This window comes from Rahnella ecdela, from assembly GCF_019049625.1.
GTDB lineage: Bacteria > Pseudomonadota > Gammaproteobacteria > Enterobacterales > Enterobacteriaceae > Rahnella > Rahnella ecdela.
In genome coordinates this window covers 1-114,899 of the sequence record NZ_JAFMOY010000126.1, presented here as the reverse complement: position 1 = coordinate 114,899, position 114,899 = coordinate 1, and the positions used below count along the sequence as shown (strand labels likewise).

The window sequence follows — 114,899 nt, the reverse complement described above, 5'->3', positions numbered from 1 at the left end:
GCCCTTGCGGTGTAATGCGGGTGGAAATGCCTTCCGGCGCGATCAGTTCGAATTCACTGTCGGGGCGCACGCTGTATTCCAGCCATGAGAAATTCACCATGTCGGCGGGCTTTTCCGGTGTGCCGTGCTGAGCCAGATAACTGCGCGCCGCGCACACCACCATCGGCATGGAGCCTAAGCGGGTGCAGAACAGGCTGGAGTCCTGCAACGCGCCGACGCGGATCACTACGTCCAGCCCGTCAGCAATAAGGTCCGGCGCCGGAATACCCGTCACCAGATTCACCGTCAGGCCGGGATATTCACCGAGCATTTCCGCTGTCATCGCGGCAAGAACATTTTGTGCCATTGTTGATGAACTACCGATGCGCAGCGTTCCTGTCGGGGTGTTGTTGAAGGCATACAATTGTTCATGCACTTCGCGGACATCGTGCAACATTTTCCTGCATCCCTGATAGTAAATTTTGCCTGCTTCTGTCAGCCCAATACTGCGTGTACTTCGGTTTAGTAATTTGATTTGTAAGTCATTTTCCAGCTTTGAAATTGTCTGGCTGATGGCGGAAACGCTCATGTCGAGGCGTCGTGCAGCGGCAGTAAAAGAACCGCTTTCTACCACCTGGGCGAAAATCGACATGCGTTTTAATCGGTCCATTGTTAACTCTGGCTTAAAAGTGATTTAGATCACGGAATGTTGATTACTTGATAATAAGCACGCTAATATACCCTTCCGGGCGATAAAACTCAGGTTTCTGTTTTCCTGACATAATGCTTACCTTCGCACACTTCCCTGGCAACTCCACAACTTCGTTTCGCATTTCCCAGTGAATTATTTATCTCCGGGTGTGCGTGGTGTTGCCTAAAATAATGAATAATGTGCGCGCGGGAAAAGAGCGTTTACCCGTGGCTAAACTGACCGTCGTAATGCCGTTCCTGGTGATAATGTAAGGATTTTTTGATGAGTTTGCTTCCGGTAATGGTGATTTTCGGATTGTCGTTTCCTCCGGTGTTTTTTGAAATACTGCTGGCGCTGGTCGTATTTTTCCTGCTGCGACGCGTTTTACAGCCCACCGGTATTTATGACTTTGTCTGGCATCCGGCGTTGTTCAACACAGCTTTGTACTGCTGTCTTTTCTACCTGATCTCCTGCTTGTTCGTCTGAGGGCGTTGTGAAAAATTTCTCTATAAAAATAATACGTTATGCAATAACGTTGATTCTGGTCGTGCTGGCTGTCATCGCAATTTTCAAAGCCTGGGCGTTCTATACCGAATCGCCGTGGACCCGTGATGCCAAATTTACCGCTGACGTAGTGTCTATTGCACCCGATGTCACCGGTCTGATCACCGATGTGCCGGTGATTGATAACCAGCTGGTGAAGAAAGGTCAGATATTGTTCAAAATCGACCAGCCGCGCTATCAGCAGGCTCTGGACGAAGCGAATGCTGACGTCGCGTATTATCAGGCACTGGCCGCTGAGAAAAAACGTGAAGCCGGACGCCGTGTCAAACTGGGCGTGCAGGCCATGTCTCAGGAAGAAATTGATCAGGCCAACAACGTGCTGCAAACTGCTGAACATCAGCTGGCAAAAGCACAGGCGGCACGCGATCTGGCTGTGCTAGATCTCGAACGTACCGTGGTTGTCGCGCCTGCTGACGGCTGGGTCACTAACCTCACCGTACATCCGGGTAACTACATCAATCGTGGTTCGACCGCCGTAGCGCTGGTGAAGAAAAATTCCTTCTATATTCTCGCCTATCTGGAAGAAACCAAACTGCCGGGTCTGAATAAAGGCGACCGTGCCGAAATCACCCCGCTGGGCAGCAACCGTATCATGCACGGTACCGTTGACAGCGTGGCTGCTGCGGTCACTAACAGTTCTTCGTCCGCCGCGACCAACGGTCTGGCGACCATCGACAGCAACCTCGAATGGGTGCGTCTGGCACAGCGCGTGCCGGTGAAAATCCTGCTCGATGATGAAGACCAGCAACATCCTTATCCGGCGGGGACGACCGCGACCGTTGTTATCACCGGTCAGCATGACCGTAAACAAGATGAAGGTTCTCCGTTCCTTCGCCTCCTGCATCGCCTGCGAGAATTTGGCTAAGGCCGGAAAGATGAATAGCGTACTTATCCCGCGCATACGTTTTGCCTGCAAGCTGACATTCGCGATCCTCGGCGCTCTGGTTCTCGGGTTCTATCTGCAACTCGAGACGCCGCGCTGGTCAGCCATGACTGCGGCCATCGTGACCTCCGGCCCTGCGCTGGTGGCGGGTGGTGAGCCCTTCGCCGGTGCTATTCGTCACCGCGGGTTCCTGCGTGTTATCGGGACGTTTATTGGCTGTATCGCCGCGCTGGTGATTGTTATTTCCACCGCCCGTGCGCCGGTTGTGATGCTGCTTTTGTGCTGCATCTGGGCAGGCGTCTGCACCTGGTGGTCTTCGCTGGTGCGCATTGAGAACTCTTATGCGCTGGGTCTGGCCGGTTATACTGCGCTGATTATTGTAGTGACTTCTGCCAGTGCGCCATTGCAGACACCGCAGTTTGCCGTTGAGCGTTGTAGTGAAATCGTTATCGGAATTTGCTGCGCCATTGTGGCTGACCTGCTGTTTTCTCCCCGTTCTATCAAAAAAGATATCGACCGCGCCGTCAGTCAGCTGATGTTAGATCAGTTTGAGCTGATGCGGATTTGCGTGAATATCGGAACGAAGGAAGACATCGATAAGTCCTGGAATAACCTGGTGAAAAGTACCACCGCACTGAACGGGATGCGCGGCAGTCTGATGATGGAATCCTCGCGCTGGCAGCGTTGCAATCAGCGTCTGAAAGCCCTGCACAGCACCTCGCTGAGTATGATCACGCAGGCCTGTGAAACTTACCTGATTATGCAGGACACACCGGAGAGGATTTCTCCTGAGCTCAGAGCGCTGTTTGCTGAACCGGCAGAAACCGTTGCGGATGTTCACCGCCGCCTGAAACAGTTGCGACAAATTATTACCGGCACACACAGCGATAATGTGCTGGTGACGCTCAGCGCATGGACCGGTGCCGGAACCCGCGCGCTGTTGCTGATGAAAGGTGTTCAGACCAACAGCAGCATCAGCAGTATTGAAAGCGGCGTGCTGGATGGTGAAGTGGTGGTACGTCCGCTGTCAGCAGAGCGGCATCATGCCTTGATCAACGGCCTGCGCACGTTTACCGCGACCGCGATCGGTTGCCTGATGTGGCTGTGGACCGGCTGGACGTCGGCCAGCGGCTGCGTGATTATCATCGCCGTGGTGACCTCGCTGGCGATGCGTACCCCGAACCCGAAAGGCATGGCGATGGACTTTATCGTCGGCATGTTACTGGCGATCCCGGTCGGCTCGATAATGTTCATGCTGATCATGCCTTCAACGCAGCAAAGTCTGTTCCTGCTATGTCTGATGCTGGGCATTTTCACCTTCTTTATCGGTATTGAAGTCACCAAGCGCCGTCTCGGGATGCTCGGTCTGCTGGCGGGTACCATCAATATTTTGGTGCTCAGTAACCCTATGAAATTCAACGTAACATCGTTTCTCGATAACGCGCTGGGGCAGGCGATTGGTACGGTGATCGCGATGGCGGTATTGCTGATTATTCGCGATAAGTCTCGTGATAAAACCGGCCGTACGCTGCTGAACCGCTTTATGAGCAGCGCGGTGTCGGCGCTAACCACTAAAGCGTACCGCCGTCGTGAAAACCATCTTCCAGCGCTTTATCATCAGCTCAATCAGCTGCTGGTGATGTTTCCGAATGACATCGGCAAATACCGTCTGGCGCTGATGCTGATCATCGCTCATCAGCGCATGAAACTCGCTGAAGTGCCGGTGAATGATGAGCTGTCAGCTTTCCACAAGAAAATCCGTAACACGGCAGATCACGTGGTATCGGCATCGGGCGAAGGCAAGCGGACTTACTATTATCAGCGGCTGCTGAAAGAGCTGAGCGAGTATCAGCAAAAGCTGGTCGATTACGATGCGCCACTGAAAGTAACCGAACCGGTGCGGCGTCTGACCGAAATGCTCCATCGTTATCAGCATTCATTTGTGGCGTAACTGCCCGCAAAAAAGAAAGGCCGGTGTTTAAATGCACCGGCTTTTTTTATTTTAACGCCAAACTCCGCGCATTATTTCATGAAGGTTTCGCGGTCGGCGGCGGTGATCGGACGCATTACACGGCAAGGTACGCCCGTCGCCACCACGTTGGCAGGAATGGATTTTGTCACCACGCTGCCCGCACCCACCACGCTGTTGCGCCCGATGGTCACGCCCGGATTCACCATCACACCAGTGCCCAGCCAGACATTATCTTCAATGACAATCGGCAGGGAAAACTGTTGTCCGGTCGCGCGGATTTCAGGGTCGATCGGGTGACCGGCCGTCGCCAGCGTCACGTTCGGCGCGAACATCACGTTATCACCGATGGTGACGGTAGCGTCATCCACCACCGTAAGATTGAAGTTGGCGTAAAAGTGATTGCCGATATGAATATGCGTGCCATAGGCCACACGCAGCGGCGGCTCTATCCAGCAGGATTTGCCGAGGCTCCCCATGATTGCTTTTAGCAACTGCTGGCGCTGTTCTTCTTCCGAAGGACGGGTGAGATTGTAATCGTACACCCGCTCTTTGCCGTCACGCCGTTCCTCCGGCAATCCTTCGCCCATGTCTGTATACAGTTCACCGATATTCATTTTCTCGCGCGTCGACATGCCTTCTTCCTTTGTAAAAATGGGGTGGAGTTCCCCGCAGTTTACTGAGTGAGGGTGAAATTGTGAACGTATGACAATTCACTTTGCGATCTGTGTCTCTCAGTGCTGTCTGACAGACGCTTCCTCTCAAGCCGCTATACTTATTTAACAGACTGCTTAAAACGGCTTAAATCAGGAGGATCCTCATGTCAGCCCAACCTCATAAACTCTCGGCGCATCCTTTATTCAAAACCGGCTATTTTGTCGGCGGAGAATGGCTCGAAGCGAAAGATACCTTTGATGTTCTGGATCCGGCGACCGGCGATGTGGTCGCCAAAGTCGCCAAAGCAGGAAAAGCGGAAACAGAAGCTGCGGTCAAAGCTGCCAGTGATGCGTTTCCTGCATGGCGCAAAACGACGGCAAAAGAACGTTCCGAAATTTTGCACCGCTGGTATGAACTGATGCTGGAAAACAAACAATTCCTTGGCGAGCTGATGGTGGCCGAACAAGGCAAGCCGCTAAAAGAGGCGCTGGGTGAAGTCGATTACGCCGCCAGCTATCTGCAATGGTTCAGCGAAGAGGCCAAACGCGCCAACGGTGAAATCATTCCTCCGGCCAAATCCGGTTCACGAATTCTCGCCACCCGTGAACCGGTCGGCGTTGTCGCGGCCATCACGCCGTGGAATTTCCCGCTGGCGATGCTGACCCGCAAACTCGGTCCGGCGCTGGCAGCCGGTTGTACCGGTCTTATCAAGCCAGCCAGTAATACGCCGCTCTCGGCGTTTGCTCTGTTGCAGCTGGCGAAAGACGCAGGCGTGCCGGACGGGGTGATCAACGGCGTGGCAGGTGACACGAGCGCCATCAGCGAAGTGATTATGGCAAGCGATGCGGTGCGCAAAGTGTCGTTTACCGGCTCGACCGCCATCGGTAAAACGCTGGTACGCAACAGCGCCGACACCATGAAAAAAGTGTCGATGGAACTTGGCGGGAACGCGCCGTATATCGTGTTTGATGATGCGGATATCGAAGCCGCCGTGAAAGGCGCCATCACCTGTAAATTCAGGAACACCGGACAGGTCTGCGTGTGTATCAACCGCATTTATGTACAGGACGGCGTTTACGAGGCGTTCACCTCGCGCCTGGCCGACGAAGTGCGCAAGCTGAAAGTCGGCAATGGTATGGACGAAGGCGTGATTGTCGGGCCGCTGATCGACATCAAAGGTCTGGAGAAGGTTGAAGAGCATGTTAAGGACGCGCTGGAGAAAGGCGCGAAACTGCTGGAAGGCGGTGAGCGGCATAAGCTCGGCGGTAACTTCTTCCAGCCCACGGTCATCATCGATGCCACTGACGACATGAAAGTCGCGCACGAAGAAACCTTTGGTCCGCTGGCGGCTTGTTTCCGATTCAAAACAGAAGAGGAAGTGATTAAACGCGCCAACGACACGCCTTTCGGGCTGGCGGCGTATTTCTATAGCCAGAATCTGCAACGTGTTTTCCGCGTCGCGGATGCGATTGAGAGCGGTATGATCGGTATTAACGAATGTGCGATTTCCAACGAGGCCGCGCCGTTCGGCGGAGTGAAAGAATCCGGTCTGGGGCGCGAAGGTTCGGTACTGGGGCTGGAAGAATACCTGCAAGTGAAAACGTTGCATTTAGGAAATCTGTAAGCCCGCTTTCCAGATGTCGCTTTTTAAGAAACAATAAACAGGAACAGATTCATTTTGGGACCGCTATCTGGCTACAAAAAAGGGACGTCAATGAAGGTATTTAACTGGCTGCGTTCGCGCAAAATGAGGATAGCCGTCGCGGTAATTCTGGGGCTTTCCGGTGTGGCCGGGCACGTTGTCGCGAAATCGACATACAAGCAGGGCACAATCGTTGCTGGCACGGATGAGCAAGCCGTGGTGAGCTATTTGCGCCAGAATCACAGACTGCCTGACAATTACATCACCAAGAAAAAGGCGCGCGAAGCGGGTTGGGATGCGCGTTCCGGCAACCTGTGTGATGTACTGCCAGGAAAAGCCATTGGCGGCGACCGGTTCTCCAACCGGGAAGGTCGTCTGCCATCGGCAAATAAACGGGTTTGGCGTGAGGCAGATATCAACTATCGCTGTGGCCGCCGTGGTGCAGACCGCGTGCTGTTTGCCAGCGACGGACCGATTTACGTCAGTAAAGACCATTATCAGAACTTCGTTCGGGTGGAGTAATGTCGATGAATAAAGTGAGCTTCGATTTTAATCACATCCCGGATTTACCCGCATTCTACGCCGAGTTTGTCCGTCAGTTTGAACTGAGCGACAGCTTTGGCGCGAATCTGGATGCACTCTGGGATGAGGTAACAGGCGGGATAGCGCTGCCGGTTGAGATAGATTTCATTAACCTGAATGCCAGCCGTAAGCGACGTTTCGGCGCGCTGATTTTGCTGTTTGAAGAAGCAGAAGAAGAGCTGGAAGGGGATCTGCGGCTGAATCTGCTGGATAAACCGGCAGCGAAAGCCAAAGGCTGAAAAGAAAAAACCCGCCAATTTTGTTAAGTAAAAGGGCGGGTTTTTGTTTTTTAGTCCTGGCCTTCAGCCAGTTCGCGCAGATACTGGAAAATCTGGCGGTAAGATTTTGGCTGTTTGTTCGCCGCTTTCTCTTTCTGTGCGTTGCGGATCAGCGCACGCAGTTGCTGGCGGTCGGCTTCCGGGTAAAGATCCAGCACGGTTGGCACTGCATCATCACCTTCCTCAACCAGACGGTCACGCAGCATTTCCAGTTTATGGAACAGCGAAACTTGCTGGTTGTGGCGGTTTTTCAGCTTATCCAGCGCGGTTTCGATCGGCTCCACATCGCGGGAACGCAGCATTTTACCGATCAGCTGCATCTGACGACGACGGCCTTCTTTCTTGATCTTCTGGCATAAGTCGATAGCAGCACGCAGATCTTCATCCAGCGGCAGTTTGTCCAGCGAGTTTTTACCCAGATCCACCATTTCTGCACCGAGATCTTTCAGCGCCTCGGCGTCACGTTTGATTTCACTTTTACTGACCCAGATGATTTCTTCTTCATCTTCGTTCTCGTTGGTCTCGGGAACGTCATCGTGCCAGTCGTCAATTTTCTTTGTCATGGGCGCTTCCTCTTAACGAGGTAATCCTGTCAGTTTGATTGTGCTTTATTGCTTTGGCGGCATTATGCAGGGTTATGCGGCATACATCCATGTTCTGTTGCAACTTTGGGCACAACAACGCCGGAGTGAATGCGAAATTGTGGCGAGTCTCTGTTAGACTCAAAGGTATTAGTTTCTCAATACCAGTGTAGAACAATCCCTTTTATCTCATAAGCGATGACATGCCGATGAACGTAGTGAATCAAGTAGCGCAGCAGCGTAAAACTCTGGAACAGGCCGTATCTCAGGCTCTGGAACTGGCGAAAGCGGGTTCAGATGCCGCAGAAGTGGCAGTCAGCAAAACCACCGGTATCGGCGTCAGCACCCGTTTTGGCGAAGTCGAGAACGTGGAATTCAACAGCGACGGCGCACTGGGCATCACCGTTTATTATCAGAACCGTAAAGGCAGCGCGTCTTCTACCGATTTAAGCCCGGATGCCATTTCCCGTACCGTGCAGGCCGCGCTGGATATCGCCCGTTATACGTCGCCGGATCCGTTCGCGGGCGTAGCCGATAAAGAGATGTTGGCGTTTGACGCGCCGGATCTGGATTTATTCCATCCGGAAGAGCTGGATCCGGATCGCAGTATCGAACTGGCCGCCCGTGCAGAACAGGCCGCGTTGCAGGCCGACAAACGCATCACCAACACCGAAGGCGGCAGTTTCAACAGCCATTACGGCATCCGCGTTTTCGGCAACAGCCACGGCATGTTGCAGAGCTACTGCTCGACGCGCCATTCGATTTCCGCGTCAGTGATTGCTGAACACGAAGGCGACATGGAACGTGATTACGCCTATTCCATCGCCCGTAAAATGAGCGACCTGAAAGACCCGGAATGGGTCGGTGCAGAGTGCGCACGCCGCACATTGTCACGTCTGGCACCGCGCAAACTACCGACCATGCAGGCACCGGTTTTGTTCGCTTCCGAAGTGGCGACCGGCTTGTTCGGCCATCTGGTGGGGGCGATCAGCGGCGGCAGCATTTACCGTAAATCCTCCTTCCTGCTCGACAGTCTCGGCAAGCAAATTCTGCCAGAGTGGCTGACCATCGAAGAACATCCGCACCTGTTGCAGGGGCTGGCGTCGACGCCGTTTGACAGCGAAGGTGTGCGCACTGAGCGCCGCGATATCGTCAAAGACGGCATCTTGCAAAACTGGCTGATGACCTGCTATTCCGCGCGTAAACTCGGTCTGCAAACCACCGGCCACGCGGGCGGCATCCACAACTGGCGCATCGCCGGTCAGGGTGATGATTTCGCGGGGATGTTGCGTAAGCTCGACAAAGGCCTGGTGGTGACCGAACTGATGGGGCAGGGCGTCAGCGGCGTGACCGGTGATTACTCGCGCGGTGCGGCGGGTTTCTGGGTCGAGAACGGCGAAATTCAGTATCCGGTGAGCGAAATCACTATCGCCGGTAATCTGAAGGACATGTGGCGCAATATGGTTGCTATCGGCAGTGATATTGAAACCCGCAGCAACATTCAGTGCGGTTCCGTGCTGTTACCGGCAATGAAAATCGCCGGAGAATAATCCTTCTGAAGCAGCGATCGCCCGGTCGCTGCTTGTCATTTTGCTACCATTCTTTACAAAAAATTCATCCCGTTTTCCCCTCTCTCAGCCTATTTTTATAAAGCCTTACAAGCAATGTCGTTTTAACTAACAAATAAATAACAATAGAGAGAAAGATTATGCGTAAACAACTGATGGCGTTAGCGGTAGTCGCAATGCTCGGAAGCAGCACGGCGGCACTGGCGGCAGATTTAGAATCTGACATGGATACGATTTCTGATAACTACAGTAAAGTGCTGAAAACCAGCGATCAGACCGAACTGACAACCAGTCTGGCGAATATGAAAGCCGCGGCGGAAGATGCGAAAAAAGCCACCCCGCCGAAACTTAAAGGCAAAGCGCCGGACAGCCCGGAAATGCAGGATTACCACAAAGGGTTGGATACGTTGATCGGGCAGATTGACAAGGCCTCGGCTTTAGCCAAAGCGGGCAAGGTAGATGAAGCGAAGAAAGAAGCCGAAGGGTTTAAAGCGACGCGGAACGAGAATCATAAGAAGTTTAAGTAAGCATATGGCTGCTGCTTAGGCGGCTTCTCGATGCTGAGAGCGGTGAAAATTTCGGTTTCTCAATCGCAGTGATCACTCGGCCTCTCGCGCCGAAACCGACCAAAGAGGGCTAAGACGAGCCCTCTTTGGAATCTCTACGTCTTAAACTGCGCGCTCCGCTCGCTGACTATGTTTCAGATACCACCGCGACAGGCTGGAAATCTTGCCGCTGCGCGGTGCCTTCCTTTCGGGATTGCAGCCTGAGGTCTGCAACCTCTCACTCAGCAAGATTTCTGAATCGCCCGTAGGATCTTAAATTCAACGGCAGATTGTTTGCATCTTTTAGATAAGTTTATTGGCGCGCTCAAAAATGGCACCGAATGAATGGTTCGAGACCTATGGATCGAAGCCTGAAATGAGGGAATCGCGCAGCGATGACATTTTGCGCCACTGACCTATGCAGTAGAACATGTTCGTTGTACCAGCGATAGCGCGCAGTAAAAAAGCGGAGGGAGATCCAAGAGGGAGAAAGCACTTCTCCCTCTTGGGCGGTTTCGGCGCAGCACGTTAAGAGATTACCACAGGTGAGAAACCGAAATGTTCGCGGTCTTTAGTAAAGCAGTACAGCGGCTTCTGCATATGAGAAACCGAAACTTTCTGATTCTTCAGTAAAGCCGCCATTGCAGCGGCCTCTGCAAAAAAATCTTAACTTCTCAGTTCCCCTGCTGCCTCCGGCTGAAACAACAACTCCAGCACGGTGATGTGGCTTTGTTCGCCATTCGGCATTTCCCACGTGATGCTTCCACCTGTGCGCAGTCCAAGCAAAGCGGCTCCCAGCGGTGCCATCACAGACAACTGCTCGTTGCTGTCTTTCAGCGCTGCCGGATACACCAGCGTGCGGATGTGTTCTTCGCCTTCTTTACCTTCAGTAAAGCGAACCTTGCTGTTCATCGTAACCACGTCGGCCGGGATTTGCTCGGGCGGCAAAATCTCTGCGCGATCCAACTCTTCATTCAGTGCGTCGGCGACCGGGCTGTTGGCAAAAGCCGGTTGTGCCAGCAGTGTGTCCAGGCGTTCTGCGTCAAGTTCATTGATGATCAGTGTCGGTTTACTCATAACATTCTCCATGGTTCCTTTTGCATCACCCGCTTCATGCGAGTGGGGTGCCGGTCGGCAAAAAATAACACCCCCGCGGGTTAACGCAGGGGTGTCAGTGATTTGCATGTGTTCTTTGATACTAGGCACTCTTTAGCGGAAATGAAAGCGTTGTGAGGGAATTAATCCGCATTGCGAAAATTCCGATTACCAGTGAAATACGCTGCTACAGACGGCAATATTCAGTGATATGGCGACTTAACTTTTCGTTTTGCGAATTGGATCTGCTCAGCTCATCGTATTTCCACTTCGAACTGGAAAAAGACCCACTACACAGGAAATCTCCCCAGGGTTAGGGTAAAGACAGACGAAATAAACGGCTGAAATAGTGAGTCAGGTAAGGAGAGAGGTAATCGCGAGTGAATAACGCAATCGCATCTGTGAACGGAACCGGGCAGATTGAAATGAAAAATGCACCGGCGATAACAGAGCAAGTTTTAAAAGATATTCAGACAATGCAAAGCGCGAAGAATATCTACACCACAGATGTTCAGTTGCAAATGTTAACGTCTCACGTAAAAGCCATGGTATTACGCTCCATTACCGGCGAGCCGTTACCTGAAGTCGAGAAAGATTTATTTGATGAAATTTCTGCCGAATCTATGCAAATGGCAGAAGAAGTGGTCAGCTGGTTCGGGAATTTGCCGATTGAGGAAGCGTATTTGCTCTCGGTGCATTTTGAAGTCGCAAGAGACAACGAACCGAAATAAATTTTAGAATTTAGTGAATTAATTAATCTGGAGATGTGAATTATGGGACAAGTATTAGTTGTGATCGGCGACCGTTTAGGTAAAGGCCAGAAAGTGGCGGCAGGCGTGGAAGCGGCTGGCGGAAGAGCCATTGTTGTCCCAGGTATGGCAGCAGATATGAAACTCGGCGACGTGATGAAAGCAGAAGGTGCCAGTTTAGGTATTTCTTTCTGCGGCAGTGGCGGCGCAGGTGCGATTACCGCACAAAATAAATATGGATATAAAGCCAAGTACGGGATGCGTTCAGTGGATGAAGGCGTCACGGCAATTAACGAAGGCTGTCTGGTATTAGGGTTCGGATTTATGGATAAAGAAGAACTGGGTCAGCGTCTGGTTGAAGCTTATAACAAGAAGTATGGTCAGGCGTAATGAAGCAACAATTAACCACGACGGTTCGGGTTGAAGGAAAAGGCGAAAATAAGGCTGCCGCCTTTTCTTCCGCACTGAGTCAGGTTCAGAGAACGGTTCTCAAATCTTCCGCCAATAATGTCTTGCTGCGTATTGAACCGCAGGACGTCAAGGTAATAAAGGCTGAAGAGTCAGTAAAAAGAGAAAAGTTTCTGTTCTTTTTTCTGGCCAGGGAAAGAAAGAGTTATTACGTGGCGCTAGACATTACCGTCAACCTGACTGTTATTAATACGGAACAGGTAGTTTTTGTCACGAAATAAAAACGTTAGCTATAAATGACAAGGATATACTGATGTTTTTAATTATTTTATTTAAGTCGCTTATTATCGGCGGACTGGTTGGCGTGGGCGTAGGTGCGGGTGCCGCACGTATGTTCCATGCGCCTACCGTGCAAGGGATGGGGGCTTTTCGTACTCTTGGGGAATTAAACTCCTGTGAAGGCGATCCGGCTTCGCATTTCTCTTTTGGTCTGGGCTTCTTCTTCAACGCCTGGGCATCTTCCGTTGCAGCAGGTTCCTTCACGCAGGACGTTGACCACCGCATCATCCCTCACTGGGCGACCGCGGCGCTGATGTTCAAAAACCGCAATGTCGCTGAAACCATGCATGACCCGCGCAAGATGGCGATTGCAGGCGGCATCATCGGCATGATTGTGGTGGCGTTCCTCAACACCACCGCGTCAGCCGTTCCTCCGGCGTTGCAGGTTACCGCGATTAAAGTGCTGGTACCGGCAGCAAATCTGCTGGTGAACACTGTTATGCCAGTGATTTTCTGGCTGGCGGCGATTGATGCAGGACGTCGTTCCGGTTTCTGGGCCACCATCTTTGGCGGTCTGGCGCAGATGATCATGGGTAACGCCGTACCGGGTCTGGTGCTGGGTATTCTGATCGGTAAAGGCGTCGAAGAAAGCGGCTGGAACCATGTGACCAAAGTGATGATGGCGGCGATTATCGCGCTATTCGTCCTCAGCGGTTTCTTCCGTGGTTTCGACGTCAAACTGTTGCAGTCATTCATGCTGGACGTCCCGACATGGCTGAACGGCATTCACAACTCACTCAGCGGTAAGTAAGGGAGCATGACAATGGAAGAACAAGCCAAACGTGGTTTCTGGTACGCCGAGTGGTCGTTCCCGATTTTTGTCGGACTGCTGTCTTCAGGCGTGTTCGCCGGAACACACATGTATTACCTGTACGGCATCGGCGCGTTTAACGAAGTGGCATTTGTGTCGATGTTGCGTTCCGGCATGGACACAGGCGTGTATGGCGCAGTCGCGGCCTTCGGTGCCAGCTTCCTGTTTGCCCGCATCATCGAAGGTTCACTGGTCGGTATTCTCGACATCGGCGGTGCCATCCAGACCGGTATTGGTCTGGGCGTCCCGGCGCTGCTGCTCGGCGCAGGGATTATCTTCCCGGTGGCGAACTTCGCAGCTTCACTGGTGACCGGCCTGATCCTCGGTTTAGCCGTCGGTTACATCATCGTTCTGGCACGCAAATTCACCATCAACCAGAGCAACTCGACCTACGGCGCTGACGTGATGATGGGTGCGGGTAATGCCTCCGGCCGTTTTCTCGGGCCGTTGATTATCCTGTCCGCCATGGCGGCATCGATTCCAATCGGTCTGGGATCATTGCTTGGCGCACTGGGTTTCTATCTGTGGCAGAAGCCAATCACCGGTGGTGCGATCCTCGGTGCCATGATCCTGGGCGCTATCTTCCCGGTTTCATTGTAAGAACAGCAGCATAGAAGAAAATCAGCAGTAAAACGGGCGTCGGGAACACTCCTGACGCCCGAGATTATGGAGAACGTCGTATGTATGACTTAATCATCCGGCAGGCATTACGCACAGACGGCAGCCTGACTGATATTGCAATTCAGGGCGGCAAATTCGCCGCCATTGGCACTCTGGCAGCCGATGCGACTGCCCGCCAGACTCTTGATCTTCAGGGCAAAGTTTATGCCAGCGCAGGCTGGATCGACTCCCACGTTCACTGTTATCCAAAATCGCCGATTTATCATGACGACGCCGACCTGATTGGCGTGGCCTGCGGTGTCACCACCGTCGCAGATGCCGGCAGCACCGGCGCGAATGATGTCGACGATTTCTATCAGATTACCCGTACGGCGAAAACCAACGTCTACGCGTTTCTCAATATCGCCCGCACCGGCATTGTCACGCAGAACGAACTGGCGGATATGACGCAGATAGACAAAGTCGGTGTGCGTGATGCCATCGCGCGAAATCCTGGTTTTATCATCGGCATTAAAGCGCGCATGAGCAGCAGCGTGGTCGGCCAGAACGGTATCAGGCCGCTGGTGCGCGCCAAAGAAATTCAGCAGGAAAACGATGACCTGCCGCTGATGGTGCATATTGGTAATAACCCGCCGAACCTCGATGAGATCGCAGATTTGCTGACCTCCGGTGACATTATTACCCACTGCTACAACGGCAAGCCGAACCGCATTCTCTCGCCACAAGGCGTGCTGCGCGATTCCATTAAACGAGCGCTGAGCCGTGGCGTGCTGCTGGATGTCGGTCACGGCACCGCGAGTTTCAGTTTTGAAGTGGCGGAACTGGCTATCAGACAGGGCATTTTGCCGCACACCATCAGCTCCGATATTTATTGCCGCAACCGTATAAACGGGCCGGTGCATAGCCTGGCGACGGTGATGTCTAAATTCTTTAGCGTCGGTATGACCTTGCCGCAGGTGATTGATTGCGTGACGTCTCACGCCGCTGACGCGCTGCGCCTGCCTGCCAAAGGCCGTCTGGAAGTGGGCGCTGATGCCGATCTGACCCTGTTCGAGCAGCGTTTTGCGCCGCAGGTGTTTGTCGATTCCGAAGGACAGTCCGCGAAGGGCGAAAGTTTGCTGGTGCCTCTGGCCGCTGTGGTCGCGGGCGTCACCCTGTTAACTGAAGAAGGGAAATCTGCTCATGTCTTCTGAACAATCTTTGTATGAAAAGTACCAGTTAAAACAAGTTATTAATGCTTCAGGCCGCATGACGATTCTGGGTGTGTCGACGCCGCGTGAAGAAGTGGCTGCAGTGGTGAACACCGGGCTGAATCATTTCTTTGAGATGAAAGATCTGGTGAACAAAACCGGCGCTTACATCGCTAAACTGCTGAACGTCGAAAACGCGGTGGTCGTTTCCTGCGCTTCCGCCGGGATCGCGCAGTCAGTTGCGGCAGTGATCGTCAAAGACGACGCCTGGTTGCTGGAAAACCTGCACGCCGCGCCGCTGGAAATTCCGCACGATATTGTGTTGCCAAAAGGCCATAACGTGAACTTCGGCGCGCCGGTCGCGACGATGGTCACGATGGGCGGCGGCAAAGTGGTGGAAGCCGGTTACGCCAATGAATGTTCTGCCGCGCAGCTTGCTGCCTGCATCACGCCGCGCACAGCAGCCATTTTGTACATCAAATCCCATCACAGCGTGCAGAAAAGCATTCTGTCGGTTGCGGAAGCTGCCGAAGTGGCGCGTGCGCACAATCTGCCGCTGATCGTCGATGCGGCTGCTGAAGAAGACCTGTCCTGCTATTACGAGATGGGCGCAGATCTGGTGATTTACAGCGGGGCGAAAGCTATCGAAGGGCCGACCAGCGGTCTGGTGCTCGGCAAAAAACACTACGTCGAATGGGTAAAACTGCAATCGGGCGGAATTGGTCGCGCGATGAAAGTCGGCAAAGAAGGCATTCTCGGTCTGACGCAGGCCATCGAAAGCTACATCACACTGCCGAAAACCACCGGGCAGGAAATGGTCGACAAGATGACGCCATTTATCGCCAGTCTCAATGAAATCAACGGCGTAACAGGCCGCGTGGTCTGGGACAGCGCCGGACGCGATATCGCGCGTACGGAAATTACTTTTGATGAAGCGGTACTTGGCTGGAAAACCAAGGCCATTGTCGATGCCATGAAAAACGGCGACATCGCCATTTATTTCCGGGGCTACCGCGCCAACGAAGGCAAGATTGAAGTCGATGTGCGCAGCGTGACGCCGCCGCAACTCGCCATCGTCGCAGATCGTTTTAAACAACTTTTTAGTGGAGAGAAAGCATGAAGCTGACCCCGAATTTTTACCGTGATCGTGTGTGCCTGAATGTGCTGGCGGGTTCGAAAGATAATGCCCGTGACATCTATGAAGCAGCAGAAGGTCATGTGCTGGTCGGTGTGCTTTCCAAAAATTATTCCGACGTCGCAAGCGGCGTTGCGGACATGAAGGAATATGCGGCGCTCATCGAAAATGCGTTGTCCGTTGGCCTGGGTGCGGGGGATCCGCGTCAGTCGCTGATGGTCAGCCAGATTTCTGCACAGGTTCAGCCGCAGCACGTGAATCAGGTTTTCACCGGCGTGGGTACCAGCCGCGGAATGCTTGGGCAAAACGACAGTGTGGTCAACGGTCTGATCTCTCCGACCGGTAAAGTCGGCTTCGTGAAGATCAATACCGGCCCGCTGAGTTCAGCTTGTGCTGACGCCATCGTTCCGGTGGAAACCGCCATTGCGCTGCTCAAAGACATGGGCGGCAGCTCGGTGAAATATTTCCCGATGGGGGGTCTGAAAACCCGTGACGAATTTGCTGCGGTGGCCCGTGCCTGTGCGGAACAGGATTTCTGGCTGGAGCCGACCGGCGGCATCGATTTAGAAAACTTCGAGCCAATTATGGAAATCGCGCTGGCGGCGGGCGTGACCAAAATCATTCCGCATATCTACAGCTCAATCATCGACAGCGCGACGGGCAACACCCGCCCTGAAGATGTGAAAACCCTGCTGGCCAGCGTCAAAAAGTTGGTGGGTTGAAGGTTCTGACCTTTCCTGCGCGGTAAGCCGTCTGCGCGGTTAAACACCCTGTATCCCACAGTCACTGAGCGGATGCAGGGTTCTCTCGTTTGTCTGATATCCCAAATTCTGAGGAAATGTATGAGAAACTGGTTTCTGATTTCAGGTTTAACCTCCGCGATGCTGGCAGTTTCTGCCATGCCGCTCTATGCAGCAGAAAAAACAATGAATTCGACGACTCCGCATTTTGCTTACGTCGGCACCTACAACCCCAACGGGGAAGGTGTCTACCGTTTTAAATTCGATCCGAAAACCGGCGCACTGAGTGATAAAACGCTCGCCAGCCAGCTGCCAAATCAGGCGCAGATGGTGCTCAGCCACGACGGCAAAACGCTGTTTATTGGCAGTGAAATTGATAATTACAATGGCGGCAAACATGGCGCTGTGGCGGCCTATCGTATTGCGCCAGAAGACGGCAGCCTGACGCTGATTAATCAGGTGGATTCGCAGGGTGCAGGGCCGGTGTATCTGTCCCTGACGCCAAAAGGGGATCATCTGCTGGTGGCGAACTACATCAGTGGCGTGGTGGCAGTCTTCCCGGTGGATGCCAGCGGAAAACTGAGTGAGGCCAGCAATAGCCAGCAGGATTCAGGTCCGGCAGGCGCGGGCAAACCGGCAGCGGCGGCGGAAGGCAGTTTTGCCATCAGCGACCACAACGGGCCGCACGCGCATATGGTTGCCACCGACCCTTCCGGCAAATTCGTGTTTTCCACCGATCTTGGGCTGGACCGGATCTACCAGTGGAAGCTCAACGGTGAAACCGGCGTGCTGGAAGCCAACGATCCGCCGTTTATTAAGGCGTCTTCCGAAGGTGCAGGACCCCGCCATTTCGTGTTTCATCCGAACGGCAAAGTGGTTTTCCTGATCAACGAAGAAGCCTCGACGCTGACCAGTTATCGCTTTGACGCCACCAAAGGCACGCTGACGGAGCTTCACAGCCTGTCATCACTGCCAGCCGGTTTTAAAGGCACCAACTTTGCGGCGGGCATTGTGCTGAGCAAAGACGGCAAGCATCTGTATGTGGCGAACCGTCTGCATAACAGCATCGCGCAGATCAACGTGACCGGCGAAGGCGCGATGACCTGGAATGATGAAACCTGGACGCGTGGCGACTATCCAAGAACGCTGACTTTGTCACCAGATGGCAAATATATTTACGCAATGAATCAACGAAGCGATAACATCACCAGATTCAAGGTATCTGGCGAAAACGGTAAGCTGTCATTCGTTGATGATTATGTGGCTGTGGGCAGTCCGTCACAGATGGTGATTGCACCCTGATAACATGCTGCGTTTGAACTAAACCTTCTGCGTGGAAACCTTCCCGGTGACTGCGCAGAAGGCGTATCCGCAATAATATGGAAGAATAATGGTGAGATTTCCCAATCAACGTCTGGCGCAACTGTTTGATGCGCTGCAAACCGAAACCCTTCCTCAGGATGAGCTGGCAAAACGTCTGTCCGTTTCGACACGCACGGTGCGTGCCGATATTACTGCGCTGAATGAAATCATCGCCGATTTTGGTGCGACGTTTGTTCACAGCCGTGGCAGCGGGTATCAGCTACGTATTGACGATCAGACGCTTTTCTCAACGTTACAGCAATCAACGCAACGTAAACCCAATCCGACGCCGCGCACTGCTGCTGAACGGGTGAAAACGTTGCTGATCCGCTTTTTGACCTCAGCTTTTTCGTTAAAGCTGGAAGATCTGGCCGATGAATGGTTTGTCAGCCGGGGAACCCTGCAAAATGATATGGCTGAGGTGAGGGAGCATCTGGCTCGCTATCATCTGAATATCGAAACCAAGCCGCGCTACGGCATGAAACTGTTCGGTGCGGAACTGGCGATCCGCGCGTGTCTGACGGATCTGTTGTTTCAGCTGGATGCCGAGGAGCAGGCCAATCCTTTGTTGAAAGCGGAAAGTCTGGAGCCGGAAGCGCTGGTGCCACTGACGCGATTGATGCATGAAGTGCTGACGCAGTCTTCTATTCAGCTGACTGATGAAGGCGAGCAATATCTGATCCTGTATTGTGCGGTGGCAATTAAGCGCATTACCGGCGGTTATCCGCTGACGGATTTTGATGCAGAAGACGGTGACCCGGCGGTGAAACAGGTTTCCGTGCGGCTGGCGGCTGAGCTTCGAAATCTGGTCGGCAAGGAAATTCCGGCCTCTGAAGAAGCTTATCTGCGGGTAAATATCGCGGCACGTCGCGTACAGCAAATTCTGCCAACCGACATCAACGCCGACGACGACGAATCGCTGGTCGATTACATTCTGTCGTATATCAACGCGCACTATAACTATGATTTGCAGGGTGACAAGCAGCTGCGCGCCGATCTGCTGACGCATATCAAGACCATGATTACGCGGGTGAAGTACCAGATAAATATCCCCAATCCGCTGCTGAACAACATCAAACAGCATTACCCGATGGCGTATGACGTCACGCTGGCGGCAGTTTCCAGCTGGGGAAAATACACGCCGTATTCGCTGAGTGAAAACGAGATTGGTTTTCTGGTACTGCATATCGGCGTCGGGCTGGAGCGGCATTACAACATCGGCTATCAGCGGCATCCGCAGGTGATGCTGGTGTGCGATACCGGCAATTCAACCATCCGTATGATCCAGGCGCAGATTAACCGCAAGTATCCGCAGCTGGTGATGAAGCAGGTGGTTTCGCTGCGCGATTACGAGCAACTGGAACATATCGACGAAGATTTTATTATCTCCAACGCCCGCATCACCGAGAAGAATAAGCCGGTAGTGGTGCTGTCACCATTCCCGACTGAATACCAGATGGAACAGCTCGGCAAGCTGGTGCTGGTCGACCGCACGCGCCCTTATATGCTGGAAAAATTCTTCGATGAAAAACACTTCATGATCGTCAACGAGCCGATGACGCAGGCAGAATTATTCCGCCATGTGTGCTCGCAGCTGGAAGAAGAAGGTTATGTCGATCAGGCGTTTTATCCGTCAGTGGTGGAACGCGAGGAGATAGTCTCGACCATGCTGGGCGAAGGCATTGCGCTGCCGCACTCACTGGGACTGCTGGCGAAGAAAACCGTGGTGATCACGCTGCTCTCGCCGCAGGGCATTACCTGGGGCGAAGGGGAGACGGCACACGTGATTTTCCTGCTGGCGATCAGCAAGGCGGATTACGAGGAAGCGATGGCGATTTATGATTTGTTCGTGACGTTTGTGCGGGAGCGTTCAATGAGTCGTTTGCTGAGCAGTGAGAATTTTGAAAGCTTTAAGGCCATTGCTATAGACTGTTTAAGCCGCATTTAATACGGCTTAAACAGTGCGCTAATGATCAGTCTTCATCAAAACCTGAATTGATCAGATTTACAACTGCCGTCAGCGCCTGTTCTTCGTCGGGGCCGGTGGCTTCGATTTCTATTTTCTGACCTTTCGGGGAATCAAGCATCAGCAGCGCGATAACGCTGCTGGCTTCTGCTTCAATACCTGTGCCGTTACGCAGCATCACTTCTGATTCGAAACTCTGCACCAGTTCAAATAACTTCATCGCCGGACGGGCATGCATCCCTAACCGGTTTTTGATTTCTACCGTTTGTTTTACCGTCATGATTTACGTTTTTCCAGCGTGCGATGGCGGGATTGCACGTTCTTCCCGCGGGAACGGAAATAGTCGGCCAGTTGCTCTGCGATATACACCGAACGGTGTTTACCGCCGGTACAGCCAATGGCGACGGTCAGATAGCTGCGGTTATTGGTTTCCAGCATCGGCAGCCACTGTTCGAGATAGCTGCGGGTCTGGTAGATAAAGTTGTGTACTTCGGTATGACGGTCAAGAAACGCCGCCACCGGTTTGTCGAGGCCGGTCATCGGACGCAGTTTCGGATCCCAGTGCGGGTTCGGCAGGAAACGCACGTCGAACACGTAATCCGCATCAATCGGAATGCCGTGTTTGAAACCAAAGGATTCGAAGACCATTGTCAGTTCGCGTTCGCGTTTACCCAGCAGGCGGGTACGCAGCATTTCTGCCAGTTCGTGAACGGACATTTCGGACGTGTCGATGATGAGATCGGCGGAAGAACGCAGAGGCTCGAGCAAATCGGCTTCTTCATCAATGGCACTTTCGAGAGAGAGGTTTTTGCTGGAAAGCGGGTGCAGACGACGGGTGTCGCTGTAGCGGCGGATCAGCGTATTGCGGTCGGCGTCAAGGAACAGCAACTGCGGTGAGAAGCTCTCAGGCAGCTGGGACATTGCATATTCATAAACTTCCGGGGTTTCCGGCATGTTACGTACGTCGATGCTGACGGCCGCTGACGTATTACGTTCAACGAGGGTTTGTGCAAGCTGCGGTAATAACACCACCGGCAGGTTATCCACACAGTAAAAACCCATGTCTTCCAATGCCCTTAGGGCAACCGACTTCCCGGAACCGGAACGGCCGCTGACAATCATCAGCACCATGGTGTCACTCCCCTGGCATTCAGTGTTCAGAATTCATTTTCCCGGCACCGTACCGGGAATCAGCAATTTATTCGTTTTCAGTCATTATCTGGAACAGTTCTTCGTCGCTTTGCGCGCCACGCAGGCGGCGACACACTGTTTTATCAGCTAATTTCTTAGCCACCAAAGATAATGTATGTAAATGGGTTTTACATTGATCCGCCGGTACCAGCAAGGCAAAAAGTAAGTCTACCGGCTGATTATCGATGGCATCAAAAGCGATAGGTTGTTCCAGCTGGATGAACACTCCGACTGCACGTAAAGTATCTTCTTCCAGCTTACCGTGCGGGATGGCGATCCCGGCACCGATTCCGGTGCTGCCCATACGTTCACGGGTCAAAATGGCGTCGAAAATCACCTGTGGCGACAAATTCAGTTGCTTAGCGGCCAGTTCGCTGATGATTTCCAGTGCGCGTTTTTTGCTGGCGCAATGAACGCCGCTTTTGGTGCATTCGGCATTGAGCACCGACGTTAATTGCATTGCTATATCGTTGATCATGTCATCTTTCACTTTTGCGCTGTTTCACCCTTAAAGCTATATCGGCTCGTTTCCCGAAGGTCACAAGCCGATGCCCGAAGGTTTGTAGCACAGGGTTGGCTACATGAATGTCAGTGCTGTTTCAGTTTGTCTTTATGTTTATTCAGCTGGCGGGCCAGTTTATCAACCAGTCCGTCAATCGCTGCGTACATATCCTGATGTTCCGAGGTGGCATGTAACTCGCCTCCATTCACATGCAAAGTCGCTTCCGCTACTTTTTGCACCTTTTCCACGCTCAACACCACATACACCTGATTAATCCTGTCGAAATACTGCTCAAGCTTGGCCAGCTTCGACGTGATGAATTCTCTCAGGGGATCCGTGATCTCAATGTGATGTCCGGTAATGTTGAGCTGCATAATGTCTTCCTTCTCTGTTGAGGTCAAACTAACTGTTTACGTTGGTTTGAGGGCGGGATGGACAAAGACTCTCGGTATTTGGCGACGGTTCGTCGTGCAACCATAATTCCCTGATCGGAAAGCAGGGTTGCTAACTTACTGTCACTGAGCGGTTTTACAGGATTCTCCGCTGCGATTAATTTCTTCACCAGCGCCCGGATGGCGGTTGACGATGCCTCGCCGCCGCTGTCTGTACTGACATGGCTGGAGAAGAAATATTTCAGTTCGAAAATGCCACGCGGGCTGTGCAGGAACTTCTGCGTCGTCACACGTGAAATCGTCGATTCGTGCATTTCTACGGCGCTGGCGATATCGGCCAGCACCATAGGTTTCATAAATTCTTCACCCAGTTCAAAGAACGCCTGTTGCTGCTCAACAATGCAGCGCGTGACTTTCAACAGCGTGTCGTTACGGCTTTCCAGACTTTTGATTAACCATTTGGCTTCCTGCAGATTACTGCGGATAAATTGCCCGTCGCTGTCGCTGCGCGCGGAATTGCCCATCGCGGCATACTGCTGGTTAATCTTCAGACGCGGAATGCTGTCGGAATTGAGTTCGACCGTCCAGACACCTGAAACTTTGCGCACCAGCACATCCGGGATCACGTATTCGGATTCACCGGTATTGATCGACTGGCCCGGACGCGGATCAAGAGACTGGATCAGGAGCATCGCTCCTTTCAGTGTATCTTCTTTTAACCGGGTTGATCGCATAAGTGCGCGGAAATCATGGTTCGCCAGCAAATCCAGATGTTCGCTGATGATAAGACGGGCTTCGGTGATGAAGGGGGTATCAGTCGCATACTGAGAAAGCTGGATCAGCAGGCAATCGCGCAAGTCGCGCGCGGCCACGCCAACCGGGTCAAAGCGTTGAACGCGTTTGAGCACGGCTTCCACTTCATCCATCGTGACGTCTTCATCCCCGATGCTTTCCAGAATGTCGTCAAGAGAAACAGTGAGGTAACCGGTGTCATCGACCGCATCGACAATAGACGTCGCAATGGCCGCATCAGTATCAGAAAACGGCGTCAGCTCGACCTGCCACATCAGGTAATCCTGAAGTGTTTGTGTGGTTTCGCCCTGATAAATAGGCAGCTCGTCGTCGCTGTAATCGTTACCGGTGCCTGAAGGCGTGCCTGCGGTATAGATTTCATCCCAGGTCGCATCCAGTGGCAACTCTTCGGGCATGTCTTTTTGCTCGAGCGCTTCGCGGGTATCTAACCCTTCGCTGTCGGTGGCTTCTACTGAGTCGATTTCTTCATGGAGGTCTGTTTGTTCCAGCAGAGGGTTGCTCTCCAGCGCGAGTTGGATCTCCTGTTGGAGCTCGAGCGTGGACAATTGCAACAGGCGGATGGCCTGTTGTAACTGTGGAGTCATTGCCAGTTGTTGGCTGAGTCTGAGTTGCAAACCTTGCTTCATATCTTGGCTTTATTTCCGTTGATGAGTGAATACAGCAACACTTCTGTCAGAGACGGCCTGTTTCAGTTTAAGGCGAAACAGGCACGGTTCCGGCGGCACAGATCACAGACGGAATTCTTCACCAAGATAAACACGTTTAACTAGTTCATCAGCAAGAATATCGGCTGGCGTGCCGTGGGCGATCAACTTGCCCTGACTGACGATATAAGCGCGTTCACACACGTCGAGCGTTTCGCGAACGTTATGGTCGGTGATCAATACGCCGAGGCCGCTGTCACGCAAATGCTCAATGATTTTTTTGATGTCGATAACTGAAATCGGGTCAACACCTGCGAACGGTTCATCCAGCAGGATGAATTTAGGGTTCGCCGCCAGCGCACGGGCGATTTCAACACGACGACGTTCACCACCGGACAGTGACTGACCGAGGTTATCGCGCAAATGAGAAATATGGAACTCTTCCATCAGTTCATTGGCGCGGTCGTTACGCTGTTCTTTGTTCAGATCGTCGCGGATCTGCAACACGGCCATCAGGTTATCAAACACGCTGAGGCGGCGGAAAATGGAGGCTTCCTGAGGAAGATAGCCAATACCTCGACGGGCGCGGGTATGCAATGGCAACAGGCTGATATCTTCATCATCGACGATGATACGGCCCGCATCACGCTGCACAATGCCGACAACCATGTAAAACGTTGTGGTTTTACCGGCACCGTTTGGCCCCAACAACCCGACGATTTCACCGGAATTTACCATCAGGCTGACATCTTCAACGACCTTGCGGCCCTTGTAGGCTTTTGCCAGATTCTCTGCGATTAATTTAGCCATAAAAATCAGTTACTCTTTTTGGTCGGCTGGCCCGCCGCTGCAGGTGTTTTCTGTTGCAGCTGCGAAGGAACCAGAACGGTCGTCACACGGTTGCCTTTATCACTGAAGGCTTCCATTTGCTGTTTCTGTACCAGATAGGTAATACGGTCACCTTTCACGTTGCTGTCGAGCTGTTCAAGGTAAGCGTTGCCGGTCAGGGTCACCAGATCGTTTTCCACTTCATAACGGACTTTCTGCGCGTGGCCTTTTACCGGCTTGCCGTTGTCCTGCATCTGATAAAACGTTACCGGATTACCGTAACCTTCAACCACTTCTTTGCCCGAAACGCCTTGCGGGCGAATAACGACAACTTTGTCCGCTTTAACCTGGATCGTGCCCTGGTTGACGACCACGTTACCGGTGAAGGTGGCGGTATTGGTATTCACGTCCAGAGCCTGATTGGCCGAATCAATGGTGATCGGTTTGGTCGTGTCATCTTTTAAAGCGAATGCCGGTACGCTGACGGCTAACAATGAGCTGACGATCAGGAGATTACGGATTTTATTTTTTGCTTTGAATTTCATAAGAGGTCGTTACCTTTTCGATCAGCTCTGCTGTTTTATCACGCAGATTACCACGCATTTTCATGCCGTTAGATGTAAAACCTGTGCCATAAAGCGTTACTTCATCGTCTGAGGCAACGTCCTGTGTCGTCAGGTTAACCCGTGCATTGTCCGTTTTGATTCTTTGCAACTGTGAAGTGTCAGGCGTCAGGCTGTCTGCCTGCACATGCCCGTAAAGATAGAGCATTTTATCCTGAGTCAGCTTGGCCTTGTCAGAATGCAGCACCCAAGTAGGGACTTTATTCTTGTCGTACATGGTCGCTACCGGATTGGTAAACCATGTCACCTGATCAGTGGTGTAATATTTCACCTGATCGGAAACCAGTTTATACGTCAGGCTGCCCAGCGGATCGTACACCATCGTGACGGTGTGGGAGCTCTGATAGGTCGGATCCTGATCGTTGACTGCCGGCTGGACATTATCGCTGTTGTCAGACATTGATAAGCCAAGCAGCACCAGAACGATGGCTGTCAGCGCCAGAATAATCCAAAGTCTTGTTTTACTCATATCGAGAGCCCTTTGGCGTCCTCCAGCTTACCCTGTGCCAGTAAAATCAAATCGCACAATTCGCGTACTGCACCACGTCCGCCGGCGATGCGCGTGACATAATGCGCTTTCGGCAACAGGATGGGATGCGCGTCCTGAACAGCGACTGAAAGACCGACTTCAGCCATCACTGGCCAGTCAATCAGGTCATCACCGATGTAGGCCACTTCGTCGGCCCGCAAAGACAGTGTATCTAACAGTTCGCGGAAGGCCAAAAGCTTATCCGATTGTCCCTGATACAAGTGGCGTATACCGAGGGTTTTAGCGCGATCTTCCAGTAATTTCGCATTGCGGCCTGTAATAATCGCCACCTCAATGTCAGAAGTCAGCAGGCAGCGGATACCATAACCGTCGCGAACGTTAAAACTTTTCAGCTCTTCTCCCTGATTTCCCATGTAGATCAAGCCATCAGACATCACGCCATCTACATCGCAAATCAGCAGGCGGATAGCTTTCGCCCGTTCAAGCACTTGCGTGCTGACCGGACCGTAGCACGTCTCCACCAGGGCTGCGCTATTACTCATTCAGGGATTTCCTCAATTAAACTACGCCAGCGCGCAGCATGTCGTGCATATGTAACACACCCAGCAACTGGTCACCATCAGCAACCATCACGCAGGTTATGTTTTTTTCCTGCATTAAATTCAGCGCATCCACCGCCAGAAGAGAAGGGCGGACGCGAATACCGCCGGTCGTCATGACGTCAGCAATCAAAGCGTCGTTAATGTTAACGCCCATATCGAAAATGCGGCGTAAATCACCATCGGTAAAGATACCTTCGATTCGCATCAGGTCGTTGCAGATAACCGTCATACCGAGATTCTTACGGGTGATTTCCAGCAAGGCGTCGCGCAAAGTCGCGTCGCGGCTGACATGCGGAATTTCATCACCGGTGTGCATAATATCGCTCACGCGCAGCAGAAGCTTGCGACCCAGTGCCCCGCCCGGATGGGAAAGGGCGAAATCTTCTGGTGTGAAACCGCGGGCTTCCAGCAGGGCCACCGCCAGCGCGTCGCCCATGACCAGTACCGCCGTGGTGCTGCTGGTCGGTGCCAGACCCAGCGGACAGGCTTCTTTCGGCACTTTTACGCAAAGGTGCACATCGGCAGCTTTACCCATGGTGCTTTCCGGGTTAGACGTCATGCAGATAAGCGTGATATCCAGGCGTTTGAGTACCGGGATCAACCCGAGAATTTCATGAGCCTCGCCGGAATTGGATATCAGGATCACAACGTCCTGTTTCGACACCATGCCCAGATCACCGTGGCTGGCTTCGCCCGGATGGACAAAGAAAGCGGGGGTGCCGGTGCTGGCAAACGTCGCGGCCATCTTGCGGCCAATGTGGCCGGATTTACCCATACCCATAACGACGACTTTGCCATTGCAGGCGAAGATTTTTTCGCACGCACGGGTAAAATCTCCGTTAATGTATTGATCTAACTGCTCAAGTCCTTCACGTTCTGTTTTAAGCACATCACGCCCGACGGCCTGAAAATCAAAGTCGGAGGCAAAGGTAACGTTAGCCATAGTCAGTTCCTGCCAAAGTTCAGAAGGCAATGCTGTCCGGTAACAGGAACAGCACTGCCATATAGGCGATAAATCCACACAGTAATAGTGCGCCGGCGAGATGACCGATACGGTGTTTACGCATCAGGCACAACCCGGAAAGCACGATACTGACCGCCAGCATGACCCAGTAATCGCGATGAAACGCATCCGGGTTGAACGAGCCTGGCGCAACAAGCGCGGGTAATCCCAGCACCAGACAGGTATTAAAAATGTTCGCACCAATGATATTGCCCAGTGCGATATCATCTTCGCCTTTAATGGCACCGGCGATAAACGTCGCAAGTTCCGGCAGGCTGGTGCCGATAGCGATAACCGTCAGGCCAATCACCAGCTCGCTGACGCCAAAGTAACGGGCAATCACTGTACTGTTGTCGACAATCATACCCGACGCCAGCGGCATGATGATAAATCCCAGTGCCAGCCACAGAAATGCTACGGTGTTGCTGCTGTCCTGGGGAAGTTCGGACATCTGCTCGTACGTCAGCGTATCCAGCCCTTCTTTTTCGGCCGCACGGGCGATTTTTATCACCAGCATCATAAACACGGCGGCACTGGCCAGCAGCAGAACACCGTCAAAGCGGCTGAGTTCCCCGTCACTTAGCACAAAACCACAGAGTGCTGTGACCAGTAACAATAATGGGAGTTCGCGGCGTAATATATCAGAACGAACGGAAAGTGGATGAATCAGGGCTGCACCGCCCAAAATCAGAAGAATATTAATGATATTCGAACCAATTGCGTTTCCGACGGCCAAATCCATCTGATCATTGATGGCGGCTGTGGTAGAAACCACCAGTTCCGGGAGTGATATTCCGACGCCGACGACGGTCATGCCAATCACCAGCGGAGGTATGCCTATTGAGCGTGCCAACACTGCGGCTCCGTACACCAGACGATCGGCGGCGTAAACTAACAGTAACAAGCCGACAATCATCAGTACGATAGCGAGAAGCATGAAACATCCTTTATTGGGTATAATGCGAGGTTCGTTGCCTTTGCAGGCAGGCGATTCCTTCGTCAACATGAGCTAAGGCGACATTTTCTCTGAAAACAAGGCCAGCAGGTTCCTGTATGTTAGACGATGAAGGCTTTTAATTTAAAATGGTAATTCATCGATTTTGACCGTCTGTGGCGGAAAAGTAAATCGATGGCAACTTTGGTAACGAAAGCGCGGTAAGTTTTTGTAAAAATACCAAAGTTATACGACACCCCATCAGGGTCAGACGTATTCTTAGCGAAAGCATTCCGAAGGGATAAACTGAATGAGTCAAAGCGAATCGAATCTGGTTGAGATCAAGGGCATGAGTTTCGTGCGCGGCGATCGTCCCATTTTCGAAGAGATCAATATGACCGTGCCACGAGGCAAAGTCACCGCCATCATGGGGCCTTCGGGGATCGGTAAAACCACCTTGCTGCGCCTGATCGGCGGGCAACTCACACCGGACAGCGGGGAAATCTGGTTCGACGGAGATAACATTCCGACACTGTCACGCCGTAAGCTGTACGAATCCCGCAAGAAAATGAGCATGTTGTTTCAATCCGGTGCATTGTTTACTGACCTGACTGTGTTCGAGAATGTGGCGTTCCCGTTGCGTGAGCACAGTAAATTACCGGAAGAACTGCTGCGCAGCACTGTGACCATGAAACTCGAAGCGGTAGGTTTACGCGGTGCCGGTGACCTGATGCCTGCTGAGTTGTCGGGTGGGATGGCGCGTCGTGTAGCGCTGGCGCGATCTATCGCGCTTGATCCGGAACTCATCATGTTCGATGAGCCTTTTGTAGGTCAGGATCCCATCACGATGGGCGTGCTGGTGAAGCTTATCGATGAACTTAACCATGCGCTGGGCGTAACCTGTATCGTTGTTTCTCATGACGTACCTGAGGTACTCAGTATCGCGGATTATGCGTATATTGTGGCGGCGCAGCATGTCATTGCTGAAGGTACACCCGAAGAATTGCAAAATAACCCTGATCCGCGAGTTCGCCAGTTCCTCGACGGTATTGCCGACGGACCGGTGCCTTTCCGTTTCCCGGCCGGTGATTACAAAACCGAGCTGCTCGGATGATGGAGTTCTCTATTCATGTACCTTGTTTTGAAAATAAATAGGGCTTTAGCCTCAGTCGGGCGCCGCGGAATAAATACCTGCGCGTCTTTTGGTCGTGCCGGTCTGATGCTCTTTCGGGCGTTGGTCGGTAAGCCGCAATTTGCCAAACAATGGCCGCTGCTGATCAAGCAGCTCTACAGCGTTGGCGTGCTCTCCCTGCTGATCATCCTTGTTTCCGGCCTGTTTATCGGCATGGTGCTGGGCTTGCAGGGATACCTGATTTTAACCACCTACAGTGCTGAGGCCAGCCTCGGCATGATGGTTGCGCTTTCCCTGCTACGTGAGCTAGGCCCTGTGGTGACTGCATTACTGTTTGCCGGTCGTGCGGGCTCTGCGCTGACCGCTGAACTGGGTCTGATGAAAGCCACCGAGCAAATCTCCAGTCTGGAAATGATGGCTATCGATCCGCTGCGCCGCGTTGTGGCACCGCGTTTCTGGGCCGGTCTGATTTCCATGCCTCTGCTGACGGCGATTTTTGTTGCGGTCGGGATCTGGGGCGGCTCGCTGGTCGGCGTGGACTGGAAAGGGATCGACAGCGGATTCTTCTGGTCAGCGATGCAAACTTCCGTAGACTGGCGGACTGACCTGCTTAACTGCCTGATTAAAAGCCTTGTTTTCGCTATCACTGTGACCTGGATTGCGTTGTTCAATGGCTATGATGCGATACCGACGTCCGAAGGGATCAGCCGGGCAACGACACGTACTGTGGTGCATTCGTCACTGGCGGTGCTGGGATTGGATTTTGTGCTGACAGCACTGATGTTTGGAAACTAGACCATGCAAACGAAAAAGAGTGAAATCTGGGTAGGCGCATTTTTGATCATCGCACTGATTGCGGTGTTATTCCTGTGTCTGAAAGTGGCCGACATCCGTTCTATCGGCTCAGATCCGACGTACCGTATTTCTGCGGACTTCGACAATATCGGCGGCCTGAAAAGTGGTTCTCCGGTCAAAGTCGGCGGCGTGGTGATTGGGCGTGTCAGCAGTATATCGCTTGATAAAAACTATTCTCCACGCGTGGAAATGGACATTGACCAGAAGTACAACCAGATCCCGAGCACCAGCACGCTGGCTATCCGCACTTCGGGTTTACTGGGGGAGCAATTCCTGGCGCTGAACATTGGTTTTGAAGACCCTGACATGGGAACGACTATCCTTAAAAACGGTGGCGTCATTCAGGACACCAAATCGGCGCTGGTTCTCGAAGACCTGATTGGCCAGTTCCTTTATAAGAGCGGCGACGGTAAAGCGGATCCGGATGCAGGGTCTGCGACTGCAGCACCCGCGGGCGATTCTGCCCCTGCGCCTGACGCTAACACTGCTCCGCAACCGGCTGCTCATTAAGAACTTGTAACTACGGATTCTCCATCAAAGAGGAAATGATTATGTTTAAACGTTTAGTGATCGCCGCACTGCTGGTGGTTATGGCTCCGCTGGCGAATGCTGCGGTTGATAAAACCAACCCTTACAGCGTAATGAATGAAGCGGCGAACAAAACCTTCACCCGCCTCAAAACCGAACAGCCGAAAATCAAGCAGGATCCTAACTACCTGCGCCAGATCGTTCGTGAAGAACTGCTGCCGTACGTGCAGATTAAATATGCCGGTGCGCTGGTGTTAGGTCGCTACTATCAACAGGCGACTCCTGCGCAGCGTGATGCGTATTTCGCAGCGTTCTCTGAATACCTGCAACAGGCCTATGGCCAGGCGCTGGCCATGTACAACGGTCAGAGCTATACCGTGCAGCCGGAACAGTCTTACGCAGATAAAGACATCATTGCTATCCGCGTGACCATTACCGATCCGAACGGTCGTCCGCCAGTGCGTCTGGATTTCCAGTGGCGTAAAAACAGCCGTACCGGTGAATGGCAGGCTTACGATATGATCGCAGAAGGCGTCAGCATGATTTCGACCAAGCAAAATGAATGGGCGGATATCCTGCGTCAAAAAGGGATTGATGGTCTGACTGCACGTCTGAAACAAGCGGCTGCAGAACCGATTACTCTGGACAAAAAATGAGTGAAGCACTGCGCTGGGTATCGCAGCCGCCGCGACTGACGTTGCACGGTGAACTGGATCGCGAAACGCTGGTCCCTCTGTGGGATGCGCGCAAAAAGCTGATGTCCGGGATTACCTGTCTGGATGTGTCCGGGCTGGAGCGTGTGGATTCTTCCGGTCTGGCGCTGTTAGTGCATTTGCGTGAAGAAGCCAGCCAGCAGGGCGTTACTCTGACAATTGCCGGTATCACCGACAGGCTGAATACTCTGATTGCGCTCTACAATTTGCAGGACATCATTCCGGCTGCCTGAGCAAATAAGCCAGCAGTTCCGGTAAGTTAGGCGGCTGAATACGTTCCGCTGCCCGACTCTCTCCAAAGCCCCTGTGCGAAACTCTTGCTCAGGGGCTTTTTCGTGGTTTAAGAATTGCGCCGATCCCTATAAGATATCGGGCTGTTATGATTCTTTAGAAGAATAGATCCCCTATGGAAACGAATGAAATTAAAGACGTGCTGATGAACGCATTGGCACTGGACGAAGCCCACATTACTGGCGATGGCAGCCATTTTCAGGCCATTGTCGTTGGTGCGATGTTTGATGGCATGAGCCGCGTGAAAAAACAGCAGACCGTTTACGCCCCGCTGATGGAATACATCGCCGACAACCGAATCCACGCACTGTCTATCAAGGCTTATACCCCTGAAGAATGGGCGCGTGACCGTAAACTGAGCGGTTTATAAGACTGCCGGAGTTCCGGCAGCTTCCTCATATCTGACCTGTCGTTTAAATGAATAGAGAGCAGTCATAATGGATAAATTTCGTGTACAGGGTGGGACTCGTCTGAGTGGCGAAGTCACTATCTCTGGTGCAAAAAATGCAGCACTTCCTATTTTGTTTGCCGCACTGCTTGCTGAAGAACCCGTTGAACTCCAGAACGTTCCTCACCTGAAAGATATCGATACCACCATCAAACTGCTGAGCCAGCTGGGCACCAAAATCGAACGTAACGGTTCGGTCTTTGTGGATGCCAGCGCGGTGAACGAGTTCTGTGCGCCATACGATCTGGTGAAAACCATGCGTGCCTCCATCTGGGCGCTGGGCCCGCTGGTGGCGCGTTTTGGCCGCGGCGAAGTTTCCCTGCCGGGCGGCTGTGCTATCGGCGCACGTCCTGTTGACCTGCACATCACCGGTCTGGAGCAGCTGGGCGCGACTATCGTGCTTGAAGAAGGCTACGTGAAGGCGTCCGTAGACGGTCGTCTGAAAGGCGCGCACATCGTGATGGATAAAGTCAGCGTTGGCGCGACAGTCACCATCATGAGCGCAGCGACCCTGGCCGAAGGCACCACCATAATTGAAAACGCCGCGCGTGAGCCGGAAATTGTCGATACTGCCAATTTCCTGAATACACTGGGCGCGAAAATTACTGGCGCAGGCACTGATAAAATCACCATCGAAGGCGTAGCACGTCTGGGTGGCGGTGTTTATCGTGTGGTTCCTGACCGTATCGAAACTGGGACTTTCCTGGTGGCTGCGGCGATTTCTGGTGGCAAAATTGTCTGCCGTGAAGCGCGTCCAGATACGCTGGATGCCGTTCTGGCAAAACTGCGTGAAGCCGGTGCAGAAATCGAAGTGGGCGAAGACTGGATCAGTCTCGACATGCATGGCAAACGTGCTAAAGCGGTGACGTTCCGCACTGCGCCGCATCCGGGCTTCCCGACTGACATGCAGGCACAGTTCAGCCTGCTGAACCTGGTGGCTGAAGGTACCGGTGTTATCACCGAAACTATCTTTGAAAACCGTTTCATGCATATTCCTGAGCTGATCCGTATGGGCGCTCACGCTGAAATCGAAGGCAGCACTCTGATTTGTCATGGCGTTGAAAAACTGTCTGGCGCTCAGGTGATGGCGACTGATCTGCGTGCTTCCGCCAGTCTGGTTCTTGCCGGTTGTATCGCAGAAGGCGTAACCGTGGTTGACCGTATTTATCACATCGATCGTGGCTATGAGCGCATCGAAGATAAATTGCGCCAGCTGGGTGCAAAAATCGAGCGTTTTAAAGGCGAGTAATTCCTGCGCCTGACGCAATAAAAAAGCCGGAAGGGGAGACCTTTCCGGCTTTTTTTTGTTTTTTGTTCAACGGTTATCAGTGATCAGGATATTCCTGCACGGTGACCTGCAAGGTCAGTTGCTGACCATCACGGATGATTTTAACCGGAATAACCGTACCAGGGCGAACTTCTGCCACCTGGTCCATTGTCTCAATCGCGGACACGGCCGGTTTATTATTCACGTTAACAATCACATCCCGCACCTGCATACCGGCATTCGCCGCCGGACCGTTCGGAGTAACTTCGTTAACCACAATCCCCTGAATGCGATCCAGTCCGCTATTCGGCCCGTGCAGAGGAGAAACCTCGCGGCCGCTGATGCCGATATAACCGCGAATGACGCGACCATCACGGATAAGCTTGCCCATCACTTTTGTCGCCAGCGCTGTCGGGATCGCAAAGCCAATACCTTCCGGCGTCGCGCCGTCATTACTCTGGTCAAACGACAGCGTGTTAATTCCCATCAGCTCACCCAGTGAGTTCACCAGCGCACCGCCGGAGTTACCCTGGTTGATAGAGGCGTCCGTTTGCAGGAAGTTCTGGCGACCGGACGGGCTCAGGCCAATACGGCCGGTGGCGCTGATAATACCCTGTGTGACGGTTTGCCCGAGATTATACGGGTTACCAATCGCCATCACGACATCACCCACGTGCGGAGTGCGGTGTGAATTAATCGGGATCACTGGCAAATTCCCGGCGTTAATTTTGAGAACGGCCAGGTCAGTCAGGCTGTCAGAACCGACCAGTAACGCTTCAAATACACGGCCATCTTGTAATGCCACGATAATCTGGTCAGCATTATTAATCACGTGTTTGTTGGTCAGGATGTAGCCGTTGTCATTCATGATTACACCGGAACCCAGCGTGCGAATGGCCAGTTCGTTTTGAGAACTGTTGCCCATGTTGCGGTTATAGACGTTCACGACGGCAGGCGCGGCGTGACGGACGCCTGAGTTATAGCTGACAGGCTCTTCGCTGGTTTGGGTGAAATTGCGTTCGAACAGCGGGTCTGTGATGTTTTTACGCAGCATAGGTACCGCCGCCAGCAAAATGCCGGCAACAATCAGGCCGATAACAGCGGATCTCAATAACTTAACAAACATGGGTGTATAGGACGCGAGATGAAAAGTGCCTGAAGAATAGCATGACTTAATCGGACGCAGCAGCATCTGCGTCCGATTTTCAACCCTTTACGGCATGAATAAGTAGATATTTTGCCCTTTACGCACAATGCTCAGCGCAATCAGGTCAGGTTTACTTTCCAGAATTTTGCGGAAGGCGGCCAGATTTTCGAGCGGTTCACGGTTTACACCGATGATTACGTCATCTTTTTCCAGACCTATCTGGTCGGCTGGTGTGCCTTTTTTCACGTCATCGACATGCACGCCTTTGGCGTTTTTATCCGTTGGATCACTGAGCGTCACTCCCTGCAATGCAGGATTGAGTTTCTCAATGCTGACTTCCACGGCCGGGCTCTTATCCAGCGTGACGTTGACGGTCATCGGTTTGCCGTCGCGCAGCAAACCAATCTGCATAGTGACGCCTGGACCGGCGGTGCCGACTTTTGCGCGTAATTCTGCAAAGCTGTTCAGCTTTTTACCCTGAAGGGTGACCAGCACGTCACCTGATTTAATCCCGGCTTTTGCCGCCGCTGAATCAGGCAGCACTTCGTTGACGAAAGCGCCGCGCTGGCTGTCGAGTTTAAAGGCCTGTGCCAGTTCCGGCGTCATTTCACTGCCACGGATCCCCAGCAGGCCACGCTTCACTTCGCCGAATTCAATCAGCTGGTGGCTGAGATTCTTCGCCATATTCACCGGAATAGCGAAGCCGATACCGACGCTGCCACCCTGAGAAGAAATAATGGCGGTGTTGATACCAATCAGTTCGCCTTTCAGATCGAGCAAAGCACCGCCGGAGTTGCCGCGGTTAATCGACGCATCAGTCTGAATAAAGTTTTCCAGCCCTTCAAGATTGAGGCCGCTGCGACCGAGGGCGGAAACAATGCCGGACGTCACGGTCTGGCCTAGCCCGAACGGGTTGCCCACGGCGACCGCAAAATCGCCCACGCGCAGATTATCTGAATCGGCCATGGTGATTTGTGTGAGGTTCTTAGCATCGATCAGCTGGATGACGGCGATGTCAGACTGGTCGTCTTTGCCGATGAGTTTGGCTTTATATTCGCGACCATCGTTGAGCTGTATGCTGATTTTATCGGCGTTATTCACCACGTGATTGTTGGTGAGCACGTACCCCTTAGCTGCGTCAATGATTACGCCCGAGCCGAGCCCTTCAAAAGGCTGCGGTCCCGGATTAGGCTCCGGATCTTGCTGACCAAAGAAGAATTTATATTCCGGTGGCACATCCGCGCTTGGCGGCTGCGTGCCGGAAACCTGAACGCCCACGACGGCTGGCAGAACTTTCTCCAGCATAGGCGCCAGACTTGGCAACGGTTGTCCCTGAACTTGTGTCGGTAAAGCAGCATTCGCCATAGGCGCAGAAGCGAAAGTTAATCCAAGGCTAACAGCTAACACACTGAGCAAAAATGACTTTTTCTTCATCACGATAACTCTCTCGCTTTCTGTAAGGGACGTCAGTTAGGGACAATAGAACGATGATTTACTGCAAGGGAGGGTCTTGAAAACGGCACATGCGCGGAACATGTGCCGTAAATACACCTGCACAACGATTGTCATGCAGGTCAGGAGCGTCTGTTATTTACGAACCGGACGCTCGCCGCGCAGCAGACCCGATGCGCCATCAGAATAATCACGTGGCATCTGTACCGGCACCTGATCGTTATCGGCTTCAGAACCGGTCAGGCGATAGTTGAACGGATTATCCTGCTCTGGCATATCAGGCAGCAGATTATTGGAGCTCTTGGCCATATGCTGATAAAGCTGACGGTAATCTGTCGCCATGTTATCAAGCAACTCTGCGCTGCGGGCAAAATGCCCCACCAGCTCCTGACGATATTCGTCGAGTTCGGCTTTGCTTTTCTCCAGTTCGTTTTTCATGACTTGTTGATCACGTAATTTACGATTACCAAAGCGCATCGCTACCGCACCAATCGCGATACCGACCACTAATCCAATGAGTGCATACTCCCAGGTCATAATGACTCCTATTTTGACTTCGTTGTCCCGCAGGGCTTTTTCACGTAACTTTTATGACTTAACTTTTTTACACAATGGTTTTAACGTAATTGTCACACGCATTCGTCATGCAATAGCTCCACTATAACCGTTAACCTTGTCAGAGTGGAATCCTGCCGGGAAAATCGCTGCCGTCTGATGGTTTTTTCGCACACAGACAGCCGGGAAAAGCGGCGAATCCACCCCAAAAAAGCGGCGAAACGACGTGAAAAACTTAAAATTTTTTTCTCAGGGACGTTAACTATGATGCAACCCAAATCTCCACTTTTCGTTTATCAGAGTGCCGTTGATGCTGGCGAGTTCCAGCCGGACGCGGTTCAGAAGCAGGCTGTGGCCCAGCTCGATGCTATCTATCAGGCATTATCTTCCCGCCCAATGGCGGAACCTCCGGCCAGCCGCGGTGGCTTGCTCGGACGTCTTTTTGGCAAAAGTGCGCCAAAAACCACACAACGTCCTGTTCAGGGCTTATATATGTGGGGCGGAGTAGGGCGCGGTAAAACCTGGCTAATGGATTTGTTTTTCGACAGTCTGCCGGGTGAGCGCAAGCTTCGTCTGCACTTTCACCGCTTTATGCTGCGTGTTCACGAAGAACTGACTGAACTTCAGGGACAGGAAGATCCGCTGGAAGTGATCGCCGACCGTTTCAAAGCAGAAACCGATGTACTGTGTTTCGATGAGTTTTTTGTCTCGGATATCACCGATGCGATGCTGCTGGCGACGTTGTTGCAGGCGCTGTTCGCCCGCGGGATTACGTTGATCGCCACGTCCAACATTCCGCCTGATTCGCTGTACCGGAACGGCCTGCAACGCGCGCGTTTCCTGCCCGCTATCGATCTGATTAAAGAACATTGCGATGTCCTGAATGTGGACGCCGGGATTGACTACCGCCTGCGTACCCTGACTCAGGCCAATCTATGGCTTGATCCGGGAGGCGCGGATACGACGGCGGCCATGCAAAATATGCTGGGAAAACTGACCGGTAATCACAGCGGTGAGGCCGGTACTGAAGCTGTCATGCTGGAAGTGAATCACCGGCCAATGCGGGCGATTGCTGCCGTCGATGGTGTGCTGGCGATAGAATTCCATACGCTTTGTGAAGAGGCGCGCAGCCAGCTCGACTACATTGCGCTTTCAAAAATTTATCACAGCGTGCTGCTGCACAACGTGCCGGTGATGAAAGCGGATAACGAAAATGCCGCGCGACGTTTTCTGGCGCTGGTGGATGAGTTTTATGAGCGCCACGTCAAACTGGTGGTTTCTGCTGAGGCTCCGATGTTTGAGATTTATCAGGGCGAACGGTTGAAATTCGAGTATCAGCGCTGCCTGTCGCGTCTGCAGGAAATGCAAAGTGAGGAATACCTCAAGCGACCGCATCTGCCGTGATTTTTAACTGATTATTTTTTGTTCGGTTCGTGGTATAAGAACACGCAGTACATCCTGCATGGCGAACCCTTCTGCTGTCCTGAAGGAAATCTTCCTTTTCGTCGAAAAAGGGTTCGATCTTTGCAGGAGACTTCTCTATAATCTTGCGACCCCACGTTACTACAAAGTTTTTTTCCCGAAACTTTATAAGTGCCAGCATTGGCTATTCGAAGGGGTAGGTTTGCTGGACGATGGTCGTGTGAACCTCAAATACTTATTTTATAAACAAGTAAGCGTTCGGGTGTTCGCCAACGTGTAACTTTAATTGGGTAAGCTTTTAATGAAAACTTTTACAGCTAAACCGGAAACCGTACAACGTGACTGGTTCGTAGTTGACGCTACCGGCAAGACCTTAGGTCGCCTGGCCACTGAACTGGCTCGCCGTCTGCGTGGCAAACATAAAGCGGAATACACTCCGCACGTTGATACTGGTGATTACATCATCGTTCTGAACGCAGAAAAAGTTGCTGTAACCGGCAACAAGCGTAACGACAAGATTTATTACCATCACACCGGCCACATCGGTGGTATCAAGCAAGCGACCTTTGAAGAGATGATCGCTCGCCGTCCTGAACGCGTGATCGAGCTCGCGGTTAAAGGCATGTTGCCAAAGGGCCCGTTGGGTCGTGCAATGTACCGTAAAATGAAAGTTTACGCGGGTAACGAGCACACTCATGCGGCGCAACAACCGCAAGTTCTTGACATTTAATTCGGGATTATAGGCAATGGCTGAAAATCAATACTACGGCACTGGTCGCCGCAAAAGCTCCGCCGCTCGTGTTTTCATCAAACCGGGTAGTGGTAACATCGTAATTAACCAGCGTAGCCTGGAACAGTACTTTGGTCGTGAAACTGCCCGCATGGTAGTTCGTCAACCACTGGAACTGGTCGACATGGTTGAGAAATTTGACCTGTACATCACCGTTAAAGGTGGTGGTATCTCCGGTCAAGCTGGTGCTATCCGTCACGGTATTACCCGTGCACTGATGGAATATGACGAAAATCTTCGTGGCGAACTGCGTAAAGCTGGCTTCGTTACTCGTGATGCTCGTCAGGTTGAACGTAAGAAAGTCGGTCTGCGTAAAGCACGTCGTCGTCCTCAGTTCTCCAAACGTTAATTTTCTGCTGCTTTGCAGCTCAGTGCTTCGGCACGAAAATCAGCGTCAAAAACCCGGTGCTTCACCGGGTTTTTTTATGTCTGTTTATCAGCAATCGCAGGATAAATGATCTCCTGACACACAATTCCCCACGAAATCGTCTCACCGTCCCCCACAGCGTGCGTAAAATCTGGTAAACTATCACACACTTTTGTGCCTATTCGCCGAGCAGTTGACGTTGCCGCGCTTCCTGGCTGGGTTCGCCTTGCCGATGGTTGTCTATGAAACTACGGGACAAAAACTGCAGGCTGGCGATAACTCGCTGTAATATTCTAGATAAACTTGGAGGTTTTCATGGCTGTCGCTGCCAACAAACGTTCGGTAATGACGCTGTTTTCCGGCCCGACCGACATTTTTAGCCATCAAGTACGTATCGTACTGGCGGAAAAAGGTGTCAGTGTCGAGATCGAGCAGGTTGAGATGGATCACCTGCCGCAGGATCTTATTGACCTCAACCCTTACCGCACCGTGCCTACGCTGGTTGATCGTGAGCTGACCCTGTTCGAATCCCGCATCATCATGGAATATCTTGATGAGCGTTTCCCGCATCCACCGCTGATGCCGGTTTATCCGGTTGCCCGTGGTGAAAGCCGTCTGATGATGCACCGCATCGAAAACGACTGGTATTCTCTGATGCGTCAAATCGAGCAAGGTTCTGCAACTGAAGCGGATGCTGCGCGTAAGCAACTGCGTGAAGAGCTGCTGGCAATTGCGCCAATCTTCTCGTACATGCCTTACTTCAAAAGCGAAGAGTTCAGCCTGGTCGATTGCTACCTGGCTCCGCTGCTTTGGCGTTTGCCACAGCTGGGCATTGAGCTGTCAGGTGCCGGTTCTAAAGAGCTGAAAGTCTACATGACCCGCGTCTTCGAACGTGATGCTTTCCTGGCTTCCCTGACCGAAGCAGAGCGCGAAATGCGTTTGCATACCCGAGGTTAAGGTATGGAGATGACCGACATGTCTCCGCGTCGACCCTATCTGCTGCGGGCTTTTTATGACTGGTTGCTCGACAACCAGTTAACCCCGCATCTGGTGGTTGACGTGACGATGCCTGGCGTGATGGTGCCGATGGAGTTTGCGCGTGACGGACAAATCGTTCTGAACGTCGCGCCGCGTGCTGTCGGCAATCTCGAACTGGGTAACGATGATGTACGCTTTAACGCCCGTTTTGGTGGCGTACCGCGTAACGTGTTTGTACCGATTGCCGCAGTTCTGGCGATTTATGCCCGTGAAAACGGTGCCGGTACCATGTTCGAACCTGAGCCTGCTTATGAAGCTGAAGGTGCCTTTGACGGTGACCTGAGCGCGGATGAGCCGACAGAGCCGACCATGTCAGTCATTGATGGCGATTTGCCGGATGTGGCTGAAGAAGACCCGGATGATGAGCCGCCGACTCCGCCACGCGGTGGTCGCCCGGCATTGCGCGTTGTGAAGTAACAACCCGCCTCAGCCCGGTTTCACGCTTAAACCCTGCGATGTTCGCGGGGTTTTTTATTGCCCTGAATTCATGCGGCTCTCCTTTCGCCTGTGCAGATTTGCTGTGTTATCATTCAAAAAATCATTCGCACACCTTCCATTAAACAGGGTCTGATCCCGACGCTATGAGCACATTCGACGAACAACCGGCAGATACCAGCGACACCTTCGGGCATGCAATGCGTCGCCGTCCGCTCGCGCGCAAAAAGCTTTCAGAGATGGTGGAAGAGGAGCTGGAGCAGATGATCCGCAGGCGTGAATTCGCCGAAGGAGAGCAACTGCCGTCCGAACGTGAGCTGATGACGTTCTTCAATGTTGGCCGTCCGTCCGTGCGTGAAGCGCTGGCGGCACTCAAACGCAAAGGGCTGGTGCAAATCAGCAACGGTGAGCGCGCCCGCGTATCCCGTCCTTCCGCTGAAACCATCATCAGTGAGTTGTCAGGTGTGGCTACTGATTTTCTGGCGCGTCCGGAAGGGATTGCCCATTTCGAACAGTTGCGTATGTTTTTCGAATCCAGCCTGGTGCGTTACGCCGCCGAGTTTGCCACCGATGAACAGATTGACCGTCTGGGCAAAGCGCTGGAAATGAACAGTCAGTCGCTGGATGACAACGATCTCTTCATCCGTTCCGATATCGAATTCCATCGCGAACTGGCTGAAATTCCTGCCAATCCTATCTTCATGGTCGTGCATGTGGCCTTGCTGGACTGGCTGATTGCGGCGCGTCCTTCCGTCCCTCAGGAAGAACTGCACGCGCATAACAACGTCAGTTATCAACAGCACATCGCAATTTTCAACGCTATCCGGGCGCGTGATCCTGATGCCGCGGATGGGGCGCTGAAAACTCATCTGAAAAGTGTGTTCGCAGCGTATTACGCGGCAAAGCCTAAGCGCGGATCGAAGAAATAATCCGATCTGAACTGAGATCTTCCCTGCATACTTTTTGATCGCCTCTGATCAGCCATAACTATTTCATATGAACGGGATCACATCCTGAACCTTCAGTTGTATTGTGTTTGTTTTTTGGTCTGGTATAACAGGTATAAAGGTATATCGAATTTCCTCAAAACCCAATAACCAGGATGCGTTTATGAAACAGAATCTGCGGGGCGTGATGCCGGCATTGCTCACTCCTTTTAATCAGCAACAACAGGTAGATACCGACAGCCTGCGCCGTCTGGTGCGTTTCAATATCGAACAGGGAATCGATGGCCTGTACATTGGCGGTTCTACCGGTGAAGCTTTTCTGCAAAGCCTGCAGGAGCGCGAACAGGTGCTGGAAATCGTGGCGGAAGAAGCCAAAGGAAAGGTGACACTGATCGCCCATGTCGGCGCCATCAGCACCCGTGAAAGCCAGACGCTGGCCGCCGCCGCACACCGTTACGGCTTTGATGCCGTCTCCGCAGTGACGCCTTTCTACTATCCTTTCAGCTTTAATGAACACTGCGATCACTACCGCGCGGTCACGGATTCCGCCGAAGGTCTGCCGATGGTGGTTTACAACATTCCGGCACTTAGCGGCGTGAAACTTACGCTGGATCAGATCGACACGCTGATCAAACTGCCCGGCGTGGGTGCGCTTAAACAAACGTCCGGCGATTTGTATCAAATGGAAAAAATCCGCCGTGCGCATCCTGATTTAGTGCTTTACAACGGTTACGACGAAATCTTTGCATCCGGCCTGCTGGCAGGGGCAGATGGCGGAATTGGCAGCACGTACAACGTGATGGGCTGGCGTTATATGGCCATCAAAAAAGCCGTACAGGAAGGGGACATACAGCGCGCCATGCATCTGCAAAGTGAGTGCAACAAGGTCATCGATTTGCTGATCAAAACGGGCGTATTCCGCGGACTGAAAACGATTCTGCATTACATGGATATCGTTGCCGTGCCGCTGTGCCGCAAACCTTTTGCGCCGGTGGATGAACAATATCTGCCAGCCCTTAAGGCGCTGGCCACGCAGCTTCAGGTGGAACGCAGCACGTTCTGAATCCGGATGCCGGGATTTCCGGCATCAATAATCCTTTATCAGTCCTGACCAAAGGGTGGGTTAATGCTAATCCGCCCGGGGGTGATTTATGCGTAACAATGCCCGACAGATCTCATGGTTTCGCCATTTGACTAAACCGCAATGGAAAGCATTTTCGGCCGCCTGGATTGGCTACCTTTTGGATGGTTTTGATTTTGTCCTGATCGCATTAGTGCTGACAGAAATTAAGAGCGAGTTCGACCTGACCGGCGTTCAGGCGGCAAGTCTGATTTCTGCGGCGTTTATTTCCCGCTGGTTTGGCGGGTTATTGCTTGGCGCGATGGGCGACCGTTATGGCCGTAAACTGGCGATGATCACCAGTATCGTGCTGTTTTCTGTCGGGACGCTCGCCTGCGGCTTTGCGCCCAATTTCACGGTGATGTTCCTCGCAGGCCTGATTATCGGCATGGGTATGGCGGGCGAATACGGCTCAAGCGCCTCGTATGTCATCGAAAGCTGGCCAAAGCATTTACGCAATAAAGCCAGCGGGTTTCTGATTTCAGGTTTCTCGGTCGGTGCCGTGATTGCCGCGCAGGTTTACAGCGTCGTGGTGCCGGTATGGGGCTGGCGCGCGTTGTTTTTCATCGGCATCCTGCCGATTATTTTCGCCCTCTGGCTGCGTAAAAACATTCCGGAAGCGGAAGACTGGCAGGCGAAGTTTGCCCATAAGAAACCAGTCAGAACCATGGTGGATATCCTCTATCGCGGCAAGCATCGGGTCATCAACGTCGGTATGACGATAATCGCAGCCGCTGCATTATATTTCTGTTTCGCCGGGGACGTGGGCAGCGCTGCGGTGATTGCTGTTCTGGGGCTGGTTTGCGCCGCTGTTTTCATCAGCTTTATGGTGCAGGGCAGCGGTAAACGCTGGCCGACCGGTGTCACACTGATGGTCGTCGTCTTCTTTGCTTTCCTTTACTCCTGGCCGATTCAGGCGCTGTTACCGACTTACTTAAAAACCGAACTGGCCTATTCCCCGACGCTGGTGGCTCATGTGCTGTTCTTCAGCGGCTTTGGCGCAGCGGTCGGTTGCTGTGTGGGCGGCTTTCTCGGCGACTGGCTGGGAACGCGCAAAGCCTACGTTTACAGCTTACTGGCCTCGCAGCTGCTCATTATTCCGGTATTTGCTATCGGCGGCGGAAATATCTGGGTGTTGGGTTTACTGTTATTCCTGCAACAAATGTTAGGCCAGGGCATCTCCGGCATTCTGCCTAAACTGATTGGTGGTTATTTCGATACTGAACAACGTGCGGCGGGACTGGGCTTTACCTACAACGTCGGTGCGCTGGGTGGCGCACTGGCACCGGTTATCGGGGTGGCGATTGCCCAGCGTCTGGATCTCGGTACTGCGCTGGCTTCACTGTCCTTCGGACTGACGTTTGTGGTGATTTTGTTGATCGGGCTGGATATGCCGTCACGCATTCAGCGCTGGGTTCATCCTGAAGCCTTACGCACGCATGACACGATTGATGGCAAACCTTTCAGCGGTGCACTGAAAAAACCGAAGCCAGAAAATCCGAAAAACGGATTGATCAGAAACTGAATTTTGCAGGGAGTTTTTATGTCATTGCTTGAAAAACTGGATGCAGAGATTGCAAAGGCTGGCGGACTGATTGTGTCCTGTCAGCCGGTTCAGGGCAGTCCGCTGGATAAGCCTGAGATTGTGGCCGCGATGGCACTGGCAGCAGAACAGGCTGGTGCGGTGGCGTTGCGTATCGAGGGTATCGAAAACCTGAAAGCCACACACGCTCTGGTGTCTGTGCCGATCATCGGCATTATGAAACGTGACCTTACTGACTCGCCGGTGCGTATCACGCCTTTTCTGGAAGACGTTGATGCGCTGGCCGCAGCGGGAGCCAGCATTATTGCTTTTGACGGCACTGAGCGCGAAAGGCCAGTGCCGGTGGCAAAATTACTGGCACGAATTCATCAGCATCAGCTGCTGGCAATGGCTGATTGTTCCTCACAGGAAGACGGCCTGAAATGTCACCGGATGGGGGCAGATATTATCGGCACGACATTATCCGGCTATACCACAGAGCAAACGCCACAAGAGCCTGACTTTGAATTAGTGAAAGCGCTCAGCGATGAAGGTTGCCGTGTGATTGCCGAAGGGCGCTATAACTCGCCAGCTCTGGCCGCTCAGGCAATGCAATTCGGGGCATGGGCGGTGACGGTGGGTTCTGCCATTACCCGTCTTGAGCACGTCTGCCAGTGGTTTCGGGATGAGATCGTAAAGGTCGCGAAATGACCACGCTGGTTGTCGATATTGGCGGCACCAAACTGGCGGCGGCACTGGCAGACAGCGCGTTAAATCTCAGCGGAAGAAGGGAAATCCCCACGCCCGCGAGCAAAACACAGGATGCTTTGCAGGCCGCGCTGGCTGAACTGGTCGCACCGCTGGTTTCACAGGCGCAGCGTGTTGCGGTCGCTTCTACCGGGATCATCAGGCATGGGGTTCTCACAGCGCTGAATCCGGATAATCTCGGCGGACTTAGCCATTTTCCTCTGGTCGATGTGATTTCGCGTCTGACGCAACTCCCGTGTATGGCGGTAAACGACGCACAGGCGGCTGCCAGGGCTGAGTACCACGCACTTTCAGCCGATATAACGGATATGGTATTTCTCACCGTCTCGACCGGCGTCGGCGGCGGAATGGTGAGTAACGGCAAGCTGCTGACCGGTACGCAAGGGCTGGCGGGGCATTTCGGTCATATGCTGGCGGATCCGCACGGACCACGCTGCGGCTGTGGCCGTATGGGCTGCGTTGAAGCGATAGCATCCGGACGCGGGATGGCCAGCGCAGCAAGCGGCGATTTAGCCGGTTGCACGGCAAAACAGATTTTTGTTCATGCGGCAGCGGGGCATTTGCAGGCACAAGAACTGATACAGCGTTCTGCCCGTGTGCTGGCGCGGTTGATAGCGGATATTAGAGTGGCGACCGATTGTCAGTGCGTGGTGATGGGCGGAAGTATTGGTCTGGCGGAAGGCTATTTAGGGCAGGTTAAAACGTTTCTTAATGAAGAACCTGAGGTTTGTCGCGTACCGCTTTTGATGGCAAAACATCAGCATGACGCCGGTTTGCGGGGCGCGGCGTTACTGGCGCAGGATATGACGTTCTGGAATAAATCTGCTTAAAAAACAACGGGGCTACCATCGCTGGCAGCCCCGTTTTCATGACAGAACGGATCAGACTTCGAGGAAGTTCATGATGCCTTCTGCCGCTTTACGACCTTCGGCAATCGCCGTGACCACCAGATCAGATCCGCGAACCGCATCGCCACCGGCGAAGATTTTCGGGTTGCTGGTCTGGAAAGCGTTGTCGCTGCCTTCAGGGGCAAGGATGCGTCCCTGAGAGTCCAGCTCAACGTCGTGGGCTGCCAGCCATTCCATTTTGTGAGGGCGGAAACCAAACGCCATAACGACAGCATCAGCTTCCATCACATGTTCGGAACCGGCCACGATTTCAGCACGACGACGGCCATGAGCATCCGGTGCGCCCAGTTCGGTACGCGCCATACGTACGCCACACACGCGACCTGAATCGTTCAGTTCGATACTCAGCGGTTGCAGGTTGAATTTGAAATCCACACCTTCTTCGCGCGCATTCTTCACTTCACGACGTGAACCCGGCATGTTTTCTTCGTCACGACGGTACGCACAGGTCACATGGGTTGCGCCCTGACGGATTGAAGTACGCACGCAGTCCATCGCGGTGTCACCACCGCCCAGTACCACGACGCGCTTTTTATCCATCGTCACAAAAGGCTCTTCCTGACTGTCATCGTAGCCCATCAGTTGCTTGGTGTTGGCGATGAGGAACGGCAGGGCATCGTAAACGCCTGGCGCATCTTCATTCAGCAAGCCACCGCGCATGGACTGATATGTCCCGACGCCGAGGAACACAGAATCGTATTCCGCCAGCAGCGCATCAATTGTGATGTCTTTGCCGACTTCGGTATTGAGCTGGAATTCGATACCCATCTCAGTGAAGATTTCGCGACGCTTGGTCATCACCGATTTTTCCAGCTTGAAGGCCGGGATACCGAAAGTCAGCAGGCCGCCGATTTCCGGATGGCGATCGTAAACCACTGCTTTCACACCGTTACGGGTCAGGACATCCGCACAGGCCAGACCTGCCGGACCTGCGCCGATGATTGCCACACGTTTGCCGGTTGGCTGTACGTGAGACATATCCGGACGCCAGCCCATTTCGATGGCTTTATCATTGATATAGCGCTCGATGTTACCGATGGTCACCGCACCGAATTCATCGTTCAGGGTACAGGAACCTTCGCACAGACGATCCTGCGGGCAGACGCGCCCGCAAACTTCCGGCAGGCTGTTGGTCTGGTGCGCGAGGTCGGCGGCTTCCATGATGCGACCTTCGTTCGCCAGCTTCAGCCAGTTCGGAATGTAGTTGTGAACCGGACATTTCCATTCGCAGTAAGGATTACCACAGGACAGACAGCGGTCTGCCTGCGATGCGGCCTGAGTTGCTGAGAACGGCTCGTAAATTTCCACAAACTCAATTTTACGGATCTTCAGCGCTTTTTTAGGCGGATCAACACGCTGTAAGTCGACAAATTGATAAACGTTTTGACTCATCTTAACCTCTTACTGCGCTTGTACCCGCAGCTCAGCTGCGGAACGACTACGGTGACCCAACAATGCTTTGACATCACTGGACTTCGGTTTTACCAGGGCAAATTTAGGCGCCCATTCCGGCCAGTTCGCCAAAATCTCTTCACCACGGGTCGATGCGGTCAACTGTACGTGTTCGATGATCAAACCGCGCAGATGCTCTTCATGGATAGCCAGTTCGGCCACTTCCAGGACTTCAACCAGTTCCGGGTTAACGCGTTTGCGGAATTCGCCGTCTTCATCAAGAACATAGGCGAAGCCACCGGTCATGCCTGCGCCGAAGTTGACGCCGGTACGGCCAAGAACACAAACAATGCCGCCGGTCATGTATTCACAACCGTTATCGCCGATACCTTCGACTACGGTGATAGCACCGGAGTTACGCACCGCGAAACGTTCACCCGCACGACCCGCTGCAAACAACTTGCCGCCGGTTGCGCCGTACAGACAGGTGTTACCGATAATGCTGGCTTCGTGGCTGCGGAACGCTGAACCGATTGGCGGACGGATAGCAATACGGCCACCGGCCATGCCTTTGCCCACGTAGTCGTTCGCGTCGCCGGTCAGCATTAAATCTACGCCGCCTGCGTTCCAGACGCCGAAGCTCTGGCCTGCGGTGCCGTTGAAGTTAATTCGCACCGGATCGGCCGCCATACCCTGATCGCCATGTTTCTCAGCAATTGCACCGGACAACATTGCGCCAACGGAGCGGTCAGTGTTGCGGATATCAAAGTAGAACGCTTTGCTCTGCTTGGACTCAATGTGCGGAGCAGCCTGCTCCAGAATGTCTTTGTTCAGCTGACCCTTATCAAACGCCGGGTTGCTTTCGGTGCAGTACACCGCTTTGCCTTCATGCGGTGTGGCAGTCGCCAGCATCGCAGAGAGGTCGAGATTGTTTTGCTTGGCAGTGAAACCGTCCAGCTCAGTCAGCAGATCGGTACGACCAATCAAGTCCACCAGCTGGCTGACGCCCAGTTCGGCCATGATTTCACGGGTTTCCTGAGTGATGAACTTAAAGTAGTTCACCACACGTTCTGGCAGGCCGTGATAGTGGTTGCGACGCAGTTTGTCATCCTGAGTTGCCACGCCCGTTGCGCAGTTGTTCAGGTGACAAATACGCAGGTATTTACAACCCAGCGCGACCATCGGACCGGTACCGAAACCGAAGCTTTCTGCACCCAGAATCGCGGCCTTGATGATGTCGAGGCCCGTTTTCAGGCCGCCATCCACCTGCAGACGGATTTTGTGACGCAGGCCGTTGGCGACCAGTGCCTGTTGTGTTTCTACCAGACCCAGTTCCCACGGACAACCGGCGTATTTCACCGAAGACAGCGGGCTTGCGCCGGTGCCGCCATCGTAGCCGGCGATAGTGATAAGGTCCGCATAGGCTTTCGCCACGCCGACAGCGATAGTACCGACGCCCGGTTCAGAAACCAGTTTCACCGAAATCATCGCTTTTGGGTTGACCTGTTTCAGGTCGAAAATCAGCTGCGCCAGATCCTCGATAGAATAAATATCGTGGTGTGGCGGTGGAGAAATCAGAGTGACACCCGGCACGGAATAACGCAGCTTCGCGATGTACGGCGTCACTTTGTCACCCGGCAACTGACCACCTTCACCTGGTTTTGCACCCTGTGCGACTTTGATCTGAATAACGTCAGCATTGACCAGATATGCCGGTGTCACACCGAAACGGCCGGAAGCCACCTGTTTGATACGGGACACTTTATTGGTGCCGTAACGCGCAGGATCTTCGCCGCCTTCGCCGGAGTTTGAACGACCACCGATGCTGTTCATCGCTTCAGCCAGAGACTCATGTGCTTCCGGGCTTAACGCACCGATAGACATCGCTGCCGTATCGAAGCGGGTATACAAACCTTCCGCTGGTTCAACCTGATCAACAGGGATCGGCTGACCTTTTGGTGTCACTTTCAGCAGGTCACGCAGTGTGGCGACCGGGCGTTCGTTAACCAGTTTGGCGTACTTTTTATAATCGTCGTAATCACCGCTATTCACTGCGGTTTGCAGTGTGGTAACCACGTCCGGGTTGTAAGAGTGATATTCGCCACCGTGGACAAATTTCAGCAGACCTCCCTGATCCAGCGTCTTGCGTTTCAGCCACGCGCGTTTGGACAGATTCAGTAAATCCTGTTCGAAATCGCTGTAACCGGCACCGCCGATACGGCTGACCACGCCATTGAAACAGGTATTGCACAGATCCTTCGCCAGACCGACCGCTTCAAACAGTTTGGAGCAGCGGTAAGAGGCGACCGTCGAGATGCCCATTTTGGACATGATCTTGTAAAGACCTTTGTTGATGCCGTTACGGTAGTTCAGCATCACTTCACGGTATTTCTTCTCGATAACCTGCGTATCGACCAGTTTGGCCAGCGTTTCGTAGGCCAGATACGGGTAAACCGCCGTCGCACCGAAACCAATCAGTACGGCGAAATGGTGGGGGTCACGGGCGCTGGCGGTTTCAACAATGATATTGGCATCGCAGCGCAGGCTTTTCTCAACCAGACGCAGTTGCAGCGCGCCGACGGCCATAGGTGCAGGCAGCGGCAGGCGGTTCGGGGCAATATTGCGGTCAGACAGCACCAGCAGAACCGCGCCGTTACGCACTTTCTGTTCGCCTTCGTCACAGAGTTTCTGGACGAACTGCTCCATATTTTGTTCGGTCGGATCGTAGGTCAGATCCAGTGTTTCAGCGCGATAGTGTTTGCTGTCGAGCGTGGTGAGCTGTTTAAAGTCAGACCACAGCAGGATTGGCGATTTGAAGCTCAGACGGTGCGCCTGCCCTTCGGCTTCGCAGAACACATTCATCTCGCGGCCAATGCTGGTCGCCAGGGACATCACGTGGGCTTCACGCAGCGGATCGATTGGCGGGTTGGTGACCTGCGCAAACTGCTGGCGGAAGTAGTCATAAACAATACGCGGACGGCTGGAAAGCACGGCGAATGGTGTGTCATCGCCCATTGAGCCGACGGCTTCCTGACCGTTTTCACCCAGTACGCGGATGATTTGATCGAGTTCTTCGCTGCTGTAGCCGAACTGCTTCTGGAAAGTTTCCAGTAAGGTATCTTCCATCTCGCGGCTGCCGACCTGGTCTTCCGGCAGGTCTTCGAACGGCACCAGACGCTGAACGTTTTTCTCCATCCATTGCTTATAAGGATGGCGGCCTTTCAGGTCGTTATCGGTTTCCGCTGAGTGGTGGATCTTGCCGCTGCGGGTGTCGATCACCATCAGTTCGCCAGGTCCGACGCGGCCTTTTTCGACCACTTCATCAGGCTGGTAATCCCAAATCCCGACTTCAGATGCACAGGTGATCAACTTATCTTTAGTGATGACATAACGCGCAGGGCGCAGACCGTTACGGTCGAGGTTACACGCTGCATAACGACCGTCTGACATCACGATACCGGCCGGACCGTCCCACGGCTCCATGTGCATGGAGTTGAAATCGAAGAACGCGCGCAGATCGTCGTCCATGTCCGGGTTTTGCTGCCAGGCTGGCGGAACCAATAAACGCATGGCGCGCAGCAAATCCATCCCGCCCGCCAGGAACAGTTCCAGCATGTTATCCAGCGAGCTTGAGTCAGAGCCGGTTTCATTAACAAATGGCGAAGCGTCTTGCAGATCCGGGATCAGCGGCGTTTTGAATTTATACGCACGGGCACGCGCCCACTGACGGTTACCGGTGATGGTGTTGATTTCGCCGTTGTGCGCCAGATAGCGGAAAGGCTGAGCCAGTTGCCAGCGCGGAACGGTGTTGGTCGAGAAACGCTGGTGGAACAGGCAAATCGCTGATTCCAGACGCAAGTCCGCCAGGTCTAAATAGAAGCGGGGCAGATCCGCAGGCATACACAGACCTTTATAGATCGTGACCACGTTGGAGAAGCTGCACACATAGAAATCTTTATCCTGAATGCGTTTCTCAATGCGGCGGCGCGCCATATACAGGCGGCGCTCCATGTCACGCGGACGCCATCCGGCAGGCGCGTTGACAAAAATTTGTTCGATACGAGGCAGGGAGGAAAGCGCGATTTCACCGAGTACGTCCGGATTGGTCGGAACGTCACGCCAGCCCACCACGGACAGCGTCTCGTTTTGCAATTCTTCTTCTACAATGCGGCGGCTCGCCTCAGCTTCTTTTTCATCTTTGCTGAGGAACAGCATGCCCACGGCGTAGTTTTTCGCCAGACGCCAGCCACGTTCTTCGGCAATCATGCGGAAGAAGCGGTCAGGTTTTTGCAGATGAAGGCCACAGCCGTCGCCGGTCTTGCCGTCAGCAAGGATCGCGCCACGGTGTTGCATACGGGCCAGTGCGTGAATTGCAGTACGCACGACCTTATGGCTAGGTTCGCCTTCTATATGGGCGATCAGGCCGAAACCACAGTTGTCCCTCTCTTGGGATTTATCGTACAACATAACGTGAACCTCCCCAGGCTCTGCGAGACTCTCACACCAATCGCGAGCGGTCTTATTCACAGAGTTTGTCCGCAATTTCGCGCACTCTTGCGGTGCGTTGATTGCCCGGACATCTCCGTCAAAGGCCTCTCGTGATGGTTCTCACAAGTGGTGGTTGACTTGTTTTAATGAGGGAGTCTTCAATTACTGCATAAATATGACGAGTTGCTCACCCGTCGAGATTGCTTCCAGCGGACTCCCAACTTAGCGAGAAAGCACCATCAGGTCAAATGGCGAATTAACTTATATTAAAAGTGATATAAAAGACATTAACTAATTGATATCTAAAAATTAATTAACGTTTTTAATGGCATAATATCGGTGTGGTAAAGCGTGCAAAGTGTGAGCTGACTCACTATAGGGAAAGCTCCAGATCTCCGCACCGTGCTGGCAGGTGCTTATTTACCAGTATTTTATACTGGAAAAGTCTGCGGGCATGCGGTTTGTCACTGTTTTTAACCTGACAGTAATAATGTGTCTGAACGGTGTGAGTAATAAGAATTATTCATATCACCGGGAATGACTTTATTTGCAGTAATAATGAATAGTTATGCCTGCGCTAAAGGCGCCGAGAATGAAAGAATTCGGAGGATTAAAGGAAAAGATGTTAGCCACAGGGCATTTGGCAACTTTATCAGCCTGATAAAGCCGGTCGATATTAATAATATCACCCTGCAAAATAGTCAATAACTCTGCCCTTATTTCCTGCATTGCACCATGACCAGCCCTTGTACGGTGCATCTCACAAACTTCATGCTCAATGATGACCCCGCCATCACGCAGGGGAGGTTTTGCGGTATGATTCAGACGTCTTCGTTTTAAGGGAACCGTTATGAAGCAAATCCGGGTTTTAGCGCAGTATTATGTCGATCTGATGGTCAAGCTGGGGTTAGTGAGATTCTCACTGCTGCTGGCATCTGCGCTGGTGGTGCTGGCGATGATCGTCCAGATGGCGGTCACCATGCTCCTGCGCGGGCAGGTTGAAAGTATCGACGTCGTTCGTTCCATTTTCTTTGGTTTGCTGATTACGCCCTGGGCGGTGTACTTCCTGTCGGTGGTGGTCGAACAGCTCGAAGAGTCGCGCCAGCGTTTAGCACGACTGGTCGATAAACTGGAAGAGATGCGCCATCGTGACCTCGAACTGAATCAGCAGCTCAAAGACAATATTACGCAACTGAATCAGGAAATCGCCGACCGCGTGAAAGCGGAAGAAGCGCGTCTGGCAGTGGTTGATAAACTGAAACTGGAAATGCAGCACCGCGAACAGGCGCAGATCGAACTGAGCCAGCAATCTGCATTATTACGCTCTTTCCTCGATGCCTCGCCGGATCTGGTCTATTACCGCAACGAAGACAAAGAATTCTCCGGCTGTAACCGGGCGATGGAGTTGCTGACAGGTAAAAGTGAAAAACAACTGATCGGCCTGACCCCGGATGATGTTTATACCCCGGACATCGCTGAGAAAGTGGTCGAAACCGACGAGAAAGTGTTCCGCCACAACGTTTCCCTGACGTACGAACAATGGCTGGTGTATCCGGATGGCCGGAAAGCCTGCTTTGAGCTACGCAAAGTGCCGTTCTATGACCGGATTGGTAAACGACATGGCCTGATGGGCTTCGGGCGCGATATTACCGAACGCAAGCGTTATCAGGACGCGTTAGAGAATGCCAGCCGTGAGAAAACCACTTTCATCTCCACGATCAGCCACGAACTGCGTACGCCGCTTAACGGGATTGTCGGGCTGAGCCGAATTCTGCTCGATACTGAGCTGGACAAAGAACAGCACAGCTATCTGAAAACCATTCACGTCAGCGCAATCACACTCGGCAATATCTTCAACGACATTATCGAAATGGACAAAATCGAGCGCCGCAAAGTGCAGCTCGATAATCAGCCGGTGGATTTCACTGAATTCCTGTCAGATCTGGAAAACCTCTCCGGCTTGCTGGCACAGCCGAAAGGGCTGAAATTTGTGATGGAACCGGATCTGCCGCTGCCACGCAGTATCACCACCGACGGTACACGTTTGCGCCAAATCCTGTGGAATCTGATTGGTAATGCGGTCAAGTTCACCCGTGAAGGCGAAATTGTCCTGAGCGTACATTACGAACCGAACGATATGCTGCGTTTTGTGGTGCGCGATTCCGGAATGGGCATCCCGCAGGACGAACAGGATAAAATTTTCGCCATGTATTATCAGGTGAAAGACCAGAATGGCGGCAAACCAGCGACCGGTACGGGCATCGGCCTGGCGGTATCAAAACGTCTGGCACAAACGATGGGCGGTGACATTACCGTCAGCAGTGTGCCGGGGCAGGGTTCGAGCTTCACGCTCACCGTGCGCGCACCTAAACTGGATGCGCCAGACGAACAGCTAGACGAAGAAGAAGATATGCCACTGCCTGCGCTGCATGTGCTGCTGGTGGAAGATATCGAGCTGAACGTCATCGTGGCACGTTCGGTGCTGGAGAAGCTGGGTAACAGCGTCGAAGTGGCGATGAACGGACACGATGCACTGGAGATGTTTGATCCTGACGAGTTTGATCTGGTGTTGCTGGATATTCAGTTGCCGGACATGACAGGTCTGGATATTGCCCGCAAGTTACGCACGGATTACGCCGGTAAGCATTTGCCGCCACTGATTGCGCTGACGGCCAACGTGCTCAAAGACAAAAAAGAATATCTTGAGGCAGGAATGGACGACGTGCTGAGCAAGCCGCTGTCTGTTTCCGCGCTGACTGCGATGATCCAGCAGTTTTGGGATCATCAGCCTGAAATTTCCGTTTCTGAAAAGGAGCCTGTAGTGATGAAAGACAGCGAAACGTTGCTTGATACCGCCATGCTTGAGCAGTATATCGACCTGGTTGGTGCGAAACTGATTTATCAGAGTGCAGATATGTTTGAAAAGATGATGCCGGGTTATCTGGCGGTGCTTGATTCCAACATGACGGCGCGCGACCAAAAGGGCATCGCAGAAGAAGGTCACAAAATCAAAGGCGCTGCGGGTTCTGTTGGCCTGAAACATTTGCAGCAGCTGGCGCAACAGATCCAGACCCCGACACTGCCGGCATGGTGGGACAACGTTCAGGAATGGATTGATGAGCTGAAGGCAGAATGGCGTAATGACATCAAAGTTTTACGTGACTGGACGGCAAACGCTGAAAAAAAATAACCCCAGCCGAGGCCGGGGTGCGCGAATACTGCGCCAACACCAGGGAAAGAGGTAACCCACGATAGTTTTTAGGGTTCGGTTTTCGCAGGTCTTGGAATTCAGTCTTAAAGTCTAATACATCCTGTAGCAATCAACATAACAAATATAAGCAGAACTGTTACAACATTCATTAAAAACTGTGATGTAGATTAGTCTTTGTCTATACAAAACATCAAGCCTTTATCGCAGGATTTTTGACAGAATACAAATGAAGCATGTTGATGTTGTATTGGCGACATGCAATTTTGCTTATGGAAGTGAATAATCATAGACTCATCAGCCTGTGACTTTGCAACACATACGGTTATGAAACCGGTTCTATAAAATGCAAAATCACTGGCAAGTTACTGTAATTCATCGTTTATGCACGATTTTTAGCAAAATGGCTTTTTCAGGGCTAAAAGAGATCTAAAATTTATTTTAAATGAAAAAATTTCACTTAGGTCAGTGCGCATTTTGTCTGACAAAAAGACGTACTCGCTGCTGATTTGTTATGGTTTACAGGTGCCGGATTTGACTTAGGTTGTTCGTTAGTCATGGAATAATCGATGAGAATTTATTCACTTTCTCTAATGTAATTCATAAGAATTGCTTACGTGTAGTTTGTGGGTTCATACACAAATATTTTACTTTATCGCTCAAAAATACTTCAGCTTGAAAAAGGTAAGAATATCAGGCGGTTTTCCGGAACTCATTGATGGTAGTGGTAAAATCGGAATTTCCCGCTCTGAATGTAAGTAAAGGTTTCATTCATATTGCTCAATTGTTAGCAATATTGTTCAGCATTTCGCTAGCCTGATTTTGCAGGTTAATATCAGGATTGATTAGATGGTCGGATGTGTTGTGGAAAGCGCTAAATGAATAAAATTACTCGAAAGGGTCTCTTGCGCAAGCCGGTCTTATGGGTGAAACGTGCGTTAATACTGTTACTCTGCTTATGGGTAGCGGGCATTCTTCTTTTTTCATTTCTCCCTGTGCCTTTCTCTGCAGTCATGGTGGAGAGGCAAGTTTCAGCCTGGCTGACCGGTGATTTTGGTTACGTAGCGCATTCAGACTGGGTACCGATGAGTGAAATTTCCTCACCCATGGCGCTCGCGGTGATGGCCGCTGAAGATCAGAAATTCCCTGAGCACTGGGGTTTTGATATGGATGCTATCCAGTCCGTTCTGGATAAAGATGGCGGCAAAATGCGCGGTGCCTCGACATTATCTCAGCAAACTGCCAAGAATCTGTTCCTTTGGGACGGGCGCAGTTGGGTGAGAAAAGGGCTGGAGGCGGGACTGACCGTAGGCATTGAAACGGTGTGGACCAAACGCCGCATACTGACGGTGTATCTGAATATCGTGGAATTTGGTGACGGCGTATTTGGTGTGGAACAGGCTTCGCAACATTTCTTCCACAAACCCGCCAGTCGCCTTACTGCTTCTCAGGCAGCGTTGCTGGCGGCGGTGTTACCGAATCCGCATCTGTTCAAAGTAAATGCGCCTTCCGCTTATGTGTTGCGTCGCCAGCAGTGGATACTGCGCCAGATGAGCCAGCTTGGCGGAGAGTCTTTCCTGCAAGAACATAAACTTCATTAGCGTCTGACGTTTTTGAGGAATAAAAAAGGACAGCCCGGGAGCTGTCCTTTTTTGTTGTAGCTGATTGAATCTTAATTATTTAACGTAAGTGAACGCCGTAGTGACGTGTTTAACACCGCTTACGCCAGCCGCAATACCTGCCGCCGATTTACCTTCATCCTGAGTGACCAGACCCAGCAGGAAGACTTCACCGTTTTCAGTGGTGACTTTAACGTTAGAAGATTTCACCGAATCGCTGGTCAGCAACTGAGAGCGAACCTTGGTGGTGATCCACGTATCCGTTGATGCCGTGCCCATACTGACCGGCGTGCCTGTACGGATCTCGTTATACACTTCTGTCGCACCGTCTACACCCACAGCAATCTGTTTGGCGCGTGCGGCCATGTCAGGTGTTGGTGTCTGACCGGTCAGCAGGACTTTACCCTGATAGGCAGTAGCCACAATACGGGCTTCATCTTTCAGCTGTTTGTCTTTACTGATAGCGTTGGAAACACGGGCTTCCAGAGTGCTGTCATCAACCTGAGTACCCACGGTACGCGGGTCAGTGGTGGTTTTGGTGGCCACGCCAGCCACGCCAACCACAGCTGCGGCGACACAGCCTTGTAAAAGAAGGGCGCTTAACAATACAGCAAAGAGAGGACTCGCCTTCATTGGATCTCCTTAATCGTCCTGGTGTGGGAACAGCGTATTATCTATCAGGTCACAGAGGCAGTTTACTGTGAGCATATGCATTTCCTGAATACGGGCACTGCGATGAGAGGGAATACGAATCTCAACATCGTGCGGGCCCAGTAAACCTGCCAGTTCGCCGCCGTCATAACCCGTCAAAGCGACAATCGTCATATCGCGGGTTACCGCTGCTTCAACGGCTTTGACAATATCACGGCTGTTGCCGCGGGTCGAAATAGCCAGCAGAACATCACCCGCCTGACCTAAGGCGCGCACCTGTTTGGCATAGATTTCTTCATGCAGACGATCGTTAGCAATCGCGGTCAGCACAATGTTATCTGCACATAGTGAGATTGCAGGAAGGCTCGGACGTTCAGTTTCAAAACGATTAATCAGACTGGCGGAAAAATGCTGAGCATTTGCCGCAGAAGTGCCGTTACCGCAGCACAGAATCTTATTGCCGTTGAGCAGCGATTGCACCAGCGTCATCGCGGCGCGGGAAATCGCGTCAGGCAAGGCTTCTGCCGCGGCAATCTGAGTTTGGATACTTTCGGTAAAGCAGACTTTGATTCTATCCAGCACGGGTTTTCGTCCAGTCAGTCGTCGTAATATTTATTCCGCATTGAATGCATCACGCAGCCATTCTATCTGGCTACCGGTGATGGCTAATACATCAAAACGGCAAGATGATGTGTCAAAGCTTGCATTCTTTCCTGCAAGCCAGAAAGACGCCGCGCGTAACAGGCGCTGCTGTTTTTGAACTGTCACGCTGGCCGCCGCGCCGCCATAATCAGCGTTACGCCGGTAGCGGACTTCTACAAACACCCACGTTTGCTGGTCACGCATGATCAGGTCAATTTCGCCTGCGCGGCAGGCCACGTTGGCGGCCACGAAGATTAACCCGGCTCTTTCAAGATAACGACGGGCAAAGGCTTCGTACTTATCGCCACATGCCCGCGTCTTCGACAAAAAATTGTTCATCAGTACTTCCTTGTACCTGTCATGGCTGAGCGTTCCCGTTTCAGCGGCGCGGTCTGGCTTCTCTTATGAAGAAACCGGCACCAGCGAACCCTGGCGGTATTGCAGCCACGGCAGTTTGCGATGGATAACGCAATTCTCATTGGCGCTCAGGTCGCCGGTGCTGCCGGAAACCTGGAAGCCAGGCAATGTGCGCATCTGCGAGAAATGATTCGCCAGATTCCAGGCATCAATCCCCATCGCGTAGAGGCGAACCAGCGAGTAGTCGTTACCGAATTTCGCGGTGGCCTGCTGCATCAGCGCCGGGTTGCCACCCGCCAGCAATGGAATATCGCTGAACTGAACGCCTTCCATTTCCAGACGATAGTCCGGGCCAGCACCGGCCTGATAGCTGCGGGAACTGGCGTAAACGGAAGGATGCACTCGGCCATTAACGGCCAGATCCAGCATCGGTTTAATCAGTGTCAGTTCACTCTGCGTTGCCACAACGTAAACGGAATCCACTGCACCGCCTGAGCTGCCCTGAGTAATCTGCGCATCGGTTGGCGGAGCCGGGATAGTGATCCCGCCAATGGTGACGCCCTGCGATTGTGCCGGTGCGGCAGCATCGGTCGCGATAACCGGAGTACCGGTCAGGCGGATACCGCTGCCGATAGAGGAACGTAATTCACCGGCAGAACCGAGGCCCTGTTTCAGCACAGTCTGGCCGCCCAGTTTTTGCCATTCATTAGCAAAAGCCTGCGCGATACGGTCACCAAAGTTGCCACGTGGAACCAGCAACAGCGGCATACGTTTTTGTTCAGCCCACATGTGGCGCGCGGCATCCTGCGCTTCATCTTCCGGCGAGAGCGCAAAGTAACAGATATTCGGGCTGTTTTTCTCAGTTTCTGGCTGATTAAGCGCTAAAACATTCAGCGGAGTCTGATCTGAAGAGAGTTCGTTGACCTGATCTTTGAGCAGCGGGCCGACAACCAGCGTGGCACCATCCTGCTGAGCCTGTGTCAGAAGCGCGGCCAGAGGCTGACCGTTGGTGTCATACACTTTCACCTGCGCATTGCTGCTGGCGACAGGCGCTGTCACTGCTGGCGTTGCAGCAGGCTGTGCCTGAGTGGGATCGGTTTGCGGCTGGCTGGCATCCGGTGCCGAAGTACTCACCGCCGCGTTCGGGTCTGCCGGTGACGGCGTCTGCGCATTCGGATCAGCAGGCGCCGCTTGCGGTGCAGGCTGGCTTAGCTGACCGTTCATTGCCGCGCTGAAACCTTGCGAAATCGCATTCCCGTAAACCTGCGCCGGGCCGCTCATCGGCAGGAAAAGTGCAATTTTACCGGTAGAAGCGGGCTGGAAGCTCAGCACATTATTCAGCTGCGTAGGCAGAGTTTTCGCTGCCGGATTCACCGGATAACGGCGCTGCCAGTCTTTGATTCCGGCTTTCAGCAGATCAGGATCTTGCTTGTTGCTCTGCCAGACACTCAGTAAATCCAGCCATCCCTGCAGGGTATTTTCATCGGCATTAATGACAATGCTGTTGACGTCCTGCGCGGACATTTGCGTCAGCGCGGTCCAGGTCTCGTCAATGTTGTCCTGATGCAGTTTGCCCTGCACCAGCGGTTCCTGAGCGATATATGCGCGGATCAGCCCGAGGCTGGTGCGTCCCTGGCTAGCATCGATTTGCGCCTGATAATAACGCGCTTTTTGATCGTTGGTCAGATTACCCGGGTCTATCTGGCTCAGACTGGTGGCAGCGGCCTGGTAATTTTTCTGGGCTACCTGCACTTCCGCGCTGGTCAGTTGCTGTTCGCGGGTTTGTGCAGCGGTCAGATTTTGCGGCACTTTGGCCAGTTGTTCCGCCGCCTGAGGCACTTTGCCTTCACGTATCAGGGCACGCACTGCAAGCAATTGCCAGTCAGCCTTGTTATCATCACCGCTTTGCTGTGCCTGTTGCAGATAATAGTCAGAGCTGCCGGACGCTGCACCCTGGACACTTTCAGTGGGTGCTTGTGGCGCCTGACCGGAACAGCTGGCGAGAAGCATCGCCACAATAATGGCAGGGAGTAAACGTCCCGAACGGGTACGAAAGGTCATTGAGGAAGGCATTCAGTTTCCAGTGATGTTTTTTCAAGATGCTCAATATTAAATCGGCAATCCGGATGAAACAATGAATCAAGACGATCAAGCAGATATTTCTGCCTCAACGCTGTATATCGTACCGACGCCAATTGGCAATTTAGGGGATATAACCCAACGCGCGCTGGCCGTACTGAACAGTGTAGATTTGATTGCCGCAGAAGACACCCGCCACACCGGATTGCTGCTGCACCATTTCGCGATCACCGCCAAAATGTTCCCGCTGCATGATCATAATGAACAGCAGAAAGCCGAGCATTTACTGGCAAAATTGCAGGAAGGACAGACCATCGCGCTGGTTTCCGATGCCGGTACGCCGCTGATCAATGACCCCGGCTATCACCTGGTGCGTCGTTGTCGTGAAGCGGGTATTCGCGTGGTGCCGTTACCGGGCGCCTGTGCGGCGATCACCGCATTATGCGCCGCGGGTTTGCCTTCCGACCGTTTCTGTTACGAAGGATTTCTGCCGGCTAAAACCAAATCACGAAAAGATACGTTGCAGGCGTTAATCGAAGAACCGAGAACGCTGATTTTCTACGAATCGACTCACCGCCTGCTCGACAGCTTACAGGATATGGTGGAAGTGTGGGGGCCGCAGCGTTATGTGGTGCTGGCGCGTGAGCTGACCAAAACCTGGGAAAATATTCACGGTGCGCCGGTGGGCGAACTGCTGGCCTGGGTACAGGAAGTGGAAACACGCCGGCGTGGTGAAATGGTGTTGATTGTTGAAGGTCATAAAATCGATACCGAAGCCTTACCTGCAGAAGCGTTACGCACGCTGGCGCTGTTGCAAAAAGAATTGCCACTGAAAAAAGCTGCCGCGCTGGCCGCGGAAATCCACGGCGTGAAGAAGAATGCGTTGTATAAATACGCGCTTGATGAGCAAGAGGGTGACAAATAGGGCGTAATACCCTATTATCCGCCGCGGAGTTGACCAGACAGTCGCCGCTTCTTTGCCGTCCCTTTCGGGGGAGACAGAAGGAGGGGAGGAAAGTCCGGGCTCCATAGGGCAGGGTGCCAGGTAACGCCTGGGAAGCGCGAGCTTACGACAAGTGCAACAGAGAGCAAACCGCCGATGGCCCGCGCAAGCGGGATCAGGTAAGGGTGAAAGGGTGCGGTAAGAGCGCACCGCGCGGCTGGCAACAGTTCGTGGCATGGTAAACTCCACCCGGAGCAAGGCCAAATAGGGGTTCACATGGTACGGCCCGTACTGAACCCGGGTAGGCTGCTTGAGCCAGTGAGCGATTGCTGGCCTAGACGAATGACTGTCCACGACAGAACCCGGCTTAACGGTCAACTCCCTCGTCAAAAGAAACGCCGCGCAGAGTAATCTGCGCGGCGTTTCGCCTTTCTGACATCCATAAAAATTCACACCGGCATATCAATCAGCAATGCCCGCAACGGGGTAATGGCGGAAACGGTCAGGCTGTTTTCCTGATGGATAAATGCGCCATCGCCACAGGCCAGCTTTTGCAGTTCGCGGCTGACCGAACCCTGTGCATCTATCTGCCCGTGAATCGACTGCAGATAGGCACGTGGTCCGCGTACCGGCAGCGTGATTTGTTCACCCGCCCCTAAATCCAGATGATGGATCCAGACATTTTGCCGCAATTGCAGGCTGCCATTTCCCCCGTCCGGTGAGGCCAGCAGGAAATGCGTGGTGCCCGGCAGCGTCATTTTCTGCGTGAGCGGATTTTCATGCTCAGGGCAGGCATCAAGCCATAACTGCATCCGCGTCAGCGGCTGACTGGCGCTGGTATTCAGTTCGCTGTAACTGACATTAGGCTGTGTCGATAATAATGCCGCTTCACCGGCCTGTGCCCGGATACTGTTGCCTGCGCTGTCGCGATATTCCGCCGAACCCTGCAGGACGATATTCAGGACATCTACCCGCGGATAGGTGCGCGGCTGGAAACTGGCACCCGGCGCCAGCACTTCCTGATTCAGAACGCGCAGTGACGCATAGCCCATGAGTTTCGGGTCAAAGTAATGGCCAAAGGAAAATGTATACCGTGCCTGGAGCCAGCCAAAGTCAGCGGTACCGCACTCTTTTGCCGTTCTGCTGGTGATCATGGCGGTCGCCTCTCTTAAAAATTTCGATGTATAAATGGTAAGCGTCTGGACGTGCGATTGTTAGCCAGTTAATCTGGTCGCTATATTCAAATTTCCTGAAAGAGAAGAGAATGGCTAAGGATCGCGCACTCACACTGGAAGCCTTACGGGTCATGGATGCGATTGACCGCCGGGGCAGTTTTGCCGCTGCCGCCGACGAGCTGGGCCGCGTGCCGTCTGCATTGAGCTATACCATGCAGAAACTGGAAGAAGAGCTGGATGTGGTGCTGTTTGACCGTTCAGGTCATCGGACAAAATTCACCAATGTTGGCCGTATGTTGCTAGAGCGCGGGCGTGTTTTGCTGGAAGCGGCCGATAAACTGACCGTCGATGCCGAAGCCTTAGCGCGCGGCTGGGAAACGCACATCACCATCGTGTGTGAGGCATTATCGCCTGCTGCGCAGTTATTCCCGCTGATTGAAAAGCTGGCGCTGAAAGCCAATACGCAGGTTTCGCTGATAACCGAAGTGCTGGCCGGTGCGTGGGAGCGTCTGGAGCAGGGGCGTGCAGATATCGTCATTGCGCCCGATATGCATTTCCGTTCCTCCACTGAAATCAACAGCCGCAAACTGTACAAACTGGTTAGCGTGTATGTGGCTGCGCCGGATCACCCGATCCATCAGGAAGCCGAGCCGTTATCTGATGTCAGCCGGGTGAAATACCGCGGTATTGCGGTAGCTGATACCGCCCGTGAGCGGCCTGTGCTCACCGTTCAGTTGCTCGATAAACAACAGCGGCTGACGGTCAGTACGATTGAAGAAAAACGTAAGGCGCTGCTGGCAGGATTAGGCGTGGCGACGATGCCTTATCCGATGGTCGAAAAAGACATCGAGGAAGGGCGTCTGCGGGTGGTCAGCGCGGAATATAACCGTGAGACGGATATCATCATGGCGTGGCGTCGTGACAGTATGGGTGAGGCAAAAGCCTGGTTCCTGCGTGAAATTCCTAAATTACTGGCGACGCGGGAAGCTAAGTAAACTCGCCTTCCCCTTGTAAAAGGGGAAGGCGCTAAAAGATTAGAAGCGTTTGTCGCGGCCGTGCTCAGATTCTAAATCCTGTGCCGGTCCGGTCGAAATAATCCCGTAAGGATTGATGGTCGCGTGGCTGCGGTAATAGTGATTACGGATGTGTGCAAAATCCACCGTGTCACGAATGCCCGGCATCTGGTAGATATCGCGCAGGAAACCATACAAATTCGGGTAATCGCTGATTCGGTGACGGTCGCACTTAAAGTGCGTGACATATACCGGATCAAAGCGCACCAGCGTGGTCCACAAACGGAGATCGGCTTCAGTTAGCTGGTTACCCGTCAGATAACGGTGTTTGCTCAGCAGTTCCTCGGCACGGTCCAGCGCTGCGAATACACCGTCAACCGCTTCATCGTAAGCACCCTGAGAAGTCGCAAAACCCGCCTTATAAACGCCATTATTGATTTGCGGATAGACCCACTCATTAATCTCATCAATCGCCGGGCGTAACGACGGCGGATAATAATCCCCGGCTTTTGCGCCTACTGCATCAAACGCGCTGTTAAACATGCGGATGATATCAGCGGATTCGTTACTGACGATGGTTTGCTGTTTTTTATCCCACAGAATAGGCACGGTGACGCGACCGGTGTAATCGTTCTGCGCCCGCAGATAGATTTCATAGGCGTAATTGAGATGATACAAATCATCGCCGGTTGCCGCCGGGAAATCACTGCCGAAAGTCCAGCCATGTTCCAGCATCAGCGGATGAACGACAGAAACCGGAATAATATCTTCCAGCCCTTTCAGCGTACGCATCAATAATGTGCGGTGCGCCCACGGACAGGCCAGTGAAACATACAGATGGTAGCGGTCGCGTTCTGCGGCAAAGCCACCCACACCATGCTCACCCGGCGTGCCATCCGGCGTTATCCAGTTACGAAACTGTGCTGCTGAACGTTTGAAATGACCCCCGGTCGACTTGGTGTCGTACCAGGTGTCCTGCCAAACGCCATTCACTAGTTGTCCCATATTTCCTCCAATAAATGTGAAAAAGGGCGAGGTGATAAATCACATCGCCCTGCAGGTTATTTTTTTGTCTTATTTAATTATAGCTTGGTTGTTGCTCCCTGGTGCCGGGGCAATTACCAGTTTTTCTTGATCAGGCGGTCGATGCTGAATGCGCCCGGGCCGGATGCGAACAGTACGAAGAAACCACCGGCGATGGACAGGTTTTTCATGAACATCATCTGGTTCACGCCTTGTGCGAAATCAGTGTGGAAGATCAGAGCAGTCAGAATGGTGAAGATTGCAGTGATCAGCGCCGTAGTACGGGTGAAGAAACCAAACAGAATTGCCAGACCGCCGCCAAACTCCAACAGGATGGTCAGTGGCAGGAAGAAGCTTGGCACGCCCATAGAAGTCATGTAACCCGCAGTCGCAGTGTAACCGTTAATTTTGCCCCAGCCTGCAACGATAAACAGGATTGGCATCAGAATACGTGCAACCAGCAAAGCCGTGTCTTGTAACTTGTTCATTTTCTACTCCAGATTAATATGCCCAAGGCGGGCTAAAATGTTACCGGTCCGGTCAGAAAATGTTTCATGCCGTTACCGCATCAGTTGATGACGAGATAATAAGTCGGATGGTTACGCTTTGTTAGCAAGTAAAACTGTTGGAATGCTTCAAATAAATTGAACAGCTGAGAGATTGTTATTCAAAAAGAAAAGGGCTGATTGTTTTCCAATCAGCCCTTTTTACAAGAGGAGGTTGCGGCTATTTGTTGCCGATGGTTTTGCGGAACAACCTGACGGTGCCCCAGATACCAAAAGCACGCCGTGACCAGCGGACGACCGCACTGGGGTGGCGGATGCCGTAAACAGCCAGCAGGCTTGAGCCCACGACCAGATATTTACGCATATCTACCAGTTTTACCCAGTAATGATCCACTTTCGCGGTTGCCTCGAGCCAGTCAGAACCGGCCTGAGAAAGCTCGCCACGCTGACGCTCAATTTTGCGCAGCAGTCTGACTTTTTCGATAGCGCGGTCCGGAATACTCATTGCTCGTCATCCTTTTCCAGCAGGGCACGATCAACGTCCAGCTGCTTGCGGGTGAGGCTGAGCAGGGTGGAACGTTTGGCTTTCGCCAGCGTCATCGCGCCGAGGATCACTGCCAAAAGCAGTAATACGCCGGTTGTCGTCGCTATCGCCGTAAGACGATAGGCTGGATCGATGGCCCAGAATAAAACCACCAGCAAACTCATAAGACCAAAAGCGGTAAAAATCAGGGTAATACCGGCCATGAGCAGCAATTGGAAAATATTGGCCTTTTCCTCTTCCAGCTCTACAACAGCCAGTCTGACACGTGTTTCAACGATACTCACCACGACAGTGGCGACACGGGAAACGATGTCAAACAACCCTTTACCGGGTCCCTGTGGTGCGGGTTTGATTGGCTCTGCCATAATTAGCGGCGGGCTAACAGAACGCCGATGACAACGCCGACTGCGGCACCAATACCGACGCCAGTCCAGGGTTTTTCATGTACGTAATCGTCGGCTTTGCCGGCAATTTCTTTGGTCTGATAGGCAATCTTATCGCCCGTATCACTCAGACGTTCGCGGGTATCTTTGAGCAGAGATTCTGCTTTTCCACGCAGTTTATCGAGTTCAGCTTTCGGCTTATCGGTAGAGGTCTGGAGAACTTCTTCCAGGGTGTCCGCCAATGACTTGAGTTCAGCGCGCAGTTGTTCTGATGTATTACTAGCCATGTGTAAGTCACTCCATACGTTAACTGATTCGAACTTTTAACATAGCGGATATTCGGGTGATCGCAAATGCGAATAATCTGTTAAGACCCACAGAAACCCTGAAAAATCCGCTATATCGCGTTAAATCGAACTCCGGAAATCGACTCTGCCAGAGAACTTATTTGCCTTCAGCTTCTTTCAGTTCAGACTTCGCTTCATCCAGTTTCTGCTGTTTTTTGATGACTTTGTCGTGGTCGCCTTTAGCCTGAGCTTCTTTCAGCTCCTGCTCACGTTCCGCGACTTTTTCACGTTTTTCTTCAATACGTTTTTGCTTATCAGCTTGCAGACCGGCATCCGTACAATGTGCTTTATTCTCGCGCAGCGCTTTCTCCAGACCATCGACACGGTTCTGATTATTGTGCGCGCGGGCTTCGTCGATTTGCTTTTGGATTTCGTGTTGCTTGGTCACGCAGCTTTCCGGCTGAGACGCTGCAAAACTTGACGTGGTGAACAATAAGGCCGGGGCTAAAACGAGGGCGGTTAATGTCAGTTTCATCTTGTCGCTTCCTTTTGATGGATAAGTGAGTGTGGCACTTAATTCCCTAAATTATTAGTTGAGTGAATAACTGGCTTTGAATGATATCACCGCTGAATGAACGGTGATATCAGATGAATCCCCCTTGTGTCGCCAGGGAGATTATCCAAGTTTCAGATGGTCGCGATCCAGTTTATGTAGCCACGCTTTTGCGGTCGGTTGTTCATAATACTGAATCATAAATCCCGGCGGCAGAATGTCCTGTAAAGCTTCTTCTGCCAGTTTTCGCTGAGATGCAGAATCAAGCTGTACCACCAGCCCGTCATTGAGCGGCGTAATGCTCTTGATATGGATGCCGCGCTGACTGAGGCTCTGGTAAACATAAAAACCGTCAGGCAGCGATGTCCCGGTTCTGGCGGGACGGATTTGCAGCGCGCTGGCAGGAGCCGGCAGGCGCGATAATGCCAGCCCGAACATGGCCACGATTGCCACTAACATGAGCATCCCCGGCCAGAAAAATGACCGGCTTTTCAGCCTCTGGCTCATGATGCGCTTTTACCTTTGTTCTGGCGGTCTGCATGTTTTTTCCGCCACAACACCCAGATTGACCCCACCAGTCCGCCGATCAGTAACAGTACAGGCAAGAGCATCAGGCAGTTCATGACCTGATCCTCATATTTCAGGAACAGCGGAGTTTTACCGAGGAAATACCCCAGCGAGGTCAGGATCAGGATCCACAATAGTCCGCTGACCCAGTTGAAGAACTGAAAACGGCTGTTGCTCAGGCCGGACAGACCGGCAATTGTTGGCAGGAGTGTGCGGACAAATGCCAGAAAACGACCCACTAACAGCGCCGAAAGACCGTGTTTGTGGAAAAGTGCATGTGCGCGTTCGTGATAATGCACAGGGAGATGTGCCAGCCAGCTTTGTACTATTCGCGTATTTCCCAGCCATTTTCCCTGTGCGTAACTTAGCCAGCAGCCCAGACTGGCGGCACTGGTGAGCAGGAAAATCGTTAACGGGAAATTCATGGCGTCTTTGGCAATCAATACACCGACCAGGATCAGGAGGCTGTCACCGGGCAAAAAAGCCGCAGGAAGCAGGCCGTTTTCCAGAAAAATGATCATGAATAAAATCAGGTACAGCGCCCAGACCAGAGAAGGGTCCGCGAGGGTTTTATAATCTTGTTGCCAGAGGGCATCGATGAGCGAGCTGATAATTTCCATCTGTCTTGTGAAACTCCATCATTTTCAGTGAGTCAGCAAAAGCATCAGCGGAGAAATTGTCTCGACGCTGCCTGCCGGGCTGATAGGGTAGCCAAGTCCCTGGCTGGTTCTTTGTTTCTGAAACCGTTGTTTCTGATGCTGTTATTTTTGATGCCATTGTATTTACGCGTCATTTTGCTTTCTGAAACGTAGCTCAAACGGGTAAAAAAAGTGGTCTAACTGTAACAAAATACCAATAACTCAGACAGGTAAATATAGCGCGTTGAGACCGATCATTTAAGTCTGAAGCACGTTTGGGAAAGGGTTTTACATTGGCTGACACTACTCGACAGTGTCTGACAGGTTTGGCGGGAGAGGGAGCAGAAAGCGTAAAACGGCAGGTTGGGGGAATTAACCTGCCTCAAAGGGAATTATTTGGTGTTCAGCAAAGGGGGATCGAGATGAACGACCGGGTTTTCTGAGTACAGATAACGGTCTACATTGAACTCAAAATCATCACTGGTCGCGCGGAAAAGCATTTGTTTGGTGTTTTCCAGATGCTGCCACATCGCCAGTTTTGCCGCATGCGGATCACGGCGGATCAGCGCTTTGAGGATCAGGTCATGATCCTCGCACCAGCTTTCAATCGATTTCTCATCGATGTGCTCATGCAGTTTGCGCCAGTAAGGGTTGTGCAACCGCTGGCTCCACATCTTCTCAACAATGGTCGCCAGTGCGCTGTTTTGCGTCGCCTGTGCAACCTGCACGTGAAATTTCAAATCCCATTCTGAATCACGAAAACGATCTTCCTGACGCGCATGCTCCTGAATTTCCATCAGACGCATGATGTCTTGTTTCGTCACCTGGGTCGCAGCGAATTCAGCGATGTTACTTTCGATCAGCTGACGTGCCTGCAAAAGCTCAAACGGACCGGAAGTGCCAAACTCACTCCCACAATCAGGCACCACCAGATGGCGCTGCTGGTTTGACATAACATGGATGCCCGACCCTTTACGCACTTCCACGTAACCTTCTACTTCGAGCATGATAATCGCTTCACGCACCACGGTGCGGCTGACATCCATTTCATCGGAAATCAGACGTTCGGCCGGTAACTTCTCGCCAACCGGATACAAACCCGTTTCAATCCGTTCCTTGAGCGTGGCAGCCAGTTGTTGGTATAGGCGTCTGGTGTCTGTGGATTCCATATGAGTGCTCTTTAAAGTAGTGAAACCTGTAAGAAGTAAGTGTCGGACAGACCTGTGAACTTATTATACAAGTACCAGTATACGATTTACGAAAGGCTGTTGCACCGTGCATTGGACAGAAAGGTTTTGGAGAAATTTCAGAAAACAGCAAAGCCCGGTAAAAGAGCTACCGGGCTTTCATTCTGTGGATCAGGCTTTTGCGGTTTTAAGTGCAGCCGGAGCCACTTCTGCAGCGGAACGGTTTTGCAGAACGGTCCAGATGATGATGGCGCCGAGCAGGTCGAAGACCGCAAGTGCCGCAAACAGCGGGCTAAAACCAATGGTATCGGCCAGCGCACCCACCACCAGGGCAAACATGGTACTCGCCATCCAGGCTGCCATCCCGGTCAGACCGTTGGCAGTCGCCACTTCGTTACGACCGAACACGTCAGAGGACAAGGTGATCAGCGCACCGGACAGAGACTGGTGAGCAAATCCACCGACACACAGTAAAGCGATAGCGGCGTAAGGGCTGGTGAACAGGCCGATCATGCCCGGGCCAATCATCAGAACCGCACCCATGGTCACGACCATTTTACGGGAGACGATCAGGTTAACTTTGAAGTACTTCTGGAATAACGGTGGCAGATAACCGCCGAGGATACAGCCGAGGTCAGCGAACAGCATCGGCATCCAGGCAAACATCGCGATTTCTTTCAGGTTAAAACCATACACTTTGAACATGAACAGCGGGATCCAGGCGTTGAAAGTCCCCCAGGCCGGTTCAGCCAGGAAACGTGGCAGCGCGATACCCCAGAACTGGCGGTTACGCAGGATCTGCCAGGCAGACATTTTCTTGCCGTTGTCGGTCTGGTGCTGTGCTTCCTGACCTTCCAGAATGTAGTCACGTTCTTCAGGGCTGAGTTTTTTCTGATCTTTGGGATGCTTGTAGAACACCAGCCAGCTCAGAGCCCAGATCATGCTTAACGCGCCGGTAATGATGAAGGCCAGCTGCCAGCTGTGCATCACGATGCACCAGACGACCAGGGGTGGCGCAATCATCCCGCCGATTGATGACCCGACGTTAAAGTAGCCGACGGCAATAGAACGTTCTTTAGCCGGGAACCATTCGCTGCTGGCTTTCAGGCCGGCAGGGATCATCGCGGCTTCCGCCATACCCACGGCACCGCGGGCGATAGCCAGACCACCCCAGCTGCTGGCCAGTGCAGTCGCCATACAGAACACGGCCCACATAATGGCAAACATCGCGTAACCGACTTTGGTGCCCATCACGTCAAGAACGTAACCGGCCACCGGCTGCATCAGCGTATAGCAGGCGGAATAGGCGGCGATAATATAAGAATATTGCTGTGTGCTGATGTTCAACTGGCTCATCAGCGTAGGTGCTGCGGCGGCAATGGCGTTACGTGTCAGATAACCGAGGATCGTGCCGCATGTAACCAGCGCGATCATGTACCAGCGTAACCCTTTAATCTTAGCCATTTAACTCTCTCCCAGTAAATAATCCGGCGATGACAGCGACAGGCTGTCAGGGCGTATTTCGCACCACCTCAGTAAGCGTGGGGTTCTGGCTTTCCTTAACGTTTTCCGGGTATCACGCCGCCAGAAGATTTCACTGGGAGCTGCCCGATGCTTTTACGCACTGCGTTATTGTTATTTGTGCGTAATGATCCGATGAACGTCCTGGACACCAGAATGAATTCTTCGCCATGGTCTGATTGAGCCCGGGAAGTGATTTGCCCGGGCAACAGCGAAAGGACGTGGCAGGTAATCTCTGACGCTCTTGTCCGGGCGAAGCAAAGATAACTTGTCATACAGATTTAAAATTTGAATGACATCACAAAACCACATTTATATTGTGTGGTTACTTAACTTTTTTAACTTCACGGTTATTTACTTGATTTTACAATGGAAAGTGTATTTTGTTTGATGAGGCTCACATTTTTCAGCGGGTGGGTTAACAAAGATGAAAGAATTATAGAAACGTAATTGGTGTGACAACTTTACGAAATGATCACATTTAATCTGAACAGTAAATGAACAGGATTATTTGTTCGCAAATGACTGATAAAGTGACTTACTGTTGTGAAAATCGATGATAAAGGCATGAGCAGCGAGCTGGCGGGGCGATATCAAGCGCAATGGTAAAAACGGGCAGGGATAAATAATACGTCTGAGCCGTTTTGTTACATTTGGTACGAATTAACTTGTCATACAGATTTAAAGTTTGAGTGACATCACAAAATGACACTCTGATTGTGAGGATAATAGGTAACAGTGGTTTAAAGCTTCAACATTATTATTTAACAGAGAGTTAGTGTGTTTTTATGGTCTCAGATCGCTGGCTTCTGCGGGTGTAACTCCCTAAAAAGAGCTGGACGACAATCTAAATTGGTGTGATAACTTCGCACCATTGAGTGATAACTCTACAGAATTCATGATGAGGAACCTAAGATGGCGCAGTTTTTAACGGAAGACTTCCTTCTCGACACAGAATTCGCACGTCGCCTGTATCACGACTACGCGAAAGATGAGCCAATTTTTGACTACCACTGCCATTTGCCGCCTGAGCTGATTGCGCAGGACTACAAATTTAAAAACCTGTATGACATTTGGCTGAAAGGTGATCACTACAAATGGCGCGCGATGCGTACCAACGGTGTGCCTGAGCGTATGTGTACCGGCGATGCCAGCGACCGCGAGAAGTTTGACGCCTGGGCTGCGACGGTTCCTCACACTATCGGTAACCCGCTGTACCACTGGACGCACCTCGAGCTGCGCCGTCCGTTCGGTATCACCGGCAAACTGCTTTCTCCGTCTACCGCAGGCGAAATCTGGGAACGCGGTAATGAGCTGCTGGCGCAGGATAACTTCTCTGCACGCGGCATAATGAAACAGATGAATGTGAAAATGGTCGGTACGACGGACGATCCGATCGACTCTCTGGAACACCATAAAGCGGTCGCACAAGATTCAGGCTTTGATATCAAAGTGCTGCCAAGCTGGCGTCCGGATAAAGCCTTCAACATTGAAGCGGCCACCTTCGCTGATTACATGAAAAAGCTGGAAGCGGCGGCAGATGTTTCCATTACCCGTTTCAGCGACCTGCGTGATGCCCTGAAAAAACGTATGGATCACTTTGCCGCGCACGGTTGCAAAGTGTCTGATCACGCGCTTGACGTAGTGGTTTACGGTGAGGCGGATGACGCCACGCTGGACGGCATTCTGTCCCGTCGCCTGAACGGTGAAACGCCGACAGCGCAGGAAATTGCCCAGTTCAAAACAGGCGTTCTGCTGTATCTGGCTTCTGAATATCAGCGTCGTGAATGGGTACAGCAGTATCACATTGGCGCGCTGCGTAATAACAACACCCGTATGTTCCAGCTGATTGGCGCAGACGTGGGTTTCGACTCTATTAACGACCAGCCGCTGGCAGAACCACTGTCCAAACTGCTGGGTGCACAGGGTCTGGCCGGTGGCCTGCCAAAAACTATTCTGTACTGTCTGAACCCGCGTGATAACGAAGTGATCGGCACCATGGTCGGTAACTTCCAGGGCGAAGGGATGCCGGGCAAAATGCAGTTCGGTTCCGGCTGGTGGTTTAATGACCAGAAAGACGGCATGCAGCGTCAGATGACACAGCTGGCCAATCTGGGCTTACTGAGCCGCTTCGTCGGCATGCTGACCGACAGTCGCAGTTTCCTGTCTTATACGCGTCATGAATATTTCCGTCGCATCCTGTGCCAGATGATTGGTCGCTGGGTTGAAGATGGCGAAGCGCCGGCAGACATCGAACTGCTTGGCAATATGGTGAAAAACATCTGCTTCGATAACGCCAAACAGTATTTCCAGATTGAGCTGAACTGATCTGCATAAATTAAGAAGCAACACAACGGGGCGCAGGTTCCTGCGCTCCGCAATAAACACATAAATAACAAAAATTTATCCCAACAGAGAACGACGGCCATGGGGCATTTATCCTGCCCTCAAAGACCGGAGTCTGAGCAAATTAAGGTGAATGTGAGATGCAAAGGTTAAATCGCCGTGACTTCCCTGGCCGTCAGCACCCGGACAAAATTATTCAATTTGGTGAAGGTAACTTCCTGCGGGCGTTTGTTGACTGGCAAATCGATCTGCTGAACGAACACACCGATCTCGATGCCGGTATCGTGGTTGTCCGCCCGATTGACACCGACTTTCCGCCATCGCTGAGCACACAAGATGGTCTGTATACCACCATCATCAGCGGCCTGAACGAACAGGGTGAAACGGTGCGTGATACCCGCATCATCCGCTCTGTTAACCGCGAAATTAATATCTATCATCAGTTTGATGAATATCTGGCGCTGGCCCGCGACCCGAATATCCGCTTCATGTTCTCTAACACTACCGAAGCCGGTATCAGCTTTGTCGAGAGCGATCGTCTGGAAGATGCGCCTCCGGCCAGTTTCCCGGCCAAACTGACCCGTTTACTGTTCGAGCGTTTCACCCATTTCGACGGTGCGGCTGATAAAGGCTGGGTTCTGCTGCCGTGCGAACTGATTGATTACAACGGCGAAGCATTGCGGGAACTTGTGCTGCGTTACGCACAACTTTGGGCGCTTCCGGCAGCATTTACGCTGTGGCTGGAAAACAGCAATACTTTCTGCTCCACGCTGGTTGACCGCATCGTGACCGGTTATCCGCGCAGCGAAGTCGATAGCCTGCAGGAAGAACTGGGCTATCAGGACAGCTTCTTTGACAGCGCTGAACACTTCTATCTGTTTGTCATACAGGGGCCAAAGAGTCTGGCTCAGGAACTGCGTCTGGACAAACTGCCGCTGAATATCCGCCTGGTTGATGACATCAAACCGTATAAAGAACGCAAAGTGGCGATCCTTAATGGTGCGCACACCGCGCTGGTGCCGGTCGCCTTCCTGGCAGGGTTGAACACCGTCGGTGAATCGATGAATGACGCGCAGATCAGCCGCTTTGTCGAACTGGCCATCGCCGAGGAAATCTCGCCGGTGCTTGATTTGCCACAGGATGAACTGACGTCCTTCGCGCAGGCGGTGCTTAGTCGCTTCCGCAATCCGTTCATTCAGCATCAGCTGTTGTCGATTGCCCTGAACGGTATGACCAAATACCGCACGCGCATTTTGCCGCAGCTGCTGGCGAGCCAGGAAAAGAATCAGCTTCTGCCTCCGCGCCTGACCTTTGCGCTGGCGGCGTTACTAGCGTTTTACCGGGGTGAGCGTAACGGTGAAATGTATCCGCTACAGGATGATGCCCACTGGCTGAGCCGTTTCTCCGGACTGTGGAGTGATGTGCGTAACGGCAGCCTGCCGTTAATCGGCCTGGTGGAAACCGTGCTGGCAGATGAAGAACACTGGGGACGTGACCTGAATACCGTGCCGGGTCTGACGGTGAAAGTGACCGAGCAATTGCAGGCGATTGAAGATCGCGGCATGCGTGATGCGTTGGCGGCTTACAGCTAAGAGAGCAACTATGCAAAGTATCATTCAAATTCATACCGCTGATAACGTCGCTGTGGCTTTGCGCGATATCGACGCAGGCGAACAAGTTGAAGCGGGCGGATATTCCGTGGTTCTGGCTCAGCCTGTGGCGCGTGGTCACAAATTTGCCCTGCGCCCGATTGCGGCCGGGGAAAATATTGTGAAATACGGCCTGCCGATTGGCCATGCGCTGGCCGCAATCGAACCGGGTGTGCATATCCATTCACAAAACGGTAAAACTAATCTCAACGATCTGGATGAATACCAGTATCAGCCGGATTTCGCCACCGTGCCGGAACAGATGGCGGATCGCGATGTGCAGATCTTCCGTCGTAAGAACGGTCAGGTTGGGATCCGTAACGAACTGTGGCTGATCCCAACCGTTGGTTGCGTCAATGGTATTGCACGTCAGATCCAGTCACGTTTCCTGAAAGAAACCAATGATGCGGAAGGCATCGACGGCGTTTACCTGTTCACGCATCCGTTTGGTTGCTCGCAACTGGGCGACGACCATGTGAACACCCGCACCATGCTGCAAAACATGGTGCGTCACCCGAATGCGGGTGCGGTGCTGGTGATCGGCCTGGGTTGTGAAAACAATCAGGTGGACGTATTCCGTGACACGCTCGGCGACGTTGACGAAGAACGCGTGCGTTTTATGACGTTGCAAAAATTCGACGACGAAGTGGAAGCCGGTCTGGAACGTCTGCGCGAACTGTATGCTGTGATGCGTGACGATAAACGCGTTCCGGGCAAACTCAGCGAACTGAAATTTGGTCTGGAATGCGGCGGTTCTGACGGTCTGTCGGGTATCACCGCGAACCCGCTGCTGGGGCGTTTCTCTGATTACGTGATCGCCAACGGCGGCACTTCCGTGCTGACCGAAGTGCCGGAAATGTTTGGTGCGGAACGTATTCTGATGAGCCGTTGCCGCGATGAAGGCACGTTTGAGAAAACGGTTCACATGGTGAATGATTTCAAACAGTATTTCATCGAGCATAACCAGCCGATTTACGAGAACCCGTCTCCGGGTAACAAAGCCGGGGGTATCACTACGCTGGAAGAGAAATCCCTGGGCTGCACGCAGAAAGCCGGTCAAAGCCCGGTGATGGACGTGCTGAAATACGGCGAACGCCTGACCACGCCGGGCCTGAACCTGCTGAGTGCGCCGGGTAACGACGCTGTTGCGACCAGTGCGCTGGCGGGCGCCGGTTGTCACATGGTGCTGTTCAGTACCGGACGCGGCACACCTTACGGCGGTTTTGTCCCGACGGTAAAACTGGCCACCAACAGCGAACTGGCGGCGAAAAAACCGCACTGGATCGATTTCGATGCCGGGCAACTGATCCACGATGTGAGTATGGATCATCTGCTGGGTGAGTTTGTTGACTTGATCGTGGCGATCGCTGATGGCCGCAAAGCCAAAAACGAAATCAATGATTTCCGGGAATTAGCGATTTTCAAAAGCGGCGTCACATTGTAACCGGTTGGGTTTATCGTTAGGATGAAACGGCGTTTCAGTTATGGAACGCCGTTTGCTTTTGCAGCGTAAGAATCCCACGTATGAGACTCCTGACAAATGACGTATTACTGGTTGGCTCAGTCAGTTGGTGTTGTGGCCTTTATGGTCGGCATCACGATGTTTTTCAACCGAAGCGACCGCCGCTTTAAACAACAACTTTCTGCCTACAGCGCCATTATCGGCGTGCATTTTCTGATGATGGGTGCAGCACCGGCGGGCATGAGCGCGTTGCTTAACTCACTGCGCACGCTGATTTCCCTGCGTACCCGTAACCAGTGGATTATGGTGGTTTTCATCGTCCTGACGCTGGTATTAGGGCTTAGTCGCGCCCACCACTGGGTGGAATTATTGCCGGTCGGCGCAACGGTCGTCAGTACCTGGGCGCTGTTTCGCACCAGCGGGCTGACCACGCGCTGCATTATGTGGTGCTCAACCTGCTGTTGGGTGGCGCACAACATCTGGCTTGGTTCGATTGGCGGATCGCTTATCGAAGGCAGTTTTCTGGTGATGAACGGTTTTAACATCATCCGTTTCCGCCGCCTGCAACTGCGTGGTATCGATCCGTTTGAGGTCGAGAAAAAGATTGTTCAGAAGATGGATGAAAATAAAGCAGCGGAGTGAGATATCACTCCGCCAGAAGCGGATTTACTCGTCCAGTTTCAGCGGCGGCAGCTGGCCGAAAATGCTCAGCAAGCCTTCGCCCCAGCCTTTACGGATCATGTCGAAATACGGATGCGTTTCTGTGATCCGGTGCTGTTGCGCGGCGCTGAAACTGTCTGTCGGATAGGTCAGTACATCCAGCGGCAGACCGACGGAAAGATTACTTCTCAGCGTCGAATCCATCGAAATCAGCGCACATTGCATCGCCTGATCCAGCGCCGTGTCGTAACTCAGCACCCGGTCAATAATCGGCTTGCCGTACTTACTTTCGCCAATCTGGAAATACGGCGTGTCGTGCGTGGCTTCGATGAAATTCCCTTGCGGATAAATGTGAAACAGCCGCAGACCTTCCCCTTTTATCTGACCACCGAGCAGCAGATTACAGCTGAAATCGGTATTCCCGCCCTGATTCGCGCCGCTGTCGCGGGCAATCACTTCCCGTACCGTTTCACCCAGCAGGCTGGCGGCATCGTACAGCGACTTCACGTTCAGCAGGTTTTCCCGCTCATCGTCTGAGCAGCGGCGATGCAGCAGACTGATAATGCTCTGTGTGGTCGCCAGATTTCCGGCGCTCTGAATAACCAGCACGCGTTCATCGCTTTGATGAAAAACATGCAGTTTACGGAAGGTGGAAATATGATCCACTCCGGCATTGGTGCGTGAGTCTGAAACAAACACCAGGCCTGAGGACAAGCGCATGGCCACACAGTAAGTCATAAAAAATCTTCCTCAGGCGTCAGGTTTATTGTGGTACGTCGAGCATGGCAACGGCGGCGACAGTGCGCATGTCTTCACTTCCTCCACCCAACCGGATACCGCGGACCGGGCATGCATCAAGATAATCTATGCCGATAGCCAGTTTCAAATGCTGATTCGGTTTACAGGTGTTGTTGGTGACATCAAAGCTCTGCCAGCGGTCATCCAGCCACGCTTCTGCCCAGGCGTGCATTGCCACATGCGTTGAATCTTCTGAATAAAGATAGCCGCTGACGTAGCGCGCCGGGATGCCCAGACTGCGGCAACAGGCCAGGAAAACATGGGTGTGATCCTGACAGACGCCGGTTTGTGCCGAAAAGGCCTGCGAGGCGCTGTCTTTCACCGTAGTACTGCCGGGGTTATAAGGCATTTTCAGCAGCAGTTCGCCCATCAGATTACACAGGCTTTCATGTTGGGCCTGCGGACGGTAATAACGGCTGGCAAAATCGCGGATTGCGCCGTCGGCCAGCGTCAGCGGGCTGGTACGCAAAAAGACCAGCGGCGAAAGATGCCCGGTATTGTCGTCTTCCATGTTGTCTTCAATCTCGACCACACCGTTGGCGACAATGGTAATCGCCTGGTGAGGCTGATCGAGTGTCAGAACGTGCAGCACATTGCCGTAAGCATCCAGCGTGCGGGTGGCGTATTCCGGCAACGTCAGATCCCATGACAAAATCTTCTGATGGCTGGAATCCTGCGGCGTAAGGCGCAGATATTGCGTGCTGTGTTTAACCTGCTGTGCATAGCTGTAATGCGTCTGATGCGTGACATTCAGTTTCATTATTGAGCCTCCAGATAGGTTTGATGAATGCTCTCAGCGATAGCGTTGGTCTGGTCAAGGAACTGCATTAACCAGGGGCTGAGGCCCATCTCAACGATCTCTTCCATTTCGGTGAAACGAAGCTGAGCGTGAAGGGTATGGACGCGGCGGCGGGGCAGATTACCCGCGGTTCCGCCGATTTCCTCCAGCTGTTCGGCCATGATTTCGATACAGGAAAGCAAAGAGCGCGGTAACTCGCGGCGCAGAACCAGCAGTTCGGCGATGCGCTTCTGGCTGAGTTGCTGTTTGTATAACGTATGGAAGGCCTCGCGGGCGCTGACGGCGCGCAGCAGCGTATCCATCCGGTAGTATTCCCGTACCGGATCTTCGTCGGCATTCAGCAACTGATTTTTGGCATCCAGCAGGCGCGCAGTACTGTCTGCGCGTTCCAGCATGGTGCCGAGCCGGATGAAATTTTGAGCATCGCTTCGCAGCAATGTGCCAAACATCGCGCCCCGGAACAGATGTGAGCGCTCCTTAACCCAGTCGAAGAAAGAATCTGCACCGGCAGATCCGACGCCCTGACGGCGGATCAGTTTCATCTCAATCCAGGTGGCGTTAATGCTTTCCCACACTTCTGATGACAAGCTGCCGCGCACTGCGTGGGCATTGTTCCACGCCATTTGCAGACAGCTGAAAATACTGCTGTGGTTGAAACTGTCCAGCGCAAAAAAGTTGAGCAGATTGCTCATCGTCTCCAGCGGATAATGCTCACTGAACAATGTGCGCGTGCCGGTCATGGTCAGCGGCACCAGTAAATCATTGTTTTCATCGCGTGCATTCACATCGCGAATCGACATCATCGACAGCTTGTTGGTCACGTCCAGAAGGCGTGCGATATTCTCGGCGCGTTCCAGATAACGCGCCATCCAGTACAGTTCGCTGGCTGTTCTGCTTAGCATGCGTCATCCTCCGTCGGATTTTCTTCCAGTACCCAGGTGTCTTTGGTGCCGCCGCCCTGAGATGAATTCACCACCAGCGAGCCTTCCGCCAGTGCTACGCGGGTTAATCCGCCCGGTACCAGCCGGATTTCCGCACCCGTCAGGGCGAAAGGCCGCAGGTCGATATGACGCGGAGCCAGCCCGTTGCCGACAAACGTCGGGCAGGTGGAAAGCGCCAGCGTTTCCTGTGCGATGTAGTTTTCCGGGCGGGCGCGCAGTAAATCGCGAAAGCGTTCAATTTCGGCTTTGCTGGCCGACGGGCCAATCAACATGCCGTAACCGCCTGCACCATGAACCTCTTTCACCACCATTTTTTCCAGGTTCGCCAGCACGAAAGACAGATCACTCTCTTTGCGGCATTGCCAGGTTGGCACATTATTTAGGATCGGATCTTCGGCCAAGTAGTAGCGGATCATTTCCGGCACATACGGGTAGATCGACTTGTCATCCGCCACGCCGGTGCCGACAGCATTCGCCAGTACCACGCCACCGGCGCGATAGACAGAAAGCAGGCCGGGAACGCCGAGCATCGAATCAGCGCGGAACGCCAGCGGATCGAGGAATGCATCATCAATGCGCCGGTAAATGACATCAATTTTGCATGGCCCGGCAGTGGTACGCATAAACACCGCGCCGTCTTTAACAAACAAATCGACGCTTTCTACCAGCTCCACACCCATTTGCTGCGCGAGAAAACTGTGTTCAAAATACGCACTGTTAAAGCGCCCGGGCGTCAGTACGACGACGGTCGGATCGTTGACCGGTGTGCTTTCACGCAGCGTTTGCAGTAAATGGGAAGGGTAGCGGGACACCGGCGCGATGCGCTGCTCGGCAAACAGTTCGGGATATAACCGCATCATCATTTTGCGGTTTTCCATCATGTAAGAAACGCCGGATGGCGTACGCAGGTTGTCTTCCAGCACGTAATATTCGCCATCGCCGCCGCGTACCATGTCAGTTCCGGCAATGTGAGCGTAAGTATCGCGGTGAAGATCGATACCCTGCATACAGGGCTGATACTGATCGTTGGCCAGCACCTGCCCGGCGGGCACGATCCCTGCTTTGAGGATCTTCTGGTCGTGATAAATATCATGCAAAAAAGCATTCAGCGCCTGAATCCGCTGGCGGATCCCGCGGTCGAGCATTTGCCATTCGCTGGCCGGAATAATGCGCGGCACGCTGTCGAACGGGATCAGTCGTTCCGCGCCATCATCTTCGCCGTAAACGTTAAAGGTAATTCCCACCCGATGGAACAACAGCGCGGCTTCCTCTTTTTTACGCTGGACTGCCTGTTGATCGGCTTGCTGCAACCACTGCCAGTAGGCCTGATAATGGCTGCGGTGTTTCCCATCAGCCATTAACATCTCATCGAAAAAGGGTGAATCGGAAAGGTCAATCTTGATCATCATCACCTCACAAACTGGACAGGCTGCAATTGAATCGTTCAATAACAATGAGGATCAGGCATAAAGTGTGCCAGCGTGCAAAACGGGCTGAAAATCGGGGAAAAACGGACGGGACTGTTTAATTATAGAGCAGGAAAGGGTTTCGTTGCCTGAAAATGGGGCAAAAAAAACCAGCCCGCAGGCTGGTCTGGTGCATCGCTGGCGCGGATTAACGGCGAACGGCGATGGCTTCGATTTCGATTTTCACGTCTTTTGGCAGTCGGGCCACTTCAACGCAAGAACGCGCCGGGAACGGTGCTTTGTGTTCGGTGAAGAACGCTTCATACGTGGCGTTAACGGTGGCGAAGTCGTTCAGATCTTTCACGAAAACGGTGGTTTTCACGATATCTGAAACTTTCAGGCCAGCAGCTTCAATGATCGCCTGCACGTTTTCCAGTGACTGACGCGCCTGCGCAGAAATATCGTCGGCAACAGTGCCGGTTTTCGGATCCACAGGTATCTGGCCGGAAGTGATGATCATGCTGCCCAGATCCACGCCCTGAACGTAAGGACCGATAGCGGCAGGGGCGTTTTCAGTGCTGATTTCGCGGGACATAATGTCTCCTGATTTGAGTTAAGGTGAATAAAAAATTATCCCTCAGTATAAAGGGTTAATCGTTGTTCAGCACGACCTGATGCTCAAACTCTTTCTCGCAATACTTACATTTCAGGTGTACGCCGTCTGCGCGCTGTTTTACTGCAAAGCTGGAATCCACCGGTTCAAAACGGCTGATGCAGTTGCCGTTCGGACAGCGCAGAACGCCGACAATGCGATCCGGCAGCGTCGGCATCAGCTTTTTCACTACGTCATAATTGTCGATGCGGTTCACTGTCGCACGCGGGGCATACACCGCCAGCTGATTGACCTGCTCATCGGTGAGGAAGGTATTTTCAATTTTGATAATATCTTTACGGCCCAGCTCGCCGGAAGGCAGATTCAGGCCAACGGTCACACGTTGTTCTGTCTGGGTAAGCTTGAACAGCGACAGCAGTTTAAACCCGACTTGCGCCGGAATATGGTCGATCACGGTACCGCATTTGATCGCTTCAACCTGAAGTTTATTGTCGTGAGTCATAATCGTTTTCTCCTCAAGTTTACTGTGCAGTATCTGCGTTCAGAACCAACGCCAGCAAAGCCTGACGCGCAAAAATTCCGTTACCGGCCTGCTGGAAATACCAGGCGTAAGGCGTTTTATCGACGTCTGGCGTAATTTCATCGATACGTGGCAGCGGATGCAGCACTTTCAGGTGCTGCTGAGCGTTCGTCAGATCGGCGGCGCGCAGGACAAACTGCGCTTTCACGTTGGCGTATTCCGAAGGATCCAGACGCTCTTTCTGCACGCGGGTCATGTACAGAATGTCGATTTCTGACACCACTTCATCGATGCTGCTGTGCAGGCTGTACTCGATGCCTTTCTCTTCGAGCAACGACAGAATATAACCCGGCATTGCGAGCGCATCTGGCGCGATGAAGTAGAAGCGGTTGCCGTTAAATTTCGCCAGCGCCTGTGCCAGGGAATGTACCGTGCGGCCATATTTCAGGTCGCCAACCATGGCGATTTTAATGTTATCGAGACGCCCCTGCGTTTCCTGAATGGTGAATAAGTCCAGCAAGGTTTGTGTCGGATGCTGGTTAGCACCGTCGCCGGCGTTCAGCACCGGAATACCACCGGAGAATTCTGTCGCCAGACGCGCTGCACCTTCCTGTGGATGACGCATCACAATCGCATCCACGTAGGTGCTGATGACCGAAATGGTGTCGGCCAGCGTCTCGCCTTTTTTTCCGAGCGACGTATTGCTGCTGTCGGAGAAACCGACCACCGAGGCACCCAGACGATGCATTGACGTTTCAAACGATAAACGCGTACGGGTTGAGGCTTCGAAGAAACAACTGGCGATCACTTTGTGTTTCAGCAATTCCGGCTGCGGATTGGCTTTCAGGCTGGCAGCGGTGTCGAGCACCAGTTCCAGCTCCTCGCGGCTGAGATCGTTGATAGAAATGATGTCTTTCTGATACAGCGGATTGGCCATAGTCATTCTCCTGTTCTTTACGCGTAAAAAGTGGGGCACTCAAATTCCGGACAAAAAAAAGCCCCTCAATGAGGGGCTTTCAGTAAAACGGTAATACCACGGAAGAACAACGGCAGCGGGCTGCCTGATGGCACGGTGTTTGGTCGATCATCTGAGCAGAAAACGTGGCAATTGTTCATGGGTTCTCCCGGCAAATTGTGGCGCATTATACGCGCGTCTCTGACGACATCAAGCGGAAAAATGACCGACAGGCAAACGATTGGTATGAAGGAAAACGAAGGTAAAAACTGTTAACTGGATCAAAGGGCGTGGCCTTTGGGTGCATTATTATAGGCGGACATTGAAACACTATTTCATTTTCATCTTAGCGAAGGGAAAACCATGATTACCGGCAATATCCATCAACTGCATTTAATGCCTTATCTGCCCGCTGAACTGCGCGAGGCTATTGAATACATTAAAAAAAATATCACGCCAGATACCCCGCTGGGCAAACACGATATCCGTGGTGATGACGTATTTGTGCTGATTTCCAATGATTCGACGGCACCACAGGCCGATCGCCGCGCCGAATTCCACGCCCGTAATCTGGACATCCAGATTATCCTTAACGGTACCGAAGGCATGACATTCAGCAACTTACCGGCGGGTTATGTCGATACCGACTGGCTGGAAGATAAAGACATCGCATTTCTTGCCGCCGGTGAGCAGGAAAAAACCATGATCATGCAGGCCGGTGATTTCGTGGTGTTTTACCCGGGCGAAGTGCATAAACCGCTGTGCGCCGTCGGCGAACCGGCGAATGTGCGTAAAGCCGTCGTGAAAATGAACGTCAGCGCATTGTCCGCTTAATGCTGATTGTGTAGCGCTTGGTGCGTTTGATGAGCTTCATCCGCCAGCGACGCAGTCTGCCGAGACGTTCCGGCGCTTTGAGTTTGTGTTTGATCCACACCACCTGCCACGGCTGGAGTCGCATCTGGCCGTTAAACACTTCCCCGCCAATCAGGTCTTTGCCTTCCACCGCCAGTTTCAGCACCTGCGAATGATCGCTGATATTGAATACGCAGCTGATCCTGTCTTCCGTTTTCGGATCATAACGTTCCATTGCGAACAGCGATTTGCCCAAATCAAAAACGCGCTGACCCGCCTGCGGCGAAAATGCCGGGTGTTCTCGACGGTGTTTGATCAGCGTCTGTAAACCGTAAAAAACGCGGCCACTCAGACTGTCTTTTTTCTCCAGCTCTGCCTCGACTTTCTCCAGCTCGAGTTTTTTACGATTAATACGGCGGTTAATCCCCGACTGATGCATTCCTTCGAGATCGTTCTCGCTGCCGAGCAGGCTGTGGATATAAATCGCCGGTACGCCGATAAATGACAGCAGCAGCGCCTGTGCGGCCAGAAACTTACGGGCTTTCAGTTCGTCATTATCCTCAGGATTGGTCAGTGCGCTCAGGTAATTGATGTTCAGCTCGTAAGGCGAATGTGTGCCGTCGCCGTTGTCTTTATAGGAAACCCGGCCTTCTTTACGCAGGGTTTCCTGCGCCATGTATTTGCGTTCGTCATCGCTAAGGAACGTTTCCGTCGGGCGTAAACCAATGCCGTCGTGGCTGGCCAGAAAGTTGAAATAAGTCGTGTCGGGATAGCGCGCTTCCGCATTCAGGCTTTGCGCCCATTGCGTGAGCGTGGTGGTGTCCTGCCGCAAAAAGGCGTGCAGTGTGAGCGGCGGCAGCGGGAACTGATACACCATGTGCGCCTCGTCGCCTTCACCGAAATAACTGATGTTTTCGTGATGTGGCACGTTAGTTTCGGTGATGATCCGCGTACCGGGGATCACTTCATCCAGAATCGTCCGCCACACTTTTATGATGTTATGCGCCTGCGGCATGTGAATGCAGCGCGTCCCGACTTCCTTCCAGATATAACCAATCGCATCGAGACGGATCGACTGCCCGCCGCTGGCGGCGTATTGCAACAGTACATCGATGCTTTCCAGCAGCACTTGCGGGTTTTTGAAATTAATATCGACCTGATCTTCACTGAACGTCGTCCACAGGTATAACTCGTTGCCGTCGGGTTTGATAAACGGTGTCAGCAGCGGCGAAGCGCGCGGACGCACAACACGGCTGTAATCCAGCTCCGGGTTCGAGGCAATAAAGTAATCTTTGTAATAAGGATCGTCGTGCAGATAGCCCTTCATCCATTCGCTGGAGCGGGAAATGTGGTTGATCACGCAGTCAAACATCAGGTTGAAATTGGCCGAAAGGTGATGAATATCTGACCATCCGCCCAGATGTTCGTCGATCCGCCGGTAGTCGATCACGCTGAAGCCGTCATCGGAACTGTACGGATACATCGGCAGAATATGGATGTCGCTGATGATTTCGCGCAGATAGGTATTGGCAAAGTGATTAAGCGTCGCCAGCGGCGGTTGTTCGCCGTGACGGATATTATCGCCATACGTAATCAGATAGATGTTGGTGCCATCCACCCAGTCGGTGGTGCGGTGTTTGCCGTAATTCCATTTGTCGGCGAGATGCAGGATTTTTTTCAGCAGGTCGGCGATGTGTTCCCTGGGGTAAATCCTGCTTAACAGGCTTTCGAGGCGCAGGACATACTCAAGATTAACTGAGCTCATATCGGTTCCTTCTTACTGCGTTTCTGTTTTTTCTATTGAACAGGTTAAAACCAAAGCGCTCTAAAAAGGGTAGTTGAAAATGAGGTCTTCTGAGGGGAACGGGCGGGATAAAGTGCAAAACGATGTAAAGATGGCGACGTGCAGGAAGTTGATCCTTGCCGCACGTCGGGCAGAAATCAGTCGTTGCCGAGTGTGGCGACCATTACCGCTTTGATGGTGTGCAGACGGTTTTCAGCCTGATCGAACACCACGCTGTAGCTCGATTCAAAGACTTCATCCGTCACTTCCATGCCGCCTTGCAGCCCGTATTCTTCGGCCATTTGCTTGCCGAGGGTAGTCTGGTCGTCATGGAACGCCGGCAGGCAATGCAGAAATTTCACCTGCGGATTGCCGGTCAGGGCCAGCATTGCACTGTTCACCTGATAAGGACGCAGCAGGTTAATGCGCTCTTTCCAGACTTCTTTCGGCTCACCCATGGAAACCCATACATCGGTATAGAGGAAGTCGGCATCCTTCACGCCGGTCGCGATATCTTCCGTCAGGGTAATGTTACCGCCATTTTCTTTTGCCAGATGCTGGCAGGTGGCGACCAGTTCAGCTTCCGGCCAGCAGGCAGAAGGTGCTACCAGACGTAAATCCAGACCGCATAACGCAGCGGCTTCCAGCAGCGAATTGCCCATATTGTTGCGGGTATCGCCCAGATACGCCAGACGCATGCCTTTGAGAGGCTGGCCAGGCAAATGCTCCTGCATGGTGAGCAGATCCGCCAGCAACTGCGTCGGGTGGAATTCGTTAGTTAAGCCATTCCAGACCGGCACACCGGCATATTGCGCCAGAATTTCCACTTTATCCTGGCCGAAACCACGATATTGAATACCGTCGTACATCCGTCCGAGAACGCGGGCGGTATCTTTCATTGATTCCTTATGGCCAATCTGGCTGCCACTTGGGCCGAGATAGGTGACTTTAGCCCCCTGATCGTAAGCGGCAACTTCGAAAGAGCATCGGGTACGGGTCGAGTCTTTTTCGAAGATGAGCGCGATGTTTTTGCCTTGCAGGCTGGCTTTTTCAGTGCCGTTCTTCTTAGCGGCTTTTAATTCTGCGGAGAGTTTCAGCAGTGACGAAATCTCTGACGGGGTAAAATCCAGTAACCTGAGAAAATGACGTTTACTCAACAAACTCATGATGTCGCTCCATAGCGCGTAAGCATTTCGGATTGAATTAAAATTCAATTTAACTGGATGAATATGCAAATACAACCCCACATTAAAAACTTTGTCGTTTATAGTGGAGACGCGCCCTGCGGTGTGTGAAAATAGCGTACAAACGTCACATTGATTGAGGACAGAGATATGGCAAACCGTGAATTGCTGGAAGAACAACGTGAAGAGACTCGCTTAATCATCGAAGAACTGCTGGATGATGGCAGTGATCCTGACGCGCTTTACACCATCGAACACCATTTATCTTCAGAGAAATTTGAAGTTCTGGAGAAAGCAGCCGTCGAAGCTTTCAAACTGGGTTACGAAGTCACTGACCCGGAAGAACTGGAAGTTGAAGACGGTTCTGTTGTGATGTGCTGCGACGTCATCAGCGAAATCGCGCTGAATGCGGAACTGATCGACACTCAGGTTGAGCAACTGATGAACCTGGCCGAAGCCAATGGTGTCAATTACGACGGCTGGGGCACTTACTTCGAAGGCGATGACGACGAAGAAGGTGAGGAAGGCGAAGACGAAGATTTCGTTGATGAAGATGATGACGGGAAACGTCATTGATTCTTTCTGAATCCGAAACAAAACGGCTGCTGAATTGAGCAGCCTTTTTTTATGTAGAAATCAGCAGGGTAAGGAATGCTCCGGCTAAAAATGATTGTCATGAGGAGTGAGAGTTGTTTACCCAACCCGCAGTTTTCTTATTTTACGCGGACTCTGGTAATTTTTAATCATCAGTTTTAAGTAAGCTTTTCTTGCCCGTTCATTGATCGCCCATACTAACGCCGTTTCAATCAACTTTGTATTTAAAATTAAGCGTGTTAACAAGAGAGGTATTGTTATCAGAAAGAAAAAAATAATGTTGGAAATTTGAGTTTCTTCAAAGTATAAAAAAGAATACAGATAAAATAATGAAAACCCCACTGCTATCACTACAATAAAATTAAAGGTGTAGTAAATTATTTTTAGCCCAATGGTTATCCCTCGTGCTAGTAGAAAAACCGAGCTAATATATATAAACCCATACGTCATCGCAAATGCCATGTATAGACCAAAATAGAGCCCGGGCGATTCTTTTGTATTTATTCCTTGTAGTGCAGTAAAGAGAATGAATAACCATGAAATCATCATTAAAAACAAGGCGGCTGAAAGTGCCATAAAGTTTTTTTGGAAAAACAGAACTGATACATATTCTTTCAGATTAGTGTTCACCCGAAATTCAATTGATGTCATATCATTCTCTTTGATATATAACTCAATTTCATTGCCGTACTGTAATAGATTATAAAAAGATGAACCTATAATGTATTTCATTCGAAAGCCTCAATGGAATGTAAGATGCGAATAATGTATTCTCCAGAGTCTAAAACAATCCCTGAAGAGTTAATTTTTTAGTATTTATTATCGCCAAAAGTTTTCTAAAATGTTGTAGTGTTTGCATCTTGTAAATCCGTTTTAAGGGTCTGTAAAAATACTATTGAGTTAATTTATTCGGGTCAAGTGCTAATTGGTTTTGCTTTTTTGTTTATAGTGAAATGTTAAGTGTAAATTCATAAATCATCATTTATTTATGAGGTGCAACTACATGATTTCGTTAAGTTCTTTATGAAATTTATTATTTTGTTTACTATTAAAACTGATTGCTTATTCGTATAAAACGGCCTACTGCTCTGTGCAATGATATACATTCATCAATTCAATTAGTGGATGGCTATATATTTTGCAATTAAATGAAAATTTATTTATCTGATTCTATATTTTTAATGCAGATCATAAAACGGTGAGGAATTAAGCGTATCATGGGATATTAATCATTGAATATAGTGGATGTACCTTAATGAAAAATGAACTTGGCGTAAATGCACCCAAAGATGAACTTAGAGAACCAGCAACGGCAGCAGGTTACCTTGGTGATTACTTGCGTGGAAATGTTCCGATAAACCAACTTCTACCGCAGCACGAATATATTGTTGATACTCTGAAGTTGGGTGAAGAGTTTGAAAAAAATACCAAACACATGATGTTACTTACCCTTGATGAGGCTGACAAAATACTCAATGAACTCCTCATCTTAGTTGATCCTATAACAACCTATGCAGGTAATATAAAAGATTCGTTCGATGGTACAAGTCATATCCGTAAGCTAGTTTCTTATTATAATAATGTTGATAAATTAATTTTCAATTTTAGAGGATTAGGAATAAAAGCCCAACAGTACGTTTCAGAAGGTATTAACTACATTAAAATTACTGGTTATGCAGGTGTGCGACGTATTCTTAGAGGAACTCGTTATTCTATTGATAACCCACAGGTTTTAGAGTTAAGTATTGGCAAGGTTGGTAGAAGTGCCGCTATTATGGCTGGTGCTAGATTTTGTATTTATTTTTCTGCGGCATATAGGGTTTTTGAATTGGTTTTCAAAGACGAGTATAGTGCTATTGATTTTATCGGAGATATCAATATGGATGTTGCAAAAATACTTGTTACCATATACACCACGGAACTTGTATTTGCTATCGCAAGTGGAGTTGCTCTTGTGACAGGCATAACTTTACCACTTTCACTTGGTATTTTTCTTATTGTATTTGTTGGTTTCGGGATTTCATATGGTTTGCTTTTCTTGGATGAAAAGTACCAGTTCTCTGATAAATTAAAATTTTTCATTCAACAAAGGATAAATGATAGAAATGCAGTTGAGAGCTGGAATTTAAATAACTCATCTCCATTTATTAATTCTAATCGTTTCGGTGTTTAATATGTTAAATAAAGCAAAGTATTATGGCTATGTGATTGGTAGCATTGTTTTTCTCCCTTTTGTTTTTTACTTTTTCGTTATAAACTGTAGTCGGGATGTTATTGGTTTATTTGCGGGAGGAGATGTTGTATATTTCAACTGGAAAAGTATTCCTATTCTAGTGTGTATGCCAATGGTAGTTCTTCTTGAGATCCTATTGATTAGCTGTCTTTTTACAAAGAATAAAAAAGTACATCCTAAGGTCATGTCCTCTTTTAATAAATTAGGGGTTTTTATATCTGTGGTTTTTTTTATTTCAGTTTGTAGTGCGCCTTTAATAAACATTTTTTTTGCTTTTTCTTCTTATCACGCATGCGCGTCTGGAGGGGTATTTTCTGGTATATATTACGTGCGTGATAAATCAAGATGCTTTAATTTGACCAGAGTTGTTCCTTGGAGTATGAATCATAATGAGAAAACTTCTATCAAAAGTAATTAAGTGATTTTCAATAAATAATAAATCCCAAGCAAACGAAATATATTCGACTTCTTAGGTTCTTCCTCTATTTTTTTAGCAAAGATAATATTTGCTGTAGGTGTAAGAGTGGCTGTATTTACAGGGCTGGCTTTACTAGCTCCGATTTCAGTCGCTGTTGGTTTTACATTAGTTGTTGGCATTGGAATATCAATAGGGTTGAGTTATTTCAAACAAAAACATCACTTATCTGATAAATAAAAATTGCAATAGAAAAAGGTGTGAGTGAAAGAAATAAAATAGAACAATGGAATCAAAAGAATAGCTCTCCTTATATAAATTCATATCGATATAGTTCTGCATATTTTATAGGTTATTAAAAAGTGGCGATAATACTTGTCGCCACTTATATTTAATTTGTTTATTTGCACTATAAAATTCGATCCTTCCACAAACTATATGAACTTGTACCAGCGGCAGTATGTTCCCATGTTATAGTTTCATAAGAGAGAGAAATTCTTTCTTGTGGTTGGCTATTATTGTTAATTAAGGAGCTTGGGAATATAAGGTGTATATCTGAGATCCTAGCTTCGGTTAGTTTTATTTTATAAAACTTTTCATTGATGCCAAATTTATTAGTACGATAAACATCAAAGTCACAGGTAAGTAGTTCATTCTCAGAAATAGCCTTGCCTAACAAAGGTGAAGATTTATCAATAGCTTTTGTGATGATCAACGGTTGATGATTAACGTTTTGCTTTCTGAGGATTATATGAGTCAACTCATAAACCATTATCTGATCCAAATGTACGATCTGCGCTTTGTTCCCGATGGAATCCAGCGATGAACATCCTGCTGAAATCAGTCCCTGGGTTTGTCCGGTGAGAGTTAAGTAAATAAGATTGGCCATGATATTATTCCTTTATCTTAGTCATGAGTATTAGGTGTTAGAGTTAAATGTTAATTATCGGTTTTGCTGATGTTTTTAATTATAAAATAACGACTGGATAATGAATCCATTCTTTCGTTAATTGTTTTTTCAAGAGTTTGCGTATTCTGGTTTTGTCTTTTAGCATCTTCCAGCTGAGTTAATAACGCCTCGAGCGGAGTTTCCTGATTCAACAAGGTTTCGGCCTGATAGGCGACCGTTTTCAGATATGAAAGCGTGACACCTTCTTTGCTTTTTTCCCGCTGAACTAACAAGTCTGAAAATGAATGCATATCCTGTCGGATTTGTAAGTATCCGCGTAAAGCGGGACTGTTACCGGCGCGCAGTTTGAGTGCATTGTTCCAGCGGGAGGTGGCTTGTTGCTGCTGTTCATTCTCAAGCCAGACAACACTTGCTGTTTTCGTCAGATGCTCACCACTTTCCAGTGCTTGCAGTGGTGTTGCGTTAAGCAGGCGGTTCAGGTGTTGCGGGTATGTAGCCAGTTCAGGCGACGTCAGCCAAAGTGCCGCGCCGCCTTGCGGTGTGTCTTTTATCAGCGCGATTTGCTGTTGCAAAGGTGCGACCTGCCACCACCATAGTCCTCCACAAACTACTGCCGTGATGGCAATGCCAGCCAAAAAGCCAAGGATTACGGGTTTACGGGAAGGCCGTTTTTTATTTTCTGAACCGGCGAAATGTACTTCAACTTTCGGCGCCTGTTGCGCAGGCTCCATGCTGGGTAGCGGCGAATAAACAGGGTCAGGATGAGATATCTGATCCGGCATGTAGACCAGCGTTGGCGAGATGTAATGGTGAGCCTGTGAACTTTGCGCCTGCTGCTCGGCTTCGGTACGTTTGCGGATGTTCTGCATAAAATAGAGCAGATTTTCCACGCGGGGAACGCGTTTGAGTTCGACCTGCTGAAGCTTGTCACAGATAAGTTGCAGTGTGCGTTCAGTGCGGTACAGAAGCTGTATATCACCCAGCGCCAGTGCGGGATTTTTTCGCAGAATATTACCGATGCGGGTATTGAACCATTCCAGCATATCGCTGCGCGCCTGGTAGTTTTGCGGCCAGAAGCGTTCCCATTCTGCGGTAATCAGCCCGGCCAGCAGTTCGCAACCTTCGCAAAACCCGGACAGACCGTTGATTTTGGTGCGTGCCAGCGTGTAGTAAGTTGCGGTGTGCAGGTCGACGCCATTGCTTTTGAACAGTGTCAGCGCCAGCGATTCGACAAGCCGCCAGTTTACTTCCGGTTGGGAGGGGTGATTCGCTTTGTTGATCTCTTCACGAATCGCACTGAATTCCGGCAAAAAGCGTGGATCGTCGCCCAGTTTGATGATGTGTGTTTCGTCGCTCATGATTTTCCTTAATACCCCGGCATCGCTGCCGGGGTGAGTCCATTAGTACAACGTATCCGGCAGGCTGAACTCGCTGAAGAGTCCGCCGGTGAACGGATTGTCCTGTGTATCAAAGTGCATGCGGTAAATCATGTAGCCGCCGTCGACGTTGAAGCGCACGTCAAATGAACCGTCATCGACGTTGGTCAGGTTGCCGGCGTCGATAAGGCGGAACTGCGCCCATGGGCCTTTGAAACTGATGCTGCGCGGGGCGCCGTCTCCCGTGCCGATCAGCGTAAGTTTGCTTTCAGTTCCATCACGCATGGTGTTTGGCCAGACCAGGTGTGTGGTGTAATTGCGACCATGGCTGTAATCGAGTAACTGACCATCCATATTCAGTACACTGCGGCGCTTGTTAGATGAAAGCTCCGTGGTTTCAATCGCATACTGAGTACCTAAAGCACTTTGTTGCGTAAAGAACGTCTCGCGGATTTTCTGTGCGGTTTCCAGCTGTTGTTGAACGTCCGGGCGGATCAGCACTTCTCCGTCATCACCCCAGGTGAGTTTATTTTCGATAAACAGCTTCAGGTTTTGCTGATAGAAACTGTCGAGAATTCCATCGGGTTTGAAGAAGCGATTAAAGGCATCAAGCGATGCGTCCTGTGTTGCGTCAGGATTAAACGGATAGCGGTCCGCAAGCTGTTCATTGAAGATCTTAACCACTTTGTCGTTCCATTCGACTTCCATGTAGTGAACGGCTTCGATCATCACCACGTGCCAGGCTTGATCGGCGAGCTTACCTACCCAGCGGTTGAGCGGAGCGGGTAGCGTTTTTGCCATCTGACGGGTTGCGAATATCGGATCACTGTTGTTCTGATCAAGACGCATCTGCACGGCTTTGAGCGCGGACTTACCCGGCACCGGCGAGTTCTGAATCGCCAGTAAATAACGGTGAAGCTCAGTCAGTTGCTGATAAACAGCTTGCAGCGTGCTCGCTTTGTCTTTTGTTTCTGTCAGAACGCCATTTTCAGGCGAAAAATCACGTCCCAGACGCGTCAGCAGCTGGAAGTCGAGTGCGGACATCATTTCATCACGCGCTTTCTCAGGAAGATTTGCGGGAGGAGGTGGGAGCTGGGTGTTATCACGCAATGTTTGCAATGCGCGATAGAACGGCTGATCGCCACTAATGACCTGCTCAAGGGCATCGGTAACTTCCTGTATATCCTCGAATTCCCGGACGTCCAGATTATTCATTCCCGCCTGCCAGGTGGCGGTGTAATCGCTGATGTACTGCTCCGTAATATGTCGCTGAATTTCCTCGCGGTCGGCTTCGCTGAAGGTGACATTTTTGGTGATATTCAGTACCCAGCTATCCAGTGCGGTAAGTTCTACCAGACTGTCGCGTTGCTTCACAAAATAGCTTTGCAGCCCGTAGCGGGTGAGAAACTGCGGGATGGCGAGATCTTCTTCTTTGTTAGCGACGAAAACCTTGTCGAAACTTGGGCCAATCTGGTCTCTCAGGTTCAGATCAGCAGGTAAAACGCCCTGTGCTTTTGACCTCAGGCTTTGATAAACGCGCTGATAAATCGAGAGTTTGCTGAGTTCCTGCTGAGCGGCAACGATCGGTTTCTCATAAGGAATAAAACGGGTGATTGCATCGCTGTCGCCTTCCGCCCTTCGTGCATGCCAGTCGGTGTGTTCCAGTGCGTAATCAAGATGCGACATCAGCTGGGACTGAAGCCCGCGCTGACCGTGAAAATGCTCACTCCAGCGCTGTGACATATATTGTTCGACGACCTTGTTGTCGCGGCCACTTCTGTCTTCCAGCATGCGGATCACCCGCAGGATCGCGAGTTTTTTCTCACTTCCCGCAGGCGCCGCATTGAGGTCTTTGATCAGTCCGTTAAACAAAGCTGGTAGGAAGCGCTGATCAAGCAATTGCAGATACGTTTTTTCAACATATGGGCCGATTTTCACACCCTGATATAGAGCCATATCAGTCAGCGCATTGTGTTCGCGGTAGTCACCATAAGCCAGAGTGGCGTCACGCATCGGGTTGAGCAGAGGCAACTGAAGATTACCCTGTTCATCAATGCCCTGCGGCGGCGGGATCTCCCTAAAGGATTTAGCCTGGGCCAGCACCGTAACGCCGGAATGATAATTAGACTGATAATAGTAGTGCCAGCCAGCCATGCAGATGAGTGCTGCGGTTGCGCCAATGGCTGAAAAAAATGTCATCCGGCGGCGCGTTTTTTTCAGCCAGAGGCTGTTTTCTCCGGCAAGATTCGCTTCGGCCAGTAAGATTTCGGGGAACAGACTGCGGGTGAAATAAGGCTGAGTCTCAACCATCGGCCAGGAGGAAAGCGCTGTTTGTCCCAGACGATACTGCACGGCAGCGGACTGAATAAAAACGTCATCAACCTGACCACGTTGCAGTGAAGAGGTAAGGTACACCCCGCGCAGCATGACGGACATGTTATCGCCAGCCAGCAGGCTGGTGATTAATGACTCAAGATGATCGTTAATGCCCTGCATCTGACGGTTGAAACTAAACAGCATACTCCGTTGGCTGGCTTCTACATGGCTCAGAAGCAGGTCGGGCAGCGCCTGATTGAAACGTTGCATCCATTCTTGCCAGAACGTGTGCAGTTCCTCGCGCCACTGGTCATTTTCGTGTGAGCCTTCGCGGAATGTGACGCCTAAAATCGAATCCCGCTGTTGTTTATCAAGTGGCTGAAATAGTGGCGCAAAACCGTAAAGCAAATCGAGTTTGGTCAGAACAAGATAAACCGGCAATTCGCAATGCAGTTGTTGGTTGAGATCTTGTAATCGCTGGCGAAGAACGGTGAGTTGTTGTTCGCGCTGAGATTTACTGGCGGTGAGAAGTTCAGGTAAATCCAGCGTAATGATAATACCGTTCAGCGGCTGACGCGGGCGATTCTGATTCAGCCAGCCGAGCCAATGCTCCCATAAACGCGCGTAAACATTGACTTCCTCTTGTCCCGTTGCAGGCTGGTTAATCAGTTTGCCATCAATATCAAAAATCACTGCATGCTCGCCCACGTACGGCGAAATATGCCAGAGGGCATTGTTCTCACCACGGACTTTCTCGGGCACATAAATCTTGTCTGAGGAATAACCTTCGCGTAGCAATGTCGTCTTTCCGCTACCGGAAGTTCCCACCATGATGTACCACGGCAGATGGTACGCCGGATCCCTGCGGGCCAGATGACGTTGCAGGCGCAGCAACCAGTGATCCAGATGACGCTGCTGCTGGTGAACTTCCAGACTGATCGGATCTTTTTCATGCTGGCGTTGCAGACGCTGCAATGTCTCCAGATGTTGCAGGCGTTTTACCACCCGCCAGGTCAGCCAGGCGAGCGCAATAAGTACCCAGACAGAAGTTGCCAGCCAGCGGTTGGCTTGCGGTGCAAGCGGATGCTGTTGTCCTAGCGTCCATGTCGGGCCTTTCCACCAGATCCAGACCAGTGAAAGTATCCAGCCGATGACCAGCAGAACCATCGCCGAAATTTTTAGCCGTGGCATGGCGGGTTTTAGCGTTGGCTTTAATGCCCTGAGGAAACCCGGTTTTGATATTTTGAACACAATAAAACTCCTGTTTTACTTCACTGTTCCGTTGTGATTTTTTCTTTTAATTGTTCAAGCAACGCAGGTTCCCATTCGGGCAATGTCATCTGGCGTGCGGTGTGATGGAGTAGCTGAAATTGCTGAAGCGCCGAAGCTTTCAGACCGGCCTTTTCAAGAAGCCGGGCACTCAGAAATTGACGGTAAAACAGACCGCGTGGTTCACCTGAGGCTTGTTGCATCTGGTCGAGTAACTCCAGCGCCGCAGCCAGTCCCTGATCGTCGAAACACTGCCAAATACGCTGGTTCTCCTCATCACTGTCGCCCGAAGACGGGTTTTCTACGCGCGAAGAGGAGCTTTCATCCAGCCAGTTCAGGGTCGGTCCGGAAAGAAAGGGGATGTGATCCGTGAAGTGCAAATTTTTCAGCAACGGTAGCCGGTTTATAAAAAGACCAAGCTCATCGCGGATGGCCGCAGCCGCTGCCTGAAAGCCAAGTTGGGTGGCAATGCGCGAGGAGAGGAAATGTCCGTCAAACCAGTACGGCGCCAGCAACAAACTGGCTTCTACCTGCTCCCAAAGTGCAATATCAGCAGCCGGAAGCCGGCTTTGGTAATCAGCCATTAAATCAGGTGGAAATGCGGCGAGAGAAGTCCTGCCTTCATTTTCTGCCTGAGGTGCGGCACCAATATTTTGCCAGAGTGCATGGCGGCGAAGGCGGTAACCCATCGCGCTTTGCGGATGGCGTTCGCATAATAATTCCGCCACCCTGAGCAGCGTTTGTCGCCAGGATTTATCGTCATGGCTTTCAACGCTCACTTTCGGGAATTCAGGCTGAAAATTTTGCGGGCTGAGTTCGTGAGTTTCGGGACCGGCAAGTGAGGTTTGGGAACTTGCCGTTATGGCGATGTTTTCAGATAGCTGTTGCTGAATGCTCCGCTGATAAGCGCGTAACACCTCATCGGTTGCTGATGCCAGCGGCTGGCTTTCCACATTCATCCAAAGCTGAGCAAGATTTTTTAATTCACCCAGCATCGCTTCACCTTCGGCCTGACTGGCTTGTGCGGCGAAAGTACCCGAAGCGGTTTCAAACCGTTTAAGAACTTGCAAAGCAAAACGATTTTTTTGCGGGACTTTTTGTGGCCAGCTGGCTGCCCAATAGTGCCCGATATATTGCGTCAGGATTTGCAGGGCCAGTAACAGGGCGGGGGCTTTTCCTGCATGTTGCAGGGTGCGCAGCAGGTGCACCATCAGACGAAAATCTTTGCTTTCTGTTGCCAGCAGTTTCAGCGCCCGGTTTTGGATCTCAGCAATATCCAGCTGAGCATGGGTCAGTGATCCCAGTTTGACCATTTCGCTGTCGATATATTCCCAGTCACCATTGGTTTCACTGATGGCAGCCTGGATTTTTTCATCCGAAAGCGGGGCAAGGACATACTCTGTCCAGATCCCTGGTGTTGTTATTTCCATATAATTCCCTTTAGAAATCCGTCGCTAATCTGCCCAGTGGCAGGCCACCCTGAGAGGGGCAAGCGTTTTATCCAGACCATCAATTGAAAATGTGAGCAACGTTGCCGGATCTGATTTCGCGGACACACCGTTGTCCGCTTTGTTCAGAAATACGGTCAGCGTACGGGCGCCAAAAAGTTGTTTGATTTCATCGATTCCCGGCAGACCACGGCTGGACTCAATAAGGGAGTCGTTCTCCCGCAAAAACCAGTGAACGTCAGCATGGAGTTTTTCCGTGGAAATAGACAAATTCGGCTCATGATGCAGCGGCCCGGGTAAAGCAATTTGCATACGTGTAATGTTGTCTATGCAACTGAACATCAGCACAGGGCGGGGAGGCACAATCCCTATTGCAGGCGTGGTGATCACAACCGATGGAGGCTCACCAGTAGTCTGTTGCGTCAGAAAATTCGACGAGTGATCGTCGCGCACGTTTTCCTGCGCAAAAGCACGTTGCCAGGCCTCCCCCTGTACCTGCGCTTTGACCAGTGCGCTGGAAAAATCGGGATAGGCTGGCGTCAGCAAATGGTCATAGCAATCCAGCCGCACCAGAGATGCGGGTTCCTGACGGCAGGACTCCATACCACGGAGAGTGGTTTCTGCCACACTGAGGGCCGGTTTTGGCGGTTCCGCCCGCGCCAGCCAGACAGAAAAAGGCAGCAGGCAGACCAGAATTACACCACGCATAAACCGCCTTCTTCCTCAGTGAAAGTATCCTGAATATCTGCCGTAAAACGATGGTCAGTGACGGCAATGTGCACGCGTTTTATCGCCGATCCTGCGGCTAATTTTTGCAGCAACAACAACGAAAGAGGCGGCAAAACTTCACCATCAATGATGGATTCGAGCATACGCGCGCCGTTTTCAGCACGTGTCACCCGCAGCATGATTTCATCACTGACTTGTGCATCAATAATCACTTTCGCACCAAAGCGCTTGTTGAGAAGTGCCTCCAGCCTTGCCAGTTTCGCGGCAATAATGGTGATCAGCGTTTCTGCCGACAATGGCAGGAACGGAATAGTTTCCATACGTGCCAGCAGCGCAGGTTTGAAGAAATCAGCAAGCACCGGATACAGTGCTTCCTGTAGCTGTTCGGGACTGGAGGCATGCTCCACAATCACCTGATAACCCAGATTTGAAGTCAGGAAAAACACCACATTTTTGCAGTCGATCAGGCGGCCTTCGCCATCTGACATTTCACCTTTATCAAACGCCTGATAGAACAGATTGAGTACGTCCGGGTGGGCTTTTTCAACTTCGTCGAGAAGTACAACGGAATAAGGTTTTTGGCGGATAGCCTCTGTCAGCACACCGCCTTCACCGTAACCGACATAGCCGGGGGGGGAACCGATCAGCCGTGAAACGGTATGCTTTTCCTGAAACTCAGACATGTTGATGGTCGTGAGGTACTGGCGACCGCCGAAAAGCAATTCAGCCAGTTGCAGCACGGTTTCTGTTTTGCCAACGCCGCTCGGACCCGCCAGCAAAAATGCCCCCAGCGGACGGCCGGGACGGCGCAGATCGGCTCTGGCGGTCAGTAAATGTTTATGCAAATGGGCAATCGCCAGTGACTGGCCCTGGATTTTTTCGCCAAGCCAAACTGGAAGTTCGGTAATCAGTGTCATCTCACTTTGAGATAACCTGTTTAGCGGGACACCGGTCCATTCGGCAATCACCGCCGAAATTTGCCCTTTATCCACATGCGGGGAAACCAGTTTTCTGGTCTGATGCAATGTGTCGAGTTCCGCCATCAGTTCCTGCAGAATTTGCCGTTTTTCCGCTACAGATTCGCGGTCAGACTCTTCATCAGCCATGGTCAAAAAATCATGACGCAGCGCAATAATCTGATGAACCAGATCACGCTGATGCTGCCATCCGGTATCAAGCTCATTGAGTTGCTGTCCGGTTTCTTCATAAAGCCGATGCAATTCTAAAAGCCGGGTATCGTTTTGAAGCAGGCCAATACGTTGTTCGCGTTCGAGCTGGCGGATTTCCGCTTCATACTGATGCCTTTGCGTGGTCAGCGCAGAAATCTGGCGGGGCGCAGATGTTAAGTTGATCGCAACACGGGCACAGGCGGTATCCAGCACATCAATGGCTTTATCCGGCAACTGACGTCCGGATAAATAGCGTTCACTGAGCGTCGCCGCGGCCTGTAGCGCTTCGTCATCAATCAGTACACCGTGAGATTGTTCATAAACCGACGAGAGTCCGCGCAGAATAATGGTGGCTTCGGCCGCCGTCGGTTCCGTCACTTTCACCGGCTGGAAGCGGCGGGAAAGTGCCGCATCTTTTTCAAAATACTTTTTGTATTCGCTCCAGGTAGTAGCCGCGATAGTTTTAAGCTCGCCACGTGCCAGAGCAGGTTTGAGCAGATTAGAGATATCCAATCCTCCTTGCTGATTGCCTGCACCGATCAGCGTATGCGCTTCATCGATAAATATAATGACAGGGACAGGTGACTGCTTAACTTCCGCCATGATGTTTTTAAAGCGCTTCTCAAACTCACCTTTGACGGAAGCTCCTGCCTGTAAAGCTCCTAAATCGAGAGTGACCAGTTCGGTATTGCGTAATTTTTCCGGGACCCGTCCGGCAACGATACGCATTGCCAGCCCTTCGATGAGTGCACTTTTCCCGACTCCGGCCTCACCGACCACAATTGGATTGTTTTTGCGGCGGCGGCAGAGGATGTCGATCATCAAATCGATTTCATTATCGCGACACAGCACCGGATCGAGTTTCCCGTTGCGGGCATCTTCTGTCACGTTAGCGGAATAACGCGCCAGCATGCTTTCTTCACCATTATGCAGGGGGTGACTTTTTCCTGCATCTTCAGGGATCGCCGATTCCGCGGACTCTCTCGTCCAGACGAAAAAATTCAGCCGAAGCAAATCGCGATTGATTTGCGCCAGAAGCTGCGTCGCAGCCGGCGTCACATAACGAAGCGGGGAGTGAAGCAGGGCAAGCAGCAAAATCCCTCCACGCAACTGAGTGACCTGCATATCCGCAGAGGCCAGCAGCCAGGCATCTTTCAGCCACTCCACCAGCAAAGGAGAAAAACTTGGATAACTCGTCCCGACGGAATTTCCCCGCTGTCCGCCGGTCAGCGTTATCGCAGCGAGCAATTCATCCGCATCAATTCCCGCCTGTTCAACGATGACGCGCACATCACTGCGCGGTGTCATCAGCATTTGGGACAGCACGTGGGCAACCGTAATTTCAGTTCCCTGCTGATTAACGCATTCCGCCGCTGCCAGTTCCAGCGACTGTTTTGAGAGGATATTGAGCCGGCTAACGAGCATCGGTAAATCAATCTGGATCATAGAAAACTCCTTTTTCTTATCGCAGCAAATTATTCAGCTGGTGCAAAATGTCCTGAGTCTGGGCATTAAGGCGCAGCAAATAAAACAGGTAAACTACCGCCAGCAGGACGATGCCGCCTGCGAGAAGGTGCTTAATTCCCAGACGTCGTGTCAGGTGATAAAACCCGGGGTGTCCGATTTTGTTCTGATGCAGCAGCGGGAAAGCGCTGTCGCCTCTGAGCTTGTGCAGGACGTGATGAAGGCGGCGAAAAATCTGTTCAAATTCATCGTTGTTCTGATTGCTGACTTTATATCTGCCGCGAAAGCCGAGAGAAAAACACAGATATAAAAACTCCAGCAGATCCTGATACCGCTTGGGTTCTCCCATCAGTCTTTCCAGCAGTATGAAAATCTTTTCGCCACCCCAGGTTTCGTTATGAAAATGCACCAGCAGCGATTGTTTTACCCATTCGTTTTGCGTGGACCAGCCCTGGCCCAGTGCAGTTTCATCAATGAAAGTGCAGAGAACGTAGCGGAAAGAAATGATGGTTCCGGGTTCGTAACCATGATTTTGCAGCAATTGTTCAATGGCGCGGATATCGGTGACCACCTGACCAAACAGGTGTTCCGGTAATCCACGGCTGCTCATACTTTTCAGGCGCAAAACCATTCCCAGCAAAGGTGTGGCTGCATCAATCATTGTATTAAGGCTATTACCGCGCAGTGTCAGGCGATAAAGACGGTGGCTGTCTTCATTTACGTCTTCCGGGACGAAGGCTGAAACCGCAGATATGTCGCTCATTGCGTTATCCCCTTATTGCCCAAAGCTGAAGGTCTAATTCTGGGAATGAACCGGAGACGTGCAACGCAATGCCATTGTGTTTAACGATTTCTGCCCAGCCGACACTGTTTTTATCCAGCGAGAAATAGACATAGTTGGCGTGGTAGGGGATCTGGCGCGGCGCGGTTGAAAGAGACGTCAGCTGAACGCCGGGCACCTGCACGCTGACCACATTACGGATCCTTTCGACAGAACTGATTTTGGATTGCTGTACGAACTGCCGTTGCAAAGTGTCATGAGGAATTTGCGATTTAACGGCCAGAATGAACGTTGCGGATTTCAGTAAGGAGAGGTCGTTAACCAGCGCGACGTAAATACCGTCCATATAACTGAACGGCAGGTTCATGGCTCGCGGAGCCAGTACGGTGCTCAGCGCTTTCCGCAAACGCATCATGATCTGATTATACGTTTCGGTCAGATGTTCCTGCTGGTAAGGCTCGATATTTTCCGGTAAACGGTCATCCTCGGTGAACGTCACCATTTCCCCGTAAAGAGAGATCAGATCGACATAAAAAGTTTCCGGGTGTAGTCGTAATAAACTGGCGCGATGGGAAAATTTGAGCTGATTGCGGTTGAACATCTGCAACATCATAAATTCAGCGACATCGGCAATACCCTGCTGCGAAGGCGAACCTATCCGGCTGGCGAGTTCTTTTGCCCGACTTTCCACGGCAGAAGTGATTTCATCAAGGTATCTTTTTAATGCGGTGCTGGCATGAACGGTCTGGCAGCCCGGAATGAAGTCGGGATCTAAATCCAGCCTGCCATCGGGATGACGGTTTTTAATCCGACAAACAGGGATCGTGACCCAGGAGCTCAGATCTTCCGCGCCGCTCATCAGTCGCGGGATCAGCTGTCCTAACGCTAACTGGCTGGCATCACCTTCGTTCGTGTGCAGATCACGTACGTCGTTGTAATTTATCCGGTAACGACCGGAGCTCTGACCGGCGCTGTGCATCCCCTCAACTTCATTGATGACATCGCTGATAATCGGCAGTACCAGATAAATATCCCGGCTGCTGGCAGATTTCAGTTCGCTGATGAGCAGAGGAGAGGGCAGAATATCCTGGTCGGGGATACTGAAAAAAGTGCCATCGGACATACATCCGACAGCCCGGTTGAGGCTGATTTTGCCGTGCTTTAGCTGGGTTTCATCGATATCGAGCTCGGTAAATCCCCAGGTAAGATTACTGATCGACGATAAACGATTGCTGATGACATAATCGATATGTCGTTGATGTTGCTGGAAGTGTTGTGGTTTTACAAACAATCCTTCCTGCCAGATCACTTTGTTTTTCATTGTTGCCACGATCATTCATCCTCTTTTTTAAATTCGATACTGTTGTCGCGGACATGCACCAGCAGGTGGTAGTGATGACCTGTGGCACTCACGCGCTCAATCGCTTTCCATTCAGTTACCTGATCGTCCGAAAAATACGCGACGACGCCGATGTATTGCGTCGCTGGCACCAGTTTCGTTGGCGGTAATGTTTTCATTGTGTCTGGCAGTAAATTGAAATCCTGGTGGTCGATGTAATTTTTGCCCAGAACCTCATCCAGCTTTGTCGTGGTTATCTGGTCGAAATCGGCTACACGCAGCTTTGAGTCTTCACTCATATAAATTAGCTGGACACTCACCGGCGAAGCCTCGCCGCTATCATTTGCATTGATACCCGGCTCAGTCAGCATGGTGACTCTGATTTCGGAAGGCTGATCATCCTGACTGCCCACCTTGATATCGGGGTGAGCGATGACCTGACCGAGTTTTTTGATGGTCTGGCATCCCGTTAAGCTCCCGGTCATCAGGCAAATTAATGATATTGAAAGAGCAACACGCCATCTCATGATGCGTCCGGCTCCCGGCTTGCCTGTCGCAATACCCGGTCATAGACCTGGGCATAGACTTCATTGAACAGCTTTTCAAAACCCAGCTGGCGGCTTGAAGCCAGTTCTTCGTAATAGTTGCAATACATACGCCATGCCCACGCATCGTCGATTTCCTGGCGCTGTTCATTACTGCGACGATATTGCGCGAAACGTTGTATCAGTTGCGCAGGCGATAATGCGTCGAGCATCATTCTTAATGCTTCAACAATGGCCATCTGATTGGCCTGATTATGGTGTTTTATATTGCGAAGACTTTCTGAAACCGCGGCAGGCGCAGAAAGGTGTACCGGACTTTTCTGCTCCGCAAACAGGACATTCAGCGCCGTCTCGTAATTCAGACTCAGGCGCAGCGGGTTATCTTCCAGCGGGCGTAAGTGTTTGTCAGAAAGACTGTTTTGCTGAAACTGCAGATCAAGCAATCCTCTGACCGCTGCCTGTAATGTGCGGCCGATTTCTTCTAAGAAATCATCGGCATCCTGCGAGTTTTGCAGCGGAAGAGCATGACCTAAACCTCGCATCAGCGGCGTTATCGCCACATGCCGGTGTGTCATATTGTGGTCGTGGTTTTCGGGTTCGTAAGCGTCTTGAGTATGAATATCGGGCAGGTCCATGAAATTATTGTCAATTCCACCTTTAGGAAGATGATCAGAGCCCGGAGCAACCCGTGCAGGACGGTGGGAATATTGCAGTTCAGAGGTGTCATCAAACGCAGAAAAGGTTGCGTGATGTGTGGTTAGCGTTTCTTTTTGCAAAGCCGCCAGTGGATCCTGAGAAAAGCTGTTCACCAGTGTTGGCGCGATTTCCCGGTGGGGAGCATTGCTGTGATAGCTGGGCTGCCCTTCGGTATTCAGAAGCGTTTCCGTTAGCATATCTCGGTTCATGACAATCGTTTCTGGCGTTGCGTTTTGTGTGTCATAACCGGTGGGATCACCAAGGTGGAACTGTGCTTTTATACACAGTGAACCGATAAAGATTTCATCCCCCTGACGAAGACGAATGAGTCCGGAGTTAGCCGGAACAGCCGCCTGATTTATCCGCAGATTTTGAGTGAAAACATGCAGGCAAAAATTGCCGTCATGCCAGCGCATAGCGCAGGCTTTTTCTTCGATGCTGTGCTGTCTGTCCTGAACTGACCAGTAGCAGGTTTGGGCGTGACCAATCTCGCCTCCTTCTGTGGTGAACAGGCATTTTGCCGCCCGGCCACTTTCCAGTTCATTACCGTTCATAACCTGTAATGAGAGTGATGGCTGTTGTTTGTCCTCTGCCATACTGCGCTCCGTTTATTTATGCTCTGATTACGATCTCACGACGATAGTTACGTGAGGATGCTGTTCGGGCTGCCCGATAAAACTGGTCCATCCCAGCAGTGAATTTTGTTCATCACCCAGCGTCATGCCTCCCACTTGTTTCGGTGCGATACCCAGTCGTAAATCCCAGGCAAACTGGTCACGTAAAATGAAGGCTACGAATAGGGTGAGAGGTAAAAAATTTTCGCCGTTGGGGAGAAAAGATAAAAAATCCGACCTTGATAAATTATCTATACATAATAAAAACTTACCGCCACGATCAGGCACTTTATCGCCCAGGGAAAAATTAACGCCGAGTGTGGATTTCTCAGTGTGTTTACCTGCCTTAAGCAAGCGGACACCCAACCGGTTTTGTTGGTCTGACTTGATGTTCATTTTGCGTAGCTGCCAGCCACGCAATGTGACGTCTTCCAGGTCAAAACAGTGAGAGATCAGGCTGCAAACGACTTCAGGTGATCTCCCCGGATTTGCCAGTGCGCCTGCATAGGCCAGCATTTTGCTGTGATTAATCTCTAGCCGTCCGCGGATGCTGTGGCTTCCGAGACCAACCAGTGAATACATTCGCTGTGAGAATTCGTCCGTCCCCCCGTTGCGGAAACAGACGAAATAACGATATTTACGCCAGATGTGATAAACAAACTGACTCCAGCGGTGGACGAACATGTCGAGGAAATCAGTCAACTTTCTTTCGCCCTGAGCAGATTCCCAGGCGAGATTATCCAGGTAATATCCGGGGAGCGGAGACTGGCTGCCGTGAAGCCCCAGAAACGTCGTTGTCATAATGAACTGGCTGGATTTATTTTGGCCGAGCGCCTGCACATCGCTTATGGGAAAAGCAATGCTGGCATCCGCCTGAAAACGAACCACTTCATTTTCTGGCTCAGTTTGCAAAGAAATAGAGTCATAGTTTCCGGTGCGCTTATAAATAGCCTCGACCAGAGCGTAGAAGTTATATCGGCTTATATCGCTAAATAACCCATCAGAGGTTAAATCAGCGCGTGCTGACCTATTCTTTCCGGCCATTCGTAGCACTCCTGATTATCGATATTGACCACTTTTAATTCGTGGAAGCTATTAATGCTGCAGTAAAGCGAAAAGAAATGAGAAAGCACCGTACCTAACAAATACAAATCACCTTCGCAGACAAAAGGTGCCTGACGAATATAAAGCGTGGATGCCAGGCCTCTCACGGGTACACCCTTAAATAAGTGATCGACAGGGTGAGTTTCAATCTGCTCCATAGCGTCAAGTTTTTGCTGTGACAAACGGGCTGCCTGGGGATGATGTATACCGGGCAAATCGTATGTCCTAAGGATTTGTTTAAGTGCATCAATATCCAGTAATGACAAATAGTTAAGGCTCATATTTGACAATAATGACCAGTGCAGACTGCCATCAAGAACCGGATAAAGTGGCAGCGAAGGGCGTGTGACATTGCGAAAAGATGTTATGGCTGGTTCTTTGCCATTGGCGCGGCAAATGTCTCCGGTTTTAAGTTGAGAAGGCAGATCGCGGTTAGTGCAGGTCAAAGCCACTGAGGCTATTTCATGATTTTCGCCAGAATAGGTTCTCTTTTGAACGGCGCCATCGCCATGCACAAATGAAATATGGTGTTCAAATCCCTGATAGATTAATGAGGGTTGCGTTTTAACCCGATAATATAAAGCTTCGCGCTGTTGCGAATATTCCACCTGATGCTGGAAACTTTCAAAGGAGGTATAACTTCTTGTCATGTTATCAGCGGCTTTACCGTCCTCATTTTCTCTTTGCCATCCGCTTTCAACATTATCCACTGAGAAAATGTCGTAGCATTCTGCAAGTTTATGATGTGCTTCCAGCAAATACTCTGTTGAAGTTTCATTGAGAACTATGGCTTCTGCATGCTCAGTGAAAAGATTGACTGCCGGGGTGCAATATAAACGTATTGAGTCCTGACGCAGTTTTATATCAGGTGGCAGAGGGCGGGAGAAATGTAATCGCAGAATAAATTCATCTGCCATCAGACCCTCCGTAAGCGAATGAATACCCTCAACATCAAAGAAGAAAAAACTGTCTAAATAACAGAGATATTCCTGCAGGATTCGATAGCCGCTGTAGACATTTTTGGGATAGGGCAGCAGCGCATCCTGCTTGGTAAAACCTACGGGAGAGAGCCTGAAATCCGGCAGGCGGATCGCTTTCTCACCGACAATAAGTTCGGCGTGGGTTATATATTCGCACAACCATAAATAGAGCTGATAGCGAGTGTAGTTATCATCATTTCCCAGCCATAAACGCATTTTATCGAAATCAAGAGAACGCATTTCCTGCTGTTTACTGCTGAGAAACGTAATATCCACAGAGCCTTGTTTATGACTATTGTTAGATGTCACATCAGAAATGCTCAATGGCAACAACCATACGCCACGACCGAGTGTGAATTTACATGCCGGAACCGGTTCTGAGGGAGAACCCTCCAGCATTTGTCCGGTAATTTTTCCTGAATCACTCATGACCTGAGAGCCTGCTTCGACCAGGAATGCCGTCGTGACAGTTTTAGGATCGGGAATAAACTCCATCACGGTCATACTGGGAGTCGGACGAAGATAATTTGGCCAAAGCATATTCAGCAAACTATGAGTAAGTTCTGGAAATTCGTCTTCAATTCTTGATCGCAGATTTCCTGAAAGAAAAGCAAAACCTTCCAGCAAACGTTCAACGTCGGGATCGGCTTCTTTTTCTGCCAAAAAAGGCGCCAGATGAGGTTTTTCTTTAGCCAATAATTTTCCCAGCTGACGTAAATAATCCAGCTCTTCGCGAAAATACTTTTCCTCAAATGACATGATGCCTAATCCAGTTGGTAATGGTGGTAATTATCGAGCTGCATGTTGAATTCAACGACATCCCTGAGCCCGTTAAAATCGATATGCGCGACAATATGGAAATTAAGATCCATAGGGTTGTATCCGTCGTTATTTACTGCCTGAACCTGTGCCTTTTTAACCCGCGGCTCAAAATGTTCGATACATTCTTCAATGGCGTGTTCAACGGTTTTTCGAAAATCAGCCGAGGTGGCAGTGGCGTCATTAAGATCAATCACGCCTAATTCCGAGGTGCTCTGACAGCTACCAGGCCGGGCATTCAGAATGTTGCGCAAGTTTCTTTTTATCGACATTTGCAATCTTTCAATCTGTATTGCACGGGAAAATCCTGAAGACTCGCCCCCGATACGTTCAAACAAACTGGCGGAAACATCCCGTTTACGGCCTGGCGTACTCATTGCTATTCCTTATCAAGCCTGCCGACCAGAGATAATTCGAAGTTAGCTCCCATATATTTGAAATGCGGACGTACAGAAATTGCGACCTGATACCAACCCGGATCACCATCGACATCCAGCACATCAATTTTGGCTGCCCGCAATGGTTTGCGGCTGCGGACATCGGCGGGTGGATTTTCCTGGTCGGCGATATATTGCTTGATCCAATTATTCAGCTCGCGTTCCAGATCATTACGCACCTTCCACGACCCGATTTGCTCACGCTGCAGGACTTTTATGTAGTGAGCCAGGCGGTTGATGATGAACATGTAGGGTAACTGAGTCCCCAGCTTGTAATTCGTTTCAGCAACTTTACCTTCTGGTGTTCCCGGGAATTTTCGTGGTTTTTGCGCTGAGTTCGCGGAGAAGAATGCCGCGTTGTTACTGCCCTTGCGCATGGTCAGCGTGATAAAACCTTCCTCCGCCAATTCAAATTCACGGCGATCAGTCACCAGGATTTCTGTCGGGATTTTGGCCTGGGTTTGACCCATTGCTTCAAATAGATGAACCGGCAGATCATTGACTGCGCCACCACTTTGCGGACCGATAATGTTCGGGCACCAGCGGTACTTAGCGAAGCTATCCGTCAGGCTGCTGGCCAGAAGATAAGCCGTATTGCCCCACAAATAATCTTCATGATTGTGGCTAACATCTTCCTGGTAATTGAATTTCTTCACCGGATTTTCAACAGGGGAGTAAGGCAGTCGTAACAGAAAACGTGGTGCAGTCAGACCCAGATAGCGGGCATCTTCCGTTTCACGAAGCGCACGCCACTTGGTGTAAGAAGGGCCTTCAAAAATGGAGGAGATATCTTTAATCGTCGGTAATTCAGTAAACGAATTCAGGCCAAAGAAATTCGGCGAAACGGATGTCAGGAACGGAGCGTGAGCCATTGCTCCTACGGCGCTGACATAGCTGAGCAGTTTCATATCCTGCGCACTGTTATTGAATGCGTAGCTGCCTACGATTGAGGCGATCGGCTCGCCGCCAAACTGACCGTAACCGGAAGAATAAACATGTTTATAGAAACCTGATTGAACAATTTCAGGCGCAAATTCAAAGTCTTCCAGCAGCTCTTCTTTAGTAGCATGGAGGATATTGATTTTGATGTTTTCTTTAAAATCAGTTCTGTCTACCAGCAGCTTCATTGAGCGCCAGAATGATTCGACCTGCTGGAAGGATTCCGCATGCAGAATATTGTTCATCTGCTTGCTGAGTTTGCTATCAAGTTCGGCAATCATACGATCAACCGCAAGTTTGTTGACCGGTTCTGCGTGGCTGCCCGTTTCCAGGATACTGGTAACAAATGCAGCAACGCCCTGACGTGCCACATCATATCCATCCGATTCAGGCTGAATGCGAGTTTGCGCCATAATTTCATCCAGCAATGACTTCTGCGGTACAGCAGATTTTGCAATTGCAGATGACAGTTCTTCCTGTAATGACATAGTGAAAATCCCTTTTTGATTTACGCCTTATTGACGATATCGAGCTCTTTCAAAAGTTGCGCGCGTGAGTCTTCCTGATCGAGCAAGGCCTGCAACTGAGAACGGAAAGCGGGCACGTTTCCCATCGGGCCTTTGAGAGCAACCAGGGCTTCTCTTAACTCAAGGAGTTTTCTCAGTTCAGGAACTTGTTTTACGATGTTGTCCGGCGAAAAATCTTCTATAGACTTGATATCAAGCTCGACCTGAACTTCCTCACCTTTTTTATTACTGAGTGAGTTTGCAACACTAAAATTCAGGCTGATGCCCGTTTCACTCATGATTGAATTAAAGTTGTTTTTATTGATAGATACCGCTGAACGCTCATCGAGGGGGGCATCTTCAGGACGGCCTTTCATGTCGCCAACAACCAGAAGATTGAGTGGTAATTCTACTTCAGAGCTTAATCCGTCCGCTTTGGGCACATAGCGAATATTAATTCTTTCTTTAGGTGCAACACTGCCATCTTTGGTATTGCTCATGCTGAATCATCCTTAATGTTACATACCCGCCAGTTATATGATTGGCTTTTGTTGATAGAAGTTAGGCTGAGATCTGTTTTATCCGCCCGGGCGTAATTTAATGCTATGGGAGTGATTTGATAATCGTTAAATTACCACTATCAAATTTTGTTTGTATATAAATATCATTAAAAAATTAAATTGAAATATTTATTTAAAATTGATGATCTCACCAAGTCATATCTATCCATATGATTTTATTTGATTTATTTTTATTCGCTTCAATGCTTTTATCATTGTGTTATATATTTTTGTTTTTAGGTATTCATACTGGCTATTCATTTTTATTGCTTGCCGATATGCCGGTTTTTTTCTTGTTTTATAGTTTATTCTTTGATGCTATTTTCGATGCTGAGTCTGTTAGGTTAATTCTTTCTGTTTATAGTAATTGATTTCTAAATTAGTTTCTAAAGTTGTTTCTAAAAATGAAATTCAAGCCGGTTTATTTGGCTGATTTCTTTGTTGCTTTCTCTGTAATGGAGATTCAGAAAGTAAATTGATTTAAATAACAGATCTCATTCTTAATAAAACTGGTGTTAATCATTTACAAGGAGTTTTACGATGCCTACCCCATGTTATATCTCAATGAACGGCCAAACCCAGGGCAATATCACCGCAGGTGCTTTTACTTCTGAATCAGTCGGTAATATTTATGTTCAGGGGCATGAAAACGAAATGCTGGTACAGGAGTTCCAACATATCGTTACCGTTCCAACCGATCCGCAATCAGGTCAGCCAGCCGGGCAGCGTGCACACAAGCCGTTTATTTTCACTGTCGCACTGAATAAAGCGGTTCCTTTGCTTTATAACGCACTGGCTTCCGGTGAAATGCTGCCGACCACTGAGATGAAGTGGTACCGCACGTCGGTTGAAGGGAAGCAGGAACATTTCTTCACCACCCGTCTGACTGATTCCACCATCGTGGATATCAATTGTCATATGCCTCATTGCCAGGATCCCGCCAAACGCGAATTCACCCAATTGATCGAAGTCTCTTTGGCTTACCGCAAAATTGAGTGGGAACACGTATCGGCTGGTACTTCTGGCGCTGATGACTGGCGCGCACCGCTGGAATCATAATTTTCGGCTAATAAGTTCGCCCTGCATGAGGAGTGCAGGGCGTTAACTTTGTGCCTTCAGGGACTCTGACAATGCCTCTACACGGAACCCGCTTTACCTTCATGGCTGGCAGCGTGGCTAAAGACACCTTTGCTGTCGTGAGCTTTCAGCTATCTCAGGCCTACTCCGAACTCTTTACGCTGGATGTCACACTGGCCAGCAGTGATCCGGCGATTGGCTTTGAAAAAGTATTGGATGAAATGGCGACTCTGACTATCTGGCAGGGCGAAGAAATCAAACGACGGGTGCGCGGTATCGTGACCTTTTGCGAACAGGGCGATACCGGTAAACATCAGACACTGTATCGCCTGACCATCCGTCCCAACCTCTGGCGCAGCGCACAGCGCCGCAACTGCCGCAGTTTTCAGAACCTCGATATTGAGGGCATTCTCCAGCCACTGCTCAAAGAAATGGGCATCGTCAAATACGATACCCTGTTTCGCGCCCGGCACGACTGGCGGGAGTTTTGCGTGCAGTTTATGGAAAGCGACTACGAATTTATCCGGCGCCTGATTGCTGAAGAAGGCATTTTCTTTTTTGAAGAAGAATATCTCAAAGCCAACGATCAGAAACTGGCTTTTGCCGACAACTGTACGGCGCTGACCAGCATGGGCAAGATCCCCTACAACCCCAATGCGGCCTCCGAAGCCGAGACGTATTGCATCAATAATTTCCGCCGCAGCGCGCAAATCCGGCCTTCGCAGGTGACGTTGCAGGATTACACCTTCACCGCCCCGAACTGGCCGGCGCAATTTCAGGACCAGCCGCGGCGGATGCCCTATCAGCATGCGGCTTATGAAATATTTGATTATCCCGGACGCTTTAAAGACGAACAGCACGGCGAAGATTTTGCCCGTTATCAGATTGATGGCTGGCGTAATAACGCGGATATGGTCTCCGGAACGTCTAATTCCCCGCGCATGCAGCCGGGTTTGTGCTTTGCGCTGACGGATCACCCCCGTGCGGATTTGAACTCTCAGTGGCAGGTGGTCGCCTGTGAAATTCAGGGCGACCAGCCGCAGGCGCTGATAGGCAACGAAGGTCAGGGAACCACACTTTCCAGCCACTTTCAGGTGATCCCGGCGTCGCAAACGTGGCGGTCGGTACCGCATCCCAAACCGCGCATTGACGGCCCGCAGATTGCCATTGTTACCGGCCCGCCGGGAGAAGAAATCTTCTGCGATGAGCACGGGCGCGTGCGGGTGAAATTTGCCTGGGATCGTTACAACAAAGCCAACGAAGGCAGTTCGTGCTGGATCCGCGTCTCGCAGGCATGGGCAGGCACCGGTTTTGGCAACATCGCCATTCCGCGCGTCGGCCAGGAAGTGATCGTCGATTTCCTCAACGGCGACCCGGACCAACCGATCATCACCGGCCGCACCTATCACGCCAGCAACCGCTCACCCGGCAGTTTACCCGGCACCAAAACGCAGATGGCGATCCGCTCGCAAACCTACAAAGGCAGCGGTTACAACGAGCTGATGTTTGAAGATGCCACCGCACAGGAATTGCTGTCGATCCATGCCCAGAAGGACATGAAGACCAAGGTGCTGAATAACCGGATGACGGATGTGACGGTTGACCACACAGAGACGGTGGGCAAAGGGCAGACGGTGACGGTCGGTAAGAAAAAAGAGGCGGGCCACGACCAGAAAGTGAAGGTGGCGAATGATCAAACGGTGACAGTGGATAATGATCAACGGCTGACTGTGACCAGAGACCGGCACACCAAGGTCGGTAACGATCAGTTCAACGACGTGACAGGCGCTGATTATCAAAAAGTAGTGAAATCTCAAGATATCAGGGTTGGCGAGAATTACACGCTGACGGTAACCGATGACTTAACTATCAATGTCGGCGGTAGCCTATTAAAAATGAATAAGGAACATATCGAGCTTACTTGCGGATCCAGTTCAATGAAGCTCACTAACTCTGGAAAAGTGACGATCAACGGTACCGAGTTCCAGTTTGCGGCCAGCGGGTTAGTAAAAATCAACGGCAAAAAAGTGGATATCAATTAACACAGGGAATGTGGCGATGATTGAACTGCAGAATTACACACCTTTTCCGCATATGACGTTTGAGAAGTACGGGGTATATGGCGCACTTTTCGACGTGATCGTTTTTCGGGGAACCTTTCGCCTGAAAGGAAGTGGTCTGCTGGCTGATTTGGCTGAGGATCAACGTCCACTGGTGATGGCCGATGAATATCACGATGATCCTCAGACAAGTAGCCTGAAATTTGAAACGGCTTAGTGCTGTATAAAAAGCAGCCCGATATTCATGTTATCGGTCTGGCCCATGCAGAAAAAGAACGCCCGGTCGCTGGCTGGGCCCGCTAGCATCAGCGTGGGTAACTTTACGAAATCACTCCACATTCACGGCCCGTGTCAGTGGGAATATCATCATAATAGTTGGCAACTGACACCGCCAAAACCCATTTCACAAATACCGTTGCGATATGAATATGCTTTCGGCGGTTGCTGGATTGATGTTGATGGAACAGAACAAGTTTTCCAGCAAAATCCCGTCGGGAGTGGTTATTATCCTGATATTAATCAGTTGGATACATCATCGTCATATTTTGCCCCGCAAATTGACGACGGGCAATTTTCGGCCCTTGCATATACCAGCGTCCCGCAGGGATTGGGACCTATGTCGCGCTGGTGAGACCCTCGCTTAAAATTTGCCGGTACTTACGATGACGCGTGGCGTTCCAGCCGCTTTCCACTGCTACCCGATGATTTTGATGTTCAGTTTTATCAGTCAGCGCACCCAGAGATGCGTTACCCCGAATTTCTCAGTGGCCGAAAACCCATACTTCTTAAAGGCCTGCTTCCCGAATCTCCCCAGATACTCACAGCCCTTCCGGAATACAAACCGGTTTGTGTGCTGACTGATGAAAAAAACCATCACCATACGCTGGCACCTAATCTCGACACGCTGACGTTCGATTTGGATGAAAGGCTTATCCATGCCACATGGCGGTTAACGATACCGCGATCACTGAACTTTCGTGAAGGAGTTCTGGGCTGCATTGTACCCGCGATGACTAAAGGAGCCTGCTATGGCGGATAAGCACATAGCCGATGGAGAGGCGGCATTTAGGGCGGTGAGTTCTGTACCTGATGTTTGTATTGTGGGGATCGTGCCCGTGCCTTTTGACAGTTTCCAGACGCTTGTCAGGAAAAAGCAGTATGCCAGCACGGTTTCTGCACGGGGATATTCTGTTTTAAATGTCGGATCAGTGATGGCAGGCAGCCAAAGTAATCTCGGGTCAGGAGTTGCTTCCGGCACGTCACTGTCGAGTGGTGATTGCGTCATTTTAACTGGCAGCCCGACCGTCAGCGTTGAAGGGAAACCGGTGGCCCGTCACGGTTCTCAGGTTGGCATGAATAATATGAACTATATTGGTTCATTGCTCACTCTGGTCGAACCGCCGCTTGTCAGTGTTGAAAATAACGTTATTCCTTGTAATAACCCACCAGTAAGTTCTCCCGCTCTTGAGCAGACGAAAGCCAAAAAAGAGGGGATGAAAAGTAGTTTACTGGGTTCGGTGCGCAGCGCCGTGGATGTGAGTGATTTTCTTAAGCCCGGAGATACTTACGCGGCAGGATTGATTGATAAGTTGCGCCTTAGGAAATTGGAAGGCGCAGGTAGCGCGGCCGAATTTTTTGATACAGCCAATGAAATAGGCGCAGGCGCTTTGCGGGGAGTTCTCGGGGTGGGGGG

Annotated in this window: 111 protein-coding genes, 1 other RNA gene and 1 pseudogene (1 of these 113 running past the window's edge); 52 read left to right on the top strand and 61 right to left on the bottom strand. The window is 51.4% G+C overall.

Annotated features, from left to right (window positions below; all coding sequences use genetic code 11):
* On the bottom strand, nt 1–649 hold the 5' portion of the coding sequence (gene aaeR / locus J1784_RS13120; protein WP_217149587.1) for an HTH-type transcriptional activator AaeR. 290 nt of this gene lie to the left of the window's left edge; 649 of the gene's 939 nt are visible here — the first part of the coding sequence; it begins with the start codon at nt 647–649; its stop codon lies beyond the left edge, outside the window.
* A gap of 303 nt (nt 650–952) precedes the next feature.
* Here aaeR and aaeX point away from each other — a divergent pair, with 303 nt between their 5' ends.
* The 3 genes from aaeX to aaeB are packed head-to-tail and all read left to right on the top strand — an operon-like array spanning nt 953 to nt 4,068.
* Nucleotides 953–1,156 (top strand): p-hydroxybenzoic acid efflux pump operon protein AaeX, encoded by a 204-nt coding sequence (gene aaeX / locus J1784_RS13115; RefSeq protein ID WP_120508338.1) that lies wholly within the window; start codon nt 953–955, stop codon nt 1,154–1,156.
* 7 nt (nt 1,157–1,163) lie between these two features.
* The gene (gene aaeA, locus J1784_RS13110; protein ID WP_217149586.1) at nt 1,164–2,099 is read left to right on the top strand and encodes a p-hydroxybenzoic acid efflux pump subunit AaeA; all 936 of its coding nucleotides are present in this window, start codon (nt 1,164–1,166) and stop codon (nt 2,097–2,099) included.
* Nucleotides 2,100–2,109: 10 nt separating this feature from the next.
* Nucleotides 2,110–4,068 carry a p-hydroxybenzoic acid efflux pump subunit AaeB gene (aaeB, locus tag J1784_RS13105; protein WP_217149585.1) on the top strand — a complete coding sequence of 653 codons (1,959 nt, stop codon included), beginning with the start codon at nt 2,110–2,112 and terminating at the stop codon, nt 4,066–4,068.
* 71 nt (nt 4,069–4,139) lie between these two features.
* Here aaeB and J1784_RS13100 read toward each other — a convergent pair whose 3' ends face one another.
* Entirely contained in the window at nt 4,140–4,721 is a 582-nt protein-coding gene (locus J1784_RS13100) for a DapH/DapD/GlmU-related protein (RefSeq protein ID WP_217149584.1), read from the bottom strand.
* 185 nt (nt 4,722–4,906) lie between these two features.
* On the opposite strand from J1784_RS13100, the gene J1784_RS13095 reads away from it, so the two are divergent.
* The 3 genes from J1784_RS13095 (at nt 4,907) to J1784_RS13085 (ending at nt 7,206) form a co-directional block, all read left to right on the top strand.
* Entirely contained in the window at nt 4,907–6,367 is a 1,461-nt protein-coding gene (locus J1784_RS13095; RefSeq protein WP_217149583.1) for an NAD-dependent succinate-semialdehyde dehydrogenase, read from the top strand.
* A 90-nt stretch (nt 6,368–6,457) separates the two neighbouring features.
* Complete coding sequence (locus J1784_RS13090; RefSeq protein WP_217149582.1) at nt 6,458–6,907, top strand: ribonuclease domain-containing protein; 450 nt, start codon at nt 6,458–6,460, stop codon at nt 6,905–6,907.
* A gap of 5 nt (nt 6,908–6,912) precedes the next feature.
* Nucleotides 6,913–7,206 (top strand): barstar family protein, encoded by a 294-nt coding sequence (locus J1784_RS13085; RefSeq protein WP_217149677.1) that lies wholly within the window; start codon nt 6,913–6,915, stop codon nt 7,204–7,206.
* A 50-nt stretch (nt 7,207–7,256) separates the two neighbouring features.
* On the opposite strand, the gene yjgA is transcribed toward J1784_RS13085, so the two are convergent.
* The gene (gene yjgA / locus J1784_RS13080; RefSeq protein ID WP_217149581.1) at nt 7,257–7,808 is read right to left on the bottom strand and encodes a ribosome biogenesis factor YjgA; all 552 of its coding nucleotides are present in this window, start codon (nt 7,806–7,808) and stop codon (nt 7,257–7,259) included.
* Between the two features lie 227 nt (nt 7,809–8,035).
* Here yjgA and pmbA point away from each other — a divergent pair, with 227 nt between their 5' ends.
* The gene (pmbA, locus tag J1784_RS13075; RefSeq protein WP_217149580.1) at nt 8,036–9,376 is read left to right on the top strand and encodes a metalloprotease PmbA; all 1,341 of its coding nucleotides are present in this window, start codon (nt 8,036–8,038) and stop codon (nt 9,374–9,376) included.
* Between the two features lie 158 nt (nt 9,377–9,534).
* Entirely contained in the window at nt 9,535–9,921 is a 387-nt protein-coding gene (gene cybC, locus J1784_RS13070) for a cytochrome b562 (protein ID WP_217149579.1), read from the top strand.
* A 684-nt stretch (nt 9,922–10,605) separates the two neighbouring features.
* Here cybC and rnk read toward each other — a convergent pair.
* Nucleotides 10,606–11,016 carry a nucleoside diphosphate kinase regulator gene (gene rnk / locus J1784_RS13065; RefSeq protein WP_217149578.1) on the bottom strand — a complete coding sequence of 137 codons (411 nt, stop codon included), beginning with the start codon at nt 11,014–11,016 and terminating at the stop codon, nt 10,606–10,608.
* Nucleotides 11,017–11,459: 443 nt separating this feature from the next.
* On the opposite strand from rnk, the gene J1784_RS13060 reads away from it, so the two are divergent.
* From J1784_RS13060 to J1784_RS13015, 10 genes are all read left to right on the top strand, one after another.
* Nucleotides 11,460–11,765 (top strand): PRD domain-containing protein, encoded by a 306-nt coding sequence (locus J1784_RS13060; protein ID WP_217149676.1) that lies wholly within the window; start codon nt 11,460–11,462, stop codon nt 11,763–11,765.
* Between the two features lie 42 nt (nt 11,766–11,807).
* Nucleotides 11,808–12,173: an SFCGS family glycine-rich protein gene (locus tag J1784_RS13055; RefSeq protein WP_136377019.1), complete on the top strand. Its 366-nt coding sequence runs from the start codon at nt 11,808–11,810 to the stop codon at nt 12,171–12,173.
* On the top strand, nt 12,173–12,472 hold the full coding sequence (locus J1784_RS13050; protein WP_047605601.1) for a DUF4312 family protein: 300 nt from the start codon (nt 12,173–12,175) through the stop codon (nt 12,470–12,472). The genes J1784_RS13055 and J1784_RS13050 overlap by 1 nt, the downstream gene beginning before the upstream one ends.
* Nucleotides 12,473–12,504: 32 nt before the next feature.
* A complete protein-coding gene (locus J1784_RS13045; RefSeq protein ID WP_056776226.1) occupies nt 12,505–13,281 on the top strand; it encodes a DUF4311 domain-containing protein in 777 nt (258 codons plus the stop codon).
* Between the two features lie 12 nt (nt 13,282–13,293).
* A complete protein-coding gene (locus tag J1784_RS13040) occupies nt 13,294–13,941 on the top strand; it encodes a DUF4310 family protein (protein WP_217149577.1) in 648 nt (215 codons plus the stop codon).
* An 80-nt stretch (nt 13,942–14,021) separates the two neighbouring features.
* Entirely contained in the window at nt 14,022–15,155 is a 1,134-nt protein-coding gene (locus J1784_RS13035; RefSeq protein WP_217149576.1) for an amidohydrolase/deacetylase family metallohydrolase, read from the top strand.
* Entirely contained in the window at nt 15,145–16,272 is a 1,128-nt protein-coding gene (locus J1784_RS13030; protein ID WP_217149575.1) for a DgaE family pyridoxal phosphate-dependent ammonia lyase, read from the top strand. The genes J1784_RS13035 and J1784_RS13030 overlap by 11 nt, the downstream gene beginning before the upstream one ends.
* Complete coding sequence (gene dagF / locus J1784_RS13025; protein WP_217149574.1) at nt 16,269–17,009, top strand: 2-dehydro-3-deoxy-phosphogluconate aldolase; 741 nt, start codon at nt 16,269–16,271, stop codon at nt 17,007–17,009. Before J1784_RS13030 ends, dagF begins: the two co-directional genes overlap by 4 nt.
* 120 nt (nt 17,010–17,129) lie before the next feature.
* On the top strand, nt 17,130–18,329 hold the full coding sequence (locus tag J1784_RS13020) for a lactonase family protein (RefSeq protein WP_217149573.1): 1,200 nt from the start codon (nt 17,130–17,132) through the stop codon (nt 18,327–18,329).
* An 88-nt stretch (nt 18,330–18,417) separates the two neighbouring features.
* Entirely contained in the window at nt 18,418–20,337 is a 1,920-nt protein-coding gene (locus tag J1784_RS13015; RefSeq protein WP_217149572.1) for a BglG family transcription antiterminator, read from the top strand.
* A gap of 25 nt (nt 20,338–20,362) precedes the next feature.
* Here J1784_RS13015 and npr read toward each other — a convergent pair whose 3' ends face one another.
* The 11 genes from npr to J1784_RS12960 form a co-directional block, all read right to left on the bottom strand.
* Nucleotides 20,363–20,635 carry a PTS phosphocarrier protein NPr gene (gene npr, locus J1784_RS13010; RefSeq protein WP_120131579.1) on the bottom strand — a complete coding sequence of 91 codons (273 nt, stop codon included), beginning with the start codon at nt 20,633–20,635 and terminating at the stop codon, nt 20,363–20,365.
* Entirely contained in the window at nt 20,632–21,486 is an 855-nt protein-coding gene (rapZ, locus tag J1784_RS13005; RefSeq protein WP_013577261.1) for an RNase adapter RapZ, read from the bottom strand. The genes npr and rapZ overlap by 4 nt, the downstream gene beginning before the upstream one ends.
* Nucleotides 21,487–21,553: 67 nt before the next feature.
* Nucleotides 21,554–22,036 (bottom strand): PTS IIA-like nitrogen regulatory protein PtsN, encoded by a 483-nt coding sequence (gene ptsN / locus J1784_RS13000; protein WP_208642857.1) that lies wholly within the window; start codon nt 22,034–22,036, stop codon nt 21,554–21,556.
* Between the two features lie 98 nt (nt 22,037–22,134).
* On the bottom strand, nt 22,135–22,422 hold the full coding sequence (hpf, locus tag J1784_RS12995; RefSeq protein ID WP_013577259.1) for a ribosome hibernation promoting factor: 288 nt from the start codon (nt 22,420–22,422) through the stop codon (nt 22,135–22,137).
* Between the two features lie 23 nt (nt 22,423–22,445).
* A complete protein-coding gene (rpoN, locus tag J1784_RS12990; protein ID WP_217149571.1) occupies nt 22,446–23,879 on the bottom strand; it encodes an RNA polymerase factor sigma-54 in 1,434 nt (477 codons plus the stop codon).
* Between the two features lie 102 nt (nt 23,880–23,981).
* Nucleotides 23,982–24,707 carry an LPS export ABC transporter ATP-binding protein gene (gene lptB, locus J1784_RS12985; protein ID WP_217149570.1) on the bottom strand — a complete coding sequence of 242 codons (726 nt, stop codon included), beginning with the start codon at nt 24,705–24,707 and terminating at the stop codon, nt 23,982–23,984.
* Between the two features lie 5 nt (nt 24,708–24,712).
* Nucleotides 24,713–25,270, bottom strand: coding sequence for a lipopolysaccharide ABC transporter substrate-binding protein LptA (gene lptA / locus J1784_RS12980; RefSeq protein WP_112288369.1), 558 nt, complete (start codon nt 25,268–25,270; stop codon nt 24,713–24,715).
* Nucleotides 25,248–25,817: an LPS export ABC transporter periplasmic protein LptC gene (gene lptC, locus J1784_RS12975; protein ID WP_217149569.1), complete on the bottom strand. Its 570-nt coding sequence runs from the start codon at nt 25,815–25,817 to the stop codon at nt 25,248–25,250. The genes lptA and lptC overlap by 23 nt, the downstream gene beginning before the upstream one ends.
* On the bottom strand, nt 25,814–26,380 hold the full coding sequence (kdsC, locus tag J1784_RS12970; protein ID WP_120508358.1) for a 3-deoxy-manno-octulosonate-8-phosphatase KdsC: 567 nt from the start codon (nt 26,378–26,380) through the stop codon (nt 25,814–25,816). Before kdsC ends, lptC begins: the two co-directional genes overlap by 4 nt.
* Before the next feature lie 16 nt (nt 26,381–26,396).
* The gene (gene kdsD, locus J1784_RS12965) at nt 26,397–27,383 is read right to left on the bottom strand and encodes an arabinose-5-phosphate isomerase KdsD (protein WP_217149568.1); all 987 of its coding nucleotides are present in this window, start codon (nt 27,381–27,383) and stop codon (nt 26,397–26,399) included.
* Nucleotides 27,384–27,402: 19 nt separating this feature from the next.
* On the bottom strand, nt 27,403–28,380 hold the full coding sequence (locus J1784_RS12960) for a calcium/sodium antiporter (protein WP_112288373.1): 978 nt from the start codon (nt 28,378–28,380) through the stop codon (nt 27,403–27,405).
* Nucleotides 28,381–28,687: 307 nt separating this feature from the next.
* Between J1784_RS12960 and mlaF the strand changes: the two genes are divergently transcribed.
* The 7 genes from mlaF to murA all read left to right on the top strand — a co-directional run bounded on the left by mlaF (nt 28,688) and on the right by murA (nt 33,593).
* On the top strand, nt 28,688–29,491 hold the full coding sequence (gene mlaF / locus J1784_RS12955) for a phospholipid ABC transporter ATP-binding protein MlaF (protein ID WP_217149567.1): 804 nt from the start codon (nt 28,688–28,690) through the stop codon (nt 29,489–29,491).
* A 15-nt stretch (nt 29,492–29,506) separates the two neighbouring features.
* Complete coding sequence (gene mlaE / locus J1784_RS12950) at nt 29,507–30,304, top strand: lipid asymmetry maintenance ABC transporter permease subunit MlaE (RefSeq protein ID WP_112288375.1); 798 nt, start codon at nt 29,507–29,509, stop codon at nt 30,302–30,304.
* 3 nt (nt 30,305–30,307) lie between these two features.
* Nucleotides 30,308–30,874, top strand: coding sequence for an outer membrane lipid asymmetry maintenance protein MlaD (gene mlaD / locus J1784_RS12945; RefSeq protein WP_120162159.1), 567 nt, complete (start codon nt 30,308–30,310; stop codon nt 30,872–30,874).
* A gap of 41 nt (nt 30,875–30,915) precedes the next feature.
* Complete coding sequence (mlaC, locus tag J1784_RS12940) at nt 30,916–31,548, top strand: phospholipid-binding protein MlaC (RefSeq protein ID WP_217149566.1); 633 nt, start codon at nt 30,916–30,918, stop codon at nt 31,546–31,548.
* Complete coding sequence (gene mlaB, locus J1784_RS12935) at nt 31,545–31,838, top strand: lipid asymmetry maintenance protein MlaB (RefSeq protein ID WP_217149565.1); 294 nt, start codon at nt 31,545–31,547, stop codon at nt 31,836–31,838. Before mlaC ends, mlaB begins: the two co-directional genes overlap by 4 nt.
* Before the next feature lie 173 nt (nt 31,839–32,011).
* Entirely contained in the window at nt 32,012–32,266 is a 255-nt protein-coding gene (gene ibaG / locus J1784_RS12930) for a BolA family iron metabolism protein IbaG (protein ID WP_120131592.1), read from the top strand.
* 67 nt (nt 32,267–32,333) lie between these two features.
* Nucleotides 32,334–33,593, top strand: a complete 1,260-nt coding sequence (gene murA, locus J1784_RS12925) for a UDP-N-acetylglucosamine 1-carboxyvinyltransferase (RefSeq protein WP_217149564.1) — start codon at nt 32,334–32,336, stop codon at nt 33,591–33,593.
* Nucleotides 33,594–33,669: 76 nt separating this feature from the next.
* Here murA and degS read toward each other — a convergent pair whose 3' ends face one another.
* From degS to zapG, 3 genes are all read right to left on the bottom strand, one after another.
* Nucleotides 33,670–34,737, bottom strand: coding sequence for an outer membrane-stress sensor serine endopeptidase DegS (gene degS, locus J1784_RS12920; protein ID WP_112288380.1), 1,068 nt, complete (start codon nt 34,735–34,737; stop codon nt 33,670–33,672).
* Nucleotides 34,738–34,824: 87 nt separating this feature from the next.
* Nucleotides 34,825–36,192: a serine endoprotease DegQ gene (degQ, locus tag J1784_RS12915; RefSeq protein ID WP_217149675.1), complete on the bottom strand. Its 1,368-nt coding sequence runs from the start codon at nt 36,190–36,192 to the stop codon at nt 34,825–34,827.
* Between the two features lie 153 nt (nt 36,193–36,345).
* Complete coding sequence (gene zapG / locus J1784_RS12910; protein ID WP_013577242.1) at nt 36,346–36,747, bottom strand: Z-ring associated protein ZapG; 402 nt, start codon at nt 36,745–36,747, stop codon at nt 36,346–36,348.
* A 285-nt stretch (nt 36,748–37,032) separates the two neighbouring features.
* Between zapG and zapE the strand changes: the two genes are divergently transcribed.
* From zapE to nanK, 10 genes are all read left to right on the top strand, one after another.
* A complete protein-coding gene (gene zapE / locus J1784_RS12905) occupies nt 37,033–38,169 on the top strand; it encodes a cell division protein ZapE (protein WP_217149674.1) in 1,137 nt (378 codons plus the stop codon).
* 319 nt (nt 38,170–38,488) lie between these two features.
* The gene (gene rplM, locus J1784_RS12900) at nt 38,489–38,917 is read left to right on the top strand and encodes a 50S ribosomal protein L13 (RefSeq protein WP_013577239.1); all 429 of its coding nucleotides are present in this window, start codon (nt 38,489–38,491) and stop codon (nt 38,915–38,917) included.
* A gap of 16 nt (nt 38,918–38,933) precedes the next feature.
* Nucleotides 38,934–39,326: a 30S ribosomal protein S9 gene (gene rpsI, locus J1784_RS12895; RefSeq protein ID WP_013577238.1), complete on the top strand. Its 393-nt coding sequence runs from the start codon at nt 38,934–38,936 to the stop codon at nt 39,324–39,326.
* Nucleotides 39,327–39,659: 333 nt separating this feature from the next.
* Nucleotides 39,660–40,301 (top strand): stringent starvation protein SspA, encoded by a 642-nt coding sequence (gene sspA / locus J1784_RS12890; protein WP_120508371.1) that lies wholly within the window; start codon nt 39,660–39,662, stop codon nt 40,299–40,301.
* Between the two features lie 3 nt (nt 40,302–40,304).
* Nucleotides 40,305–40,799: a ClpXP protease specificity-enhancing factor gene (gene sspB, locus J1784_RS12885; protein ID WP_013577236.1), complete on the top strand. Its 495-nt coding sequence runs from the start codon at nt 40,305–40,307 to the stop codon at nt 40,797–40,799.
* 164 nt (nt 40,800–40,963) lie between these two features.
* Nucleotides 40,964–41,746: a transcriptional regulator NanR gene (locus tag J1784_RS12880; protein WP_217149563.1), complete on the top strand. Its 783-nt coding sequence runs from the start codon at nt 40,964–40,966 to the stop codon at nt 41,744–41,746.
* A 181-nt stretch (nt 41,747–41,927) separates the two neighbouring features.
* Complete coding sequence (gene nanA, locus J1784_RS12875) at nt 41,928–42,827, top strand: N-acetylneuraminate lyase (protein WP_217149562.1); 900 nt, start codon at nt 41,928–41,930, stop codon at nt 42,825–42,827.
* 88 nt (nt 42,828–42,915) lie between these two features.
* Nucleotides 42,916–44,409 (top strand): MFS transporter, encoded by a 1,494-nt coding sequence (locus tag J1784_RS12870; protein WP_217149561.1) that lies wholly within the window; start codon nt 42,916–42,918, stop codon nt 44,407–44,409.
* An 18-nt stretch (nt 44,410–44,427) separates the two neighbouring features.
* Nucleotides 44,428–45,117 (top strand): N-acetylmannosamine-6-phosphate 2-epimerase, encoded by a 690-nt coding sequence (locus tag J1784_RS12865; protein WP_217149560.1) that lies wholly within the window; start codon nt 44,428–44,430, stop codon nt 45,115–45,117.
* The gene (gene nanK / locus J1784_RS12860; protein ID WP_217149559.1) at nt 45,114–46,004 is read left to right on the top strand and encodes an N-acetylmannosamine kinase; all 891 of its coding nucleotides are present in this window, start codon (nt 45,114–45,116) and stop codon (nt 46,002–46,004) included. The genes J1784_RS12865 and nanK overlap by 4 nt, the downstream gene beginning before the upstream one ends.
* A 51-nt stretch (nt 46,005–46,055) precedes the next feature.
* Here the strand turns inward: nanK and J1784_RS12855 are convergent, their stop codons facing one another.
* The gene (locus J1784_RS12855) at nt 46,056–47,474 is read right to left on the bottom strand and encodes a glutamate synthase small subunit (protein ID WP_217149558.1); all 1,419 of its coding nucleotides are present in this window, start codon (nt 47,472–47,474) and stop codon (nt 46,056–46,058) included.
* A gap of 9 nt (nt 47,475–47,483) precedes the next feature.
* On the bottom strand, nt 47,484–51,941 hold the full coding sequence (gltB, locus tag J1784_RS12850; RefSeq protein ID WP_217149557.1) for a glutamate synthase large subunit: 4,458 nt from the start codon (nt 51,939–51,941) through the stop codon (nt 47,484–47,486).
* Between the two features lie 871 nt (nt 51,942–52,812).
* On the opposite strand from gltB, the gene arcB reads away from it, so the two are divergent.
* Complete coding sequence (gene arcB, locus J1784_RS12845) at nt 52,813–55,152, top strand: aerobic respiration two-component sensor histidine kinase ArcB (protein WP_217149556.1); 2,340 nt, start codon at nt 52,813–52,815, stop codon at nt 55,150–55,152.
* 896 nt (nt 55,153–56,048) lie between these two features.
* Nucleotides 56,049–56,771, top strand: a complete 723-nt coding sequence (gene mtgA / locus J1784_RS12840) for a monofunctional biosynthetic peptidoglycan transglycosylase (RefSeq protein ID WP_217149555.1) — start codon at nt 56,049–56,051, stop codon at nt 56,769–56,771.
* 75 nt (nt 56,772–56,846) lie between these two features.
* Here mtgA and dolP read toward each other — a convergent pair whose 3' ends face one another.
* From dolP to J1784_RS12820, 4 genes are all read right to left on the bottom strand, one after another.
* Nucleotides 56,847–57,422: a division/outer membrane stress-associated lipid-binding lipoprotein gene (gene dolP / locus J1784_RS12835; protein WP_217149554.1), complete on the bottom strand. Its 576-nt coding sequence runs from the start codon at nt 57,420–57,422 to the stop codon at nt 56,847–56,849.
* 9 nt (nt 57,423–57,431) lie between these two features.
* Nucleotides 57,432–58,022: a DnaA initiator-associating protein DiaA gene (gene diaA / locus J1784_RS12830; RefSeq protein WP_013577230.1), complete on the bottom strand. Its 591-nt coding sequence runs from the start codon at nt 58,020–58,022 to the stop codon at nt 57,432–57,434.
* A 30-nt stretch (nt 58,023–58,052) separates the two neighbouring features.
* Nucleotides 58,053–58,421 carry a YraN family protein gene (locus J1784_RS12825; protein WP_217149553.1) on the bottom strand — a complete coding sequence of 123 codons (369 nt, stop codon included), beginning with the start codon at nt 58,419–58,421 and terminating at the stop codon, nt 58,053–58,055.
* Between the two features lie 63 nt (nt 58,422–58,484).
* Entirely contained in the window at nt 58,485–60,512 is a 2,028-nt protein-coding gene (locus J1784_RS12820) for a penicillin-binding protein activator (RefSeq protein WP_217149552.1), read from the bottom strand.
* A gap of 61 nt (nt 60,513–60,573) precedes the next feature.
* Here J1784_RS12820 and rsmI point away from each other — a divergent pair, with 61 nt between their 5' ends.
* The gene (gene rsmI, locus J1784_RS12815) at nt 60,574–61,443 is read left to right on the top strand and encodes a 16S rRNA (cytidine(1402)-2'-O)-methyltransferase (protein WP_120508384.1); all 870 of its coding nucleotides are present in this window, start codon (nt 60,574–60,576) and stop codon (nt 61,441–61,443) included.
* Nucleotides 61,444–61,468: 25 nt separating this feature from the next.
* Nucleotides 61,469–61,847: RNase P RNA component class A (gene rnpB / locus J1784_RS12810), an RNA gene on the top strand.
* A gap of 63 nt (nt 61,848–61,910) precedes the next feature.
* Here rnpB and J1784_RS12805 read toward each other — a convergent pair.
* Entirely contained in the window at nt 61,911–62,615 is a 705-nt protein-coding gene (locus J1784_RS12805) for a pirin family protein (RefSeq protein ID WP_217149551.1), read from the bottom strand.
* Between the two features lie 110 nt (nt 62,616–62,725).
* Here J1784_RS12805 and J1784_RS12800 point away from each other — a divergent pair, with 110 nt between their 5' ends.
* On the top strand, nt 62,726–63,631 hold the full coding sequence (locus J1784_RS12800) for a LysR family transcriptional regulator (RefSeq protein ID WP_152327312.1): 906 nt from the start codon (nt 62,726–62,728) through the stop codon (nt 63,629–63,631).
* Nucleotides 63,632–63,670: 39 nt separating this feature from the next.
* On the opposite strand, the gene J1784_RS12795 is transcribed toward J1784_RS12800, so the two are convergent.
* The 10 genes from J1784_RS12795 to J1784_RS12750 all read right to left on the bottom strand — a co-directional run bounded on the left by J1784_RS12795 (nt 63,671) and on the right by J1784_RS12750 (nt 70,801).
* Nucleotides 63,671–64,654: a glutathione S-transferase family protein gene (locus J1784_RS12795; RefSeq protein WP_217149550.1), complete on the bottom strand. Its 984-nt coding sequence runs from the start codon at nt 64,652–64,654 to the stop codon at nt 63,671–63,673.
* Nucleotides 64,655–64,767: 113 nt separating this feature from the next.
* The gene (locus J1784_RS12790) at nt 64,768–65,160 is read right to left on the bottom strand and encodes a DoxX family protein (RefSeq protein ID WP_112288087.1); all 393 of its coding nucleotides are present in this window, start codon (nt 65,158–65,160) and stop codon (nt 64,768–64,770) included.
* Nucleotides 65,161–65,398: 238 nt separating this feature from the next.
* On the bottom strand, nt 65,399–65,683 hold the full coding sequence (locus tag J1784_RS12785) for a YqjK-like family protein (RefSeq protein WP_113876740.1): 285 nt from the start codon (nt 65,681–65,683) through the stop codon (nt 65,399–65,401).
* Nucleotides 65,680–66,087: a phage holin family protein gene (locus J1784_RS12780; protein ID WP_217149549.1), complete on the bottom strand. Its 408-nt coding sequence runs from the start codon at nt 66,085–66,087 to the stop codon at nt 65,680–65,682. The genes J1784_RS12785 and J1784_RS12780 overlap by 4 nt, the downstream gene beginning before the upstream one ends.
* 2 nt (nt 66,088–66,089) lie before the next feature.
* Nucleotides 66,090–66,392, bottom strand: a complete 303-nt coding sequence (locus J1784_RS12775) for an ElaB/YgaM/YqjD family protein (RefSeq protein ID WP_013577208.1) — start codon at nt 66,390–66,392, stop codon at nt 66,090–66,092.
* A gap of 157 nt (nt 66,393–66,549) precedes the next feature.
* The gene (locus tag J1784_RS12770; protein WP_217149548.1) at nt 66,550–66,927 is read right to left on the bottom strand and encodes a DUF1090 domain-containing protein; all 378 of its coding nucleotides are present in this window, start codon (nt 66,925–66,927) and stop codon (nt 66,550–66,552) included.
* Between the two features lie 141 nt (nt 66,928–67,068).
* Complete coding sequence (gene mzrA / locus J1784_RS12765; RefSeq protein WP_217149547.1) at nt 67,069–67,452, bottom strand: EnvZ/OmpR regulon moderator MzrA; 384 nt, start codon at nt 67,450–67,452, stop codon at nt 67,069–67,071.
* On the bottom strand, nt 67,449–68,132 hold the full coding sequence (locus tag J1784_RS12760) for a DedA family protein (protein WP_217149546.1): 684 nt from the start codon (nt 68,130–68,132) through the stop codon (nt 67,449–67,451). The genes mzrA and J1784_RS12760 overlap by 4 nt, the downstream gene beginning before the upstream one ends.
* Nucleotides 68,133–68,542: 410 nt before the next feature.
* Nucleotides 68,543–69,319, bottom strand: coding sequence for a transcriptional regulator ExuR (gene exuR / locus J1784_RS12755; protein WP_112288093.1), 777 nt, complete (start codon nt 69,317–69,319; stop codon nt 68,543–68,545).
* Between the two features lie 189 nt (nt 69,320–69,508).
* Nucleotides 69,509–70,801 carry an MFS transporter gene (locus J1784_RS12750; RefSeq protein WP_217149545.1) on the bottom strand — a complete coding sequence of 431 codons (1,293 nt, stop codon included), beginning with the start codon at nt 70,799–70,801 and terminating at the stop codon, nt 69,509–69,511.
* A gap of 972 nt (nt 70,802–71,773) precedes the next feature.
* Here J1784_RS12750 and uxaC point away from each other — a divergent pair.
* The 4 genes from uxaC (at nt 71,774) to J1784_RS12730 (ending at nt 76,957) form a co-directional block, all read left to right on the top strand.
* Entirely contained in the window at nt 71,774–73,186 is a 1,413-nt protein-coding gene (gene uxaC, locus J1784_RS12745) for a glucuronate isomerase (RefSeq protein WP_217149544.1), read from the top strand.
* Nucleotides 73,187–73,344: 158 nt separating this feature from the next.
* Nucleotides 73,345–74,796, top strand: a complete 1,452-nt coding sequence (locus J1784_RS12740; protein ID WP_217149543.1) for a tagaturonate reductase — start codon at nt 73,345–73,347, stop codon at nt 74,794–74,796.
* A gap of 10 nt (nt 74,797–74,806) precedes the next feature.
* Nucleotides 74,807–76,297, top strand: a complete 1,491-nt coding sequence (locus tag J1784_RS12735) for a UxaA family hydrolase (RefSeq protein WP_217149542.1) — start codon at nt 74,807–74,809, stop codon at nt 76,295–76,297.
* 96 nt (nt 76,298–76,393) lie between these two features.
* Nucleotides 76,394–76,957: a YgjV family protein gene (locus tag J1784_RS12730; protein WP_217149541.1), complete on the top strand. Its 564-nt coding sequence runs from the start codon at nt 76,394–76,396 to the stop codon at nt 76,955–76,957.
* Nucleotides 76,958–76,981: 24 nt separating this feature from the next.
* Here the strand turns inward: J1784_RS12730 and J1784_RS12725 are convergent, their stop codons facing one another.
* From J1784_RS12725 to pyrB, 7 genes are all read right to left on the bottom strand, one after another.
* On the bottom strand, nt 76,982–77,713 hold the full coding sequence (locus J1784_RS12725) for a proteasome-type protease (protein ID WP_217149540.1): 732 nt from the start codon (nt 77,711–77,713) through the stop codon (nt 76,982–76,984).
* A gap of 25 nt (nt 77,714–77,738) precedes the next feature.
* The gene (locus J1784_RS12720; protein ID WP_217149539.1) at nt 77,739–78,533 is read right to left on the bottom strand and encodes a transglutaminase family protein; all 795 of its coding nucleotides are present in this window, start codon (nt 78,531–78,533) and stop codon (nt 77,739–77,741) included.
* Entirely contained in the window at nt 78,533–79,474 is a 942-nt protein-coding gene (locus J1784_RS12715) for an alpha-E domain-containing protein (protein WP_217149538.1), read from the bottom strand. The genes J1784_RS12720 and J1784_RS12715 overlap by 1 nt, the downstream gene beginning before the upstream one ends.
* Nucleotides 79,468–80,919, bottom strand: coding sequence for a circularly permuted type 2 ATP-grasp protein (locus J1784_RS12710; RefSeq protein WP_217149537.1), 1,452 nt, complete (start codon nt 80,917–80,919; stop codon nt 79,468–79,470). Before J1784_RS12710 ends, J1784_RS12715 begins: the two co-directional genes overlap by 7 nt.
* Nucleotides 80,920–81,127: 208 nt before the next feature.
* Complete coding sequence (ridA, locus tag J1784_RS12705) at nt 81,128–81,514, bottom strand: 2-iminobutanoate/2-iminopropanoate deaminase (RefSeq protein ID WP_217149536.1); 387 nt, start codon at nt 81,512–81,514, stop codon at nt 81,128–81,130.
* 55 nt (nt 81,515–81,569) lie between these two features.
* On the bottom strand, nt 81,570–82,034 hold the full coding sequence (pyrI, locus tag J1784_RS12700) for an aspartate carbamoyltransferase regulatory subunit (protein ID WP_120508402.1): 465 nt from the start codon (nt 82,032–82,034) through the stop codon (nt 81,570–81,572).
* Nucleotides 82,035–82,053: 19 nt separating this feature from the next.
* A complete protein-coding gene (pyrB, locus tag J1784_RS12695) occupies nt 82,054–82,989 on the bottom strand; it encodes an aspartate carbamoyltransferase (protein ID WP_217149535.1) in 936 nt (311 codons plus the stop codon).
* Nucleotides 82,990–83,370: 381 nt separating this feature from the next.
* Between pyrB and J1784_RS12690 the strand changes: the two genes are divergently transcribed.
* Nucleotides 83,371–83,841, top strand: coding sequence for a NanQ anomerase/TabA/YiaL family protein (locus tag J1784_RS12690; RefSeq protein ID WP_217149534.1), 471 nt, complete (start codon nt 83,371–83,373; stop codon nt 83,839–83,841).
* Here J1784_RS12690 and J1784_RS12685 read toward each other — a convergent pair.
* A complete protein-coding gene (locus tag J1784_RS12685) occupies nt 83,822–85,624 on the bottom strand; it encodes an alpha-amylase family glycosyl hydrolase (RefSeq protein ID WP_120508405.1) in 1,803 nt (600 codons plus the stop codon). The genes J1784_RS12690 and J1784_RS12685 overlap by 20 nt on opposite strands.
* Nucleotides 85,625–85,800: 176 nt before the next feature.
* Nucleotides 85,801–86,808 carry an ornithine carbamoyltransferase gene (gene argF / locus J1784_RS12680; protein WP_217149533.1) on the bottom strand — a complete coding sequence of 336 codons (1,008 nt, stop codon included), beginning with the start codon at nt 86,806–86,808 and terminating at the stop codon, nt 85,801–85,803.
* Nucleotides 86,809–86,976: 168 nt separating this feature from the next.
* Here argF and rraB point away from each other — a divergent pair, with 168 nt between their 5' ends.
* Complete coding sequence (gene rraB / locus J1784_RS12675; RefSeq protein ID WP_120508407.1) at nt 86,977–87,402, top strand: ribonuclease E inhibitor RraB; 426 nt, start codon at nt 86,977–86,979, stop codon at nt 87,400–87,402.
* A gap of 117 nt (nt 87,403–87,519) precedes the next feature.
* Here rraB and J1784_RS12670 read toward each other — a convergent pair whose 3' ends face one another.
* Nucleotides 87,520–88,152: a hypothetical protein gene (locus J1784_RS12670; protein ID WP_217149532.1), complete on the bottom strand. Its 633-nt coding sequence runs from the start codon at nt 88,150–88,152 to the stop codon at nt 87,520–87,522.
* 523 nt (nt 88,153–88,675) lie between these two features.
* On the opposite strand from J1784_RS12670, the gene J1784_RS12665 reads away from it, so the two are divergent.
* The gene (locus J1784_RS12665) at nt 88,676–89,593 is read left to right on the top strand and encodes a hypothetical protein (protein WP_217149531.1); all 918 of its coding nucleotides are present in this window, start codon (nt 88,676–88,678) and stop codon (nt 89,591–89,593) included.
* 1 nt (nt 89,594) lies between these two features.
* The gene (locus J1784_RS12660) at nt 89,595–90,071 is read left to right on the top strand and encodes a hypothetical protein (RefSeq protein WP_217149530.1); all 477 of its coding nucleotides are present in this window, start codon (nt 89,595–89,597) and stop codon (nt 90,069–90,071) included.
* Here J1784_RS12660 and J1784_RS12655 read toward each other — a convergent pair.
* The 16 genes from J1784_RS12655 to tssB form a co-directional block, all read right to left on the bottom strand.
* Entirely contained in the window at nt 90,068–90,250 is a 183-nt protein-coding gene (locus J1784_RS12655; RefSeq protein WP_217149529.1) for a hypothetical protein, read from the bottom strand. The genes J1784_RS12660 and J1784_RS12655 overlap by 4 nt on opposite strands.
* Nucleotides 90,251–90,477: 227 nt before the next feature.
* The gene (locus J1784_RS12650) at nt 90,478–90,957 is read right to left on the bottom strand and encodes an Hcp family type VI secretion system effector (protein ID WP_217149528.1); all 480 of its coding nucleotides are present in this window, start codon (nt 90,955–90,957) and stop codon (nt 90,478–90,480) included.
* A gap of 50 nt (nt 90,958–91,007) precedes the next feature.
* Nucleotides 91,008–92,336 (bottom strand): VasL domain-containing protein, encoded by a 1,329-nt coding sequence (locus J1784_RS12645; protein ID WP_217149527.1) that lies wholly within the window; start codon nt 92,334–92,336, stop codon nt 91,008–91,010.
* A 42-nt stretch (nt 92,337–92,378) separates the two neighbouring features.
* Nucleotides 92,379–95,921 (bottom strand): type VI secretion system membrane subunit TssM, encoded by a 3,543-nt coding sequence (tssM, locus tag J1784_RS12640; protein WP_217149526.1) that lies wholly within the window; start codon nt 95,919–95,921, stop codon nt 92,379–92,381.
* Nucleotides 95,922–95,941: 20 nt separating this feature from the next.
* Nucleotides 95,942–97,369: a type VI secretion system protein TssA gene (gene tssA, locus J1784_RS12635; RefSeq protein ID WP_217149525.1), complete on the bottom strand. Its 1,428-nt coding sequence runs from the start codon at nt 97,367–97,369 to the stop codon at nt 95,942–95,944.
* 24 nt (nt 97,370–97,393) lie between these two features.
* Nucleotides 97,394–98,095 (bottom strand): type VI secretion system-associated protein VasI, encoded by a 702-nt coding sequence (gene vasI, locus J1784_RS12630; protein ID WP_217149524.1) that lies wholly within the window; start codon nt 98,093–98,095, stop codon nt 97,394–97,396.
* Nucleotides 98,083–100,731, bottom strand: a complete 2,649-nt coding sequence (tssH, locus tag J1784_RS12625; RefSeq protein ID WP_217149523.1) for a type VI secretion system ATPase TssH — start codon at nt 100,729–100,731, stop codon at nt 98,083–98,085. Before tssH ends, vasI begins: the two co-directional genes overlap by 13 nt.
* A gap of 16 nt (nt 100,732–100,747) precedes the next feature.
* The gene (icmH, locus tag J1784_RS12620) at nt 100,748–101,512 is read right to left on the bottom strand and encodes a type IVB secretion system protein IcmH/DotU (RefSeq protein WP_217149522.1); all 765 of its coding nucleotides are present in this window, start codon (nt 101,510–101,512) and stop codon (nt 100,748–100,750) included.
* A gap of 4 nt (nt 101,513–101,516) precedes the next feature.
* A complete protein-coding gene (gene tssK, locus J1784_RS12615; RefSeq protein WP_217149521.1) occupies nt 101,517–102,860 on the bottom strand; it encodes a type VI secretion system baseplate subunit TssK in 1,344 nt (447 codons plus the stop codon).
* A 2-nt stretch (nt 102,861–102,862) separates the two neighbouring features.
* Nucleotides 102,863–103,396 (bottom strand): type VI secretion system lipoprotein TssJ, encoded by a 534-nt coding sequence (tssJ, locus tag J1784_RS12610; protein ID WP_217149520.1) that lies wholly within the window; start codon nt 103,394–103,396, stop codon nt 102,863–102,865.
* Nucleotides 103,393–104,706 (bottom strand): type VI secretion system-associated FHA domain protein TagH, encoded by a 1,314-nt coding sequence (gene tagH, locus J1784_RS12605; RefSeq protein ID WP_217149519.1) that lies wholly within the window; start codon nt 104,704–104,706, stop codon nt 103,393–103,395. Before tagH ends, tssJ begins: the two co-directional genes overlap by 4 nt.
* Nucleotides 104,707–104,733: 27 nt before the next feature.
* A complete protein-coding gene (gene tssG, locus J1784_RS12600) occupies nt 104,734–105,768 on the bottom strand; it encodes a type VI secretion system baseplate subunit TssG (protein ID WP_217149518.1) in 1,035 nt (344 codons plus the stop codon).
* Nucleotides 105,732–107,567, bottom strand: a complete 1,836-nt coding sequence (tssF, locus tag J1784_RS12595; protein ID WP_217149517.1) for a type VI secretion system baseplate subunit TssF — start codon at nt 107,565–107,567, stop codon at nt 105,732–105,734. The genes tssG and tssF overlap by 37 nt, the downstream gene beginning before the upstream one ends.
* A gap of 5 nt (nt 107,568–107,572) precedes the next feature.
* Nucleotides 107,573–108,004 (bottom strand): type VI secretion system baseplate subunit TssE, encoded by a 432-nt coding sequence (gene tssE / locus J1784_RS12590; protein WP_217149516.1) that lies wholly within the window; start codon nt 108,002–108,004, stop codon nt 107,573–107,575.
* Between the two features lie 2 nt (nt 108,005–108,006).
* Nucleotides 108,007–109,491, bottom strand: a complete 1,485-nt coding sequence (gene tssC, locus J1784_RS12585; protein ID WP_217149515.1) for a type VI secretion system contractile sheath large subunit — start codon at nt 109,489–109,491, stop codon at nt 108,007–108,009.
* A 20-nt stretch (nt 109,492–109,511) separates the two neighbouring features.
* Nucleotides 109,512–110,009: a type VI secretion system contractile sheath small subunit gene (gene tssB / locus J1784_RS12580; protein WP_217149514.1), complete on the bottom strand. Its 498-nt coding sequence runs from the start codon at nt 110,007–110,009 to the stop codon at nt 109,512–109,514.
* Between the two features lie 600 nt (nt 110,010–110,609).
* Between tssB and J1784_RS12575 the strand changes: the two genes are divergently transcribed.
* From J1784_RS12575 to J1784_RS12550, 4 genes and pseudogenes are all read left to right on the top strand, one after another.
* Nucleotides 110,610–111,128, top strand: coding sequence for an Hcp family type VI secretion system effector (locus J1784_RS12575; protein WP_120135321.1), 519 nt, complete (start codon nt 110,610–110,612; stop codon nt 111,126–111,128).
* A gap of 71 nt (nt 111,129–111,199) precedes the next feature.
* Nucleotides 111,200–113,188: a type VI secretion system tip protein TssI/VgrG gene (gene tssI / locus J1784_RS12570; RefSeq protein ID WP_217149513.1), complete on the top strand. Its 1,989-nt coding sequence runs from the start codon at nt 111,200–111,202 to the stop codon at nt 113,186–113,188.
* Between the two features lie 16 nt (nt 113,189–113,204).
* Nucleotides 113,205–114,245, top strand: a pseudogene (locus J1784_RS26500) (DUF2169 family type VI secretion system accessory protein).
* Nucleotides 114,235–114,899, top strand: a 665-nt coding sequence (locus tag J1784_RS12550) for a PAAR-like domain-containing protein (RefSeq protein ID WP_217149510.1), incomplete at its 3' end; no start/stop codon positions are given. The pseudogene J1784_RS26500 and the gene J1784_RS12550, both read left to right, overlap by 11 nt.

Excerpts from the sequence above, each read along its gene's own strand:
- aaeX (WP_120508338.1), top strand. The coding sequence starts at position 953 with ATGAGTTTGCTTCCGGTAATGGTGATTTTCGGATTGTCGTTTCCTCCG.
- aaeB (WP_217149585.1), top strand. The coding sequence starts at position 2,110 with ATGAATAGCGTACTTATCCCGCGCATACGTTTTGCCTGCAAGCTGACA.
- J1784_RS13100 (WP_217149584.1), bottom strand. The coding sequence starts at position 4,721 with ATGTCGACGCGCGAGAAAATGAATATCGGTGAACTGTATACAGACATG.
- J1784_RS13095 (WP_217149583.1), top strand. The coding sequence starts at position 4,907 with ATGTCAGCCCAACCTCATAAACTCTCGGCGCATCCTTTATTCAAAACC.
- J1784_RS13090 (WP_217149582.1), top strand. The coding sequence starts at position 6,458 with ATGAAGGTATTTAACTGGCTGCGTTCGCGCAAAATGAGGATAGCCGTC.
- J1784_RS13085 (WP_217149677.1), top strand. The coding sequence starts at position 6,913 with ATGAATAAAGTGAGCTTCGATTTTAATCACATCCCGGATTTACCCGCA.
- yjgA (WP_217149581.1), bottom strand. The coding sequence starts at position 7,808 with ATGACAAAGAAAATTGACGACTGGCACGATGACGTTCCCGAGACCAAC.
- pmbA (WP_217149580.1), top strand. The coding sequence starts at position 8,036 with ATGAACGTAGTGAATCAAGTAGCGCAGCAGCGTAAAACTCTGGAACAG.
- cybC (WP_217149579.1), top strand. The coding sequence starts at position 9,535 with ATGCGTAAACAACTGATGGCGTTAGCGGTAGTCGCAATGCTCGGAAGC.
- rnk (WP_217149578.1), bottom strand. The coding sequence starts at position 11,016 with ATGAGTAAACCGACACTGATCATCAATGAACTTGACGCAGAACGCCTG.
- J1784_RS13060 (WP_217149676.1), top strand. The coding sequence starts at position 11,460 with ATGAAAAATGCACCGGCGATAACAGAGCAAGTTTTAAAAGATATTCAG.
- J1784_RS13055 (WP_136377019.1), top strand. The coding sequence starts at position 11,808 with ATGGGACAAGTATTAGTTGTGATCGGCGACCGTTTAGGTAAAGGCCAG.
- J1784_RS13050 (WP_047605601.1), top strand. The coding sequence starts at position 12,173 with ATGAAGCAACAATTAACCACGACGGTTCGGGTTGAAGGAAAAGGCGAA.
- J1784_RS13045 (WP_056776226.1), top strand. The coding sequence starts at position 12,505 with ATGTTTTTAATTATTTTATTTAAGTCGCTTATTATCGGCGGACTGGTT.
- J1784_RS13040 (WP_217149577.1), top strand. The coding sequence starts at position 13,294 with ATGGAAGAACAAGCCAAACGTGGTTTCTGGTACGCCGAGTGGTCGTTC.
- J1784_RS13035 (WP_217149576.1), top strand. The coding sequence starts at position 14,022 with ATGTATGACTTAATCATCCGGCAGGCATTACGCACAGACGGCAGCCTG.
- J1784_RS13030 (WP_217149575.1), top strand. The coding sequence starts at position 15,145 with ATGTCTTCTGAACAATCTTTGTATGAAAAGTACCAGTTAAAACAAGTT.
- dagF (WP_217149574.1), top strand. The coding sequence starts at position 16,269 with ATGAAGCTGACCCCGAATTTTTACCGTGATCGTGTGTGCCTGAATGTG.
- J1784_RS13020 (WP_217149573.1), top strand. The coding sequence starts at position 17,130 with ATGAGAAACTGGTTTCTGATTTCAGGTTTAACCTCCGCGATGCTGGCA.
- J1784_RS13015 (WP_217149572.1), top strand. The coding sequence starts at position 18,418 with ATGGTGAGATTTCCCAATCAACGTCTGGCGCAACTGTTTGATGCGCTG.
- npr (WP_120131579.1), bottom strand. The coding sequence starts at position 20,635 with ATGACGGTAAAACAAACGGTAGAAATCAAAAACCGGTTAGGGATGCAT.
- rapZ (WP_013577261.1), bottom strand. The coding sequence starts at position 21,486 with ATGGTGCTGATGATTGTCAGCGGCCGTTCCGGTTCCGGGAAGTCGGTT.
- hpf (WP_013577259.1), bottom strand. The coding sequence starts at position 22,422 with ATGCAGCTCAACATTACCGGACATCACATTGAGATCACGGATCCCCTG.
- rpoN (WP_217149571.1), bottom strand. The coding sequence starts at position 23,879 with ATGAAGCAAGGTTTGCAACTCAGACTCAGCCAACAACTGGCAATGACT.
- lptB (WP_217149570.1), bottom strand. The coding sequence starts at position 24,707 with ATGGCTAAATTAATCGCAGAGAATCTGGCAAAAGCCTACAAGGGCCGC.
- lptA (WP_112288369.1), bottom strand. The coding sequence starts at position 25,270 with ATGAAATTCAAAGCAAAAAATAAAATCCGTAATCTCCTGATCGTCAGC.
- lptC (WP_217149569.1), bottom strand. The coding sequence starts at position 25,817 with ATGAGTAAAACAAGACTTTGGATTATTCTGGCGCTGACAGCCATCGTT.
- kdsC (WP_120508358.1), bottom strand. The coding sequence starts at position 26,380 with ATGAGTAATAGCGCAGCCCTGGTGGAGACGTGCTACGGTCCGGTCAGC.
- kdsD (WP_217149568.1), bottom strand. The coding sequence starts at position 27,383 with ATGGCTAACGTTACCTTTGCCTCCGACTTTGATTTTCAGGCCGTCGGG.
- J1784_RS12960 (WP_112288373.1), bottom strand. The coding sequence starts at position 28,380 with ATGCTTCTCGCTATCGTACTGATGATTGTCGGCTTGTTACTGTTAGTT.
- mlaF (WP_217149567.1), top strand. The coding sequence starts at position 28,688 with ATGAGTCAAAGCGAATCGAATCTGGTTGAGATCAAGGGCATGAGTTTC.
- mlaE (WP_112288375.1), top strand. The coding sequence starts at position 29,507 with ATGTACCTTGTTTTGAAAATAAATAGGGCTTTAGCCTCAGTCGGGCGC.
- mlaD (WP_120162159.1), top strand. The coding sequence starts at position 30,308 with ATGCAAACGAAAAAGAGTGAAATCTGGGTAGGCGCATTTTTGATCATC.
- mlaC (WP_217149566.1), top strand. The coding sequence starts at position 30,916 with ATGTTTAAACGTTTAGTGATCGCCGCACTGCTGGTGGTTATGGCTCCG.
- mlaB (WP_217149565.1), top strand. The coding sequence starts at position 31,545 with ATGAGTGAAGCACTGCGCTGGGTATCGCAGCCGCCGCGACTGACGTTG.
- ibaG (WP_120131592.1), top strand. The coding sequence starts at position 32,012 with ATGGAAACGAATGAAATTAAAGACGTGCTGATGAACGCATTGGCACTG.
- murA (WP_217149564.1), top strand. The coding sequence starts at position 32,334 with ATGGATAAATTTCGTGTACAGGGTGGGACTCGTCTGAGTGGCGAAGTC.
- degS (WP_112288380.1), bottom strand. The coding sequence starts at position 34,737 with ATGTTTGTTAAGTTATTGAGATCCGCTGTTATCGGCCTGATTGTTGCC.
- degQ (WP_217149675.1), bottom strand. The coding sequence starts at position 36,192 with ATGAAGAAAAAGTCATTTTTGCTCAGTGTGTTAGCTGTTAGCCTTGGA.
- zapG (WP_013577242.1), bottom strand. The coding sequence starts at position 36,747 with ATGACCTGGGAGTATGCACTCATTGGATTAGTGGTCGGTATCGCGATT.
- zapE (WP_217149674.1), top strand. The coding sequence starts at position 37,033 with ATGCAACCCAAATCTCCACTTTTCGTTTATCAGAGTGCCGTTGATGCT.
- rplM (WP_013577239.1), top strand. The coding sequence starts at position 38,489 with ATGAAAACTTTTACAGCTAAACCGGAAACCGTACAACGTGACTGGTTC.
- rpsI (WP_013577238.1), top strand. The coding sequence starts at position 38,934 with ATGGCTGAAAATCAATACTACGGCACTGGTCGCCGCAAAAGCTCCGCC.
- sspA (WP_120508371.1), top strand. The coding sequence starts at position 39,660 with ATGGCTGTCGCTGCCAACAAACGTTCGGTAATGACGCTGTTTTCCGGC.
- sspB (WP_013577236.1), top strand. The coding sequence starts at position 40,305 with ATGGAGATGACCGACATGTCTCCGCGTCGACCCTATCTGCTGCGGGCT.
- J1784_RS12880 (WP_217149563.1), top strand. The coding sequence starts at position 40,964 with ATGAGCACATTCGACGAACAACCGGCAGATACCAGCGACACCTTCGGG.
- nanA (WP_217149562.1), top strand. The coding sequence starts at position 41,928 with ATGAAACAGAATCTGCGGGGCGTGATGCCGGCATTGCTCACTCCTTTT.
- J1784_RS12870 (WP_217149561.1), top strand. The coding sequence starts at position 42,916 with ATGCGTAACAATGCCCGACAGATCTCATGGTTTCGCCATTTGACTAAA.
- J1784_RS12865 (WP_217149560.1), top strand. The coding sequence starts at position 44,428 with ATGTCATTGCTTGAAAAACTGGATGCAGAGATTGCAAAGGCTGGCGGA.
- nanK (WP_217149559.1), top strand. The coding sequence starts at position 45,114 with ATGACCACGCTGGTTGTCGATATTGGCGGCACCAAACTGGCGGCGGCA.
- J1784_RS12855 (WP_217149558.1), bottom strand. The coding sequence starts at position 47,474 with ATGAGTCAAAACGTTTATCAATTTGTCGACTTACAGCGTGTTGATCCG.
- gltB (WP_217149557.1), bottom strand. The coding sequence starts at position 51,941 with ATGTTGTACGATAAATCCCAAGAGAGGGACAACTGTGGTTTCGGCCTG.
- arcB (WP_217149556.1), top strand. The coding sequence starts at position 52,813 with ATGAAGCAAATCCGGGTTTTAGCGCAGTATTATGTCGATCTGATGGTC.
- mtgA (WP_217149555.1), top strand. The coding sequence starts at position 56,049 with ATGAATAAAATTACTCGAAAGGGTCTCTTGCGCAAGCCGGTCTTATGG.
- dolP (WP_217149554.1), bottom strand. The coding sequence starts at position 57,422 with ATGAAGGCGAGTCCTCTCTTTGCTGTATTGTTAAGCGCCCTTCTTTTA.
- J1784_RS12825 (WP_217149553.1), bottom strand. The coding sequence starts at position 58,421 with ATGAACAATTTTTTGTCGAAGACGCGGGCATGTGGCGATAAGTACGAA.
- J1784_RS12820 (WP_217149552.1), bottom strand. The coding sequence starts at position 60,512 with ATGCCTTCCTCAATGACCTTTCGTACCCGTTCGGGACGTTTACTCCCT.
- rsmI (WP_120508384.1), top strand. The coding sequence starts at position 60,574 with ATGAATCAAGACGATCAAGCAGATATTTCTGCCTCAACGCTGTATATC.
- J1784_RS12805 (WP_217149551.1), bottom strand. The coding sequence starts at position 62,615 with ATGATCACCAGCAGAACGGCAAAAGAGTGCGGTACCGCTGACTTTGGC.
- J1784_RS12800 (WP_152327312.1), top strand. The coding sequence starts at position 62,726 with ATGGCTAAGGATCGCGCACTCACACTGGAAGCCTTACGGGTCATGGAT.
- J1784_RS12795 (WP_217149550.1), bottom strand. The coding sequence starts at position 64,654 with ATGGGACAACTAGTGAATGGCGTTTGGCAGGACACCTGGTACGACACC.
- J1784_RS12790 (WP_112288087.1), bottom strand. The coding sequence starts at position 65,160 with ATGAACAAGTTACAAGACACGGCTTTGCTGGTTGCACGTATTCTGATG.
- J1784_RS12785 (WP_113876740.1), bottom strand. The coding sequence starts at position 65,683 with ATGAGTATTCCGGACCGCGCTATCGAAAAAGTCAGACTGCTGCGCAAA.
- J1784_RS12780 (WP_217149549.1), bottom strand. The coding sequence starts at position 66,087 with ATGGCAGAGCCAATCAAACCCGCACCACAGGGACCCGGTAAAGGGTTG.
- J1784_RS12775 (WP_013577208.1), bottom strand. The coding sequence starts at position 66,392 with ATGGCTAGTAATACATCAGAACAACTGCGCGCTGAACTCAAGTCATTG.
- J1784_RS12770 (WP_217149548.1), bottom strand. The coding sequence starts at position 66,927 with ATGAAACTGACATTAACCGCCCTCGTTTTAGCCCCGGCCTTATTGTTC.
- mzrA (WP_217149547.1), bottom strand. The coding sequence starts at position 67,452 with ATGAGCCAGAGGCTGAAAAGCCGGTCATTTTTCTGGCCGGGGATGCTC.
- J1784_RS12760 (WP_217149546.1), bottom strand. The coding sequence starts at position 68,132 with ATGGAAATTATCAGCTCGCTCATCGATGCCCTCTGGCAACAAGATTAT.
- exuR (WP_112288093.1), bottom strand. The coding sequence starts at position 69,319 with ATGGAATCCACAGACACCAGACGCCTATACCAACAACTGGCTGCCACG.
- J1784_RS12750 (WP_217149545.1), bottom strand. The coding sequence starts at position 70,801 with ATGGCTAAGATTAAAGGGTTACGCTGGTACATGATCGCGCTGGTTACA.
- uxaC (WP_217149544.1), top strand. The coding sequence starts at position 71,774 with ATGGCGCAGTTTTTAACGGAAGACTTCCTTCTCGACACAGAATTCGCA.
- J1784_RS12740 (WP_217149543.1), top strand. The coding sequence starts at position 73,345 with ATGCAAAGGTTAAATCGCCGTGACTTCCCTGGCCGTCAGCACCCGGAC.
- J1784_RS12735 (WP_217149542.1), top strand. The coding sequence starts at position 74,807 with ATGCAAAGTATCATTCAAATTCATACCGCTGATAACGTCGCTGTGGCT.
- J1784_RS12730 (WP_217149541.1), top strand. The coding sequence starts at position 76,394 with ATGACGTATTACTGGTTGGCTCAGTCAGTTGGTGTTGTGGCCTTTATG.
- J1784_RS12725 (WP_217149540.1), bottom strand. The coding sequence starts at position 77,713 with ATGACTTACTGTGTGGCCATGCGCTTGTCCTCAGGCCTGGTGTTTGTT.
- J1784_RS12720 (WP_217149539.1), bottom strand. The coding sequence starts at position 78,533 with ATGAAACTGAATGTCACGCATCAGACGCATTACAGCTATGCACAGCAG.
- J1784_RS12715 (WP_217149538.1), bottom strand. The coding sequence starts at position 79,474 with ATGCTAAGCAGAACAGCCAGCGAACTGTACTGGATGGCGCGTTATCTG.
- J1784_RS12710 (WP_217149537.1), bottom strand. The coding sequence starts at position 80,919 with ATGATCAAGATTGACCTTTCCGATTCACCCTTTTTCGATGAGATGTTA.
- ridA (WP_217149536.1), bottom strand. The coding sequence starts at position 81,514 with ATGTCCCGCGAAATCAGCACTGAAAACGCCCCTGCCGCTATCGGTCCT.
- pyrI (WP_120508402.1), bottom strand. The coding sequence starts at position 82,034 with ATGACTCACGACAATAAACTTCAGGTTGAAGCGATCAAATGCGGTACC.
- pyrB (WP_217149535.1), bottom strand. The coding sequence starts at position 82,989 with ATGGCCAATCCGCTGTATCAGAAAGACATCATTTCTATCAACGATCTC.
- J1784_RS12690 (WP_217149534.1), top strand. The coding sequence starts at position 83,371 with ATGATTACCGGCAATATCCATCAACTGCATTTAATGCCTTATCTGCCC.
- J1784_RS12685 (WP_120508405.1), bottom strand. The coding sequence starts at position 85,624 with ATGAGCTCAGTTAATCTTGAGTATGTCCTGCGCCTCGAAAGCCTGTTA.
- argF (WP_217149533.1), bottom strand. The coding sequence starts at position 86,808 with ATGAGTTTGTTGAGTAAACGTCATTTTCTCAGGTTACTGGATTTTACC.
- rraB (WP_120508407.1), top strand. The coding sequence starts at position 86,977 with ATGGCAAACCGTGAATTGCTGGAAGAACAACGTGAAGAGACTCGCTTA.
- J1784_RS12670 (WP_217149532.1), bottom strand. The coding sequence starts at position 88,152 with ATGAAATACATTATAGGTTCATCTTTTTATAATCTATTACAGTACGGC.
- J1784_RS12665 (WP_217149531.1), top strand. The coding sequence starts at position 88,676 with ATGAAAAATGAACTTGGCGTAAATGCACCCAAAGATGAACTTAGAGAA.
- J1784_RS12660 (WP_217149530.1), top strand. The coding sequence starts at position 89,595 with ATGTTAAATAAAGCAAAGTATTATGGCTATGTGATTGGTAGCATTGTT.
- J1784_RS12655 (WP_217149529.1), bottom strand. The coding sequence starts at position 90,250 with ATGCCAACAACTAATGTAAAACCAACAGCGACTGAAATCGGAGCTAGT.
- J1784_RS12650 (WP_217149528.1), bottom strand. The coding sequence starts at position 90,957 with ATGGCCAATCTTATTTACTTAACTCTCACCGGACAAACCCAGGGACTG.
- J1784_RS12645 (WP_217149527.1), bottom strand. The coding sequence starts at position 92,336 with ATGAGCGACGAAACACACATCATCAAACTGGGCGACGATCCACGCTTT.
- tssA (WP_217149525.1), bottom strand. The coding sequence starts at position 97,369 with ATGGAAATAACAACACCAGGGATCTGGACAGAGTATGTCCTTGCCCCG.
- vasI (WP_217149524.1), bottom strand. The coding sequence starts at position 98,095 with ATGCGTGGTGTAATTCTGGTCTGCCTGCTGCCTTTTTCTGTCTGGCTG.
- tssH (WP_217149523.1), bottom strand. The coding sequence starts at position 100,731 with ATGATCCAGATTGATTTACCGATGCTCGTTAGCCGGCTCAATATCCTC.
- icmH (WP_217149522.1), bottom strand. The coding sequence starts at position 101,512 with ATGAGCGACATATCTGCGGTTTCAGCCTTCGTCCCGGAAGACGTAAAT.
- tssJ (WP_217149520.1), bottom strand. The coding sequence starts at position 103,396 with ATGAGATGGCGTGTTGCTCTTTCAATATCATTAATTTGCCTGATGACC.
- tagH (WP_217149519.1), bottom strand. The coding sequence starts at position 104,706 with ATGGCAGAGGACAAACAACAGCCATCACTCTCATTACAGGTTATGAAC.
- tssG (WP_217149518.1), bottom strand. The coding sequence starts at position 105,768 with ATGGCCGGAAAGAATAGGTCAGCACGCGCTGATTTAACCTCTGATGGG.
- tssF (WP_217149517.1), bottom strand. The coding sequence starts at position 107,567 with ATGTCATTTGAGGAAAAGTATTTTCGCGAAGAGCTGGATTATTTACGT.
- tssE (WP_217149516.1), bottom strand. The coding sequence starts at position 108,004 with ATGAGTACGCCAGGCCGTAAACGGGATGTTTCCGCCAGTTTGTTTGAA.
- tssC (WP_217149515.1), bottom strand. The coding sequence starts at position 109,491 with ATGTCATTACAGGAAGAACTGTCATCTGCAATTGCAAAATCTGCTGTA.
- tssB (WP_217149514.1), bottom strand. The coding sequence starts at position 110,009 with ATGAGCAATACCAAAGATGGCAGTGTTGCACCTAAAGAAAGAATTAAT.
- J1784_RS12575 (WP_120135321.1), top strand. The coding sequence starts at position 110,610 with ATGCCTACCCCATGTTATATCTCAATGAACGGCCAAACCCAGGGCAAT.
- tssI (WP_217149513.1), top strand. The coding sequence starts at position 111,200 with ATGCCTCTACACGGAACCCGCTTTACCTTCATGGCTGGCAGCGTGGCT.